The following is a 114023-nucleotide window of genomic DNA, read 5'->3' as shown; positions in this document are numbered from 1 at the left end:
CGGCTGTACCTGGTGACGACGGACGGCTCGCTGGTCTGCGTGGACGCGAGCGAGGCCGCGATCTCGGCGGCCCGCGAGGGCACGGTGCCGACGGCGGTGGACGTGAAGTCCGCGGCGGCGCTGCCCGTCTACACCCCGGCGGCCTCGGCCGCGGCGGTGGCGGTCGTCCCGGCGGCGGCCGCACCCGCGGACGGCGTGGTGGTGGAGTGCGTGCAGCAGGGCGGGCGGCTGCGGGTGCACGTGGTGTCGGGCGGCTACGAGCCGTCGTGGAACGTGCAGTTCCCGCGGGGCATCAGGGAGCCGGGCGCCCGCTACGTGGTCGACGGGCTGCATGCGGCCTCCGGCGGGTTCTACCGGGTGCGCGGCGAGATCCGCCGCCTGGTCTGAGCCGTCGCCAGGTCTGAGCCGTCGCCCGGCGCCGGGGCGGGGCGCCGACAGGCCGGCCCGGCAAGGTGAGAACCGGCCCGGACGGCGGTATCACACCGTCATGAGCCTGGTCGTGTACGAGTCGGCGAAACCGGTGCAGTGCGCCCAGTGCCGCCGCGGCCCGCTGCGGCACCTGGTGCGCGAGGCCGGTGTGCCGCGCTGCCTGGACTGCGCGGACCTCGGGCACCTGGTCTACCTGCCGCGCGGGGACGCGGCGCTCACCCGGCGGGCCCGGGAGGCGAGTTCGCTGTCGGCGGTCGTCGTCCGCTTCAACCGGCGCCGCCACCGCCACGAACGCCAGGGCGTCTACGTGGAGGACGCCGCGCTGGCCCGTGCGGAGCGCGCCTGCCTGGCGGACGCGGAGGCGCGGGCGCGCCGCCGCGAGCGGGACCGGCTGCGGCGTGCCGCCGAGGACGTCCGCTTCACGGCGGCGTTCGCCGCGGAGATCCTGCGGCTGTTCCCCGGCTGCCCCGCGGACCGGGCGCGGGCCATCGCCGCGCACGCCTCGGTGCGGGGCAGCGGCCGGGTGGGGCGTACCGCGGCCGGCCGGGCCCTGGACGAGCCCGCCGTGTACGCGGCGGTGCGGGCGGCCGTGCGGCACACCGACACCGAGTACGACGCGCTGCTGATGGCGGGGGTCCCGCGGTTCGCGGCCCGCACCCGGCTGGCCGCGCGGATCGACGCGATCCTCGACGCCTGGCGCGTTCCCCCGCGGTCCGCGCCCCCGGAGGCCGGCCCCCGCACGGCGGCGGCCCCGCCCGTCGGCGCGGTGCCGGGTGCTGCGGCGGCCGGCCCACCCTGACCGGCGGTTACCGCCTACCGGACGCGGAACCGCCGGTACAGCAGCGCGCCGCCGAGGAGGATGCCTGCCGCGGCGGGCGCGAGGTAGCCCATGCCGTCGGCGCCGGTGTGGGCGAGGGCCGGGCCCTTCGGCGGCGCCTCCTGGACCACCGGCTGCTCCTTCGGCGGCGCGACCGGCTGCACCGGCTTGGCGGGCGTGACCGGCTTGACCGGCTGCACCGGCTGCACCGGCTTCGCCGGCTCGACCGGCTGCGGCGGCTTCGGCTGCTCGCCGTTGACGGAGCTGTTGCCGAAGGAGGGGTTGCCGATGCCGACGGCGTTCACGGAGTTGCCGCTGACGTTGACGGGGAGGGAGACCGGCAGCTGGATGCCGTTGCCGGAGACGACGCCGGGCGAGCCCGTCGCCCCGCCCTCCGCGTGGGAGCCGCCGCCGGTGCTGCTGCCCTCGGACGGCGAGGACGCCTTGCCGGAGCCGGTGTTGGCACAGCTGTTGCCCGCCGCCGGATTCAGCAGGCCCGCGGCGTTCACGGTGTTGCCGCACACGTTGACCGGCGTGTTCACCGGCAGCTGGATCAGGTTCCCGGACAGCAGCCCCGGCGAGCCCTCGGCCGAACCGCTCGCGCCGGCGTCGGCGTACGCGAAGCCGCTCACACCCGCGACCGCGAGTCCGCCTCCCGCGACCGCCGTCGCGATCAGGCCCTTACGGCGACTGTGACGCATCTGATTCCCTGCCTTCCGGAGGAGTTCACGGGCCATGCACCCGCACCGGAACAACGCGTTAAACCCATTCGGGTTATAGCGGGGCAGAGCATTTCACCCGATCGAGTAGGGGGTATGGCCGTCCCATGACTCAGCAACCGCTGCTCTTCCTCGACGTGGACGGCCCCCTCAACCCCTTCCGCTCGTACACCGCCGGGTTCCGCGGCTACACCAGCCACCGCATGCACCCGTCGGTGTGGATGTCGTTCCGGCGCCCGCACTCCCGGTCGGCCCGCCGTGGCCAGCGCGTCCGCCTGCACCCGGGGCACGGGGCCCGGCTGCTGGCCCTGCCGTACGAACTGGCCTGGGCCACAACGTGGATGGACGAGGCCAACACGCTGATCTCCCCGCACATCGGACTGCCCGGCGACCTCCCCTACATCGAATGGTCGGACTTGTTCCCCCATGATCCGGACGGGCTGTCCTGGAAGACCCGCATGCTTCTCGACTGGGCGGCGGGCCGCCCCTTCGCCTGGGTCGACGACATGATCAACGCGCGGGACCGGGCGTGGGTCGCCGCCCGCCACCCCGCGCCCGCCCTGCTGCTGCGGATCCACCCCCGACACGGGCTGCGCGACCGCGACTTCGCCGCCCTGCACGCCTGGGCCGACCGGCTCGGGCCGGCAGGGTCCGACGGGGTCACCCCGCCAGCGCGCTGACCGCGTCCGGCGAGGGGCGGCCCGTCGGCCACCAGTCCTCGGCTCCCGGCCGGGACTCGTACGCGTACCAGAGCCCGTCGCGGCCCAGCCGCAGCTGGCGCGTCCCGCACGTGAGCCGGTTGCGCTCCGGACGGAAGGAGCCCTGCGCGGCGGCGAGAAGCGCCGGGCGGGCCCGGTCGAAGGGGCCGGCCGGCGGATCCCAGGGCTCCTCCAGGGCGGCGAGGGCGGCCGGGCCGCCCTGCCGCCAGGCGGCCGCGGCCCGCGCCAGGTCCGTCGTGGTCCGCCCGGTGGCGCGCGCCAGCTCCCGGTACAGGGTGCGGGCCGGCCCGGTGAGGCCGGCCGTGTGGTGGGCGGAGGCCAGCCGGACGGCGTCCTGCCACAGGCTGAGCCCGCCGAACGGGTCCTCGCCGGTGGCCAGCAGCGCCAAGGCCCGGGCGGCCGCGTCCGCGGCGAGCTGCTCCAGGGCCAGCGGGTCGGGGGCTCCCGGTATCGCGGGATCGTGCGGCCAGCCGGGCGGCGCCGCGGGCGCGGCGGGGGCCGCCGCCGGGGCGGGCAGCGGCGGCAGCACCGTACGGGCGAGGGCCGCGCGCGCCGGGACGCCGGGGAAGCCGGCCGCGGCGGCGGGCCGCTCCCGCGCGGCGTGGGCGGCGTTGCGGCGGGTCAGCTCGGCGGTCAGCTCCCGCTCGCCGCGGCCGCGCAGCAGGAGCAGGGCGAACGGGTCCTCGTCGAAGAGGCGGGCCGCCCTGTGGCACAGCGCCGCGGCGTGCTTGCACGGCGGCCTGCCGGTGTCGGGGCAGGAGCAGCGCGGCAGGAGCCCGCCCGGCCCGGGCAGGACGGACTCCGCCAACACCTGCGGAACCTCCCGCTCCAGCAGGGCGGCCAACGCCGCCGGGTCGGCGGCCACAGCCTCCAGCAGGCCCTCCCACTCGGCGTCGGCGAGCACGCCGAGCGCCAGCTCCGTCCGGTACGGGCGGGCCCGGCTGCCCCGTACGTAGGCCACGATCCGGCCCGGCGTGACCGTGACGGCCTCGACGTGCCCCTCCGCCGCGTACGCCCGCCCCCGCTCCAGGCGTGCCGCGTCGGGCGCGGCCCGCTCCAGCGACGCCGCCCACGCCCTGCCCCACCAGGTGGCCGCCTCCGCACCGGCGGGGAGCGCGGCGAAGGTGCGGCGGCGGTCGTCCCGCGCCGTGGTCATGCGGGCCTCCGCAGGGACACGAGGTCGGCGAGCTCCCGGTCGGTCAGCTCGGTCAGCGCGGCCTCCCCCGACCCGAGCACCGCCTCGGCCAGCGCCCGCTTGGACGCGAGGAGTTCGGCGATCCGGTCCTCGACGGTCCCCTCGGCGACGAGCCGGTGGACCTGCACGGGCTGCTCCTGCCCGATCCGGTGCGCCCGGTCGGTGGCCTGCTCCTCGACGGCCGGGTTCCACCACCGGTCGAAGTGCACGACGTGCCCGGCGCGCGTCAGGTTCAGGCCCGTGCCGGCGGCCTTCAGCGACAGCAGGAACACCGGCACCTCCCCGGCCTGGAAGCGGCGCACCAGCTCCTCCCGCCGCGCGACAGGGGTGCCGCCGTGCAGGAACTGGTGCGGGACGCCCCGCGCCGCCAGGTGCCGCTCGATGATCCGCCCCATCGTCACGTACTGCGTGAACACCAGTACCGCCCCGTCCTCGGCGAGGATCGTGTCGAGCAGCTCGTCGAGCAGTGCCAGCTTCCCCGAGCGGTGCGCGATGCGGGGCCGCTCCTCCTTCAGGTACTGCGCGGGGTGGTTGCATATCTGCTTCAGCGACGCCAGCAGCTTCATGATCATGCCGCGGCGCTCCATCCCCGCGCTCCCCTCGATCACGGCCATCGCCTCGTCGACGGCGGCCCGGTACAGCGAGGCCTGCTCGCGGGTGAGCGGGACCGGGTGGTCCGTCTCGGTCTTGGGGGGCAGTTCGGGCGCGATGCCGGGGTCGCTCTTGCGGCGGCGCAGCAGGAACGGCCGCACGAGGGCGGCGAGCCGGGCGACCGCCGCCTCGTTCCCGCCGTCCTCCTCCGACTGGTGCTCCACCGGACGCGCGTGGCGGGCGCGGAACGCCGCCAGCGGTCCGAGCAGCCCGGGCGTCGTCCAGTCGAGCAGCGCCCACAGCTCGGAGAGGTTGTTCTCCACCGGCGTGCCCGTGAGCGCCACCCGCGCCGGCGCCGGGATGGTCCGCAGCGCCTTCGCGGTCGCCGAGTGGGGGTTCTTGACATGCTGCGCCTCGTCCGCGACGACCAGGCCCCAGGGCTGGGCGGCCAGCCGGGCGGCGCCGGCGCGCATCGTCCCGTACGTGGTGAGGACGAACCCGCCGGCCAGGCCGTCGAGGCTGCGGTCGCCGCCGTGGAAACGGCGCACGGGCACGCCGGGCGCGAACTTCTCGATCTCCCGCTGCCAGTTGCCCAGCAGCGAGGCCGGGCACACGACGAGGGTGGGCTCGGGACGGTCGCGGTGCAGGTGGAGCGCGATCAGCGTGACGGTCTTGCCGAGGCCCATGTCGTCGGCGAGGCATCCGCCGAGGCCGAGGGAGGTCATCAGGTCCAGCCAGGCCAGGCCGCGGGCCTGGTAGTCCCGCAGGACGGCCGTGAGGCCGGCCGGCGGGGGCAGCGGTGCGAGGTCGGCGGTGAGCCGGTCGCGCAGGGCGGCGAGCGCGCCGACGGGGACGGCCTCCACCGTCTCCCCGTCCGCCTCGGCGGTGCCGGTGAGCACGGCGGTCAGCGCGTCCACCGGATCCAGCAGGCCCAGGTCGCGTTTGCGGGCCTTGCGGACGAGTTCGGGGTCGACGCGCACCCACTGGTCGCGCAGCCGGACCACCGGGCGGTGGGCGTCGGCGAGGGCGTCCATCTCGGAGGGGGTGAGGCGGTCCCCGCCGAGCGCGATCTCCCAGGAGAACGCGAAGAGGTGCGCGGCGTCGAAGAAGGCCGTGCCGTCGATGGCGGAGCCGGGGGCCGCGGCCCGGACGGTCGCCGTCGCGGTGAGCGTACGGGCGAGCTCGCGCGGCCAGTGGACGGGGACGCCGGCGGCCGCGAGCCGGTCCGCGGCGGTGCCGAGAAGGTCCTCCAGCTCCGGGTCGGACAGGGCGAGCACGTCGGGCGCGGGCTGGTCCAGCAGCCGCAGCAACGGCGGCCAGACCCGGGCGGCCCGGCGCAGGGCGAGGACGGCGTCGATCCGGGCGCGGGGCCCGAACCCGGCAGGTGCGGCGCCCGCCCACAGCGCTCCGGCGTCGGTGACGAGCGTCGGGTCGGAGAGGCTGTGCACCTGGACCACGGCGGCCCCGGCCTTCCGGACCTCCGCCGGCAGGCCGCCGCCGGAGTCCGCGTCGCCGACGGGGTCCGGGCCGGTGGTGTCGAAGAGGCTGAACGAGGAAAGGTCCAGCCGCAGCGACAGCCCGACGCCCGCATCGGCACCGTCGGCGATGCGGGCGGCCCAGTCGCGCAGCGCGGGCACCCGCTGCGGCTCCTGCGCGGCGAACGGCAGCCCGGCGGCGGCGGGCGCGGCCGGGGTCCGCGGCAGGCAGTCCGCGACAGCGTCGAGGAACGCCCGGACCAGGGCCTCCGGTTCCGGCAGCGAGACGGGGCGGCGGCCGGGCAGCGGCACGGCGTGCCCCTCGGCGGGCAGGGCGGCGGCGACCGCGCGCAGCGCCGCGATGTCCTCGGCGGCGAGGGGGCCGACCCGCCAGGCGTCGGTGTCGTCGGCGGTGAGGCCGGGCAGCAGGCGGCCCCGGGCGGCGAGGGCGAGCGCCTGTGTGGCGGCGGTGGCCCAGGCCCGGGTGGCGGGGTGGGCGGCGGGGCTGCGGGCGGCGCGGACGAGCAGCGGCAGCGCTCCTGCCACGGGCAGGACCACGGCGGGGACGGCGCGGGTGCGCACGCCCCGGCCGTGCGGGCGGACGACGTCGATCAGCGCGGCCTCGGCGCCGGGGATCCCCGCGGCGCCGGGCAGGGGGGCGCCGTCCGGCGACCAGAAGGCCAGGCGGCCGCGGCGCGGGACCGGCTCGGGCAGGAAGACGGCGGCGTGGGGCAGCAGGGCGTACCGGGGCAGCTCGGGTGTGGCCACGCCTGCCTCCTCGCCTGCTCCGGCCGGGCCTCCGCCCGGGTCTCCCACCCGGCTCGACAACCGGGCCGGATCTGCTCTGCCGAGTGTAGGCGCGGGCAGTGACAACACTTCCTGAGCTGGCCTTTCACCGGCGCAGGGAACGCGGCCGGGGCGGCGGTGGGACGATGGGAGATCGAGGGCCGGCCGGGCCCGGAGCGACCGCCCGGGCGGGCCGGCGACGGAACGAGGCGATGAGGCGGTGGCCCATGCGTTCCGGTAACGAGCCCGTGACCGCCCGCAGCCCGCTGCGCCTGCGGTTCTGGCTGAGCCTGTGGGGGCTGCTGTGGGCGGGGGCGGGCGCGGCGCTGTTCGCACTGGCGGACCGGCCCGGCTGGGCGGCGTTCTGCGCGGTGGTCGCCGTGCTGGCGGCCGTCGACCTGGCGGTGGTGGTCCGCCACATCCGCCAGGGCCCGCACTGGCAGCCGGGCCGCGACGTCCCCCCGTACGAGCCCCCGACGGGCCCGCACCCGTAGCCCGCGCCGGGCTCCCGCCCGCCTCCGTCCCGCCTACTGCTCGAACCGGGCGGCGGCCAGGTAGTCGGGCTGCGGGTCGAGGGCGGCGGCGAGCCGGAAGTGCTTGCGGGCCTGCTCGTGGCGCCCGGAGCGCTCGTGCGTGCGGGCGAGCGCGAAGTGCGCGAACGCGTTGTCCGGCTCGCGCTCCAGCACCAGCTCGAACTCCCGCTCCGCGCGCCGCAGCTGGGCGGACGCGAAGAAGGCCCGGGCGCGCAGCAGCCGGGCCGCGGTGCTCTCGGGGTGGGCGGCGAGGACCGAGTCGAGCAGCTTCACCGCGCCGCGCGGGTCGCGGGCTGCCAGCAGCCGTTCGGCGGCCCGGTAGTCGATGACGTGCGTCTCCGGGGACGGGTCGGCCGGCGCGGCGGGCGGCGTGGTATCGGACACGGTCTGCTCCTTCCCTCTCCCCCGGCCCTAAACGCGGGGCTCGCGGGCGGCTATTCCGTGCCGGGCGCGGCGCCCGCGGCCGCGGCGGCCCGAGCCGCCAGCTCCTCCCACACGGCGCGGACCTGCGGTTCGAGCGCTTCGAGCGGGCCGTCGTTGTCGATGACGAGGGTCGCGACGGCGAGCCGCTGCTCACGGGTGGCCTGCGCGGCCATCCGGGCCCGGGCCTCGCCCTCGGCCATCCCTCGCTGGGCCGTCAGGCGGGCGAGCTGGGTGTGCGGTGCCGCGTCCACGACGACGACCAGGTCGTACAGCGGGGCGAGGCCGTTCTCGGTGAGGAGCGGCACGTCGTGCACGACGATCGCGCCGGGCCCGGCGGCCGCTTCGAGTTCGGCGGACCGGGCCCTGACCAGCGGGTGCACGATGGCGTTGAGTACCTTGAGCTTCTCCGGGTCGGCGAAGACGACCGCGCCGAGGCCGGGCCGGTCGAGGGTGCCGTCGGGGGCGAGGACCGACTCGCCGAAGGCCTCGACGACGGCTGCGAGGCCGGGGGTTCCCGGTTCCACGACCTCGCGTGCGATGCGGTCGGCGTCGACGACGACCGCCCCGTACCCCGCGAGCAGCCGCGAGACCTCGCTCTTGCCGGCACCGATTCCGCCTGTCAGGCCCACCCTCAGCATGCGCAGCAGCGTAGCCGCTGCCGGCGCGGCGCAGCAGCCCCGGCCCCTGCCGGACCCGACCCTAGGCCTCGCCTTCGCGTTCGGCCAGGAATCGCTCGAACTCGCGGCCGATCTCGTCGGCCGTGGGGATCTCCGCCGGTTCGGCGATCATGTTGCCGCGGGTTTCGGCGCCGGCCGCCGCGTCGTACTGGTGCTCCAGGCCGCGGACGAGGGAGATCAGTTCGTCGTCGCCCTCGCGGATCTGCCGGTCGATCTCCGTCTGGGTGCGGTGGGCCTCGGTGCGCAGGGCGTGCGCGACGCCGGGCAGGACCAGGCCGGTCGCCGCGGTGATCGCCTCCAGGACGGTGAGGGCGGCGTCCGGGTAGGGCGAGCGGGCGATGTAGTGCGGTACGTGCGCGGCGACGCCCAGCACGTCGTGCCCGGCCTGGGCGAGGCGGAACTCGACGAGCGATTCGGCGCTGCCGGGGACTTGGGCCTCGTCGAAGGGGCTGGTGTGGCCGGGCATCAGGTCGGTGCGGTTGCCGTGGGGGGTGATGCCGACGGGCCGGGTGTGCGGGACGCCCATGGGGATGCCGTGGAAGTTGACGGAGAGCCGGACGCCGAGCCGTTCGACGATCTGCCGGACGGCGGCGGCGAAGCGCTCCCACTCCACGTCCGGCTCGGGGCCGGAGAGCAGCAGGAAGGGCGCGCCGGTGGCGTCCTGGACGAGGCGGACCTCCAGGCGGGGCTCCTCGAAGGAGGTCCAGTGGTCGCGCCGGAAGGTCAGCAGGGGGCGCCGGGCCCGGTAGTCGACCAGCCGGTCGGCGTCGAAGCGGGCCACGACCTGGTGGGGCAGTGTGTCCAGGAGCCGCTCGACGATCTGCTCGCCGGTCTCGCCGGCGTCGATGTACCCCTCGAAGTGGTAGAGCATGACCAGTCCGGCCGAGTCCTGGGCGAGCGCCAGGTCGGCCACCGCCAGCCCCTTGGCGTCCCATTCGTACAAACCCTGTGGATCAAGCACTGTCACCGCTCCTCCTCGCCTCGTTCTCTGGGAGGAACGTCCGAGGGGGCCGCACCATTCCCCGTTCGGCCGCATTCGCGGGGCGGGAGCCCGGTCGGGCCTGGCCGCTGCCGGGCGGGGGCCGTCCGGGCCGGGGCAGCGGCAAGGCCCGCCCCCTCGGAAGGGGGCGGGCCTTGCGTTCAGCTCAGCTCACCGCCGGCTCGCGCCGGCGGCGCGGTGCGCTGCTGCGATCAGCTCTGGCCGCCGGCCAGCTTCTCGCGGAGCGCGGCCAGGGCCTCGTCGGAGGCCAGGGCGCCCGAGGTCTCGTCCGACTCGGAGGAGTAGGAACCACCCGAGATGCCCGCACCGGCGTTGCCGGCGGCCGGGGCGGCAGCACCCTCGGCAGCGGCGGCCTCGTCGGCCTCGCGGCTCTTGATGACCTGCGCCTGGTGCTGCTCGAAGCGGCTCTGCGCCTCGGCGTACTGGCGCTCCCACGTCTCCCGCTGGGTCTCGTAGCCCTCGAGCCAGTCGTTGGTCTCGGGGTCGAAGCCCTCGGGGTAGATGTAGTTGCCCTGGTCGTCGTAGGACGCGGCCATGCCGTACAGGGTCGGGTCGAACTCGACCGACGCCGGGTCGGCACCGAAGGACTCGTTGGCCTGCTTGAGGGACAGCGAGATCCGGCGACGCTCGAGGTCGATGTCGATGACCTTGACGAAGATCTCGTCGTTGACCTGGACGACCTGCTCCGGGATCTCCACGTGGCGCTCGGCCAGCTCGGAGATGTGGACCAGGCCCTCGATGCCCTCGTCGACGCGGACGAACGCACCGAACGGAACCAGCTTGGTGACCTTGCCGGGGACGACCTGGCCGATCTGGTGGGTCCGGGCGAACTGCTGCCACGGGTCCTCCTGCGTCGCCTTCAGCGACAGGGAGACACGCTCGCGGTCCATGTCGACGTCGAGGACCTCGACGGTGACCTCCTGGCCGACCTCGACGACCTCGGACGGGTGGTCGATGTGCTTCCAGGACAGCTCGGAGACGTGGACGAGACCGTCGACGCCGCCCAGGTCCACGAAGGCACCGAAGTTGACGATCGAGGAGACGACGCCGGAGCGGACCTGACCCTTCTGCAGGGTGGTGAGGAACGTCTGGCGGACCTCGGACTGGGTCTGCTCGAGCCAGGCGCGGCGGGACAGGACCACGTTGTTGCGGTTCTTGTCCAGCTCGATGATCTTGGCCTCGAGCTCCTTGCCCACGTAGGGCTGGAGGTCGCGGACGCGGCGCATCTCGACCAGGGAGGCCGGGAGGAAGCCGCGGAGGCCGATGTCGAGGATGAGACCACCCTTGACGACCTCGATGACGGTACCGGTGACGATGCCGTCCTCTTCCTTGATCTTCTCGATGGTGCCCCAGGCACGCTCGTACTGGGCGCGCTTCTTCGAGAGGATCAGGCGGCCTTCCTTGTCCTCCTTCTGGAGGACCAGGGCCTCGATCTCGTCGCCGACCTTGACGACCTCGTTCGGGTCGACGTCGTGCTTGATCGAGAGCTCGCGGCTCGGGATGACGCCTTCGGTCTTGTAACCGATGTCGAGCAGGACCTCGTCCCGGTCGACCTTCACGATGACGCCGTCGACGATGTCGCCGTCGTTGAAGTACTTGATCGTCTCGTCGATCGCGGCGAGGAAGGCTTCCTCGTTACCGATGTCGTTGACCGCAACCTGCGGGGTGGTGGCGGTGGTCTCGGTGCTGCTCGTCATGTGGGAAAGGGCTCCGGTACGGACATTGAAGTCGTAGGTACTGCTACGCCGGGAGCCCTTATCGGCATCTGCCGAAGAAGCCGGACAGCCAAGGAAGCCCGCCACCGGTGAAGGGGCAGGGCCTCGAGAACCGAGGGGACATCAACAGATGCAAGCGCAGCCTGCTAGGTCTGAGGAGCACAGGCTCGCAGCGCAACTTGTAGCATACGGGGGCGGCCGGACAGGGTCAATGCGCGAACGGGCACACCTCGGGCGGATCACCGCACAACAGGCACAATTCCTTGCCGGGCAGGCGCGGATGGCCTCCCCCGCTTCCCTTCCGCAGACTACGACGACGGGCCCCATGAACCAAGAGGACCACGCCTCCGAACGCGCGTACGATACCGCCGCCGCGGAGGATGCCGAGGCCACCCGCCGCCACGCCGGCGACGCCGAGAGCAGCCGGGCCAGCCGCGGCTGGTGGGACCGCAACGCGGACGAGTACCAGAGCGAGCACGGCGCGTTCCTCGGGGACGACCGCTTCGTGTGGGGCCCCGAGGGCCTGGACGAGGCCGACGCCGCCCTGCTCGGCCCGGCCGCCTCCCTCGCGGGCAAGGACGTCCTGGAGATCGGGGCCGGCGCCGCCCAGTGCTCGCGCTGGCTGGCCGCGCAGGGCGCCCGCCCGGTCGCCCTGGACCTCTCCCACCGCCAGCTCCAGCACGCCCTGCGCATCGACGGCGGCGCCGTCCCCCTGGTGGAGGCGGACGCGGGCCGGCTGCCCTTCCGCGACGGCTCCTTCGACCTGGCCTGCTCCGCGTACGGCGCGGTGCCGTTCGTCGCGGACCCGGTGGGCGTGATGCGCGAGGTCCACCGCGTCCTGCGGCCCGGCGGCCGCTGGGTCTTCTCCGTCACCCACCCGATCCGCTGGGCGTTCCCCGACGAGCCGGGCCCCGAGGGCCTGTCCGTGTCCGCCTCGTACTTCGACCGGACCCCGTACGTCGAGCAGGACGAGAACGGGCGGGCGGTCTACGTCGAGCACCACCGCACCCTCGGCGACCGGCTCCGGGACGTGGTGGCCGGCGGGTTCCGGCTCGTCGACCTGGTGGAGCCCGAGTGGCCGGCCTGGAACACGCAGGAGTGGGGCGGCTGGTCGCCGCTGCGCGGCCACCTGATCCCCGGCACCGCGGTCTTCGTGTGCGAGCGCGACGACGCCCGGGGCGGGGCCTGAGCCGTGCCCGTACGCACCGCGGCCCTCGACGCCCTGCCCGTACGCGAGGCCGTGCCCGCGCTGCTGTCCGCGCTGGACGGCCACGGCACGGCCGTGCTGTGCGCGCCGCCGGGCACCGGCAAGACCACCCTGGTCCCGCTGGTCCTGGCCGGGCTGGTCGGCGACGGCCCGCCGCGCCGGGTGGTCGTCGCCGAGCCGCGGCGGATCGCCGCGCGGGCGGCGGCCCGCCGGATGGCGTGGCTGCTGGGCGAGGAGGCGGGCGGCTCCGTCGGGTTCACGGTGCGCGGGGAGCGGGTGGCCGGCCCCGGCACGCGCGTCGAGGTCGTCACCACGGGTGTGCTGCTCCAGCGCCTCCAGCGGGACCAGGAGCTGGCCGGCGTGGACGCCGTCGTCCTCGACGAGTGCCACGAGCGGCACCTGGACGCGGACACGGCCGCCGCGTTCCTGCTGGACGTGCGGGAGGCGCTGCGGCCGGGGCTGCGGCTCGTCGCCGCATCCGCGACGACCGACGCGGAGGGCTGGGCCCGGCTGCTCGGCGGCGCCCCGGTGGTGCGGGCGGAGGGGGTCTCGTTCCCGGTGGAGACGGTGTGGGCCCCGCCGGCCCGGCCGGTGCGCCCGCCGCACGGGATGCGGGTGGACCCGGCGCAGCTGGCGCACGTCGCGGCGGTGGTGCGGCGGGCGCTCGCGGAGCGCGAGGGGGACGTGCTGTGCTTCCTGCCGGGCACCGGGGAGATCGCCCGGGTCGCCGGGCTGCTCGGCGGCGCGGGGGCGGAGGTCCTCCAGGTGCACGGCCGGGCGCCGGCGGCGGTGCAGGACGCGGTGCTGGCGCCGCGGGCCGGCGGCGGCCGCCGTGTGGTCCTCGCGACGTCGGTCGCGGAGTCGAGCCTGACGGTGCCGGGGGTCCGCGTGGTCGTGGACTCCGGGCTGGCGCGGGAGCCGCGGACGGACCACGCCCGCGGGCTGGGCGCGCTGACGACCGTACGGGCCTCCCGGGCGGCGGCCCGGCAGCGGGCCGGGCGGGCCGGCCGCGAGGCGCCGGGCACGGTGTACCGGTGCTGGTCGGAGGCGGAGCACGGGCTGCTGCCGGCGTTCCCGGCGCCCGAGATCCGGCTGGCGGACCTCGCGGGGTTCGCGCTGCACGCGGCCTGCTGGGGCGATCCCGACGCGTCGGGGCTGGCGCTGCTGGACCCGCCTCCGGCCGGGGCGCTGGCCGCCGCGCGGGCGGTGCTGGCGTCGGTCGGCGCGGTGGACGGCGCGGGCCGGGCCACCCCGCGCGGGGCCCGCATGGCCCGCCTGGGCCTGCACCCGCGGCTGGCCCGCGCCCTGGTCGACGGCCCGGCCGCGGCCGGCGCCGCCGGGCCGGGGATGGTGCGGCGCATCGCTGAGGTGGTGGCGCTGCTGAGCGAGGAGCCGCCGCGGGAGTACGGGGACGACCTGGTGGCGGCGTGGCGGAAGGCCGCCGCGGGCGGCGACGCCTACGCGGCGCGGTGGCGGGCCGAGGCGGGCCGGCTGGCCGCGCTCGCCGGGGCAGACCCCTCCGGAGCCGCGGGCGGGACTGGAGGCACGAGCGGCACGGCCGGCGTAGGCGGCACGGGCCGTCCGGGCGGCACGACGAGTAGGGGCGATACGGGCGGCACGGGCAGCACTGGCGGCGCGGGCAGTACTGGCAGCATCAGAGGTACGGGCAGAACGAGCAGCACTGGCGGCACTGGCGGCACTGGCGGCACTGGCGGCACCGGCAGCACCGGCAGCACCGGCAGCACCGGCAGCACCGGCAGCACCGGCAGCACCGGCAGCACCGGCAGCACCGGCAGCGTGACGGGTACGGGCGGCACGCCCGGCGGCCCCGGCGCGGGCAGCGGCCCCGGCGCGGGCAGCGGCCGCGGGGTGGAGCGCGGGCGGGTCGGGGACGACCGGTTCGCCGGGCTCGTCGTCGCGCTCGCGTTCCCCGAGCGGGTGGCCCGCCGGCAGGGGCCGGGCCGGTTCCTGATGGCCTCCGGCACGCGCGCAGCCCTGCCCGACGGCTCCCGCCTCGCCTCGGCGGGCGACTGGCTGGCCGTGGCGGTCGCCGACCGGTCCGCCGGCTCCGCCGACGCCCGCCTCCGGCTGGCGGCGCCCCTGGATGAGGAGACGGCACTGGCCTCCGCCGAGCATCTGCTGTCGTCCGCCGAGGAGGTGCGCTGGGAGGACGGGGACGTCGTCGCCCGCGCCGCCGAGCGGCTCGGCGCGATCACGCTCGCCGAACGCCCCCTGGCCGCCCCCGACCCGGCGCTCGTGCGCGCGGCGCTGCTCCGGGGCCTGGAGGCGGAGGGCCCGGCCGCGCTGCTTCGCTGGCCGAAGGAGGCGGCGGCGCTGCGCGAGCGGCTCGCCTTCCTGCACCGCACGCTGGGCGGGGCGTGGCCGGACGTGTCGGATGCCGCCCTCGTCGCCCGTGCGGAGGACTGGCTGGAGCCGGAGCTGTCGCGGGCCCGCCGCCGCGCGGACCTGGCCCGGATCGACGCCGGCGGGGCGCTGGCGCGCCTGCTGCCGTGGGCGTCGGGTGAGGCGGCCCGCCTCGACGAGCTGGCGCCGGAGCGGATCGAGGTGCCGAGCGGGTCCCGGATCCGCGTGGACTACTCGGGTGAGCAGCCGGTCCTCGCCGTCAAGCTCCAGGAGCTGTTCGGGCTGGCCGAGACGCCCCGCGTGGGGGGCGTGCCCGGGGTGCCGGTCCTGGTGCACCTGCTGTCCCCGGCGGGGCGGCCCGCGGCGGTCACCGCCGACCTGGCCTCGTTCTGGGGCGGCGGCTACCGGGCGGTCCGGGCGGAGCTGCGCGGCCGCTACCCGAAGCACCCGTGGCCGGAGGACCCGGCGACGGCGGAGCCGACCCGGCACACCAGCGCCCGCCTCAGGCGGTGACCCGCCGACCGCGCGCCTCCCGCCACAGCGCCGCCCCGAACAGCAGCAGCCCTGCGGCGGCGAGGCCCGCGGGGGCGTAGGTGCGCAGGGCGAGGACCTTCAGCCGGTTCTCGGCGACGAGCGCGACGGTGTGCCGGCTGTAGTCCTCGCGCATCTTCACGTGCCCGGCGAAGACGGTGAGCCGGCCCTCGGGGGCGCCGGCGGCGATGCCGCCGCGCATCTCCTGCTCGATGACCTGCTCGGCGTTGACGGGCGCCCCGGTGACGGGGTCCACCCAGAACATCGCCCTGGCCCTGTACCAGAGGGAGGTCCCGGTGGTCTGCTCGAAGGTCGCCGGGTCGATGCCCTCGATCGGCATCTTCCTGGGCAGGGGCACCTTCGTCCAGGGCACGGTCAGCTCGTAGTAGTGGACGCCGAGGCCGCGGAAGGTGCGCGGGCCCAGGTAGTGGACGGGCGAGGAGGTGCGCGTCTGCGCGTCGAAGTACAGGTGGTCGCGGGGCTGGGCGCCGAACGGCCACTTGAACTCGATGCCCTCGCGGCGTACGGGGTCCCCGTCGACGGACTCGCCGGCGGCGTGCACCGGCTCCTGCGTGTGGGCGTCGAAGACGTACCGCTCGGGGATCTGCGAGACCATCCGCCCGTCGGGGCCGGCGATGTGGGTGAGGGTGTCCCACACGACCACGTCGCGGCCCGTCTCGGCCGCCGCCCGCCGGGCCGCCTCCACGTCGCCCTTGAGGGTCTGGACGATCGTGACCTTGTCGACCTTCCTGGGCTGCATGCCGCCGGTGTAGTCGAGGAGGGTCGCGTCGCGGGCCTCCAGGACGACCGCCTGGTACTGGCCCGGGGGGATCCGGGCGAGGCGGGGGTACGCGTACCAGCGCAGCAGCGGTGCGAGGGCCGCGCAGAACACGGCGAGGGCGAGGAGGGCCAGCCCGGCGCGGCTCCGCATGCCGGGCCCCCTCACGGCTGCCCCGGCGCGGCGGGCGGGCTCGTGAGGAGGGGGTGCGGCGAGGTCCGGGCCTCGGGGGCGCCGAGGGCGGTGGCGGCGAGGACGAGGGCGACCGCGGCGGCCAGGCCGACGGCGGCGGCGAGGAGGGCGCGCATGCCGGGCCTCCGGAATCTGATGGAGTGTCAGAGCGGGGGCACCGTAGCAACGCGCGCGCGGGATGGGAACCGCCGGGCGGCCCCCTAACGGGCCGGGCCGGGGGCGGGCGCCCCGCCCGCGCTGCGGCTCGGACTCGGGCTCGGGCTCGGCGCGGCCGTCGGCCCGGGGCCGGGCTTCGCGGAGGCCGTGGGCGTGGGCCTCGGGCTCGGGGTGGCGCTGGGCGTCGGGCTCGGCGTCGGCGTGGGAGTGGGGCTCGGCGTCGGCGTGGGAGTGGGGCTCGGCGAAGGCGTCGGCTTCGGGCTGGGCGTGGGTGTCGGCGTCGGCGTCGGTGTGGGCGTCGGCTTGGGGCTCGGCGTAGGCGTCGGCTTCGGGCTCGGCGAAGACGTCGGCACGGGCGAAGGCCTCGGCGTGGGCTTCGGCCCCGCGGGGGCCGGGCCCGTGCCCGCTCCCCCGGCGTCCGGGACCTCGTACGCGCCGCCCAGGTAGTGGGCGTACCAGGACCGCACCGTCCGCAGGTACGCCCCGGAGTGGTTGTACGACAGCACGGCCCGGTCCAGGTCGGCCGGCACCCGCAGGTCCCGGCTGCCCGCGCAGAGGTAGCGCCCGGCTGCGAGGGCGGCGTCGTGGATGTTGTTCGGGTTGCGGCGGCCGTCGCCGTCCGCGTCCTGCCCCCACGCCGCCCACGTGGACGGAATGAACTGCATGGGGCCGACCGCGCGGTCGTGGACGGTGTCGCCGTCGTACGCGCCGCCGTCGGTGTCCGGGATGTTCGCGAAGCCGTTGCCGTCGAGGACGGGGCCGAGGATGGGCCGCAGCGTGGTGCCCGCGGCGTCGACGCGGCCGCCGCCGGCCTGGCCCGACTCGACCTTGCCGATCGCGGCGAGGAGCTGCCAGCGCAGCCCGCATGCGGGGTCGGTCCGCCCGACCCGCTCCTCGGCGAGCTTGTACGCGGCGAGCACGGTCGCCGGGATGCCCTGCGCCCCGGACAGCCCGCCCATGGCGACGGGACCGCCGCCCCCTTCGCCGTCGCCGGGGCCCCCGTCTGCGGGCTGCCGTACGGCCTGCGCCTCCTGCGCGGGCGCCGGCACCGCGCCGGGTCCGGCCGCCGGCGGCGGCAGCTCGCGGAGGTAGGCGCCGTCCCCGCCGCCCCCCGTATCGGCCGGCGGGAGCGGCGCGGCCGCGGCGGAGCCCGCGCCGGCGGCGGCGATGCCGCGGACCGGCCCCTGCGAGGCGGTCAGCGCCGCCGCGACGAGCGCGCACGCGGCGACTGCGGCGGCGCCTCTGCGCAGCCCGCCTCCCGTGGTGCGCGCGCCCGCCTGCGTCGCCGCCGGAGCCGGTATCCGAGCCGCCGACCGATCCGACATGAGCCGGTCCCCCCTCGTCCTCGACATCGGCGTGACCGTACGTCAACTCCCTTCACGGCAAACCTGCCTGCGTCCGGGCTTCACCATTTCCCCACGCCGCCTGCGGGTCGCGCATACTGTCCGGACCCGATCGTCAGCATTGGCCCGAAGTAAAGAAAAAGTCACCGTGTGTGACGCCGGGGACCGGTCAGAACAACCAGCAAGAGGTGCCGTGCCGTTCACGCTCAGCCATGCCGCCGCCGTCCTGCCTGCCGTCCGCCGCACCGGCCGGGCCCGCGGCCCGCTCGTCGCCTCCGCGCTCGTCCTCGGCTCGTTCGCGCCGGACACCTTCTACTTCGCGGACGCCGTCGTGGGAGGGGTGATGGCGTACGGGGCGTTCACGCACTCGCTGCCCGGGCTCCTCACCGCGGACGCGGTGCTGACGGCGCTGCTCGCCGGCTGCTGGCTGCTGCTGCGCGAACCGCTGGTGGCGCTGCTGCCGCGGGCCCGGCAGGGCCGGGTGCACGCCCTGCTCCGCGGGGAGCCCTGGCGCGGCGGCCGCCGGCCGGCGCTCCTCGTGGCGTGGTTCTACCTGTCGGCGGTGCTCGGTTCGCTGACGCACCTGGTGTGGGACAGCTTCACGCACCTGGACCGGTGGGGGACGAACGCCCTGCCCCGGCTCGGCGAGCCGCTCGCCCTCGGCTACCCGCTCTACACCTGGCTCCAGTACGGGTCGTCGGTGGTGGCGGCGGGCGCGCTGCTGTGGTTCGCGGCGTCGGCCCTGCGGGCGGCGCCGGACCGGCCGGCGCCCGCGGCGGTTCCGGTCCTCGGACGGGCCGGGGTGCTCGGCGCCGCCGTCCTGGTCGCGGGCTGCACGGCGGTCGGGGCCACCCTCCGCGTGATCCGCTTCTTCACCTTCCACGACCGGGTCCGCTCGCCCCTCGACATCATCCCGACGCTCTGCTTCGGCGGGGGCGGCGGGCTCGCGGTCGGCCTGCTGCTGTACGCGGCGCTGGTGCGGCTGCACCAGCGCCGGCCCCGGCGCCCGGCGGAGGAGGAGGCGCGGGAGCCCGTCCCCGCCGGATAGCGGGAACGGGCTCCGAGACGGCAAGGGCGGGCGCCGCCCTCCGCTGTCAGTGGGCTGCGGACTCCCAGTCGGGGCCGACGCCGACGGACACGTCCAGCGGGGCCCGCAGCTCCACGGCCGCGCCCATCTCGCGGCGCACCAGCTCCTCGACCCGCTCCCGCTCGCCCGGCGCGATCTCCAGCACGATCTCGTCGTGGACCTGGAGCAGCATCCGCGACCGCAGCCCGGCCGCGGTGATGGCCCGGTCGACGCGCAGCATGGCGACCTTGACGATGTCGGCGGCGGTGCCCTGGATGGGCGCGTTGAGCGCCATCCGCTCGGCGGCCTCGCGCCGCTGCCGGTTGTCGCTGTTCAGGTCGGGCAGGTAGCGGCGGCGTCCGAAGACCGTCGCGGTGTAGCCGGTGGCCCGTGCCTCCTCGACGACGCGCTGGAGGTAGTCGCGGACCCCGCCGAACCGCTCGAAGAACGTCTCCATCAGGCCGCGCGCCTCCGCCGGCTCGATGCCCAGCTGCTGCGACAGCCCGAACGCCGACAGCCCGTACGCCAGCCCGTACGACATCGCCTTGATCTTGCGGCGCATCTCCGGGTCGACCTGGGAGCGCTCCACCCCGAAGACCTGCGAGGCGACCGTGGTGTGCAGGTCCTCCCCGGACAGGAACGCCTCGATCAGGCCGTCGTCCTCGGAGAGGTGGGCCATGACGCGCAGCTCGATCTGGCTGTAGTCGGCGGTCATCAGGGACTCGTAGCCCTCGCCGACGACGAATCCGCGGCGGATGGCGCGGCCCTCGTCGGTCCGCACCGGCACGTTCTGCAGGTTCGGGTCGGTCGAGGACAGCCGGCCGGTCGCGGCGACGGTCTGGCTGAAGCTGGTGTGGACCCGGCCGTCGGCGGCGATCGTCTTGACGAGGCCTTCGACGGTGACGCGCAGCTTCGCCTGCTCCCGGTGCCGCAGCATGATCACGGGGAGTTCGTGGTCGGTCTGGGTCGCCAGCCAGGCCAGCGCGTCCGCGTCGGTGGTGTAGCCGGTCTTCGTCTTCTTCGTCTTCGGCAGGTCCAGCTCGCCGAAGAACACCTCCTGGAGCTGCTTCGGGGAGCCCAGGTTGAACTCGTGGCCGACCGCCGCGTGCGCCTCCTTCACCGCCTGCTGCACGGCTCCCGCGAACTGCTGCTCCATGGCCTCCAGGTGGTCGCGGTCGGCGGCGATGCCCGCCCGCTCCATCCGGGCCAGCAGCTCGGACGTCGGCAGCTCCATGTCGTGCAGCAGGTCGGCCGCGCCGACCTCGGCCAGCCTGCCCGCGAAGGCCTCGCCGAGGTCGAGGACGGCGCGGGCCTGCGCCATCAGCGCCTCCGCCTCGGCGGTCTCGTCCGCGCCGAAGGCGAGCTGCCCGTCCGCGGCGGGCGGTGCCAGCTCGCGGTGCAGGTACTCCACGGACAGCGCGTCCAGCGCGAAGGACCGCCGGCCCGGCTTGACCAGGTAGGCGGCGAGCGCCGTGTCCATGGTGACCCCGGCGAGGCTCCAGCCGTGCTCGGGGAAGACCCGCATGAGCCCCTTCGCGTTGTGCACCACCTTGGGGCGGGAGGCGTCCGCCGCCCACGCCGCGAACGCCTGCTCGTCGGCCTCGTCCAGCGCGGACGGCTCGAACCAGGCGGCCGCCCCGCCGGCCGCGGCCAGCCCGATCTCCGCGATGCTGCCCTGGCCGAGCGCCCAGCTGTCCACGGTGGACACGCCCAGCGGGCCGTCCGCGTGCTCCGCGAGCCACGGTGCGAGCTCCCCGGTGCCCAGCACCGACCCGTCGAGCTCCACGCCGGCCGCCGGGGCCGGAGCCGCCGCCTCCTGCCCGGCGCCCGGGTCGACGGCGAGGAGCCGCTCCCGCAGCGACGGGTTGCGGATCTCCAGGACGTCCAGCACACCGGTCACCGCGGACCGGTCGTAGGGGGCGCGCTCCAGGTCCGCGGCGCCCTTGGGCAGCTCCACGTCCCGCACCATCTCGGTCAGTACGCGGTTCAGCTTCACGGCCTCCAGGTGGTCCCGGAAGTTCTGCCCGGCCTTGCCCTTGACTTCGTCGGCGCGTTCCACCAGCTCCGCGAACGACCCGAACTGGTTGATCCACTTCGCGGCGGTCTTCTCGCCGACGCCCGGGATGCCCGGCAGGTTGTCCGACGGGTCGCCGCGCAGCGCCGCGAAGTCCGGGTACTGCTGCGGGGTCAGCCCGTACTTCTCCTCGACCTTCTCCGGCGTGAAGCGCGTCAGCTCCGAGACCCCCTTCGTCGGGTACAGCACCGTGGTGTGCTCGGAGACCAGCTGGAAGGAGTCCCGGTCCCCGGTGACGATCAGCACCTCGTACCCGAGCGCCTCAGCCTGCGTGGCCAGCGTCGCGATCACGTCGTCGGCCTCGAAGCCCTCCACCGCGAACCGCGGCACGTTCATCGCGTCGAGCAGCTCGCCGATCAGCTCCACCTGCCCCTTGAACTCGTCGGGCGTCTGCGAGCGGTTCGCCTTGTACTCGGGGAACTCCGTCGACCGCCAGGTCTTGCGGGAGACGTCGAACGCGACCGCGAAGTGCGTGGGCGCCTCGTCGCGCAGCGTGTTCGCCAGCATCGACGCGAAACCGTAGATCGCGTTCGTCGTCTGCCCCGAGGCCGTCGTGAAGTTCTCCGCGGGCAGCGCGAAGAACGCCCGGTACGCCAGGGAGTGCCCGTCCATGAGCATCAGGCGGGGGCGGTCCGCTGCGGTCGTCTGGTCGGTCTTCTTCGATGCGTTCTCTGCCACGCCCCCGATCCTAGGCGGCCCCGCCGACAATTCCGGCGCGGGCGGCATCGCCCGGGCGTGACAGGATCGGACGTGTACGCGAACCCGCCCGGCCCGGCCGGGCACGCACCGCCCGACATGCCCGAAGGGGACCGACATGGCCGCCAAGCCGCCCGCAGGTGATCCCGTCCAGGACGCGCCGCAGGTCGCGCCCCCCAAGCACGCCGCGGCGGGCCTGCCCGCCATCGGGCACACCCTGAAGATCGCCCAGGCGCAGATGGGCCTCGCCCGTACCGCCCGCACCCTGCTCAAGGTCAACCAGAAGGACGGCTTCGACTGCCCCGGCTGCGCCTGGCCCGAGGGCGACAAGCGGCACACGGCCGAGTTCTGCGAGAACGGCGCCAAGGCCGTCGCCGAAGAGGCCACCCTGCGCCGGGTCACCCCCGCCTTCTTCGCCGCGCACTCCGTCGCCGACCTCGCCTCCCGCTCCGGCTACTGGCTGGGGCAGCAGGGCCGCCTCACCCAGCCCGTGCACCTCGCCGAGGGCGCCGACCACTACGAGCCGGTCACCTGGGAACGCGCCTTCGAGATCATCGCCGGGGAGCTGAACGCCCTCGCCTCCCCCGACGAGGCCCTCTTCTACACCTCCGGCCGCACCAGCAACGAGGCGGCGTTCCTCTTCCAGCTCTTCGCCCGCGAGTTCGGCACGAACAACCTGCCCGACTGCTCCAACATGTGCCACGAGTCCTCCGGCTCCGCACTCACCGAGACGATCGGCATCGGCAAGGGCAGCGTCACCCTGGAGGACCTCCACCAGGCCGACCTGATCATCGTCGCCGGGCAGAACCCCGGCACCAACCACCCCCGCATGCTCTCCGCCCTGGAGAAGGCCAAGGCCTCAGGCGCGAAGATCATCTCGGTGAACCCGCTGCCCGAAGCCGGCATGGAGCGGTTCAAGAACCCGCAGACGCCCCTCGGCATGCTCCGCGGCACCCCCCTGAACGACCTCTTCCTCCAGATCCGCATCGGCGGCGACCAGGCCCTCTTCCGCCTCCTCAACAAACTCGTCATCGAGGCCGACGGCGCCGTCGACGAGGGCTTCGTCCGCGAACACACCCACGGCTACGAGGACTTCGCCGCCGCCGCGCGGAAGGCCGACTGGGCCGAGGCCCTCACCGCGACCGGCCTCACCCGCCCCGAGATCGAACGCGCCCTCGCCATGATCCTGGCGTCGAAGCGCACCGTCGTCTGCTGGGCCATGGGCCTCACCCAGCACAAGCACGCCGTCGCCACCATCCGCGAAGTCGTCAACCTGCTGCTGCTCCGCGGCAACATCGGCCGCCCCGGCGCCGGCGTCTGCCCCGTCCGCGGCCACTCCAACGTCCAGGGCGACCGCACCATGGGCATCTTCGAACGCCCCGCCCCCGCCTTCCTCGACGCCCTCGACAGGGAATTCGGGATCACCTCCCCCCGGCACCACGGCCACGACGTAGTCCGCGCCATCGAAGCCCTCCGCGACGGCAAGGCCAAGGTCCTCTTCGCCATGGGCGGCAACTTCGTCGCCGCCACCCCCGACACCCACGTCACCGAGGCCGCCGTCCGCCGCGCCGCCCTCACCGTCCACGTCTCCACCAAGCTGAACCGATCCCACGCCGTCACCGGCCGGCAGGCCCTGATCCTGCCGACCCTCGGCCGCACCGACCGGGACGTCCAGGCCACCGGTCGGCAGTTCGTCACCGTCGAGGACTCCATGGGCATGGTCCACGCCTCCCGCGGCAACCTCGCCCCCGCCTCACCCCACCTGCTCTCCGAGCCCGCCATCGTCGCCCGCACCGCCCGCGCCGTCCTCGGCGACGCCTCCGCCACCCCGTGGGAGGAGTTCGAACGCGACTACCGCGCCATCCGCGACCGCATCGCCCGCGTCGTCCCCGGCTTCGAGGACTACAACGCGCGCGCCGCCCGCCCCGAGGGCTTCCGCCTCCCCCACGCCCCCCGCGACGAACGCCGCTTCCCCACCGCCACCGGCAAGGCCAACTTCACCGCCGCGCCCGTCGAGTACCCGCGCGTCCCCGAAGGCCGCCTGCTGCTGCAGACCCTGCGCAGCCACGACCAGTACAACACCACCATCTACGGCCTCGACGACCGCTACCGCGGCATCACCGGCGGCCGCCGCGTCGTCCTCGTCCACCCCGACGACGCCGCCGCGCTCGGCCTCGCCGACGGCTCCTACACCGACATCGTCAGCGAGTGGAAGGACGGCGTCGAACGGCGCGCACCCGGCTTCCGCGTCGTGCACTACCCGACCGCCCGCGGCTGCGCCGCCGCCTACTACCCCGAGACGAACGTCCTCGTCCCCCTCGACTCCACCGCCGACACCAGCAACACACCCGCCAGCAAGTCCGTCGTCGTCCGCTTCGAACCGGCCCCGGAGCAAGCGCTCGCTCAGCAGCCTGATAGGAAGGGCGTTAACGAGCGTTGACACCCGCAGAACGGAGACGGCCCATGGGCGAGCAGCACGCGGTGAAGTTCCCGCAGGAGGTCCTCGACGAGTACGCCGCCCTCGGCATCGACCTGCCGGCGCTGTTCTCGGCCGGACACCTCGGCGAGCGGATGGACATCCGCGTACTGGAGGCGTCCGCCGAGCGCGTCGTCGGCACCATGCCGGTCGAGGGGAACACCCAGCCGTACGGGCTGCTCCACGGAGGGGCCTCCGCCGTCCTCGCCGAGACGCTCGGCTCCGTCGGGGCGATGCTGCACGGCGGCATCGGGAAGATCGCCGTCGGCGTCGACCTGAACTGCACCCACCACCGCGGGGTGCGCTCCGGCCTCGTCACCGGCGTGGCCACCCCGGTCCACCGCGGCCGCTCGACGGCCACGTACGACATCGTCATCACCGACGAACAGGACCGCCGCGTCTGCAGCGCCCGCCTCACCTGCCTCCTCCGCGACGCGGGCTGACCCGGCCTCGCCGCCGCCCAGCCGGACGCCCGGCCATCCCGGCCCGCATCCGGGGGTCGGGAGCGGGGGCGGGGGCCGCTGCGCGGAGCAGCTCCCCACCCCGCCCCTTCCCGAAACGGGGGGCGCCCGCCCTCGCCCCCCAAACGCCCGCTACGCGGCCGTGCGCCCAAACGCCGCGGGGGCTGGACAGCGGCCCCCATCCCGGGGGCGAGGGCCAGGCCGCTGCGCGGAGCAGCCCCCACCTTCCCCAAACCGGGGGCACCACCCCGCCCCCGAACGCCCGCTACGCGGCCGTGCGCTCAAACGCCGCGGGGGCTGGACACACCCACCCCCGCCACACCGCGGCCCCGGCCGCCCACACCAGCTCCGCGGGCGTGAGGCACCGGGGGCAGCGTCCCCGTGAGCCGGGTGCCGCCCAATCCAGCCCCGCCGGCGTTTGAGGCGCGGGGGCGCGGGGGCAGCGCCCCCGGAGCGGCGCCGCACCCGGGGCCCGGGAGCCAGCCCGGTGCCACCCCATCCAGCCCCGCCGGCGCTTGAGGTGCGAGGGTGCGGGGCGGCGCCCGCAGGGGGGCGGAATTGCGACAGGAGGCGGCTCGGCGTTGTGTCACCGAAGGTGACGGCCTACCGTCGACGGCATGCGCTCGCTCGGCCGCTCCGCGGCCCACACCACCGCGGCCGCACTCCTCGCCGCCACCCCGCTCGCCGCCTCCGCCGCCTGCGCCCCGTCCGCCCCGCCCGCTCCGGCCAAGTCCGCCCCGGCGGCCGCTCCGAGCCCTTCCTCGCCCGTCGAGATCTGTTCAACTCTCGTGTCGTACTGGGCGGAAGAGGTTCTCACGGGTGGCAAGTGGGCCGGCTTGGACTGGGAGCAGAAGGGGCTGTCGAACGCCCAGTTCGCCATCCACGAGGATGCCGTCGCCGCAGGTCGGGCCGTGGAGCGAACTGAGGGACGGGCCAAGGGACTTGAGGTGGCCCAGCGGGTCGTGGCCGAGCGGTGCGCGGCCGAGGGCGGGGCGGCCGGTACTGCGGAGGCCCGGTAGGCGCCGAGCCCGGCGGGGTGCCCGGATTCCCGTGTGCGGTGTCCGTCTTCCGGGCAGTGCGCGGCCGCGCCGGTCCGGCGCAGGTCGGGGCCGGTGGCGGCCGTTCCGCACCCGTTTCCCACTCCCAGTCCAAGATCCAATCGCCCGAAGTGGATCAAGAACAGTCATTACTCTCAGTAATGACCACGCCCCACAGAATCCGCTTTTACGTGCGCGGAATGCCACCCCCATGATTGTTTCGGACACTCCCTGCGACATTCGGCCGGTTTTGATCCATGACAGGACCATGGGGCCCTCAAGCCCCTTAGAGAACCTGCGAATTCTCACCATGCGGACAAACTCCGGGGGAACCAAACGTCCGTTCTGTCCGTACTCCCCCCACACATTCTTGGCCTTGGCATAACAAGACAGTCACATCCTCCTTTCCCCGCTCCCCCCACTCCCCACCGCGGCCTAGAGTCACGGCCAGTCACCGCGCCACAGGGCGCACCCCAGCACGGCCGTGGACTCCCAGTGCGGCCCGGCGACCCATCGGCACAGCCCCAACTCGGGGCAGCCGCGCCAGGGAAAGGAAGAATCGTGCGACACCGTTCTCTGCTCGTCCTCACCACCGTGATCACCACGGGAGCACTGACCCTCACCGCCTGCGGTTCGCGCGACGAAGCGAAGACCGGCGACAACGCCGGCGGCGGCTCCAAGACCGTCGTCGTCATCGGCGTCGACGCCCCGCTCACCGGATCCCTTTCGGCCCTCGGCCAGGGCATCAAGAACTCCGTTGACCTCGCGGCGAAGACCGCGAACAAGAACAACGAAGTCCCCGGCGTCGAATTCAAGGTCGAAGCGCTCGACGACCAGGCAGTTCCTGCCTCCGGACAGGCAAACGCCACCAAGCTCGTAGGCAACAAGGACGTTCTCGGCGTCGTCGGCCCCCTGAACTCCGGCGTCGCGCAGCAGATGCAGGGCGTCTTCGCCTCGGCGAACCTCGCCCAGGTCTCCCCGGCCAACACGAACCCGTCCCTCAGCCAGGGCGACAACTGGGGCAAGGGCGAGTACAAGCGCCCCTTCAAGACGTACTTCCGCACCGCCGCCACCGACGTGGTCCAGGGCAAGTTCGCCGCCCAGTACCTCTTCAAGGACGCCGGCAAGAAGAAGGTCTTCGTCGTCGACGACAAGCAGACCTACGGCGCCGGCCTCGCCGGCATCTTCTCCGAGGAGTTCAAGAAGCTCGGCGGCGAGGTCGTCGGCACCGACCACGTCACCGTCAAGGAGACCGACTTCTCCTCGACCGCCGACAAGGTCAAGTCCTCCGGCGCCGACTCCGTCTACTTCGGCGGCCAGTACCCCGAGGGCGGCCTGCTCTCGGACCAGATCAAGAAGACGGGCGCCGCCATCCCGCTCTTCGGCGGCGACGGCATCTACGACCCGGCGTTCATCTCGGCCTCCGCCGAGGCCAACGACGGCGACCTCGCCACCTCCATCGGCGCCCCCGTCGAGAAGCTCGACACCGCCAAGAAGTTCATCGAGGACTACAAGGCCGGCGGCTACAAGGACCCGTACGCGGCCTACGGCGGCTACTCCTACGACGCCGGCTGGGCCATCGTCCAGGCCGTGAAGGCCGTCGTCGCCGCCAACGGCGGCAAGGTCCCCGCCGACGCCCGCGCCAAGGTCGTCGAGGCCCTCGGCAAGGTCTCCTTCGACGGCGTGACCGGCAAGGTCTCCTTCGACGAGTACGGCGACACCACCAACAAGCAGCTCACGGTCTACAAGGTCGAGGGCGGCAAGTGGGTCGACGTCAAGAGCGACACCTTCAACCAGTAGTCGCACCGCCTGACGGCACCCGCACCTGACCCACCCCATCAGAACCAAGCCGCGCGAGGGCGCAAACAGCGCCCTCGCGCGGACTCTTATCCGACACGCACATCGGAGGCCCTGCGGTGCACGAACTGCCGCAACAGCTGGCCAACGGCCTTGCCCTCGGTGCCCTTTACGGCCTCATCGCCATCGGGTACACCATGGTCTACGGCATCGTCCAGCTCATCAACTTCGCCCACGGCGAGATCTTCATGATCGGGGGCTTCGGCGCCCTCACCACCTACACCGCACTCCCGAGCGGCACCTCGCTCCTGGTGGCGATACCCCTCATGATCCTCGGAGGCGCACTCGCCTCCGTCGCCGTGGCCACGGCAGCCGAGCGCTTCGCCTACCGCCCGCTGCGGGGCGCACCGCGCCTGGCACCCCTCATCACCGCCATCGGCCTCTCGATCGCACTCCAGCAGCTCGTCTGGCAGTTCTACCCGAACGCCAAGAAGGCCGTCACCTTCCCGGAGTTCACCGGCAAGGCCTTCCAGATCACCGACAACCTGGCCATCCAGCGCGCCGACGCCTTCGTCCTCGCCCTGGCCCCGCTCTGCATGCTCGCCCTCGGCGTCTTCGTCTCCAAGAGCCGCAGCGGCCGCGCCATGCAGGCCACCGCCCAGGACCCCGACACGGCCAAGCTGATGGGCATCAACACCGACCGCATCATCGTCATGGCCTTCGCCATCGGTGCCGCGTTCGCAGCCGTCGCGGCCGTCGCCTACGGCGTCGACAAGGGCCAGATCAACTTCGAGATGGGCTTCATCCTCGGACTCAAGGCCTTCACCGCAGCCGTCCTCGGCGGCATCGGCAACATCTACGGCGCCATGGTCGGCGGCGTGGTCCTCGGCCTCGCCGAAGCCCTCTCGATCGCCTACATCGAGGAAATCCCCGGCATGGAGCAGCTGGGCGGCGGCGCCTGGGCCAACGTCTGGGCCTTCGTCCTCCTCATCGTCGTCCTCCTCGTGCGGCCCCAAGGCCTGCTCGGCCAGCGCGTCACGGATCGGGCGTGAGAACCATGACCACCACCGAAACCACCCCCACCGCCGCGGCCGCGCAGCCCGCCACCGCCAACAAGACCCTGCTGTACGCGATCGTCGGCGGCTCCGCCCTGACCATCGCCAGCACCTTCCTGGCGTGGACGTACACCACCGCCTTCCCCGGCAACCTCACCCTCTACGGGTACCCCGCGCCCCTCCAGATGCTCACCCTGGTCGGCGCCCTCCTCACCTGCCTGTACGCCCTCTCCGCCCTCGGCATCAAGGGCCTCGGCTGGCTCGCCCCCAACGGCGCCCGCGCCGCCCTCCGCTTCCTCGCCGCCGGCGCGGCAGCCACCACCGTCTTCACCGTCGGCTCCATCGCCGTCGAACTCGGCGGCCTCGTCCACCTGGAGCCCGGAGCCTGGGTCGCCGTCCTCGCCTCGCTGGTCCCGGCCGCCGCCGCCTTCAAGCTCGAAGACGACAAGCGCAAGGCCGCCCCGGCGGGCACGCTCCCCTCCTGGGCCGAGATCCTCATCATCGTCGGCGTCTACGCCCTCGGCCTCTACGTCATCACGTTCGGCATCGACACCGATGACAAGGAACCGCAGCTCTTCATCGCGTACCTGATCACCGTCGGCCTCGCCGCCACCGGCATCATGAAGTCCGGTCTCCCCGACCGCTTCGCCGCGATCACCGCCCGCCACCGCCAGGTCGCCCTCATCGCGACCGCGGCCGCCTTCATCGGCTTCCCCTTCATCCAGCAGAGCGGCGACACCTACACCCTCATCGCCGTCAACATCCTGATCTTCGCGACTGTGGCCCTCGGCCTCAACGTCGTCGTCGGCCTCGCCGGCCTGCTGGACCTCGGCTACGTCGCCTTCCTCGGAGTCGGCGCCTACACGGCCGCGCTGGTCTCCGGAAGCACGGCCTCCGCCTTCGGGATCCACCTGCCCTTCTGGGCCGCCGTCATCGTCGGAGCCATCGCCTCCCTCGTCTTCGGCGTCGTCATCGGTGCACCCACCCTGCGCCTGCGCGGCGACTACCTCGCCATCGTCACCCTCGGCTTCGGAGAGATCTTCCGTATCGCCATGGGCAACCTCGACGGCACCTCCGGCCCCAAGATCACCAACGGCCCCAACGGCATCCCGAACATCCCCCACCTCGAACTCTTCGGGTGGAACTTCGGCGAGGCCCACACCGTCCTCGGCATCACGCTCGGCGCCTACGCCAACTACTACCTGCTGATGCTGCTGGTGATGGCCCTGGTCATCCTGGTCTTCGCCCGCGCCGGCAACAGCCGCATCGGCCGCGCCTGGGTCGCCATCCGCGAGGACGAGACCGCCGCCGAGGCCATGGGCATCAACGGCTTCCGCGTCAAGCTGATCGCCTTCGCCCTCGGCGCCACCCTCGCCGGCCTCGCCGGCACCGTCCAGGCACACGTCAACACCACGGTGGTCCCCGAGAACTACGTCTTCGCCGGACCCGTCCCGCCGAACTCCGCGTTCCTCCTCGCCGCCGTCATCCTCGGCGGCATGGGAACCATCCGCGGACCCATCCTCGGCTCCGCGCTCCTCTTCCTCATCCCCGCGAAGCTGCAGTTCCTCCAGGACTACCAGCTCCTCGGCTTCGGCATCGCCCTCATCCTGCTCATGCGCCTGCGCCCCGAAGGCCTCATCGCCGACAAGCGCGCCAAGCTCGAGTACCACGACGACACCGCTGACCAGGCCCCCACCGACCTGGCCACCGCCAAGGCGGGTGCGTGAACACCATGACGACCACCACCGACACCACCACCAAGCCCGCCGCCGCCCCGGCCGGCGAGACCGTCCTCGACGCCAGCGGCGTCACCATGCGCTTCGGCGGCCTCACCGCCGTCAAGGGCGTCGACCTCCAGGTCAACTCGGGCGAGATCGTCGGACTCATCGGCCCCAACGGCGCCGGCAAGACGACCTTCTTCAACTGCCTCACCGGCCTGTACGTCCCCACCGAGGGCAAGGTCAGCTACAAGGGCACCGTCCTGCCGCCCAAGCCGCACCTGGTCACGCAGGCGGGCATCGCCCGCACCTTCCAGAACATCCGGCTGTTCTCCAACATGACGGTGCTGGAGAACGTCCTCGTCGGACGCCACACCCGCACCAAGGAAGGCCTCTGGTCGGCCCTCCTGCGCGGCCCCGGCTTCAAGAAGGCCGAAGCCGCCTCCGAGGCCCGCGCCATGGAGCTCCTGGAGTTCATCGGCCTGGAGCACAAGGCCCAGCACCTGGCGAAGAACCTCCCGTACGGCGAGCAGCGCAAGCTCGAGATCGCCCGCGCGCTCGCCAGCGACCCCGGCCTCCTGCTCCTCGACGAGCCCACCGCCGGCATGAACCCGCAGGAGACCCGCGCGGCCGAGGAGCTCATCTTCGCCATCCGGGACATGGGCATCGCCGTCCTCGTCATCGAGCACGACATGCGCTTCATCTTCAACCTCTGCGACCGGGTCGCCTGCCTCGTGCAGGGCGAGAAGCTCATCGAGGGCACCGCCGCCGAGGTCCAGGGCGACGAGCGCGTCATCGCCGCCTACCTCGGCGAGCCCTTCGAAGGCGCTCCCGGCGCCGCCGAGGCCGCCGAGGTGGAAGCCGCCGAACAGCACGCAGCCGAGGCGGCCGCGAAGGCCGACGCCCCGGCCAAGGCCGACACCCCGGCCAAGGCCGACACCCCGGCGAAGGCCGCCGCGGCGGAGGACGCGGCGGCGGAGGACGCGGCGGCGGAGGACACCGCCGCCGACACCTCCGCCGACACCGCCGCCGACACCTCCGACGCCGACGGCCAGGACGACGACACCGCGGACGACGCCGGCACCCCGGCCGACGCCGACACCGCCGACGAGACCGGAACCGACACGGACCCGGCCCCCGACGCGGACAGCACCGCCAGCAAGGACGGAGAAGCCAAGTGACCGTACTGATGGAGGTCAACGACCTCAAGGTCGCCTACGGCAAGATCGAAGCCGTCAAGGGCATCTCCTTCACCGTCGAGACCGGGCAGATCGTCTGCCTCGTCGGCACCAACGGCGCCGGCAAGACGACGACCCTCCGCACCCTCTCGGGCCTGATCAAGCCCCGCGGCGGCACCATCACCTTCGACGGCCAGCCCCTCGGCACCGTCCCGGCCCACAAGATCGTCTCCCTGGGCCTCGCCCACTCCCCCGAGGGACGCCACATCTTCCCCCGGCTGACGATCGCCGAGAACCTCCAGCTCGGCGCCTTCCTCCGCAACGACAAGGAAGGCATCGAGAAGGACATCCAGCGCGCCTACGAGCTCTTCCCCATCCTGGGCGAGCGCCGCAAGCAGGCCGCCGGCACCCTCTCGGGCGGCGAACAGCAGATGCTCGCCATGGGCCGGGCCCTCATGTCCCGCCCGAAGCTCCTCATGCTGGACGAGCCCTCCATGGGCCTCTCCCCGCTGATGATGCACAAGATCATGTCCACCATCGCGGAGCTCAAGGCCCAGGGCATGACGATCCTCCTCGTCGAGCAGAACGCCCAGGCCGCCCTCTCCCTGGCCGACCAGGCGCACGTCATGGAGATCGGCAAGATCGTCCTCTCCGGCACCGGCCAGGAACTCCTCCACAACGAGGACGTCCGCAAGGCCTACCTCGGCGAGGACTGACCCGCCGCGGCACCACCCGCACACGCGTGAGGCCCGCCACCGGAATCCCGGTGGCGGGCCTCACCCGTACGCGCGTCCGGTCGGCCGTGCCTCAGCCCTGCCTGGCCGCGTTCTTCTTCTCCTCGGCGTCCTCGATGACCGCCTCCGCGACCTGCTGCATCGACATCCGCCGGTCCATCGACGTCTTCTGGATCCACCGGAACGCAGCCGGCTCCGTCAGCCCGTACTGCGTCTGCAGGATGCTCTTCGCGCGGTCCACCAGCTTCCGCGTCTCCAGCCGCTGCGCGAGGTCCGCGACCTCCTTCTCCAGCGCCCGCAGCTCCGCGAACCGCGACACCGCCATCTCGATCGCCGGCACCACGTCGCTCTTGCTGAACGGCTTCACCAGGTACGCCATCGCCCCGGCGTCCCGCGCCCGCTCCACCAGCTCGCGCTGCGAGAACGCCGTCAGCATCAGGACCGGCGCGATCGACTCCTGCGCGATCTTCTCCGCCGCCGAGATGCCGTCCAGGACGGGCATCTTCACGTCCAGGATGACCAGGTCCGGGCGGTGCTCCCGGGCCAGCTCGACGGCGGCCTGCCCGTCGCCGGCCTCGCCGACCACGGAGTAGCCCTCCTCCTCGAGCATCTCCTTGAGGTCGAGACGGATGAGCGCCTCGTCCTCGGCGATGACGACGCGGGTCGTCAGCGGCGGAACGTGCGACTGGTCGGCGTCGGGCGTGGGCGTCGACTCGTGCTCGGCGGTCACGGTGGGCTCCTCGATGCGGGGCAGACAAGCTCCCCCGAGCCTACCTAGCTGCGGTAAGGTGGACACGCAGCGGGTCGACGACAACCTTCGATTCGTTGGGCCCCGGTAGCCCAATTGGCAGCAGGCGATGGATTCAAAACCCATACAGTGTCGGTTCGAGTCCGACCCGGGGCACTTTTCCTTAAATTCCATGGTCACGTGATAAGTGCGTGACCATCACCTTTTCCGGGGAACGACACCCGTTTCGGGGCACCCACGACGCACTTCTCAGCAAGTGTCGCGCGCATGTACGACATTGCCACCCGTCGACGAGCCCTCGCTCTTGTCGAGCAAGGTCGCAGCCTGAACTCCGTGAGCACCGAGACGGGCATCTCCCGCGCCGCACTTCGCGCCTGGCAGATCCGAGTCGAGCCGCTCCTGCGCACAGGACGGGACACCGAATGCGTCGGCCCCGCCGACCAGGAGGCCTACGTCTATCTGCTCGGCCTCTATCTCGGCGACGGCTGCATCAGCACCCACCCACGCGGGGGACACTACCTGCGCATCGCCTGCGGGGACGCCTGGCCCGGCTTGATCGAACTGTGCCGGGCAGCGATGGCCGCCGTCCGCCCTGAGAACCGGGTCTACGTCCTGAAGCGGTCCGGCTGCGTCATGGTGACCAGCTTCGGACACCACTGGACCTGCCTGTTTCCCCAGCACGGCCCGGGCAAGAAGCACGACCGCCGCATCCACCTGCTCCCCTGGCAGCAGGCCATGGTCGACACCCACCCGTGGGCCCTCGTCCGCGGGCTGATCCACTCCGACGGATGCCGGGTCACCAACTGGACCGTCCGCAACGGCAAGCGGTACGAGTACCCGCGCTACTTCTTCACCAACAAGTCGGCGGACATCACCGCCCTCCTGACGACCACCCTGGACCGCCTCGGGGTGAGCTGGACGCGCGCCAACCAGCAGAACACCTCCATCGCCCGCAAGGAGTCCGTGGCGCTCATGGATCTGCACGTCGGGCCGAAGCACTAGCTACCGGCGGGCGTAGCTGCCGAGGCCGACGAGGCAGTAGACGTACTGGTTGATGGGGACGCCGTTGTGCTTGTAGCTGTGCGAGAAGGCGTATTCGGTCCTGGGGTCGGCCTGGCAGCGTTCCATCTCGGTGGTGAAGGGGAAGCGCTGGATCACCCGGTAGTGGGCGTCGTCGGCGGAGCAGGGGACTTCGTTGATGTTGTGGACGCGGGTGGCGGTGGTGGAGTCGGGGAGGGTGCCGTTGAGGCAGGTGCCCTCGTCGTAGGGGCTGGGTTCGGGGGCGGCGCTGGTGGGGGTGCCGAGGTCGGGCAGGTCGAGCGTGGGGACGGGTGCGGGGGCGGCGTAGGTGGGGGTGGGGCGTTTGGTGTCGCTGGTGTCGGTGTCGTCGGCGAGGGCGACGATGCCGGCGATGAGCCCGCCGGTGACGAGGAGGGCGAGGAGGCAGCCGAGGGAGTTGCCCTTCCGGGGCGGCGGGGTGCCGGCGATCCGGATGCGGAAGTGGATCTCCTGGCCGGCTATGCGTCCGCGGACGACGTCGCCGTGTCGGCTGGGCGGGAGCGAGAGGCGTGCGGTGGTGCCGTCTCGGAGGGGCAGGTTGAGGACGGCGCCTGAGGCGGCCTGTTCGGGGGTGACGGTGATCGGGATTTCCTGCGGCGGCACGGGCTTCTCCAGGGGGCGGGTCGAGCCGGGTGTTCCGTGGGCGTCGCGGGGATTGTGCCGGGCGCCGGGGCGGTGACGCAGCGGTTCCGGCGGAGTGGTGGCGGATCGTTGCGGTCGGTGCCGGGGGGCGGATGTGGGGGCGCCCCCGCCGGCGGGTGGCGGCGGGGGCGTGCGAGGTGCGGAGGGGGTGCGCGTCAGCGGACGGGGTCGCCGATGCGGTGGACGCGCACGAGGTTGGTGGAGCCGGAGACGCCGGGGGGTGAGCCGGCTGTGATGACGACGGTGTCGCCGGGGACGCAGCGGCCGATGCGGAGGAGTTCCTCCTCGACCTGGGCGACCATCGCGTCGGTGGAGTCGACGTGGGGGCCGAGGAAGGTTTCGACGCCCCAGGTCAGGGTGAGCTGGGAGCGGGTGGCGGCGTCGGGGGTGAAGGCGAGGAGGGGGATGGGTGAGCGGTAGCGGGAGAGGCGCCGGACGGTGTCGCCGCTCTGGGTGAAGGCGACGAGGAACCTGGCGCCGAGGAAGTCGCCCATTTCGGCGGCCGCGCGGGCGACGGCTCCGCCCTGGGTGCGGGGCTTGCTCCGCTCGGTCAGCGGGGGGAGGCCCTTGGCGAGGATGTCCTCTTCGGCGGCTTCGACGATGCGCGACATGGTCCTGACGGTGTCGACGGGGTACTTGCCGACGCTGGTCTCGCCGGAGAGCATGACGGCGTCGGTGCCGTCGATGACGGCGTTGGCGACGTCGGATGCCTCGGCGCGGGTGGGCCGGCTGTTGTCGATCATCGAGTCGAGCATCTGGGTGGCGACGATGACGGGTTTGGCGTTGCGCTTGGCGAGTTTGATGGCGCGCTTCTGGACGAGCGGGACCTGTTCCAGGGGCATTTCGACGCCGAGGTCGCCGCGGGCCACCATGATGCCGTCGAAGGCGGCGACGATGTCGTCGATGTTGTCGACGGCTTGGGGCTTCTCGATTTTGGCGATGACCGGGAGCCGGCGGCCTTCCTCGTCCATGATGCGGTGGACGTCGTCGATGTCCCGGCCGGTGCGGACGAAGGACAGGGCGATGACGTCGGCGCCCGTGCGCAGCGCCCAGCGGAGGTCGTCGATGTCCTTGTCGGAGAGGGCGGGGACGGAGACGGCGACGCCGGGGAGGTTGAGTCCCTTGTGGTCGGAGACCATGCCGCCCTCGATGACGCGGGTGCGGACGCGAGGGCCGTCTACGGCGGCGACTTCGAGGGTGACGCGGCCGTCGTCGACGAGGATGCGTTCGCCGGGGGTGACGTCGGCGGCGAGGCCCTTGTAGGTGGTGCCGCAGGTGTGGCGGTCGCCGGGGGTGTCCTCGACGGTGATGGTGAAGGTGTCGCCGCGTTCAAGGAGTACGGGTCCTTCGGCGAAGCGTCCGAGGCGGATCTTCGGGCCTTGAAGGTCGGCGAGGATGCCGACGCTGCGGCCGCTCTCGTCGGAGGCCTTGCGTACGCGCTGGTAGCGCTCCTCGTGTTCGGCGTAGGTGCCGTGGCTGAGGTTGAGGCGGGCGACGTCCATTCCGGCTTCGACCAGGGCCTTGATCTGGTCGTATGAGTCGGTGGCGGGTCCCAGGGTGCATACGATTTTCGCTCGGCGCATGGGGTGAGCGTATGCCCTACTTGGCGGTAGGCGGTGGGGTTCCGGTGTCCGCCCAACAACGCTTGGGCGAAGGGTTGTTGACAATTGTTGAATGTGCGTGGGGGTGCTCTGTTGAGCACCCCCGGGGTGTGGGTTCGTACGGTTTCCCGAGCTGTTTTCCGTGGGTCTGTCAGAGTTGCGGCGGGGTCATGGTGAAGCGGGCGTTCACCTGGGCGTAGACGGTTTGGCGCTGGGGTTCGAGGTCGAGGGGCGGGGCGGTTTCCTCGGCGCCGCCGAAGGCCATGGCGCGCATGGTGCCGGCGGGGGCGGCCATGGCGAGGGGGCCGGCGTTCTCGGCGCCGAGGTCGGCGAGTTCGACGAGGGCGGCGAGGCGGGCGCCGAGGGCGTCGGCGTATTCGCGGGCGCGTTGGACGGCGTCGAGGACGGCCTGGCGGCGGGCTTCGGCGTGGGCGGGCGAGGTGGGGCGCAGGGCCCACCAGGGTCCGTCGACGCGGGTGAGTTCGAGGTCGGCGAGGCGGGTGGTGAGTTCGCCGAGGGCGGTGAAGTCGGTGAGTTCGGCGGTGAGGTGGACGCGGCCGTGGTAGGCGCGGATGCGTTCGCCGCGGCCGTGGCGGGTGGGTTCGGGGGTGATGGAGAAGGCGCCGGTCTCGAGTTTCTCGACGGCGTCGCCGTAGGTCTTGATGAGGTCGAGGGTGGTGTTGTTGCGGCGGGTGAGGTCGTCGAGTGCGGTGCGGCGGTCGGTGCCGCGGGCGGTGACGGTGACTCCGATGCGGGCGATTTCCGGGTCGACTTCGAGGTGGGCTTCACCGCGGACGGCGATGCGGGGGGTCTCGGGGGTCCCGTAGGGCTGGTGCGGGGTGTCGGTGGTCATGGGTTCACTGTGGCACCGCGGGGGCGGGGCGGCAGGGAGTTGGGGTGCGGAGGGGGGTGTTGCCGGTTGTTACCGATGGGTCAGAATCTACGCGCGTTGTCGATGTCGTCAGCGCGGTCAGTGCGTCTTCAGGGAGTTCGGTATGGGGTTGGACCGCAGGGCGTTTTTGGGTTCGTCCGCCGTGACGGGTGCGGCGGTGGCATGGACGGGGGCGTCGGCGGTGCCGGCGGCCGCGGCACCGGCTGCGGGGGCCGCGGCTGCGGAGTCGCGGCGACCGGGGCGGACGTACGCGTTCACGGTGATGGGGACGACGGATCTGCACGGGAACGTCTTCAACTGGGACTACTTCACGGACCGCGAGTTCGACGACAAGGCGCACAACGACGTGGGCCTGGCGAAGATCTCGACGCTGGTGGAGCAGGTGCGGGCGGAGAAGGGCCGGGGCAACACGCTGCTGATCGACGCCGGTGACACGATCCAGGGCACGCAGCTGTCGTACTACTACGCCAAGGTGGACCCGATCACGGCGCGGCGCGGTCCGGTGCATCCGATGGCGCAGGCGATGAACGCGATCGGGTACGACGCGGCGGCGTTGGGGAACCACGAGTTCAACTACGGGATCCCGGTGCTGCGGAAGTTCCAGGAGCAGTGCGACTTCCCGCTGCTCGGGGCGAACGCGGTGGACGCGCGGTCGCTGCGGCCGGCGTTTCCCCCGTACAGCATGCACCGGTTGCGGACCCCGCACGGGCGGGACGTGAAGGTGGCGGTCCTGGGTCTGACGAATCCGGGCATCGCGATCTGGGACAAGGCGCACGTGCAGGGGAAGATGGCGTTCCCGGGGCTGGAGGAGCAGGCGGCGAAGTACGTGCCGCGGCTGCGGTCAATGGGCGCCGACGTGGTGATCGTGTCGGCGCACTCGGGGTCGAGCGGGACGTCGTCGTACGGGGACCAGCTGCCGTATGTGGAGAACGCGGCGGGCCTGGTGGCGGAGCAGGTGCCGGGGATCGACGCGATCCTGGTGGGGCACGCGCACACGGAGATACCGGAGTACCGGGTGCGGAACAAGGCGACCGGCAAGGACGTCGTGCTGTCGGAGCCGCTGAAGTGGGGGCAGCGGCTGACGCTGTTCGACTTCGAGCTGTCGTGGGAGCGGGGCCGCTGGTCGGTGGCTTCGGTGTCGGCGCGGGTGCTGAACTCGAACACGGTGCCGGAGGACCCGAAGATCGTGCGGCTGCTGTCGGACGAGCACCGGAAGGTGGTCGAGTACGTCAACCAGGTGATCGGTACGTCGACGCAGGCGATGTCGTCGGCGGAGGGCCCGGTGAAGGACGTCCCGATCATCGACCTGATCAACCACGTGCAGGCGGAGACGGTGAAGGGCGCCCTCGCCGGCACGGAGTGGGCTGCGCTGCCGGTGCTGTCGCAGGCGTCGTGCTTCTCGCGGACGGCGGTGATCCCGGAGGGGAAGGTGACGCTGCGGGACGCGGCGGGCCTGTACCCGTTCGAGAACACGCTGGAGGCACGCGTCCTGACGGGCGCGCAGGTCAAGGACTACCTGGAGTACTCGGCCCGGTACTTCGTCCGCACGGCTCCGGACGCGGCGGTGGATCCGGCGAAGCTGACGAACGCGGAGGGGATCCCGGACTACAACTACGACTCCGTCTACGGGCTGGTCTACGACGTGGACATCGCCCAGCCGGTGGGATCGCGGATCACGGGGCTGTCGTTCGGGGGGCGGCCGGTGGATCCGCAGGAGCGGTTCGTCCTGGCGGTGAACAACTACCGGGCTTCGGGCGGCGGGGCGTTCCCGCACGTGGCGGGGGCGAAGCAGGTGTGGGCCGATTCGGACGAGATCCGGAACACGATCATTTCGTGGGTGAAGGCGAAGGGCACGGTGGACCCGGTGGTGTTCGCGTCGGCGGGGTGGCGCCTGACGCGGGCGGGCGTGCCGGTGTTCTAGCCGTGTGCCCCGGTCCGGTGCCGGCGTTCGGCGCCGGCACCGGACCGGGCCGCCGTCACCTCCTGACCTCGGCGACGGCAGGATGCGCGTCGGGTCAGGTGCGTGCCTTCTCCTCGCGGTGCCATGCGTACCGCCACGCTGCTTCGAGGCAGTAGTACTCCACCTCGTGAAAGCCGGGCCGCGGCGGTCCGAGCCGCTTCGCGGCTTCCACGCACCGCTCGTCTTCGTGGAGTGCGAGACCGTGGACGGCCTCGAGCTGGACCTGGCGCTCGGGGTGGTCGAGGAGGACCGCCATCGCGTCGGTCAATGCCCGGTCGCCGTTCGCGACCTCGGCGGCGCTGCGGCAGGCCGCGGTCCTCACGCCGGTGTCCAGGTCGTTCATCAGTGTCAGAAGTCCCTCGCGGGCCGCGCCGGACAGGTGCTCGCGTTCCATGGACGTGCCGAGGCCGGCGGCCACCGCTCGCCGGACGCCGGGCTCATGGTGCCCGAGATGCGCCAGGAGGGCGGCTTCGGCACGCGGCCCCTGGTAGGAGAAGAGGCCGTACAGCACCGTGGTCAGGACGGCGGGGTCCGTCTCCCCGGCTGACCAGTCCGTGAGGGCGGCGACGGCGAGGACGCTGAACTCCTCGTCGTGGCTGTCGGCGAAGAGTTCGAACAGGCGCATCAGTTCGGCTCCGAACAGTCGGCGGAGGGGGTCCGCGTCGGCCCGCAGCGATTCGGCGGCGGCCCAGACTCCCTTCTCTCGCCGGTGGGAGAGCTCGATCGCGGCTTGGCCCCACGCCGTGTGGTCCTCGTCGCGTTCCAAGGCGCGGGCGATGAGTTCTTCGCACGAGGTGCGGATACCGAGCATCTCCTCCAGACGGGTGAGGATCGCCCCGTGCCCGTCCCGCACGGTCATCTCGCCGAGGGTGAGTTCGCCGACGGTGTGGTACTCGTCGTCTTGGACGCGGGTGCGGGTGACGGCGTCCGAGGAGCCGGTGCGGCGCCGCAGCCCGGTTTCGGTACCGGCCTCGTGCCAGGCACGCGCGAGATCCCGCATGCCGATCAGCTCGGGCGTCGGGTACCTGTGCCGTAGGCCGGTGCCCGTCAGGGCGTCGACCAGTGCGGGCGAGCCGAAGTCGACGGCCTCGCGCAGCGACGGCAGCTCGTCCGGGTCGACTTCGCCGGGCTGGGCACCGAGTCTGAGCAGCGTGTCGGCGATGTCGGTGTGCAAGGACTGGACGGCCGCGGTGAAGGCTGCGGTCACGTGGTCGGAGCCCTCGCAGGGCCGGCCGTCGCGTTCCTCCAGGATCTGCTTCACGCGGAGCTTGTCGCCGGCCCTGGCTGCGGCGGCCAGAGGGCCGTCCACCGCACCGCTCGCGTGTCTGTCCGTCTGCATGACTGCTCCCCGTCGTGTTTCCGCTGGTCAGTCTAGGTCCGTCCGGCTGGAGCGCCGCATGCATTTCCGGCCGGGGGCAGGTCCCGGCCGGTCGGGTGTCCGGGGCTCAGGCGTGGTCGGCGAGGGGGCGGAGTTCGACGGTGGGGTCGGGCCGGGGCTCGGGGCGGGGTTCGAGGCCGAAGGTGGTGAAGGCGGTGCGGGCGGGCTGGGGGTAGGGGTCGGTGCCGGTGAGGGTGTTGAGGATGGTGGCGCTGCGCCATGCGGCGAGGCCGAGGTCGGGGGCTCCGACGCCGTGCGTGTGGCGTTCGCCGTTCTGGACGAAGACGGTGCCGGTGACGGCGGGGTCGAGGACCATGCGGTGGCTGCGGTCGATGCGGGGGCGGCCGGAGGAGTCCCTGCGGAGGTAGGGGTCGAGGCCGGCGAGCAGGCGTTCGAGGGGGCGTTCGCGGTAGCCGGTGGCGAGGACGACGGCGTCGGTGGTGAGGCGGGAGCGGGTGCCCTGGTCGGTGTGCTCCAGGTGGAGCTCGATCTTGGTGGTGGCGATGCGGCCCGCGGTGCGGACGGTGACGCCGGGGGTGAGGACGGTGTCGGGCCAGCCGCCGTGGAGGCTGCGGAGGTAGAGCTCGTGGTGGATGGCGGCGATGGTGGCGGTGTCGATGCCCTTGTGGAGCTGCCACTGTGCGGGCAGGAGGCGGTCGCGGACGGGTTCGGGGAGGGCGTGGAAGTAGTGGGTGTAGTCGGGGGTGAAGTGCTCGAGGCCGAGCTTGCTGTACTCCATGGGCGCGAAGGAGGGGGTGCGGGCGAGCCAGGTGAGGCGTTCGCGGCCGGCGGGGCGGGCCCGGAGCAGGTCGAGGAAGATCTCGGCGCCGGACTGGCCCGAGCCGATGACGGTGATGTGGTCGGCGCCGAGGATGCGGGTGCGGTTGTCGAGGTAGTCCGCGGAGTGGATCACGGGGACGGTCGGGGCTTCCGCAAGGGGGCGGAGCGGGTCGGGGACGTGGGGGGCGGTGCCGATGCCGAGGGCGAGGTGGCGGGCGTGGGTGCGGCCGAGGGCCTCGGCTTCGCCGTGGGTGCCGAGACGCGTGTAGTCGATCTCGAAGAGGTCGTGCTCGGGGTTCCAGCGGACGGCGTCGACCTGGTGGCCGAAGTGGAGGCCGGGGAGGTTCTCGGCGACCCAGCGGCAGTAGGCGTCGTACTCGGTGCGCTGGATGTGGAACTGCTGGGCGAAGTAGAAGGGGTAGAGGCGCTCTCTGTTCTTGAGGTGGTTGAGGAAAGTCCAGGGGCTGGTGGGGTCGGCGAGGGTGACGAGGTCGGCGAGGTAGGGCACTTGGAGGGTGGTGCCGTCGATGAGCAGCCCGGGGTGCCAGCGGAAGTGGGGGCGATCGTCGTAGAAGGCGGTGGCGAGCGGGACCGCTCCGTGGCGGGGGAGGCCGTCGGCGAGGGCGGCGAGGGACAGGTTGAACGGACCGATGCCGATTCCGACGAGGTCGTGGGGTGTATCGAGGTGGGCGGTCATCGGGGGGTGCTGCCTTCCAGGAGGGTGAGGAGGGTGGTGAGGTCCTGTGGGGTGGTGTGCGGGTTGAGGAGGGTGGCCTTGAGCCAGAGGCGGCCGTCGGCGGTGGCGCGGCCGAGGACGGCGTGGCCGCGGTGGAGGAGGGCGCGGCGGAGGTGTGCGGTCTCCGCGTCGGTGGCTTGCGAGGGCCGGAAGAGGACGGTGGTCAGGATGGGTGGTGCGTGCAGTGTGAAGGCGGGGTGGGCGTCGACGAGTTCGGCGAGGTGGCGGGCGAGGCCGAGGGTGTGGTCGATGAGACGGGTCAGACCCTCGCGGCCGAGGGCGCGCAGGGTCACGGCGATCTTGAGGGCGTCGGGGCGCCGGGTGGTGCGCAGCGAGCGGCCGAGGAGGTCGGGCAGGCCGGCTTCGGTGTCGTCGGCGGCGTTGAGGTAGTCGGCCTGGTGGGCGAGCGCGCCCAGTTGGGCGGCGTCGGGGACGGCGAGGAGGCCCGCGGGAACGGGCTGCCAGCCGAGTTTGTGCAGGTCGAGGCTGATGGACCGGGCGCGGTGGAGGCCGGCGAGAAGATGCCGGTGCCGATGCGTGAGGGCGAGGGGTCCGGCGTAGGCGGCGTCGACGTGCAGCTCGGCCCCGTACCGCTCACAGACGTCGGCAAGTGCGTCCAGCGGGTCGATGAGTCCGGCATCGGTGGTGCCTGCGGTGGCGGTGACGAGGGCGGGGCCGGTGGTGCGGGCGAGGACGTCGTGCACGTGGCGCGGGTCGAGGACGCCGGCCGGGGTGGGCAGCGAGGTGGTGGGGGGCAGCCCGAGGAGCCAGGCGGCGCGGGGGACGGAGTGGTGGGCGTTGGCTCCGTGGATGACGGTGACGGCGGGGCCGTGGCGTTCACGCGCGAGCAGCAGGGCGAGCTGGTTGGCTTCGGTGCCGCCGGTGGTGATGAGGGCGTCGGGCTCTGCGGTGGGGTACAGCTCGGCGGCGAGGGTGCGGGTGAGGAGGGCTTCGAGTGCGGAGGCGGCGGGGGCCTGGTCCCAGGAGTCCAGAGAGGGATTGAGGGCGCCGGCGGCGAGGTCGGCCGCGGCGGCGACGGCGAGGGGCGGCCCGTGCAGGTGCCCGGCGCACAGCGGATCGGCGGGATCGGCGGCGCCGCGTGCCAGGACGTGCACGAGCGTACGCAGGGCTTCGTGGGGCCCGGTTCCGCGCTCGGGCAGAAGCGCCCCGAGCGCGGCGGTGACATCGCCGCCGACGGCGTCCGGCCCGCCGGCCGGCAGGGGCCCGGTCCGGGCGCGGGCCCCGGCGGCGAGGGCGTCGAGAACGGTGTCGAGGAGCGGACGCAGGGCGTCGGGCCCGTCGGCGCCTCCGGCGAGCGGGGGCAGTGGCGGTCCGGGCGGCGCGGTCATGGGGTCCTCACGGGGGCGGGCGGTACGGGGCGGCCGGCCCTGTTGTACGGGGCCCCTGGCATCGGGGCGCGACCGGCAGCGGTGGCGTCCGGAGCACCCGCCGATACAACGATCCGACCGGAACGGGGTAACCACCCCACCGCCACCGCCGACCCGGGACCGCCGCCGACGGTGCGCGGCACGCGAGCCGCCACTGGCCGGCGCGCCACCCCCGCACCCCGGCACAGGCCAGGCCCCCACCCGCGAATGCCGATACCGGACGGGCGCCACGCACGAGGCGCTACCGGCCGGGAGCCCCGCACAAGGTCGCTACCAGCCGGGCCACCTGCAACGCACAGACCCACCTGCGGCCTTCGGCGCGGAGCCGAAGCGGAGCAAGCGGGCGGGGCGGTACGGGGGCGGGGCCGCCGGCCCGGCAGCAGAAGGCGGCAGACGCAGGCGGCAGACGGCAGACGGACCCAGGGCGGCACACGGACCCAGGCGGCAGACACAGGCACCAGCCAGCCGACACAGGCGGCAGCCAGCCGACACAGGCGGCAGCCAGGCGACACAGGCGGCCGACACAGGCGGCACCGGCAAGCGCCGGGCGTGGGGCAGTAACCGGCTCCACCCTCAGCGGACGGCGGAACGCCCACCGAGGCCCCGGACAGCCCCTCCCGCAGGTTGAGCTTGTACGCCGGCCACGCACCACCGCCGGTCGCCCGCGCGGCGAGACCACGTCCCGCCGCTCCATCAGGTGGCCGCCGGGTTCCGTTGCAGCCACCGACCGCAGCAGCCACCGCACGAGCGACCCCCCGCCCGGTGCAGGCGGGCCCTCTGCGGGGTCCCCGGCCCGTCCCTGCCCCGGCTCTTCGCGAGCTGGGCCACGTGCAACGTGACGCGCAGCCGTGCAGCCGTGCAGCCGTGCAGCCGTGCAGCAGACATCGATGCCGATGTCCCGGTGGCCCGTGCCGCCCCGGCGCGGCTTCGTCGACCAGCCCCGCCGGCGGTTCCCCCAGGCCCCGCCACCGCCGTTTCGTGCACCGAGTACGCCGCGCCTTCCAAGCGGGCCGGGGGTTGGGGGGGGGCGCCGCCCCAACGCTGTGGCGGCGGCCCCCACCGGATCAGCGGTGGACGGTGCGGACGTGGAGGGCTCGGGCCAGGTCGTCGAGTTGGTCGGTGAGGCCGCGGTGGAGGCGGGGGGTGACGGCGGGGTCGGTGAGGGCGGCGCGGCCGGTGGCGAGGTGGTCGGGGTCGACGGCGTGGGCGGGGAAGGCGTGGCGGGCGGCGGCTTCGGCGATGGCGGGGCCGCGGCGGGCGGCGAGTGCGGTGGCTTCGGGGTAGTAGCGGGGGACGTACGGGCTGAGGAGCTGGGCCTGTTCGGGCTGCCAGAAGCCGCGGGCGGTGGCGGTGAAGAGGTAGTTGGAGAGGTCGTCGTCGTGGAAGAGGCGGTCCCAGGCGGCGGCCTTCGCGGCGGGGTCGGGGAGGGAGGCGTGGCAGCGGGCGGCGCCTTCGCGGCCGGTGGCGCTGGGGTCGTCGGCGAGGGCGGCGTCGATGTCGGCGGGGGTGGCGGCGCCGAGGACGGCGAGGCGGGCGAGGATGCGCCAGCGGAGTTCGGGGTCGAGTTCGGGGCCGCCGGGGACGGTGCCGGCGTCGAGCCAGGCGGTGAGGGTGTGGGGCTGGGTGGCGCTGTCGATGAGGAGGCGTACGGCGGACAGGCGCAGGCCGGGGTCGGAGCCGTCCTCGGTGCGGCGCAGCAGGCCGTGTGCGATGCCGGTGAGGGTGGTGAGGGCTTCGGTGCGCCGGTGGGGGGTGAGGTAGCGGTCGGCGGTGTGGTGGCGGGCGAAGGTGAGGGCGCCTTGGACGACGGCGAGGTCGGGTTCGTCGCAGAGGTGGGCTTCGGCGGTGGCGAGGTAGTCGCCGGGGGCGAGTTCGCCGTCGCGGACCATGTCGCGGAGGGAGTTCCAGACGACGGCGCGGGTGAGGGGGTCGGGGACGGCGGAGATGCCCCGGAGGGCGGTCTCGACGGAGGTGTCGTCGAGGCGGACCTTGGCGTAGCCGAGGTCGCCGTCGTTGAGGACGAGGAGGGCGGGGCGGGGTCCGGCGGCGGAGAGGACTTCGTCGGTGGGGAGGTCGAGGGTGAGGCGTTCGCGGAGGTGGAGGCGGCGGCCGCCGGGGTCGCGGTCGTAGAGGCCGACGGCGATGTGGTGGGGGCGGCTGCCGTTGCGGTCGACGGTGAGGGTCCAGCCGCCGTGGCCTTCCTGGACGCGGGAGGTCAGGGTGTCGGCGCCGGTGGTGCGCAGCCACGTCCCGGCCCAGGTGTGGACGTCGCGGTCGGTGTGGGCGGCGAGGGAGTCGATGAGGTCGGCGAGGGAGGCGTTGGCGAACTTGTGGCGGGTGAAGTGGGTGTTGATGCCTGCGAGGAAGTCCTTCTCGCCGATCCAGGCGACGAGTTGGCGGAGCGCCGAGGCTCCCTTGGCGTAGGAGATGCCGTCGAAGTTGAGGAGGGCGGAGGCGGTGTCGGGGACGGCGTCGGGGTCGGGGGCGACGGGGTGGGTGGAGGGGCGCTGGTCGGCGTCGTATCCCCAGGGCTTGCGCTCCATGGCGAATTCGGTCCAGCTGCCGGTGAAGCGGGTGGCTTCGGTGAGGGTCTGGTAGCCCATGTACTCGGCGAAGGACTCGTTGAGCCAGATGTCGTCCCACCAGCGGAGGGTGACGAGGTCGCCGAACCACATGTGGGCCATTTCGTGGGCGATGGTGTTGGCGCGGCGCTGGCGTTCGGCGTCGGTGACGGCGGAGCGGAAGACGTATTCGTCGCGGAAGGTGACGAGGCCGGGGTTCTCCATGGCGCCCGCGTTGAATTCGGGGACGAAGGCCTGGTCGTAGGAGTCGAAGGGGTACGGCTCCGTGAACTTCTCGTGGTAGCGGTCGTAGCAGGCGGTGGTGAGGCCGAGGATCTCGTCGGCGTCCGCGTCGAGGTGGGGGGCGAGGGACTTGCGGCAGTGGATGCCGAAGGGGAGCCCGGCGTGTTCGGTGCGGATGCTGTGCCAGGGGCCTGCGGCGACGGCGGCGAGGTAGGTGGAGATGCGGGGGGTGGGGGCGGAGGTCCACACGGCGGCGCCGTCGGTGTCGCGGCGGCCGGTGCGGCTGGTGGTGCCGTTGGCGAGGACGGTCCAGTGGTCGGGGGCGGTGACGGTGAACTCGAAGACGGCCTTGAGGTCGGGCTGGTCGAAGGCCGGGAAGACGCGCTGGACGTCGTCGAGGAAGAGCTGGGTGTAGAGGTACGTCTCGCCGTCGGCGGGGTCGGTGAAGCGGTGGAGGCCCTCCCCGGTGCGGGAGTAGCGCATGCGGGTGTCGAGGCGGAGCTCGTGGGGTCCGGCGGTGAGGGCGGTGAGGGGGAGGCGGTTGTCGGTGAGGGCGGCCGGGTCGAGGGGGGTGCCGTCGAGTTCGGCGGTGCGCAGCTCGTCCGGTTTCAGTTCGAGGAAGGTGTCCCCGGCGGTGCGGGCGGTGAAGCGGATGAGGGTGGTGGTGTCGAAGGTGTCCCCGTCACCGGTGAGGTCGAGGGTGACGGTGTAGCGGTGGACGTCGAGGAGGCGGGCGCGGGCCTCGGCTTCGCTGCGGGTGAGTGCGGGCATGGGCCCATGCTGCCTGACGGGCGGGCCCCGGCCGTCGTGTGCGGTGGCCCCGCTGGTGTGGCTTGTGGATCAGGCCGGAACGGGGGCGACCGGCGAGGACGCGGCCGGCGCGCGTACCGGCCCCGCGTGCCCGGCCTGATCCGAAGGGCGCCACAGCACTAGTCTTCGCGTGCGGCGATCGTCTCGTGGTGGCGGATGACCTCGGCGATGATGAAGTTGAGGAGCTTCTCGGCGAAGGCCGGGTCGAGCTTGGCGTTCTCGGCGAGCTGGCGCAGGCGGGCGATCTGGCTGGCCTCGCGGGCGGGGTCGGCGGGCGGCAGCTGGTGGCGGGCCTTGAGGTGGCCGACCTGCTGGGTGCACTTGAAGCGTTCGGCGAGCATGTGGACGACGGCGGCGTCGATGTTGTCGATGCTGTCCCGGAGGCGGGCCAGCTCGGCGGTGACGTTCTCGTCGGGCGCCTCGGCGGGGCTGTTGTTCATGGTTCCCGAGAATACGTGGCGGGTGCAGACGGGTCTCGGGGCAGCCGGTGGATGAGACGGCCCCTGTCGGACGGGGCCTGCGACCGGGCAGGACCGGAACCAGGACCCGGACCGACCGCAACCGCACCCGCACCGGCACCCGCACCCGCACCCGCACCCGCACAGAAGTGTGCCCCGCCCTCCCGGCCCCCTGAGGGCCGGAAGGGCGGGGCGTGCGGGGCCGTGGGTCAGAGGGAGGCCGCCGCCGTCTTGATCTGCGAGGCGAAGGTGGACACCTCGGTGTAGACGCCGGGGTATCCGGCGCGGGCGCAGCCGCGTCCCCAGCTGACGATGCCGACCTGGATCCAGGCGCCGGCGGCGTCCCGGCGGAACATGGGGCCGCCGGAGTCGCCCTGGCAGGTGTCGGTGCCGCCCTGGTCGTAGCCGGCGCAGATCTCCTCGCTCGGGACGAGGGAGCTGCCGTAGGCGCTCTGGCAGGCGGCGTCGGAGACGAAGGGGACGTTGGCCTTGAGCAGGTAGCGCTGCTGGCGGCCGCCTTCGCGGTTGGCGCCCCAGCCGGCGACGGTGAAGGTGCCGTTGTCGTACTGCTTGGTCTCGGCGATGTTGAGGGTGGGCAGGTTGATCGGCTGGGCGAGTTTGATCAGGGCCCAGTCCTTGCCCTGGCCGTTGTAGCCGGGGGCGCGGTACACCTTGGTTGACCTGACCTTGATCGCGCTGGAGCTGTTGAGGTCGACGACGCCGGCGGTGGCGGTGATGGAGGTGTTGTTGCCGCTGGAGCCGACGCAGTGGGCGGCGGTGAGGACTATCTGCTGGGTGAGCAGGGAGCCGCCGCAGCCCATGGAGAGGCGGACCATCCAGGGGAACTCGCCTTGTGCGGCGCGGGTGCCGCCGACGACGGGGGCGGGGGCCGCATGGGCTCCGGCGGGCTGGAGGCTGACGGCGGCGAGGGCGACGGCGCCGGCGGCGAGGGCGCGCTTGAGGAACGTGCCGAATGAGGACACGGTCAACACACTGCCTTTCGTGGGGGGGTTGGGCTGTGCGTGCCATCGGGTGAATGACATGTACATGTCACACCCGCCGGTGTGGGACATCAAGGGCCCGTTTTCGGACATTCTGCGGAACTACATGGACGGCGGACGCCCGCCGGGGCCCGGCCCACCCCGCTCGAACACCGCTTTCCGCACACCGCCGCCCACCGCGCCCCGCCGCCGCCGCCGCGCGGCCGGCCGCCGGATGACGGGATCCGGTCGTACGCGGCCGGGCGGTGCTCCGCCCTCCGCCGGGCCCATACGCCCGCACGGCCCAACTTTGCGGGCGGCGGCGGTTCGGCGGGGGTGCGGCGTGGGTAGTGATACCCCATCGCACGAGTGCCGGACCGGTCCCGACCCCTCGCCAGGGGGCCGGGGCCGATTCGCGCCCCTCCGCATCCGGCACCCGCGCCATACGATCCCGCACCGCCGCGCACCGACCGCCCTGCTCCCCGCGCACAGGCCCTGCGGGCACGCCCCTCCCCCGCCGACCCGGCCGCCCCCGCCACCCCCGTCGCCTCCACCGCCTCCGCCTCCGCCTCCGCCTGCGGAATCAGCGGGCGCCGTACACGGGCTGCGGGGTGCGGGCCGCGGCCAAGAGCTTCGCGGCGGCCTCGCCCGCCTCGGCCGGTGTGCGACGGCCGCCGGCGTCGGCGGTGGGGCCGCGCTGCCAGCCCTCCATGACCGTGATCCGGCCGCCCTCCGCCTCGAAGACCCGGCCGGTCACCCCGGCGGAGGCGCCGCTGCCGAGCCAGACCACCAGCGGGGAGACGTTCTCGGGGGCCATCGCGTCGAACTCCCCCTCCCCCGGCGCCGCCATCGCCTGCGCGAAGACCTCCTCGGTCATCCGGGTCCGGGCCGCCGGCGCGATCGCGTTGACCTGGACCCCGTACCGGCCCAGCTCGGCCGCCGCGACCAGGGTCAGCCCGAGGATGCCGGCCTTGGCCGCGCTGTAGGCGCCCTGCCCGACCGAGCCGGCCAGCCCGGCCCCCGAGGAGGTGTTCACCACCCGGGCGGCCGGGGTGCGGCCGGCCGCGGCCTCCGCCCGCCAGTGCGCGGCGGCGTGCTTCAGCGGCAGGAAGTGGCCCTTCAGGTGGACGCGGACGACCGCGTCCCAGTCGTCCTCGCCGAGGTTGACGAGCATCCGGTCGCGCAGGAAGCCCGCGTTGTTGACGAGCGTGTCCAGCCGGCCGAAGGCCGCCAGGGCGCACTCCACCAGGGAGGCGGCGCCGGCACTCGTGGCGATGTCGCCGGCGTGCGCCACGGCCTCGCCGCCGAGGGCCCGGATCTCCTCGACGACGCGGGCGGCCGGACTGCCGGGGGCGGGTCGCCCGTCCGGTCCGGTGCCGAGGTCGTTGACGACGACACGGGCGCCCTCCGCGGCGAACGCCAGGGCGTGCGCGCGGCCCAGGCCCCGGCCCGCGCCGGTCACGGCGACGACCCTCCCCCGGGCCATCCCGCCGGCCGCCGGCACGCCCGCACCCGTACTCGCACCCGCACCCGCACCCGCACCCGCACTCGCACCGCTGCTGCTGCTGCTCATCTCAGGCCTCCTTGTGGGCGGTTGACGCGTCCAGGAACGCCGGGCGCTCCCCTCCCCCGTGTACGAGCAGCGCGGCCCCGCTGATGTATCCGGCGCGGTCGGAGGCGAGGAACACGGCCGCCGCTCCGGCGTCGGCGGGGTCGGCGAGCCGGCCGAGCGGGACCGTCGCGGCGACGGCGGCGACGCCGTCCGCGTCGCCGTAGTGCAGGTGGGCGGACTCGGTGGCGACCATGCCGAGGACGACGGTGTTGACGCGGACCCGCGGCGCCCATTCGACGGCCATCGTGCGGGCCAGGTGCTCCAGGCCCGCCTTGGCCGCGCCGTACGCGGCGGTGCCGGGGGAGGGCCGGGAACCGCTGACGCTGCCGACCATGACCACCGAGCCGCGGGCCTCCCGCAGCAGCGGGTAGGCGGCCAGGGAGGCGGTCATCGGGGCGATCAGGTTGAGCTGGACGACACGGGCGTGGCGTTCGGCGGCGCCTTCGCCGAGCGGCCGGTACGGGGTCCCCCCGGCGTTGTTGACGAGGCAGTCGAGCCGCCCTCCGGTCCGCTCGCCGAGGTCGTCGAAGAAGCGCTGCACGTCGGCCGGATCGCGCAGGTCGACGGGTGCGTACGCGGCGGTGCGACCACCGATCGCGACGGGCCGGCCGGGTGGCCGGCGGGCGCAGACGACGACGTCCGCGCCCGCGGCGAGGAAAGACCGGGCGATTCCCGCGCCGACGCCGCGGGTTCCGCCGGTGACCGCCACGACCCTCCCGCCGAACTCCATGGGCTGCTACCTTCCTCGCCTAACAAACGTTTGGTGGAAAGGTAGCTGATGCGCCCATGGGTGTCTCCACCTCAAGCCCCGGCAAGGGCATCGCACTCGTCACGGTCGACTTCCCACCCGTCAACGCCCTCCCCGTGCAGGGCTGGTACGACCTCGCGGACACCCTCCGCACCGCCGGCCGCGACCCGGATGTCCGCTGCGTCGTCCTCGCCGCCGAGGGCCGCGGCTTCAACGCGGGCGTCGACATCAAGGAGTTGCAGTCCGACCCCGGGCACGCCCGCCTGATCGGCGCCAACCGCGGCTGCCAGGAGGCCTTCGCCGCGGTGTACGAGTGCGAGGTGCCGGTGGTGGCGGCCGTGCACGGCTTCTGCCTGGGCGGCGGCATCGGCCTGGTCGGCAACGCGGACGCGGTCGTCGCCTCCGACGACGCGGCGTTCGGCCTGCCGGAGCTGGACCGGGGCGCCCTCGGCGCCGCCACCCACCTGGCACGGCTCGTCCCGCAGCACCTGATGCGGACGCTGTACTACACCTCGCGGACCGTGACCGCCGCCGAGCTGCACGCCCACGGCTCGGTGTGGCAGGTCGTCCCGAGGGCCGGGCTGCGCGCGGCCGCGCTGGCGCTGGCCACGGAGATCGCCCGCAAGGACGGCACCCTGATCCGCATGGCGAAGGCGGCCATCAACGGCATCGACCCGGTCGACGTGCGCCGCAGCTACCGCTTCGAGCAGGGCTTCACCTTCGAGGCGGCCCTCGGCGGGATCGCCGACCGGGTCCGCGACACCTTCGGGAAGGCGGGGGCTCCGTGACCGGGAAGACGATGACGGCCGACGAGGCCGTGGGCCGGCTGCGCAGCGGCATGACCGTCGGCATCGGCGGCTGGGGTTCGCGGCGCAAGCCGATGGCGCTGGTGAGGGCGCTGCTGCGCTCGCGGGTCACGGACCTGACCGTGGTCTCGTACGGCGGACCGGACGTGGGCATGCTCGCCGCGGCCGGCCGGATCCGCCGGCTCGTGGCGCCGTTCGCGACGCTCGACTCGATCCCGCTGGAGCCGCACTTCCGGGCCGCCCGCGAGAGCGGCGCGTTCGCGTTCACCGAATACGACGAGGCGATGTTCCTGTGGGGGCTGCGGGCCGCCGCGAACCGGCTGCCGTTCCTGCCGGTCCGCGCCGGGCTCGGCTCGGACGTGCTGCGCGTCAACCCCGAACTGCGCACGGTCGTCTCGCCGTACGGGGACGGGGAGGAGCTCGTCGCGGTGCCCGCGCTGCGGCTGGACGCGGCCCTGGTCCACGTCAACCGCGCCGACCGGCTCGGCAACGGCCAGTACCTCGGCCCCGACCCGTACTTCGACGACCTGTTCTGCGAGGCCGCCGACGCCGCCTACCTCTCCTGCGAGCAACTCGTGGAGACCGCCGACCTCGCCAAGGCGGGGCCGCCGCAGTCGCTGCTGGTCGGCCGGCACACCGTCACCGGTGTCGTGGAGGCGCCCGGCGGCGCGCACTTCACCTCCTGCGCCCCCGACCACGGGCGGGACGAGGCCTTCCAGAAGCTGTACGCGACCACCCCCTGGCCCGAGTTCGCCGCGCGCTTCCTGGCGGGCCGGAGCGAGGACGACTACCGCGGCGCCGTCCGCGCCTGGCACGGGGAGCGGCAGCAGTGGGCGTGAACACGCGGGCGGCAGCGGCGGCGGGTGCGGGCGGTGCGGTGAGCCGGGCGGAGTACTGCGTGGTGGCGTGCGCCGAGGAGTGGCGGGGAGCCGGGGAGGTCCTGGCGAGCCCGATGGGGCTGATCCCGTCGCTGGGGGCGCGGCTGGCGCGCCTGACGTTCTCCCCGGACCTGCTGCTGACCGACGGCGAGGCCCTGCTGGTGGGGCCGGGCGGCGAGGTGGAGGGCTGGCTGCCCTACCGGCGGCACCTGGACCTGGTCGCGGGCGGGCGGCGGCACGTGATGATGGGCGCGAGCCAGATCGACCGGTACGGCAACCAGAACATCTCCTGCATCGGCGACTGGGAGCGGCCGGACCGGCAGCTCCTCGGGGTGCGGGGCGCCCCCGCCAACACGGTCAACAACCCGGTCGGCTACTGGGTGCCCCGGCACTCGCGGCGGGTGTTCGTCGAGCGGGTCGACATGGTGTGCGGGGTGGGCCACGACCGGGCGGCGGCCGGCTTGGCGGGCCGCTTCCACCGGCTGGGCCGGGTGGTGAGCGACCTCGGCGTGTTCGACTTCGCGACGCCCGACCGGTCGATGCGGCTGGCCTCCCTGCACCCCGGTGTCGGGGTGGAGGAGGTGCGGGAGGCCACCGGGTTCGCGCTGGCCGTGCCGGAGGAGGTCCCGTACACGCGGGAGCCGACGCCCGAGGAGCTGCGGCTGGTCCGCGAGGTCCTCGACCTGGCGGGGCTGCGCGAGCGGGACGTGCGGGGCTGAGGCGGTGGAGACGGCGCTGACCCGGCTGGTCGGGGTGCGGTACCCGATCGTGCAGACGGGCATGGGGTGGGTGGCGGGGCCGCGGCTGGTGTCGGCCGCGGCGAACGCGGGCGCGCTGGGGATCCTGGCGTCGGCGACGATGACGGCGGACGGGCTGCGCGCGGCGGTGCGGGAGGTGCGGTCGCGTACGGACGCCCCGTTCGGGGTGAACCTGCGGGCGGACGCGGGGGACGCGGTCGAGCGGGTCCGGATCCTCGTCGAGGAGGGGGTGCGGGTCGCGTCGTTCGCGCTGGCCCCGTCGCGGGAGCTGATCGCCCGGCTGAAGGACGCGGGCGTGGTGGTCATCCCGTCGGTGGGGGCGCGCCGGCATGCCGAGAAGGTCGCGGCATGGGGGGCGGACGCGGTCCTCGTGCAGGGCGGCGAGGGCGGCGGGCACACCGGGGAGGTGGCCACGACGGTGCTGCTGCCGCAGGTGGTGGACGCGGTGGACGTGCCGGTCGTCGCGGCGGGAGGCTTCCACGACGGGCGCGGGCTGGTCGCGGCGCTGTCGTACGGGGCGGCCGGGGTGGCGATGGGGACGCGGTTCCTGCTGACCTCGGACTCGACGGTGCCGGATCCGGTGAAGGCCCGCTACCTGGCGGCCGGGGTCGGGGACGTCACGGTGACGAGGGCCGTGGACGGGATGCCGCACCGGATGCTGCGCACCGACCTGGTGGCCGCGCTGGAGCGGTCCGGGCGGGTCGGGGCGCTGCTGCGGGCGGTGCGGCACGCGGCGGGATTCCGCAGGCTGTCGGGGCTGTCGTGGCCGCGGATGGTGCGCGACGGGCTGGCGATGCGGCACGGGCGGGAGCTGTCGTGGAGCCAGGTGCTGATGGCGGCGAACACGCCGATGCTGCTGCGGGCGTCGATGGTCGAGGGCCGCACCGACCTCGGGGTCATGGCGTCGGGGCAGGTCGCCGGGGTGATCGGCGACCTGCCGTCGTGCGCGGAGCTGGTGGAGCGGACCATGGCCGAGGCGCGGGCGGTACTGGCCCGGCTGGAGGCGCTGGACGCCTCCGGCGGCGGGCCGCCGGGCTGAGGGCGCCCGCCCCGGCCCCGGTGCCGCTCAGGCGCCGCCGCGGGCGGCCGGCTGGCGGTCGCCGCCGGAGCGGCGGCGGCCGCCGGCGGAACCGGAGCGGGAGCCGCCGGAGCGGACCGCGGCCGGGGCGCCGCCCTGGGCGGTGCCGCGGGTGCGGCGGGGCCGGCCGTCGCCGGAGGTCTGCGCGGCGCCTCCGGCGGCCTCGGTGCGTCCGGCGCCGCGGCCGCCGCCCTGGCCGCCCTGGCCGGCGTTCTGGCCGCCGCCCTGGCCGCGTCCGGAGCGGCGCCGTCCGCCGCCGCCCTGGCCGGTGCGCTGCTTCGGCGGGGCGGCCGGCTGGGGCACCTCGATGACGACGGGCACACCGGAGGGCTCCCGGGCGCCGGTGAGCCGGGACAGCTCGCCGTCGGAGGACTTGACCTGCGCGGTGCGCGGGGAGATCCCGGCGTCGGCCATGAGGCGGGACATGTCACGCTTCTGCTCGGGCAGGACGAGCGTGACGACGCTGCCGGACTCGCCGGCGCGGGCGGTGCGGCCGCCGCGGTGCAGGTAGTCCTTGTGGTCGGTCGGCGGGTCGACGTTGACGACGAGGTCGAGGTCGTCGATGTGGATGCCGCGGGCGGCGACGTTCGTCGCGATCAGCGCGGTGACCTCGCCGGTCTTGAACCAGTCCAGGGTGCGGTTGCGCTGCGGCTGGGAGCGGCCGCCGTGCAGGCCGGAGGCGCGCACGCCCTGGGAGAGGAGCCGCTTGACCATGCGGTCCACGCCGCGCTTGGTGTCGACGAACATGATGACGCGGCCGTCGCGGGCGGCGATGCGGGTGGCGACGGCCTTCTTGTCGGTCTCGTCCATCACGTACAGGACGTGGTGCTCCATGGTGGTGACCGCGCCGGCGGACGGGTCGACGGAGTGGCCGACCGGGTCGCTGAGGAACCTGCGGACGAGCTTGTCGATGTTCTTGTCGAGCGTGGCGGAGAACAGCAGGCGCTGGCCGCCGGGCTCGACCTGGTCCAGGAGGGCGGTGACCTGCGGCATGAAGCCCATGTCGGTCATCTGGTCGGCCTCGTCGAGGACGGTGATGGCGACCTGGTCGAGGACGGCGTCGCCGCGGTCGATGAGGTCCTTCAGGCGTCCGGGGGTGGCGACGAGCACCTCGGCGCCGCGGCGCAGGGCGCCGGCCTGCCGGTTGATGGACATGCCGCCGACGACGGTCGCGATGCGCAGGTTCAGGGCGGTGGCGTAGGGGGTGAGGGCGTCGGTGACCTGCTGGGCCAGTTCGCGGGTCGGTACGAGGACCAGGGCGAGCGGGGCCTTCGGCTGGGCGCGGCGGCCCGCGGTGCGGGCGAGGAGGGCCAGGCCGAAGGCGAGGGTCTTGCCGGAGCCGGTGCGGCCGCGGCCGAGGAGGTCGCGGCCGGCGAGGGAGTTCGGCAGGGTGGCGGCCTGGATGGGGAAGGGCTCGGTGACGCCTTGGGCGGCGAGGGTCTTCAGGATGGCCGAGGGGAGGTCCATGTCCTCGAAGGCGGCGGCCGGCGGGAGCGGCGGGACCACCGGGTCGGGCATGGTGAACTCCTGCGGCCGCGGCGCCGGGGCGGCGCTCTGCCGGCCGGCGCCGGGCTTCTGCCGGCCCTGGGCGGGTCCCCGGCCGCGGGCGGGCCGGCGGGCGGGGCGGGCGGTGCTGGAGCTGGTCATGCGGGACGGCCCTCCTGAAGAGGCGGTGAGGGCCCCAACCCGGTGGATCCGGTGCAAAACATTAAAAAGCGCCTGCGGACGATGTCCCGTCAGGCGCACATAAAGTTCCTGGGTACCACAACTGCAAGGATCAACGTAGCACACCGGTGCCTGCCCGCGCGGTGAAGGCGGGCCCGCTCGGGCGTTCGCCGCGGGTGTCCGCCGGGGTGGTTCAGAGGCGTTCGAGGATGGTCGCGTTGGCCTGGCCGCCGCCTTCGCACATGGTCTGCAGGCCGTAGCGGCCGCCGGTGCGCTCCAGCTCGTGGAGCAGGGTGGTCATGAGGCGGGCGCCGGTCGCGCCGAGGGGGTGGCCCAGCGCGATCGCGCCGCCGTTGGGGTTGACGCGGTCCGGGTCGGCGCCGGTCTCCTTCAGCCAGGCGAGGACGACGGGGGCGAAGGCCTCGTTGATCTCGACGAGGTCGATGTCGTCGAGGGTCATCCCGGTCTTCTTCAGGGCGTGGGCGGTGGCGGGGATGGGTGCGGTCAGCATGCGGATGGGGTCCTCGCCGCGGGCGGAGAGGTGGTGGATGCGGGCGCGGGGCCGCAGCCCGTGGTCGGCGAGGGCCCGTTCTGAGGCGATCAGCAGGGCGGCCGCGCCGTCGGAGACCTGGGAGGAGACGGCGGCGGTGATCGTGCCGCCGGCGGTGACGGGCTTGAGGGCGGCCATCTTCTCCGCGGTGGTGTCGCGGCGGGGGCCCTCGTCGGCGGTGACGCCGGCGCAGGGGGCGGTCTCGCGGTCGAAGCGGCCCTCGTCGAGGGCGCGGACGGCCCGCCGGTGGGAGCGCAGCGCGTACTGCTCCATGTCGGTGCGGGTGATGCGCCACTGGCGGGCGATGAGTTCGGCGCCGTGGAACTGGTCGACGGGCGCGTCGCCGTACCGGGCGCGCCAGCCGGTGCTTCCGGCGTAGGGGCCGCCGGTGAGTCCGAGGGGTGCGGCGGCCTGCCGGGAGGCGTAGGCGATGGGGATCATGGACATGTTCTGGGTGCCGCCGGCGACGACGAGGTCCTGCGTGCCGGACATGACGGCCTGGGCGGCGAAGTGGACGGCCTGCTGGGAGGAGCCGCACTGCCGGTCCACGGTCACGCCGGGCACCTCCTGGGGCAGGCCGGCGGCCAGCCAGGCGGTGCGGGCGATGTCCCCGGCCTGCGGGCCGACGGTGTCGAGGCAGCCGAAGACGACGTCGTCGACGGCGGCCGGGTCGATGCCGGTGCGCTCGACGAGGGCGGTCAGGACGTGGGCGCCGAGGTCGGCGGGGTGGACGGCGGCGAGCCCTCCCCCGCGCCGCCCGACGGGGGTGCGGACCGCGTCGACGATGTAGGCCTCGGGCATCGGGGGCTCCTCTGGTCGGGGCGCGCTGGGGTCAGTCGCGTACGGCGATCCCGTCCAGGACCATGGAGAGGTACTGGCGGGCGATCTCCTCGGGGCTGTGCCGTCCCTGGGGCCGGTACCAGGACGCGGCCAGCCACACGGTGTCGCGGACGAAGCGGTAGGTGAGGCGGATGTCGAGGTCGGCGCGGAACACCCGGTCGGCGACGCCCCGTTCGAGGGTGCCGAGCCAGGCCTTCTCGAACCTCTGCTGGGATGCGGCCAGGTAGGCGAAGCGGGGCTGCGCGGCGAGGTGGCGGGACTCCCTCTGGTAGATGGCGACGGCGTCGCGGTGCCGGTCGATCTCCCGGAAGGACTCGGTGACGAGCGCTTCGATGGTCTCGCGGGGGCCGAGGCCGGCCGCGAGGACGGCGTCGTAGCCCTCCCAGAGTTCGCCGAGGAAGGTGGAGAGGATCTCGTCGAGCATCGACTCCTTGGAATCGAAGTGGTAGTAGAGGCTGCCGGCGAGCATGCCGGCGGCGTCGGCGATCCCGCGGACGGTGGTGGCGTTGTAGCCCTGGGCCGCGAAGACCCTGGCGGCGGTGTCGAGGAGTTCGCGGCGGCGGTCGGGCGCGGCCGTCCCGGCGGGCTTCTTCGGCGGCTTGTTCTGTGGCACGCGCCCATTGTCCGTCCGATCCGCGGGAGGTCCGCTACGGGTGCTGGCTGCTGACGGAGACCGTCTCCCCGGTCATGTACGAGGAGTAGCCGCTGGCCAGGAAGACGATGACGTTGGCGACCTCCCAGGGGTGGGCGGCCCGGCCGAAGGCCTCGCGGGCGGCCAGCTCGTCGAGCAGCTCGGGGGTCGTGGTCTTCGCCAGGTGGGGGTGGGCGGCGAGGCTGGGGGCGACGGCGTTGACGCGGACGCCGAACGCTGCGGCCTCCAGGGCGGCGCAGCGCGTGAGGGCCATGACTCCGGCCTTCGCGGCGGCGTAGTGGGCCTGGCCGGGCTGGGCGCGCCAGCCGAGGACGGAGGCGTTGTTGACGATGGTGCCGCCGCGGCGGGCCGGGTCGGCGGCGGCCGTGCGGAAGGAGCGGAGGGCGGCGCGGGTGCAGCGGAAGGTGCCGCCGAGGGTGGTGTCGAGGACGCGGTGCCACTGGTCGTCGGTCATGTCGGCGAGGGCGGCGGTGCCGCCGAGGCCGGCGTTGTTGACGACGGTGTCGAGGCGGCCGTGGGCGGCCTCGGCGTGCGCGAAGAGGGCCTGGACCTGGGCTTCGTCGGTGACGTCGCAGGTCAGGGAGGTGACGCGGTCGGCGCCGAACTCGGCGGCGAGGGCTTCCTCGGTTTCCTTCAGGCGGCGGGCGTGGGCGTCGCCGAGGACGACGCGGGCGCCTTCTTCGAGGAAGCGGCGGGCGGTGGCGCCGCCGATGCCGGTGCCGGCGGCGGCGGTGACGACGGCGCTGCGGCCGGCGAGGAGGCCGTGTCCGGGGACGGGCGCGGGGGCGCTCCGGGCGGCGGCGGCCGGGGGGGCGGGTTCGGGAGCGTGCACGGCGACGTACCTCCTCGACTCCGGTCGGGGCCGTACGTTAACCTACCAAACACTTGTTAGGGAAGCGCGGTGCGTCCCCGGGGCGCCCGCCCCCGGAGGAGGCGGTATTGATGGACCTGGCCCATCCGCCCGAGGTGGAGGCCTTCCGCGCCGAGGCCCGCGACTGGCTCGCGCGGAACGTCCCGGCGGCCCCGCTGCCCTCCCTGGAGACCGCCGCGGGCTTCGCCGCGCACCGGGAGTGGGAGGCCCGCCTGTACGCCGGCGGCTGGTCGGCGGTGTCCTGGCCGCGGGAGTACGGCGGCCGCGGCGCGGACCTGGAGCGGTGGCTGGTGTTCGAGGAGGAGTACTGGGCGGCCGGCGCCCCGGCGCGGGTCTCCCAGAACGGCATCGGCCTGCTCGCCCCCACCCTGTTCGCGTACGGCACGCCGGAGCAGCGGGGGCGGCTGCTGCCGCCGATGGCGAGCGGGGAGCAGGTGTGGGCCCAGGCCTGGTCGGAGCCGGAGGCCGGCTCCGACCTCGCCTCGCTGCGGGCGCGGGCCGAGCGCACGGAGGGCGGCTGGCTGCTGTACGGGCAGAAGACCTGGTCGTCGCGGGCGGCGTTCGCCGACCGGGCCTTCGGCCTGTTCCGCACCGAGGCGGCGGTGTCGAGGCCGCACCAGGGGCTGACGTACCTGGTGTTCGACCTGCGGGCGCCGGGCGTGGAGGTCCGGCCCATCGGCCGGCTCGACGGCAAGCCGGCCTTCGCGGAACTCTTCCTGGACGGGGTGTTCGTACCGGACGGGGACGTCGTCGGCGAACCGGGGCAGGGATGGCGGATCGCCATGTCCGCCACGGGCAGCGAGCGCGGTCTCACCCTCCGCCCGCCGGGCCGGTTCCTCGCCGCGGCGGACCGGCTGTACGCGCTGTGGCGGTCGGCGGACGACCCGGCGGACACCGCGCTGCGCGACCGGGTCGCTGACGCGCTGGTCGGGGCGCGCGCCTACGAGCTGTTCACCTGGGCGGCCGCGGCCCGGATCGCCGAGGGCGGGCGGACCGGCGCCGAGTCCAGCCTGAACAAGGTGTTCTGGTCGCAGTACGACCTCGCCCTGCACGAGACGGCGCTGGACCTGCTGGGCGGCGCGGAGGCGGAACTCGTCGACGGTGAGTGGGCGCAGGGGTGGCTGTTCTCGCTGGCCGGGCCGATCTACGCGGGGACGAACGAGATCCAGCGCGACATCATCGCCGAGCGGCTGCTCGGCCTGCCGAAGGGCCGCCGCTGATGCGCTTCCTGCCGACCGAGGAGCAGACGGATTTCGCGCGGGCGGTGCGCGCCCTGCTGGCGGCAGCGGACGTGCCGGCGGCGGTACGGGCCTGGGCGGCCGGGGACTTCGCGCCGGGGCGGGCCGTGTGGAAGCGGCTGGCCGGGGCGGGCCTGTTCGCGCCGGCCGCGCCGGAGGCGTACGGCGGGGCGGGGCCACTGCCGGTGGAGCTGGCCGCGGCCATGGTGGAGGTGGGGCGGGCGGGCATGCCGGGGCCGGTGGTGGAGACCGCGGCGGCGGCGGTGCTGCTGTCGCGGCTGGAGGGCGGCCCCGGCGCGGAGGCGGCGGCCCGGTTCGTGCCGCGCCTGGTGGCGGGCGGGGAGGCGGCCTCCCTGCTGCTGCCGGGCGGCGGCCCGTACGCCCTGGACGCGGACGCGGCGGAGCACTGCTTCACGGTGGACCCCGCGGGCGCCCTGCGCGCGTACGGGGGCCCGCGCCCGGTCGGCACGGCGGTCGTGCTGCGGTCGGCGGACCCGGCGCGCCGGCTGGTCCGCCCCGCGCCGGGCGGCGGCGAGGTGCTGGCGGCCGGGCCCGGGGTCCTGGCCGCGGCCGCCGCGGCGGGCGACTGGGCGCGGCTGCTGACGGCGGCCCAGTGCCTCGGCGTCGGCGAGGCACTGCTGGAGCGGACGGCGCGGTACGCGCGGCAGCGCACCCAGTTCGGGGTGCCGATCGGCGCGTTCCAGGCGGTGAAGCACCGGCTGGCGGACACGCTACTGGCGCTGGAGTTCGCCCGGCCGCTGGTGTGGGCGGCGGCGCTGTCGCTGGATGCGGCGGAGGTCGCGGCGGCGAAGCTGGCGGCGGGCGAGGCGGCGTACGGGGCGGCGCTGACGGCGCTTCAGGTCCACGGGGCGATGGGCTACACCGAGGAGTCGGACCTGTCGCTGTGGCTGCGCAAGGCGCGCCCGCTGCGGGGGGCCTGGGGCACGCCGGCGGAGTGCCGGGCGGTGGTGGCGCGGTCCTGGCCGCACACCCGCCGCGGCGCTCCCGCGCCCTGAGCTGCCGCGGCCGGGGCTACCCGGGGGTACTCCGGACGGGCGGCGGCAGGCCGCGTACCCTCGCCGCATGACGGGCAGTGCGATCGACCTCCGCAAGCTGGAACGGACCGCTCCGGCGCTGGTGGACCTGTACAAGAGCGCCGGGGCGTCGCTCCGCGGGCACGGGCTGGACGGCGGCCGCGCCTCGGTCTACCTGGTCCTCGACTACTCGGGGTCGATGCGCCCGTACTACAAGGACGGCAGCGTGCAGGCGCTCGCGGACCGGGTGCTGGGCCTGTCGGCGCACCTCGACGACGACGGCCGCGTCCCGGTGGTGTTCTTCTCCACCGACGTCGACGCCGTCGAGGAGATACCGCTCGCCGGGCACGCCGGGCGCGTCGCCGAGATCGCCTCCCGCCTCGGCCACATGGGCAGGACCTCGTACCACGCGGCGATGGACGCGGTCATCGACCACTACCTGGACGCGGGCGCGCGCCGGCCGGCGCTCGTCGTCTTCCAGACGGACGGCGGGCCGATCGACAAGCGGGCCGCCGAGGCGTACCTGTGCAAGGCGGCGAAGCTGCCGCTGTTCTGGCAGTTCATCGGCTTCGGCGACACCCACAGCGGCCAGTTCGACTTCCTGCGGCGGCTGGACGAGCTGCCCGTGCCGTCCCGGCGGGTCGTCGACAACGCCGGCTACTTCCACGCCGGGCCGGACCCGCGGGCCGTCCCGGACCGGGTGCTGTACGACCGGCTGCTCGGGGAGTTCCCGTCCTGGCTGGCGGCGGCGCGTGCGGCGGGCATCGTGCGCGCCTGACGCCGGACGGGCGGGGGCGGGCGGTTTGATGGGCGTATGACCACGAACAATTGGGCGGCGTTCGAGGCGCGGGAGCCGGAGTTCGCGGCGACCGTCCGGGCCCGCTTCGCCCAGTACCCCCACCATGTCCTGGCCACGCTCCGCAGCGACGGCTCCCCGCGGCTGACCGGCCTGAACGTCGAGATCCGCGGCGGCGAGCTGTGGCTCGGCATGATGCAGGGCTCGCGGAAGGCGCGGGACCTGCGGCGCGATCCGCGGTTCGCGCTGCACAGCAATCCCGGCCCGGGCGAGGCGATGCCCGACGGGGACGCGCGGATCTCGGGGCGGGCGATCGAGCTGGTGGATCCGCCGGAACTGCACCGGTACGCGGAGGAGACGGAGAACCCGCACCCCTTCGACCTGTTCCACGCGGACCTGTCGGAGGTCGTCCACGTCGGGGTGGACGGCGACGAGCTGGTGATCCGCACCTGGACCCCGCAGGGCGGCCTGCACACCCTCCGCCGCGGCGACGACGACGAACCGCCGCGCGAGGAGCCGGCGTAGGAAGCGCAGCCCCCGCCTGTGCGGCGCCTCGTGCCCCCCGGTTGTCAGTGGCGGCGTCTAGCCTCGTACAGGTGGGGCCTGACCGGCCCGCGAATCGAAGGGGGAGCGGTGAAGCGCATGGTGAGGGGCCGCAAGGCCGTTGCGGTGGCGGCGGTGGCGGGGGCACTGGCCCTGACCGCCGGGGCGGGGCAGGCGTCGGCGCAGGAGGAGCTCATCGCCCATCCCGGACCGGACGGGCTGATCTGGGTGCCGGAGCAGTGGGGGTCCGGCGGCTTCGTCTCGGGCGGCCTGCATTCCGGGCTGGACACGTACACCACGTTCGCCTGCGAGGGCGGCGGCAGCATCGAGGTGGCCTTCCGGCTCGACGAGCACCCCGACCGGAATCCGGCCCCGTTCACCCTGGACTGCCCGGCCGGCAGCCCGGCCCGTGTGACGGTCCCGCTGGGGACCGGCCTGCACGGCGGCTTCGGGGCGGCGGTGACGGCCTCGTCCGCGTCCATACGCTGGGGTGCGACGGTGGTGCAGCCCGAGTAGGGCAGTCCGCGGCCGCAGGGCCGCGCGCACCACGGCGCCCGCCATCCTTGGTCGAGGACATGGCGGGCGCCGTGCCGGGTTTCCGTACGCCGTTGTACGGGCCGTATGAGGGGTCCTCCGCACAGGGAGGGGTGCGCGCGGCGGTGCGTTCCCGGCCCGGGGCATGCCCCGGGCCGGGGGGTCAGACCGCCAGGGCGCGGTCGGTCGGCTTGACCGGGTACGGGAGGGTGCTGCTGCCGGTCAGGTAGCGGTCGACGCCGCGGGCGGCCGAGCGGCCCTCCGCGATGGCCCACACGATCAGGGACTGGCCGCGGCCGGCGTCGCCGGCGACGAAGACGCCGTCGACGTTGGTGGCGTAGGAGGCGTCGCGGGCGATGTTGCCCCGCTCGTCCAGGTCCAGGCCGAACTGCTCGACCAGGCCGTTCGACCGGTCGGTGCCGGTGAAGCCCATCGCCAGGGTGACCAGCTGGGCCGGGATGGACCGCTCGGTACCCGGCTTCTGGACCAGCTTGCCGTCGGTGAACTCGACCTCGACGAGGTGGAGCGCCTTGACGTTGCCGTCCTCGTCGCCCTCGAAGCGGGTGGTGGAGACGGAGTAGACCCGCTCGCCGCCCTCCTCGTGGGCGGAGGTGACCTTGTAGAGCATCGGGAAGGTCGGCCAGGGCTGGTTGGCGTTCCGCTCCTCGCCGGGCCGCGGCATGATCTCCAGCTGGGTGACCGACAGCGCGCCCTGGCGGTGGGCGGTGCCCACGCAGTCCGCGCCGGTGTCGCCGCCTCCGATCACGACGACGTGCTTGCCCTCGGCGGTGATGGGCGGGGCGACGAAGTCGCCCTCCTGCACCTTGTTCGCGAGCGGCAGGTACTCCATCGCGAAGTGGATGCCGCCCAGTTCGCGGCCGGGGACCGGCAGGTCGCGGGAGACGGTCGCGCCGGCCGCGATGACGACCGCGTCGAACCGCTTGCGGAGGTCGCCGGCCGTGATGTCGCGGCCGACCTCGATGCCGGTGCGGAACTTGGTGCCCTCCGCGCGCATCTGCTCGATGCGGCGGTTGATGTGGACCTTCTCCATCTTGAACTCGGGGATGCCGTAGCGCAGCAGGCCGCCGATGCGGTCGGCGCGCTCGTAGACGACGACGGTGTGGCCGGCCCGGGTGAGCTGCTGGGCGGCGGCCAGGCCGGCGGGCCCGGATCCGATGACGGCGGCGGTCTTGCCGGAGAGGCGCTCGGGGACCTGCGGGGCGACGCCGCCGTTGTCCCACGCCTGGTCGATGATCGAGACCTCGACGTTCTTGATGGTGACGGCCGGCTGGTTGATGCCGAGGACGCACGCCGACTCGCAGGGGGCCGGGCAGAGGCGGCCGGTGAACTCCGGGAAGTTGTTCGTGGCGTGCAGCCGCTCCGAGGCGGCCGACCAGTCCTCGCGGTAGGCGTAGTCGTTCCACTCCGGGATCAGGTTCCCGAGCGGGCAGCCGTTGTGGCAGAACGGGATGCCGCAGTCCATGCAGCGGCCGGCCTGCTTGCTGATGATCGGCAGGAGCGAGCCGCGGACGTAGACCTCGTTCCAGTCCTTGACGCGCTCGGCGACGGGACGGGAGCAGGCGGTCTTGCGCTCGGTGGTGAGGAAGCCCTTCGGGTCAGCCATGGGTCGCCGCCTCCATCATCTTCTCGGTGGTCTCGGACTCGGAGAGTCCGGCCCGCTCAGCGGCGTCCTTGGCGGCGAGCACTGCCTTGTACGTGGTCGGAATGATCTTGCTGAAGCGGTCCGCGGCGGCGGACCAGTCGGCGAGGAGCTTCGCGGCGACCGTCGAGCCGGTCTCCTCCTGGTGGCGGCGCACCACATCGTGCAGCCACTGCCGGTCCTCGTCCGAGAGGGCCTCGACGGCGCCCAGGTTGCCGGCGTTGACGTTGTCCCGGTCGAGGTCGACGACGTAGGCGACGCCGCCGGACATGCCGGCCGCGAAGTTGCGGCCGGTCTCGCCGAGGACGACGGCCGTGCCGCCGGTCATGTACTCGCAGCCGTGGTCGCCCACGCCCTCGGAGACGACGACGGCGCCGGAGTTGCGGACGCAGAACCGCTCGCCGGTGCGGCCGCGCAGGAACATCTCGCCGCCGGTGGCGCCGTAGCCGATGGTGTTGCCGGCGATGGTCGAGTACTCGGCGAGGTGGTCGGCGCCGCGGTCGGGGCGGACCACGATACGGCCGCCGGAGAGGCCCTTGCCGACGTAGTCGTTGGCGTCGCCCTCCAGGCGGAGCGTGACGCCCTTGGGGAGGAACGCGCCGAAGGACTGGCCGGCGGAGCCGGTGAAGGTCAGGTCGATGGTGTTGTCGGGCAGGCCCGCACCGCCGAACCGCTTCGTGACCTCGTGGCCGAGCATGGTGCCGACGGTCCGGTTGATGTTGCGGATGGCGACCTGGGCCCGGACCGGCTGGGCCTCCTCGGCCGTCGCCGCGTTCAGCGCGTCGGCGGCGAGCTCGATCAGCTCGTTGTCGAGGGCCTTCTCCAAGCCGTGGTCCTGCGCGATCAGGGCGTGGCGGACCGCGCCCTCGGGCAGGTCGGGCACGTGGAAGAGGGGCGCGAGGTCGAGTCCCTGGGCCTTCCAGTGGGTGACGGCCTGGTCGGTGTCGAGGAGCTCGGCGTGTCCGACGGCCTCCTCGATCGAGCGGAAGCCCAGCTCGGCGAGGAGCTCGCGGACCTCTTCGGCGATGAACTCGAAGAAGTTGACGACGAACTCGGGCTTGCCGGAGAACCGGTCGCGCAGCACCGGGTTCTGCGTGGCGATGCCGACCGGGCAGGTGTCCAGGTGGCAGACGCGCATCATGACGCAGCCGGAGACGACGAGCGGCGCGGTCGCGAAGCCGAACTCCTCGGCGCCGAGCAGCGCGGCGATGACGACGTCGCGGCCGGTCTTGAGCTGGCCGTCGGTCTGGACGACGATCCGGTCGCGCAGCCCGTTCAGCAGCAGGGTCTGCTGGGTCTCGGCGAGGCCGAGCTCCCAGGGTCCGCCCGCGTGCTTGAGGGAGGTCAGCGGGGAGGCGCCGGTGCCGCCGTCGTGGCCGGAGATCAGGACGACGTCCGCGTGGGCCTTGGAGACGCCCGCGGCGACCGTGCCGACGCCGACCTCGGAGACCAGCTTCACGTGGATGCGGGCGGCCGGGTTGGCGTTCTTCAGGTCGTGGATGAGCTGGGCGAGGTCCTCGATGGAGTAGATGTCGTGGTGCGGCGGCGGGGAGATCAGGCCGACGCCCGGGGTGGAGTGGCGGGTCTTGGCGACCCAGGGGTACACCTTGTGGCCGGGCAGCTGGCCGCCCTCGCCGGGCTTGGCTCCCTGCGCCATCTTGATCTGGATGTCGTCGGCGTTGACGAGGTACTCGGAGGTGACGCCGAAGCGGCCGGAGGCGACCTGCTTGATCGCCGAGCGGCGCGCCGGGTCGTACAGGCGGTCCGGGTCCTCGCCGCCCTCGCCGGTGTTGGACTTGCCGCCCAGCTGGTTCATGGCGATGGCGAGGGTCTCGTGCGCCTCCTTGGAGATGGAGCCGTACGACATGGCGCCGGTGGAGAACCGCTTGACGATCTCGGAGACCGGCTCGACCTCGTCCAGCGGGACGGAGGGGCGGTCGCTCCTGAAGCCGAAGAGGCCGCGGAGCGTCATGAGGCGCTCGGACTGCTCGTTCACCCGGTCGGTGTACTTCTTGAAGATGTCGTACCGGCGGTTGCGGGTGGCGTGCTGGAGCCGGAAGACGGTCTCCGGGTCGAACAGGTGCGGCTCGCCCTCGCGGCGCCACTGGTACTCGCCGCCGATCTCCAGCGCGCGGTGCGCGGCGGATGTGCCGGAGGCCGGGTAGGCCTTGGCGTGGCGGGCGGCGACCTCCTTGGCGATGACGTCGAGGCCGGCGCCGCCGATCTTGGTGGCGGTGCCCTGGAAGTACGTGGCGACGAACTCCTCGTCGAGGCCGACGGCCTCGAAGACCTGGGCGCCGCGGTAGGAGGCGACGGTGGAGATGCCCATCTTGGACATGACCTTCAGGACGCCCTTGCCCAGGGCGTAGATCAGGTTCCTGATGGCCTGCTCGGGCTCGATGCCCTCGATGAACGTGCCGGCGCGCAGCAGGTCCTCGACGGACTCCATCGCCAGGTAGGGGTTGACGGCGGCGGCGCCGTAGCCGATGAGCAGGGCGACGTGGTGGACCTCGCGGACGTCGCCGGCCTCGACGAGCAGGCCGACCTGGGTGCGCTGCTTGGTCGCGATGAGGTGGTGGTGGACCGCGGCGGTCAGCAGCAGCGACGGGATCGGCGCGTGCTCGGCGTCCGAGTGGCGGTCCGACAGGACGATCAGGCGGGCGCCGTTCGCGATGGCCGCGTCGGCCTCGGAGCGGATCTCGGCGATGCGGGCGGCGAGCGCGTCGGCGCCGCCGGAGACCCGGTAGAGGCCGGAGAGGGTGGCCGCCTTCATGCCGGGCATGTCGCCGTCGGCGTTGATGTGGATGAGCTTGGCCAGCTCGTCGTTGTCGATGACCGGGAAGGGCAGGGTGACGCTGCGGCAGGACGCGGCGGTCGGCTCCAGCAGGTTGCCCTGCGGGCCCAGCGAGGACAGCAGCGAGGTGACGAGCTCCTCGCGGATGGCGTCCAGCGGCGGGTTGGTGACCTGCGCGAACAGCTGGGTGAAGTAGTCGAAGAGCAGCCGGGGGCGCTCGGAGAGCGCGGCGATCGGCGAGTCGGTGCCCATGGAGCCGATCGGCTCGGCTCCGGTGCGGGCCATCGGGGCGAGGATGACGCGCAGCTCTTCCTCGGTGTAGCCGAAGGTCTGCTGGCGCCGGGTGACCGAGGCGTGGGTGTGGACGATGTGCTCGCGCTCGGGGAGGTCGGTGAGCTCGATCTCGCCGGACTCCAGCCACTCCGCGTAGGGGGCGGCGGCGGCCAGACCGGCCTTGATCTCGTCGTCCTCGATGATCCGGTTCTGGGCGGTGTCGACGAGGAACATCCGGCCCGGCTGGAGGCGGCCCTTGCGGACGACCTTGGCGGGGTCGATGTCGAGGACGCCGACCTCGGAGGAGAGCACGACGAGGCCGTCGTCGGTGACCCAGTAGCGGCCGGGGCGCAGGCCGTTGCGGTCGAGGACGGCGCCGACCTGGGTGCCGTCGGTGAAGGTGACGCAGGCCGGGCCGTCCCAGGGCTCCATCATCGTGGAGTGGTACTGGTAGAAGGCGCGGCGGGCCGGGTCCATGGAGGTGTGGTTCTCCCACGCCTCCGGGATCATCATCAGGACCGCGTGGGGCAGGGAGCGGCCGCCGAGGTGGAGGAGTTCCAGGACCTCGTCGAAGGACGCCGAGTCGGAGGCGTCCGGGGTGCAGATCGGGAAGATCCGGTCGAGGGCGCCCTGGCCGAAGGCGTCGGTGGCGAGCTGGGACTCGCGGGCCCGCATCCAGTTCCGGTTGCCCTTGACGGTGTTGATCTCGCCGTTGTGGGCGACGAACCGGTACGGGTGGGCCAGCGGCCACGACGGGAAGGTGTTGGTGGAGAACCGGGAGTGGACCAGGGCGAGCGCCGAGGCGAAGCGGCGGTCGGAGAGGTCGGGGAAGAACGGCTCCAGCTGGCCCGTGGTGAGCATGCCCTTGTAGACGATGGTCCGGGCGGACAGCGACGGGAAGTAGGTGGCGGCCTCGCGCTCGGCGCGCTTGCGCAGCACGAAGGCCTTGCGGTCCAGGGCGATGCCGGTGCTCTCGCCGTCGGCGACGAAGAGCTGGGAGAAGGCCGGCATGGTGGCGCGGGCGCCGCTGCCGAGGAGGTCCGGGGTGACGGGGACCTCTCGCCAGCCGAGGACCGTCAGGCCCTCCTCGGCGGCGATGGCCTCGATCTGCTCCACGGCGGCGGCCTGTGCGGTGCCGTCGGCGGGGAGGAAGGCGATGCCGACGGCGTACGCGCCGGCCTCGGGGAGCTCGAAGCCGGCCACCTCGCGCAGGAACGCGTCGGGGACCTGGCTGAGGATGCCGGCGCCGTCGCCGGAGTCGGGCTCGGAGCCGGTGGCGCCGCGGTGCTCGAGGTTCCGCAGTACGGTCAGCGCCTGGTCGACCAGCGCGTGGGTGGCCTCGCCGGTGAGGTTCGCCACGAAACCGACGCCGCAGGCGTCCTTCTCGTTGCGCGGGTCGTACATGCCCTGGGGGGCGGGGCGACCGTCCATGGGCGACCAGGCGGTGCTGCTGGGGCCGGTCGCGGAGTGCGTGGATGCGGAACGCATCGGCTCTCCCGTCGTCGTCGTGGCATTGTGCATGGCCGAGGGACGACGTTGGCCCTCTGCGAAATTTCGTGCAGGTTACATGATGACCGCAATCTTGCGAACCGGATACGGCGTTTCACCATGCGGACACTGCACGGGGCGGGATACGGGGTTCCCCGCGCTGCTGCGAGGCGTGTGGAAGGGTGCCGGCGGGGGCGGGGGCCCGACGCGGAAACGGGCATCGTTGCCCGGCGCGCCCCGGTGTGATGCCCGGCGGACACGGAATCGAAACCACCGGGTAATGAACTACTTATGTGGTGCGCTGCATAGTGTCTCACCGCGAGGGCGTTCAGCCTATGGCCCCGCCGATCCAGGTTCCCAGGATGTACGTCACACCGGCGGCCGCGCCACCCAGGAGCAGCTGCCGCAGGCCGCTGTACCACCAGGAGCGGGCGGTGACCTTGGAGACGACCGCGCCGCACGCGAAGAGTCCGGCCAGGGCGAGCAGCACGGCGGGCCACAGGGCGGTCGCGCCGAGCAGGTAGGGCAGGACGGGCAGCAGGGCGCCGAGCGCGAACGAGCCGAAGGAGGAGGCGGCGGCGACCAGCGGCGAGGGCAGGTCGTCGGGGTCGATGCCGAGCTCCTCGCGGGCGTGGATCTCCAGCGCCTGCTCGGGGTCGCGGGAGAGCTGCATGGCGACCTCGCGGGCGAGGGCGGGCTCGACTCCGCGGGAGACGTACAGCTCGGCGAGCTCCTCCATCTCGTCGACCGGGTGCTTTCGCAACTGCTGCCGCTCGACGTCGAGTTCGGCGAGGACGAGTTCGCGCTGCGAGGCGACGGAGGTGTACTCGCCGGCGGCCATGGAGAACGCGCCGGCGGCGAGCCCGGCCAGTCCGGCGATCACGATGCCGGCGGGGGCGGCGGCTCCGCCGGCCACGCCGGTCATCAGCGCGAGGTTGGAGACCAGGCCGTCCATCGCGCCGAACACCGCCGGGCGCAGCCACCCGCCGTTGACGTCCCGGTGGGTGTGGTTGTCGCGGTGCGCGGTGTGCAGCGGCGCTTCGGTGTCGATGATGGACATGCGGCTCTTCTCCCCTTTTGTACCCATGGGGGCCGTGAGACGGTCCGCTCCCCCCGAACACCTCGAAACTACGCACGATTTCAACCGTCCGCCAGCAAGGAAGGCCGTACTTACCTGGGCGTTTGCTGGTCGGCGACCGGGTGACGCCCCTGCGGGCGAGGCGTTTCGCGACGGGCGACAATCCTCACTTCATGGAACAAATCCCCTTGGGGGCCACGGCTCCCGGTACGGTCACTGCCACGGGATCCACTCCGTCCCCGACACGGCCCTCACCGCACAGGAGGCAGCACGCCCATGACGGCCATCACCGTGCTCGGCAGCACCAACATGGACCTCGTCGCCTACGTCCCCAAGGCCCCCCGGCTCGGGGAGACGGTCACCGGCCGGGAGTTCCGCACCGTCCCCGGCGGCAAGGGCGCCAACCAGGCCGTCGCCGCGGCCCGCCTCGGGGCGCGCGTGGCGATGATCGGCGCGGTCGGCGCGGACGCGTTCGGCGTACGGCTGCGCTCCGCGCTCACCGCGGCCGGCGTCGACACCTGCGCCCTGCGCACCGTGGAGGGCGCCAGCGGAACGGCGCACATCACCGTGGACGACGAGGGCGGCAACAGCATCATCGTCGTCCCCGGCGCCAACGGCCTCGTCACGGGACTGGAGTCCGGCGACGAGGAGCGGATCGCCGCCTCGGGAACGCTGCTGCTGCAACTGGAGGTGCCGCTCTCCGCGGTGTCGGCCGCGGCCCGCGCGGCGCGGGCGCACGGCGTGCGGACGGTGCTGACGCCGGCGCCGGTGCAGCCGCTGCCCCCGGACCTGCCGGACGCGGTCGACCTGCTCGTGCCCAACGAGCACGAGGCCGCCGCGCTGACCGGGCTGACCGATCCCCGCCAGGCGGCGGCCGCGCTGCTGGAGCGGTTCCCCGAGGTGGTCGTCACCCTCGGTGCGGCGGGCGCCCTGCACGCCGCGCGCGGGCAGGATCCGTACACGGTGCCCGCGCCGCAGGTCAGGGCGGTGGACACCACGGCCGCCGGAGACACCTTCGCCGGGGCGCTGGCGGTGGCCCTGGGCGAGGGGCGCCCGATGCGGGAGGCGATGGCCTGGGCGGCGGCGGCCGCGGCGCTGTCGGTGCAGCGGCCGGGCGCGCAGGACGCGATGCCGGACCGGGCCGAGGCCGACGCCGCCTTCGCCGCAGGGCCGCGGCCGTGAAACCGCCCCGGCCGGACCCCGGCCGCCCGCCCGGCGCGGACAACGGCGCCGACCCGACCGAGTCCGGCCTCGCGGAGGCCGAGACGAGCACGCTCCGGAAGGAGAGGGCGCTGTGATCCTGACCTGGCTCTACGCACCCGGGGACCACCAGGACGTGGTGGCCAAGGCGCTGTGCTGCGGGGCCGACGCCGTCATCGTCGACCTGGAGGACGCCGTACCGGCCTCCCGCAAGGAGTACGCCCGCGCGGCCACGGCGGAACTGCTCGCCGAGCGGCCGCCGGTGCCGGTGTACGTACGCGTCAACGCCCTCGACTCCCCCTGGGCCGGCGCCGACCTGGCCGCCCTGGCGGGGCTGCGGGGCCTGGCGGGGGTGCGGCTGGCGAAGGTCACCGCGCCGGCGCAGGTCGTGCAGGCCGCCGAGCGGACGGGCGGGGCGGCCCTGTACGCGCTGCTGGAGTCGGCGCTGGGCGTGGAGCGGGCGTACGAGATCGCCCGTGCGCACCCGGCCCTGCGCGGGATCGCCCTGGGCGAGGCCGATCTGCGCGCCGATCTGGGGTGCGGGACCGAGGAGGGCCTGGACTGGCCGCGGTCGCGGGTGGTGGTCGCCGCCCGGGCGGCCGGGCTGGCGCCGCCCGCCCAGTCGGTCTTCCCCGACATCCGGGACCTGGAGGCGCTCGCCGCCTCCTGCGCCCGCGGGCGGGCGCTCGGCTTCCTGGGCCGGGCGGCGATCCACCCGCGCCAGCTCCCGGTGATCGAGCGGGCCTACCTGCCGGGGCCGGAGGAGGTCGGCGCCGCGCAGGAGGTCGTGGCCGCGGCACGCCGCAACCCCGGGGCGGCGGTCCTGCCCGACGGGCGGTTCGTCGATGCGGCGGTGCTGGCGGTCGCGGAGCGGGTCATGGCGCTGTCGCGCCGCGAGTCGCCGGTGCCGGTGCCGTCCTGAGCGGCCGCGCCGCCGGCGGCGGGAACGCCGCAGGGGCGCCGCGCTGCCTGCGCGGCGCCCCTGCGGGCGGATCCTCCGGGTGCCCGGATCAGAGCTTCTCGGCCCCGGTCGCGTCGGCCGCGCCGCCGGCCGGGGCGGGGGCCTTGTCGGCGGCGGCCGGCTTGGCGAGGTCCGCCTTGGGCGCCGCCGCGGGCCCGACGGCCGCGTCCTCCGCATCGGCCGGCTTCGCGGCGGCGGCCTTCGCGTCGGCGCTCTCGGCGTCGGCGCTCTCGGCGTCGGCGGCCTTCGCAGCGTCCCCCGCGCCGGCCGGCTTCACGGCGGCCTCCTGGTCGGAGGCCGCGGGGCCGCGGTCCGGCTCGACGACCTCCTCGCGGCCCGGCCGCAGCTTCGCGGAGACCGTGAGGTAGACGACGGCCAGGACGAAGACGGCGATCGCGGTCCAGACGTTGAGCCGCAGGCCGAGGATGTGGTGCGCCTCGTCGACCCGCATGTACTCGATCCAGCCGCGGCCCGCGCAGTACGCGGCGACGTACAGGGCGAAGGCCCGGCCGTGGCCCAGCCGGAAGCGCCGGTCCGCCCAGATCACGAGCGCGGCGACGCCGAGGCACCACAGCGACTCGTACAGGAACGTCGGGTGGTAGGTGCCGCCGACCCGGTTCGGGCCGTCGCTGATCTCGACGGCCCACGGCAGGTCGGTGGCGCGGCCGTACAGCTCCTGGTTGAACCAGTTGCCCCAGCGGCCGATGGCCTGGGCGAGGGCGATGCCGGGGGCGAGGGCGTCGGCCCAGGCGGGCAGCGGGATGCCCCGCAGGCGGCAGCCGATCCAGGCGCCGACCGCGCCGAACGCGATGGCGCCCCAGATGCCGAGGCCGCCCTCCCAGATCTTGAAGGCGTCGACCCAGTTGCGGCCTTCGCCGAAGTAGAGCTGGTAGTCGGTGATCACGTGGTAGAGGCGGCCGCCGACCAGGCCGAACGGAACCGCCCACACGGCGATGTCCGCGACGGTGCCCGGCTTTCCTCCGCGCGCGATCCAGCGCTTGTTGCCGAGCCAGACGGCGGCGAAGACGCCGATGATGATGCAGAACGCGTAGCCGCGCAGCGGGATCGGCCCGAGGTGGACCACACCGGTCGACGGACTGGGAATGTAGGCAAGTTCCATGGCAGGTCCGACGCTACCCTGCCGGGCGGTGCGCACGGCAACCCGCCCGGCGTTCCCGCCATCAAATCGACACCTCGTGTCCGCCGGGCGGCGTCACTCCCGGGCCGCCCCCGACGCGCCCGAGCCGCGGGCCGGCGCCGACGGGGACCCCGAGGGGGACGCCGAGCGCGAGGCGGCCGCGGAGCCCTTCGCCTTGGAGGCCGGCGAGGCCGGCGCCCCCGCCGCGGACGGCGACCCGGAGGCGGCCGGGGAGGCGCTCGCCGTGCCGCCGCCCTTCGCCGCGGCCTCGACGATCTCCTTCATCTTCTGCGGGGTGATCTGCTCGGTCATCACGTCCTTGCCGTTCAGCAGCACCGTGGGGGTGCCGCGGAACTTCCCGGCCCGGAAGGCCTCGAAGGACTTGGCGACCCAGCTCTCGTGCGTCCCGTCCTCGACGCACCGGCGGAACTCCGGCGTGTCGAGCCCGGGGACCTTGCCCGCCAGCTCCAGCAGCTTCGCGTTCTTGCCGTAGGCGTCGTCCGGCTCGGGCGGCTGGTTCTCGAACAGCACGTCGTGGTAGGCGGTGAACTTCCCGGCGTCCTGGGCGCAGGCCGCCGCGTTGGCGCTCTTGAGCGAGCCGCTGCCGCCCATGTTCCCGTCGATCAGGGTGACCAGGTGGTAGTCGGTCTTGAGCAGGCCCTTGGCCTCCAGCTCGTGGACCGTGTCCTTGTACATGGTCTCGAAGGCCTTGCAGGCCGGGCAGCGGAAGTCCTCCCACACGACCAGCGTGGACGGGGCCTCGGCGCTGCCCGTCCGGATGGCGAGGGCGTCCTCGCCGGTGGCCCCGGAGGGCGCCGTGACGGGTCCGCCGCCTCCGCTGTCCTTGCCGGTGTTGGCCGCGATCAGGCCGACGACGGCCGCGAGGCCGAGCACGCCGACCACGGCCGTCGCCACGACGAGCGTCCGCCGGCGCTTGTCCTTCCTCTGCTGCCGCTCGCGCTCCGCCTGGAGGCGCTCGCGGGCCGATCGGTTCTTCGCTTGGCGGTTCGCACCGTCGTTCATCTCGCTCACGGTCGGGCAAACGAAGCAGGGAGGCACTCCCGTGCCCCCCTGCTCCCAGATCCACCCGATCGGGCTACAGAACCCTTTCGGGGCGCGCCCGGCGTCAGCTCCTGCGTACGCCTTCCGCAAGTTCGCCCGCCAGCGCCCGCACGGCCGCGAGCCCGGCCGGCAGGTCCGGCGCGTCCAGCAGCAGCTTCACGAACGCCGAGCCGACGATCACCCCGTCGGCGAAGCCGGCGACCTCCTTGGCCTGGACGGCGTTGGAGACGCCGAGCCCGACGCAGACGGGCAGCTCCGTGGTGGCGCGGGTGCGGCGGACCAGCTCCTGCGCCTCGTTGCCGACGGACTCCCGGGTCCCGGTGACGCCCATGAGGGAGGCGGCGTAGACGAAGCCCGAGCCGGCCGCGGTGATCGTGGCGAGGCGGGCGTCCCTGCTGCTGGGGGCGACGACGAAGACGGTCGCGAGGCCGTGCTTGTCGGCGTGCTCCCGCCACAGGGCGGACTCCTGCACCGGCAGGTCGGGCAGGATGCAGCCGGCGCCGCCCGCCTCGGCCAGCTCGGCGGCGAACCGCTCCGGGCCGTAGCGGTCGATCGGGTTCCAGTACGTCATCACCAGCACCGGGGCGCCGGTCGCCTCGTGCGCCTCGCGGACCGTGCGCAGCACGTCGGCGATCCTGACGCCGCCGCGCAGGGCGATGTCGTCGGCGGTCTGGATGACGGCGCCGTCGAGGACGGGGTCGCTGTGCGGGAGGCCGACCTCGACGATGTCGGCGCCGCCGGCGAGGACGGCCTTGACGGCCTCGATGCCGCCGTCGACGGTCGGGAAGCCGGCCGGGAGGTAGGCGACCAGGGCGGCGCGGTCCTCGGCCCTGGCCTTGGCGAGGGTGTCGCCCAGCAGCCGGATGTTGCCCTTGCTCACTTCGACTCCCCCTCGGTGTCGTACAGCCCGAAGTAGCGGGCGGCGGTGTCCATGTCCTTGTCGCCGCGGCCGGACAGGTTGACCACGACGAGCCCGTCCGGGCCGAGTTCGCGGCCCAGGTCGAGGGCGCCGGCGAGGGCGTGCGCCGACTCGATGGCCGGGATGATGCCCTCGGTGCGGGAGAGCAGGCGCAGGGCCTGCATGGCGGCGTCGTCGGTGACGGCGCGGTACTCGCCGCGGCCGCTGTCCTTGAGGAAGGAGTGCTCCGGGCCGATGCCCGGGTAGTCCAGGCCGGCGGAGATCGAGTACGGCTCGGTGATCTGGCCCTCGTCGTCCTGGAGGACGTAGGAGCGGGAGCCGTGCAGGATGCCGGGCTCGCCGGCGGTGAGGGTGGCCGCGTGCTCGCCGGTCTCGACGCCGTGCCCGGCGGGCTCGAAGCCGACGAGGCGCACGCCGGTGTCGGGGAGGAAGGCGTGGAAGAGGCCGATGGCGTTGGAGCCGCCGCCGACGCAGGCGGCGACGGCGTCGGGCAGGCGGCCGGTGCGCTCCAGGATCTGGCGGCGGGCCTCGACGCCGATGACGCGGTGGAAGTCGCGGACCATGGCGGGGAAGGGGTGGGGGCCGGCGACGGTGCCGAAGAGGTAGTGGGTGCGGTCGACGTTGGCGACCCAGTCGCGGAACGCCTCGTTGATGGCGTCCTTGAGGGTGCGGGAGCCGGACTTCACGGCGATGACCTCGGCGCCCAGCATCCGCATGCGGGCCACGTTCAGGGCCTGGCGCTGCGTGTCGACCTCGCCCATGTAGACGGTGCAGTCGAGGCCGAAGAGGGCGCAGGCGGTGGCGGTGGCCACGCCGTGCTGGCCGGCGCCGGTCTCGGCGATGACGCGGGTCTTGCCCATGCGCTTGGTGAGGAGGGCCTGGCCCAGCACGTTGTTGATCTTGTGCGAGCCGGTGTGGTTGAGGTCCTCGCGCTTGAGGAAGATCCGGGCGCCGCCGGCGTGCCCGGCGAAGCGGGGCACCTCGGTCAGGGCGCTGGGGCGGCCGGTGTAGTTGACCATGAGGTCGTTGAGCTCGGCCGCGAAGGCGGGGTCGTGCTTGGCCTTCTCGTACTCGACGGCGACCTCGTCCACGGCGGCGACGAGGGCCTCCGGGATGAACTTGCCGCCGAAGTCGCCGAAGTAGCCCTCGGCGTTGGGGACGCGGCCTTCCGGGTCCGGTACGAAGAAGTCAGTGGCGCTGGACATGCCGGCAACTCCTGGGGTGTGCGGTGCGGCGGATGGTTTTCACCGTATGGCGCCGCCCGCCCGCGACGGGCACACCACACCCTTCGGGGGTGCGGGTGCGTGCGGTGCGGGGCCCGTGCGCGCGGAGGGCCGTGGGGGCCGTCGGGGCGCAGGGCTGTGCGGAGGGGGCCGTGCGGGGCTGCCGCACGGGTCGTCCCGTCCGTCCTACGGCGCTTCTCCGCGGCGCCATCGCATGCCGTTGACCTGTCCGGGCTCGGAGCCGATGACGTAGCGGACCCGCCGCCCGTGGACGCGCCGGGCCGGGGCGCGGCAGCCGCGGGGGCGGCAGCCGCGCGCCAGGGGCGCGTGGGCCGTCGGCACGCCGGCTGCCGGGCGGCGGCCCGGGCGGGTGCTGACGGGGGTGCGGTCGGGGGTCACGGCTGCGGTCAGCTCCGCCCGTGGCGCAGGGCGGGGTGGGCGCCGGCGGCGACGAGGTCGGCCACGGCCGACTTCGGGTCGCGTCCGGTCACCAGGGACTCCCCCACGAGGACGGCGTCGGCGCCCTCGTTGGCGTAGGCGATCAGGTCGTGCGGTCCGCGGATGCCGGACTCGGCGACCTTGACGATGTGCGCCGGGATCTCGCCGACGACGCGCTCGAAGGTGGAGCGGTCGACGCTGAGGTCCTTGAGGTTGCGGGCGTTCACGCCGATGATCTTCGCGCCGGCGGCGACCGCGCGCTCGATCTCCTCCTCGTCGTGGACCTCGACGAGCGGGGTGAGGCCGATGGACTCGGCCCGCTCGATGAGGGAGACGAGGGCCTCCTGCTCCAGGGCCGCGACGATCAGCAGGGCGAGGTCGGCGCCGTAGGCGCGGGCCTCCCACAGCTGGTACGCCGTGACGATGAAGTCCTTGCGGAGGATCGGGATGTCCACGCGGGCGCGGACTGCCTCCAGGTCGGCCAGCGAGCCGCCGAAGCGGCGCTGCTCGGTGAGGACGGAGATGACCGCCGCACCGCCCGCCTCGTAGTCGGCGGCGAGTCCGGCCGGGTCGGCGATCGCGGCCAGCGCGCCCTTGGACGGGCTGGACCGCTTGACCTCGCAGATCACCTTGACGCCGTCGCCGCGCAGGGCCGCGACGCCGTCCTTCGCCTGGGGCGCCTTGGCGGCACGCTCCTTGAGTTCGTCGAGGCTCACGAGGGCCTGCCGTTCGGCAAGGTCTTCGCGGACCCCTTCGATGATCTCGTCGAGCACACTCACGCGAGCGGCCCCCTTCCGGGTCGATGACGGTCGGCCGCCGTGCAGACACGTACGACTGCAAGGTCGGCAATCAAATGGTATCCGGCCACGGCGCGCCGCTCCGCCCGCGGCTGCGGGCGTCCCATTGGCTGGACATTCGGAATACGCGATTCATATGTGCCTCAAGGGGCCAGTGCGGCGCCGAAGGGCAGGTTCCGGACGACGGAGAACACCAGGGCCGCCCCGCCGAGAGCCCACCAGTAAGGGCCGCTGAGGGCGAAACGCGGGGTGGGAGCGCCGCGCCAGGCCCGCAGCAGCCACAGGGCGGCGAATCCGGCGAAGGCGAAGTAGCCGATCACGGCCATCGCATTCGCCCCGAATGCGGCCGCGAGATCGCCGTGGGCGAACGCGTGGGCGCTGCGCAGGCCGCCGCATCCCGGGCACAGGATTCCGGTCAGCCGGAAAAGCGGGCAGACCGGATAGTGACCGGGTTCGTTGGGGTCCACGGCGCCCACGTACGCAAATGCGGCGGCCGCCGCCAGCACGGTGAGGGCCGGGGCGGCGAGCCTGCGCGCCCGCGGGGCCGGTACGGCGCCCGGGGCCCCGGAGGTGCCCGGCGCGAGGTGCGCGGGCGGGGCGGCGGCGCCGGCCGCCGCGGCGGGCGGCGGGGCCTGTCCGGCCGGGGGCCGGGGGGTGCTGGAGGCGTCCACGCGCTGATTCTCCCCGGTGACGGCGAAAGGCGCAGCCCGACCGGGCCGCGCCTTCCTGGTCACGGCTCTGGGTCCGCGTCCGGCGGCGCTCAGGCCTTGGCCGCGGCGATGGCCTTGGCGAGGTCGTCGTGGGCGGGCTTCGGCGCGCCCATGCCGGCGGCCCTCATGCCGAGGCCGACGACGCCTCCGAGCGCGACGACGACGAGGCCCGCCCAGAACCCGACCGGGTTCGCCAGCACCATGAAGGCGCCGGAGACGCAGAAACCGATGAAGGCGATGATGACACCGGTCCAGGCGGCCGGGGTGTGACCGTGGCTGCTGCCCGCCATGAGTTGCTCCTCGTTTTGCTCTGTCGCACGTGCGGTGCCGCACGCTCGGTTGCCATTGTCCCGCACGGTCGGCGGGCGGTGCTCAGCGGGTGGGGTCCTCGCCGCGGTCCAGGGCCTTCCACAGGTCCTCGGGCCGGTCGGGGTCCGCCGCGGCGGGCCGGGCGGCCCGGGGGCCGCCGTCCCGCTCGTAGCGGCCTCCCATGGCGGGCCAGGCGCCGCCGAACCGCAGGGCGAGCAGCCCGGCGGCCAGGATCAGGGCGGCCCCGGCGGCCGTGGCGTACGGCCAGGCGGTCTGCGCGGACGTCGCGACGTGCGCGGCGGAGTCCGCGGCCGTCCGGGCGGCCTGCTCGTCCAGCGCCCGGCGTCCGTCGCCGGCGAGGAGCGCGGCGAGGGCCGCGCCGAGGCCGCTGAGCGCCAGCAGCGCCGCGACCAGCTGCCGGCCCCGGCCGCGTACGGCGAAGACGGCGACGAGCGCGGCGAGGCCGACGACGGCCAGGGCGGCGGGCAGCCCGGTGACGTCGCCGCCCTCCGCGGTCAGGGGAACGGTGCCGCCGCCGACGGCCGCGGTGCCGCGGGCCCACACCCGGCCGGAGCCGAGGAGGACCACGCAGGCGCCGAGCGCGCCGAGCAGCAGGGCGGCGGCCACGCTGCGGCGGCTGCCGGTGTCGTTTCGGGAGGGGGGTGCGGCACTCACGCCCCCCACTATCCCCTACCGCCCCGAGGCGTCGGCCATCCGGTTCGCCGCGGCGACCGCGCGGAGCACCGCGGAGGCCTTGTTGCGGCACTCCAGGTCCTCCAGCTCGGCCACCGAGTCGGCGACCACGCCCGCGCCGGCCTGCACGTACGCGGTTCCGTCGCGGAGCAGGGCGGTGCGGATGGCGATGGCGGTGTCGGAGTCGCCGGCGAAGTCGAGGTAGCCGACGCAGCCGCCGTACAGGCCGCGGCGGGTGGGCTCCAGCTCCTCGATGATCTGCATGGCGCGCGGCTTGGGCGCCCCGGAGAGGGTGCCGGCGGGGAAGCAGGCGGTGAGCACGTCGAAGGCGGTCCTGCCCTCGGCGACGCGGCCGGTGACGGTGGACACGATGTGCATGACGTGCGAGTACCGCTCGATGCTCATGAAGTCGACGACCTCGACCGAGCCGGGCTCGCACACCCGGCCCAGGTCGTTGCGGCCCAGGTCGACGAGCATCAGGTGCTCGGCCCGCTCCTTGGGGTCGGCGAGCAGCTCCTCGGCGAGTTCGTGGTCGCGCTGCGGGGTGGCACCGCGGTGGCGGGTGCCCGCGATCGGGTGCACCATGGCCCGGCCGTCCTCGACCTTGACGAGGGCCTCGGGGCTGGAGCCGACGACGTCGAAGCCGTTCTCGAAGCGGAAGAGGTACATGTACGGGGACGGGTTGGTGGCCCGCAGCACCCGGTAGACGTCCAGGGCGGAGGCGTGGCAGGGCGTCTCGAACCGCTGCGAGGGCACGACCTGGAAGGCCTCGCCGGCCCTGATCCGCTCCTTGACGTCCTCGACGGCGGCCTGGTAGTCGGCGCCGCCCCACAGGGCGGAGAAGGCGGGCAGCTCGGGGGAGGGCAGCGGGGCGGGCGTGTAGGGGGCGGGCCGGGCGAGGTCGGCCTCCATGGCGTCGAGGCGGGCGACGGCGTCCGCGTAGGCCTCGTCGACGCCGGTGTCGAGGTCGTTGTGGTTGATGGCGTTGGCGATGAGCTGGACGCTGCCGTCCCAGTGGTCGAGGACCGCGAGGTCGGAGGTGAGCAGCATGGTCAGCTCGGGCAGCCGGAGGTCGTCGGTGCCGTGGTCGCCGATGCGCTCCAGGCGGCGCACGATGTCGTAGCCGAGGTAGCCGACCATGCCGCCGGTGAAGGGCGGCATCCCGGCGGCGAGGTCGCGCGGGGTGTGCAGGGCCTCCACGGTGGCGCGCAGCGCCTGCAGCGGGTCGCCGCCGGTGGGGACGCCGACGGGCGGGGTGCCGATCCAGTGGGCCTCGCCGTCGCGGACGGTGAGGGTGGCGTGGCTGCGGACGCCGACGAAGGAGTAGCGGGACCAGGAGCGGCCGTTCTCGGCGGACTCCAGCAGGAAGGTGCCCGGGCGCTCGGCGGCGAGCTTGCGGTAGAGGCCGACGGGGGTGTCGCCGTCGGCGAGCAGCTTGCGGCTCACCGGGATGACGCGGCGGTCGGCGGCGAGCTTGCGGAACTGTTCGAGGTCCATGCGTGGGGTTACCTAACCTGCCTGGTCGGCGGCGAGCGGGAGGACGTCGGCGTCGAAGCACGTGCGGGCGCCGGTGTGGCAGGCGGCGCCGACCTGGTCGACCTTGACGAGGAGGGTGTCGGCGTCGCAGTCGAGGGCGACGGACTTCACGTGCTGGACGTGCCCGGAGGTGTCCCCCTTGACCCAGTACTCCCGGCGGCTGCGGGACCAGTAGGTGCAGCGGCCGGTGGTCAGGGTGCGGTGGAGCGCCTCGTCGTCCATCCAGCCGAGCATGAGCACCTCACCGGTGTCGTACTGCTGGGCGATGGCCGGGACGAGGCCGTCCGCGGAGCGCTTGAGCCGGGCCGCGATGGCGGGGTCGAGGGAGGAGCTGGTCATGCGGGCCATTGTGCCGCGCGGGGCGGGGGGTGGCGGATCACCGTCCGCCTGATGGGCGGGCACGCGGCGCGCCGCCGCCGTAGGCTTGCCCGCATGTCTACCCATGCGAAGCGCGAACGCCTGCTGCTGGCTGACCTGTTGGAGTCGGCGGGCCCGCATGCGCCCACCCTGTGCGAGGGCTGGCTGACCCGGGACCTGGCGGCGCACGTCGTCGTGCGGGAGCGCCGCCCGGACGCTGCGGGCGGCCTGCTGCTGAACGTGCTGAAGGACCGGCTGGACAAGGCGATGGCCGAGTACGCGGCGAAGCCGTACGAGGAGTTGCTCCAGCTGATCCGGACGGGCCCGCCGAAGCTGTCGGTGTACTCGCTGAAGCAGGTCGACGAGGCGGCGAACGCGGTGGAGTTCTACGTGCACACGGAGGACGTGCGGCGGGCGCAGCCCGACTGGACGCCGCGGCAGCTGGACCCGGTGTTCTCGGACGCGCTGTGGTTCCGGCTGGAGAAGCTGGCCCGGCTGACGGGGCGCCGCTCGCCGGTGGGGCTGGTGCTGCGGCGGCCGGACGGGCGCACGGTGGTGGCGCACAAGGGGACGCCGGTGGTGACGGTGACGGGCGAGCCGGGCGAGCTGGTGCTGTTCTGCTTCGGCCGGCAGGCCTCGGCGTCCGTGGAGCTGGACGGCGAGCAGCAGGCGGTCGCCCGCCTGACGAAGGCCCGCCTGGGCATCTGAACCGCCGCCTCCTGCCCCCGCGTGGGCGGGGGCAGGAGGGGCGCCGGGGTCAGCGGACGGGGTGGCCCGCCGCGCGGAGGGTGTCCTTGACCTGGGAGATCCGCAGGTCCCCGAAGTGGAACACCGAGGCGGCGAGGACCGCGTCGGCGCCGGCCTCGATGGCCGGCGGGAAGTGCTCCAGGCGGCCGGCGCCGCCGGAGGCGATCACCGGGACGGTGACGTGCTTGCGGACGGCGGCGATCATCTCGGTGTCGTAGCCGTCCTTGGTGCCGTCGGCGTCCATCGAGTTCAGCAGGATCTCGCCGGCGCCCAGCTCGGCCGCCCGGTGGGCCCACTCGACGGCGTCGATGCCGGTGCCGCGGCGGCCGCCGTGGGTGGTGACCTCGAAGGACCCGGTGTCCGTGCGGCGGGCGTCGACGGACAGGACGAGGACCTGCCGGCCGAACCGCTCGGCGATCTCCCGGATCAGGTCGGGCCGCTCGATGGCGGCCGTGTTGACGCCGACCTTGTCGGCGCCGGCCCGCAGCAGCCGGTCCACGTCCTGCGCGGTGCGGACGCCGCCGCCCACGGTGAGCGGGATGAAGACCTGCTCGGCGGTGCGGCGCACCACGTCGTAGGTGGTCTCCCGGTTGCCGGACGAGGCGGTGATGTCGAGGAAGGTCAGCTCGTCGGCGCCCTCGGCGTCGTACAGCCTGGCCATCTCGACGGGGTCGCCCGCGTCGCGCAGGTTCTGGAAGTTGACACCCTTGACGACGCGGCCGCTGTCCACGTCCAGGCAGGGGATCACCCGTACGGCGAGTGACATCAGGACTCCCCTCGGTGGGCTTCGACCTCGACCTCGACGACGAGGCCCGGATCGGTGAAGCCGGAAACGATGATCATGGAGGTGGCGGGGCGGACGGAGTCGAAGAGCTCCTTGTGGGCCCGGCCCACCTCGTCGACGTCCCGCGCGTGGGTGAGGTACATCCGGGTGCGGACGACGTGCTCGGCGCCCAGGCCGGCCTGCGCGAGCGCGTCGAAGGCGGCGCGGAAGGCGTTGACCGCCTGCTCGTACGGCCCGCCGGCGACGACCTTGCCGTCGACGACGGAGGTGCAGCCGGAGACGAGCACCAGCCCGTTCGGCAGCTCGACGGCCCGGGAGCAGCCCACGGCCTCCTCCCAGGGGCCGCCCGCGGAGATGCGGCGGACGCCGCCGGTGGCGGTCATGCGCCGGCCACCACCCGCAGCGCCTCCTCCAGGGTGAAGTTCTTGGCGTACAGGGCCTTGCCGACGATCGCGCCCTCGACGCCCAGCGGCACCAGCTCGGCGAGCGCCCGCAGGTCGTCCAGGCCGGCGATGCCCCCGGAGGCGACGACCGGCCGGTCGGTGGCGGCGCACACGTTCCGCAGCAGCTCCAGGTTGGGGCCGGTCAGGGTGCCGTCCTTGCCGATGTCGGTGACGACGTACCGGGCGCAGCCCTCGGAGTCCAGGCGGGCCAGGGTCTCGTACAGGTCGCCGCCCTCGCTGGTCCAGCCGCGGCCCTTGAGGGTGGTGCCGCGGACGTCGAGGCCGACCGCGATGCGGTCGCCGTGCTCGGCGATGGCCTTGGCGGTCCACTCGGGGGCTTCGAGGGCGGCGGTGCCGAGGTTGACGCGGGTGCAGCCGGTGGCGAGCGCGGCGGCGAGGGTGGCGTCGTCGCGGATGCCGCCGGACAGCTCGACCTTGATGTCGAGGGCGCCGGTGATCTCGGCGACGAGGGCGCGGTTGTCGCCGGTGCCGAAGGCGGCGTCCAGGTCGACGAGGTGGAGCCATTCGGCTCCGGCGCCCTGCCAGGCGAGGGCCGCCTCCAGCGGGGAGCCGTAGGAGGTCTCGGTGCCGGACACGCCGTGCACCAGGCGTACGGCCTGGCCGTCGCGGACGTCGACCGCCGGGAGGAGTTCCAGCGTCGCGCGGGGCTCGGTCATCACAGGGTCTCGATCCAGTTGGTGAGGAGCTGGGCTCCGGCGTCGCCGGACTTCTCGGGGTGGAACTGGGTGGCCCACAGGGCGCCGTTCTCGACGGCCGCGACGAAGCGCTCGCCGTGGGTGGCCCAGGTGACCTTGGGGGCGCGGATCGCCGGGTTGGTGACCTCCAGGCTCCAGTCGTGGGCCGCGTAGGAGTGGACGAAGTAGAAGCGGGCGTCGGCGTCGAGCCCGGCGAAGGCCCGGCTGTCGGCGGGCGCCTCGACGGTGTTCCAGCCCATGTGGGGGACGACCGGGGCGCGGAGCGGGCCGACGGTGCCGGGCCACTCGTCGAGTCCCTCGGTCTCGACGCCGTGCTCGATGCCGCGCTCGAAGAGGATCTGCATGCCGACGCAGATGCCCATGACGGGGCGGCCGCCGGAGAGGCGGCGGCCGATGATCCAGTCGCCGCGGACGGACTTCAGGCCCTGCATGCAGGCGGAGAAGGCGCCGACGCCGGGGACGAGCAGGCCGTCGGCGTCCATGGCCTTGTCGTAGTCGCGGGTGATCTCGACGTCCGCGCCGACGCGCGCGAGGGCACGCTCGGCGGAGCGGACGTTGCCGAAGCCGTAGTCGAGGACGGCGACCGTCTTGGTGGGTCGGGCAGAGCTCATTCCCAGACTCCCTGGATCCGCAGGACTCCGGCGGCGAGGCACATCGCGGAGCCGATGGCGAGTAGCAGGACGACCGACCTGGGCATCTGCTGCTTCTGGAAGGAGTACACGCCGCCGGCCAGGAACAGGCCGACGACGATCAGTACGGTGCTGAGGCCGTTCACGGCTAGAGGGCGCCCTTCGTCGAGGGCAGGATGCCGGCGGCGGCCGCACGCGGGTCGAGTTCGGAGGCGTACCGCAGGGCGCGCGCGAGCGCCTTGAACTGGCACTCCACGATGTGGTGGGCGTTGCGGCCGTACGGGACGTGGACGTGCAGGGCGATCTGGGCCTGCGCGACGAAGGACTCCAGGATGTGCCGGGTCATCGTCGTGTCGTACGCGCCGATCATCGGGGCCATGTTCTCGGGCTCGGTGTGCACGAGGTAGGGGCGGCCCGACAGGTCCACGGTCACCTGGGCGAGGGACTCGTCCAGGGGGACGGTGCAGTTGCCGAAGCGGTAGATGCCGACCTTGTCGCCGAGGGCCTGCCTGAAGGCGGCGCCGAGGGCGAGGGCGGTGTCCTCGATGGTGTGGTGGCTGTCGATGTGCAGGTCGCCGTCGGTCTTGACCGTGAGGTCGAACATGCCGTGGCGGCCGAGCTGGTCGAGCATGTGGTCGTAGAAGCCGACGCCGGTGGACACGTCGACCTGGCCCGTTCCGTCGAGGTTTATCTCGACGACGACGGAGGTCTCCTTCGTGGTGCGCTCGACCCGTCCGATGCGGCTCATGCGTGCTGCTCCTTCTTGAGTGCGCGAACCGCTTCCAGGAACGCGTCGTTCTCGGCCGGGGTGCCCGCGGTGACCCGCAGCCATCCCGGTACGCCGTTGTCCCGGACCAGGACGCCCCGGTCGAGGATCTGCTGCCAGGCGGTGTGGGAGTCCGGGAACCTGCCGAACTGGATGAAGTTCGCGTCGGACTCGGTGACCTCGTAGCCGATGGCCCGCAGTTCGGCGACCAGCCGGTCCCGCTCGGCCTTGAGCTGCTCGACGTAGCCGAGCAGGGTGTCGGTGTGCTCCAGGGCCGCCAGGGCGGTGGCCTGGGTGACGGCCGAGAGGTGGTACGGCAGGCGCACCAGCTGGACGGCGTCGACGACGGCCGGGTGCGCGGCGAGGTAGCCCAGGCGCAGTCCGGCGGCGCCGAAGGCCTTGGACATGGTCCGGGAGACCACCAGGTTCGGGCGGCCCTCGATCAGCGGCAGGAGGGAGGGGCGGTGGCTGAACTCGACGTACGCCTCGTCCACGACGACCAGGGACGGCTTGGCCGCCTGGGCCGCGTCGTGGAGGGCGAGGACGGTCTCCGCCTCCACCGCGGTGCCGGTGGGGTTGTTGGGGGAGGTGATGAAGACGACATCGGGTGCATTCTCCGCGATGGCCCTGGCCGCGGCGTCCGGGTCGATCGTGAAGTCGTCCCGGCGCGGCCCGGAGATCCAGCCGGTCCCGGTGCCGCGGGCGATCAGGGCGTGCATGGAGTACGAGGGCTCGAAGCCGATCGCGGTGCGGCCGGGCCCGCCGAAGGTCTGCAGGAGCTGCTGGATGACCTCGTTGGAGCCGTTGGCGGCCCACACGTTCTCCCTGCCGACCGGGTGCCCGGCCGTACGGGTGAGGTAGGCGGCCAGGGCGGTCCGCAGCTCGACGGCGTCCCGGTCGGGGTAGCGGTTGAGTGTGCGGGCCGCGTCGGCGACGCGTTCGGCGATGCGCCGTACCAGCTCCTCGGGGAGCTCGTACGGGTTCTCGTTGGTGTTGAGCTGTACGGGGACGTCCAGCTGGGGCGCACCGTAGGGGCTCTTGCCGCGCAGCTCGTCCCGGATGGGCAGGTCGTCGATGCCGATGGCTCTGTCGGTCACTGGCCGGGCACCTTCCATCCGAAGCGGGCCTTGAGGGCGGCGCCGTGCGCGGGCAGGTCCTCGGCCTCGGCGAGGGTGACCACGTGGTGGGCGACCTCGGCGAGGGCGTCGCGCGTGTAGTCGACGATGTGGATGCCGCGCAGGAAGGACTGCACGGACAGGCCGGAGGAGTGGCAGGCGCAGCCGCCGGTGGGCAGGACGTGGTTGGAGCCGGCGCAGTAGTCGCCGAGGGAGACCGGCGCCCAGGGGCCGACGAAGATCGCGCCGGCGTTGCGGACGCGGGCCGCCCAGGCGGCGGCGTCGGCCGTCTGGATCTCCAGGTGCTCGGCGCCGTACGCGTCGACGACCTTCAGGCCGTCCTCCAGGCTGTCGACGAGGACGATCGCGGACTGCCTGCCCGCGAGGGCCGGGCGGATCCGGTCCTCGACGTGCTTGGTGGCGGCGACCTGCGGGGCGAGCTCCTTCTCGACGGCGGCCGCGAGGTCCTCGGAGTCGGTGACGAGGACGGCGGCGGCCAGCGGGTCGTGCTCGGCCTGGCTGATCAGGTCGGCGGCGACGTGCACCGGGTCGGCGGTGGCGTCGGCGAGGACGGCGATCTCGGTCGGGCCGGCCTCGGTGTCGATGCCGATCTTCCCGGTGAAGTAGCGCTTGGCCGCGGCGACCCAGATGTTGCCCGGGCCGGTGACCATGTTGACCGGCAGGCAGTCCTCGGTGCCGTACGCGAACATCGCGACGGCGACGGCGCCGCCCGCCGCGTACACCTCGTCCACGCCGAGCAGGGCGCAGGCGGCGAGGATGGTCGGGTGGGGCAGGCCGCCGAACTCGGCCTGCGGCGGGGAGGCCAGCGCGATCGAGCCGACGCCGGCCTCCTGCGCGGGGACGACGTTCATGACGACGGACGACGGGTAGACCGAGCGGCCGCCCGGCGCGTACAGGCCGACGCGCTCGACCGGAACCCACTTCTCGGTCACGGTGCCGCCGGGCACGACCTGCGTGGTGTGCTCGGTGCGCCGCTGGCTGCGGTGCACGGTCCGGGCGCGGCGGATCGACTCCTCCAGCGCGGCGCGGACCTTCGGGTCGAGGCCGGCGAGCGCCTCGGTGAGCGCCTCGGCGGGGACCCTGACCTGCTCCAGCCGGACTCCGTCGAACTTCTGCGCGTACTCGATCAGCGCCGCCGTGCCGCGATGATGGACGTCCTCGCAGATGGGCCGCACCTTCTCCAGGGCGGCTTCCACGTCGAACTCGGCACGGGGCAGCAGGTCGCGCAGGGCCGCGCCCTCGGGGAGGGCGTCGCCGCGCAGGTCGATACGAGAGATCACCCCCCAATTCTCTCAGACCGCTTCCGTGCACCGTTCGCCCGTATCACTGGCTGATACGCGTCCCGGCTGTCACTGGCTGCCCTTAGCGTTCGCCGGAGAGTGCACGATCAGCGGAGGGGGCCGCCATGACCGATGCGCAGGCCGCCGGCGAGGAGCCGGCGGACCTCACGGAGCCCGAGCGCCGGATGTGGCGGGCCTTCCGCACGGGCGCCATGTGCGACCTGAGCGCCCGCGCGGCCGTCGAGGACGATCCGCACGGCGACCGGCTGTGGGGGCCGGAGCGCAGTGTCCGCGCCGCCGTGGTGGCGCTGCTGCTGCTCCACGGGCCGCCGCCGGAGCCGGGCCGCGTGGCGTCGCTGAAGCTGCGGGGGGTGCGGGTCACGGGCCGCCTGGACCTGTCGGGCGGGACGGTGGATCCGTACGTGGAGCTGCGATCCTGCCGCTTCGACAGCGAGGTGCAGCTGTCCGAGACCCGGTTCGGGACGCTGCGGCTGGTGGACTGCGCGGTCCCCCGGCTGGACGCCTCCCGCCTGCACACCGAGGGCGATCTGCACCTGCCGCGCTGCCGGGTGGCGCGCGGGATCCGGCTGACCGACGCGCAGATCGGCACGGACCTGCTGGTCAGCCAGGCCGTCGTGCGGCGCGACGGGCGGGGCCGGGCCTTCGCGGCGGACGGGCTGTCCGTCGGGCAGGACTTCCAGGGCGAGCTGCTGGAGGCGTACGGGGAGGTGAGCCTGCGCGGGGCGAAGGTCGGGGTGTCGATGAACCTCCGCGGGGCCCGGCTGGCCAACCCGTACGGGCGGTGGGCGCTGAACGCGCCGCAGCTGACGGTGGAGCGGACGCTGTACCTGACCTCGATCGCGCTGGGCTGGGTCCCGGGCGGGCCCGGGTCCTCCACTCCCCCGTACGGCCTGGGGCAGACGCCGGCGCGGGGGCGGCGCTCCCGGCCCTTCGAGTGCCTGGGCGGGCTACGCCTGGACGACGGCCGGTTCGGCGACGCGGTGGACTTCTACGGGGCGCGGTTCGCGCCGGTCGAGGGCCGGGACGAGGGCGGGGAGGTGTCGCTGCGCCGGATCCAGACGCCGGAGCTGCGGTTCGTGGGCGAGCGGCCGGAGGGAGTGCGGGTGGTGCTGTCGGGGGCGAAGGTGGTGAAGCTGGTGGACGCCTGGACGAGCTGGCCGGGCGAGGGCGGGGTGTCGATCGAGGGGTTCGCGTACGAGGCGCTGGCGCCGCGCGGGCACTTCCCGCCGGCGCGCCGGCTGGCCTGGGTGGCGGCGGCGACCCCCGAGTACTCGCCGGAGCCGTACGAGCGGCTGGCGGCGGTGCTGCGGGCGAGCGGCGAGGACGCGGACGCGCGGGAGGTGCTGCTGGCCAAGCAGCGCAGGCGGCGGGCGACGCTGCCGCCCGCGGCGAGGGCGTGGGGGCACCTCCAGGACTGGGCGGTGGCGTACGGGTACCGGCCGGGGCGGGCGGCGCTGTGGATGGCGCTGCTGTGGGCGGCGGGGGCGGTGCTGTTCGCGGGGCACACCCCGCAGGCGATCAAGGCGGACGAGCACCCGGAGTGGAACCCCGCGCTCTACGCCCTGGACCTGCTGCTGCCGGTCATCGACCTGGGCCAGGAGGGGCACTGGAAGATGGCCGGGGCCTGGCAGTGGGGGGCGGCGGCGATGGTGCTGCTGGGCTGGATCCTGGCGACGACGGTGGCGGCGGGGGCGTCGCGGCTGCTGCGGCGCGGCTGACGCCGGCCGGGGCGGGGAACCGGGGCGGGGAACCGGGGCGGGCAAACAACCGAGGTGACAGGGTCCGCCCCGCCCCCACTACCCTTGTCGGTCGTGACCACCGTTCGCCTCCCCCTCTTCCCCCTGAACACGGTGCTGTTCCCCGGACTGGTGCTTCCGCTGAACGTCTTCGAGGAGCGTTATCGCGCCATGATGCGGGAGCTGCTGAAGACGGGCGAGGACGAGCCGCGCCGCTTCGCCGTCGTCGCGATCCGCGACGGCCGGGAGGTGGCGCCGTCCGCTCCGGGCCTGCCGGCTCCGACGTCCCTGCCCGAGCGGGGCCCGGCCGCGGGCTTCGGTCCGGACCCGCTCCAGGCGTTCCACCGGGTGGGCTGCATCGCGGACGCCGCGACGATCCGGGAGCGGGAGGACGGCGGCTTCGAGGTCCTCGCGACGGGCACGACCCGGGTCCGCCTGCTGTCGGTGGACTCCTCCGGGCCGTTCCTGGTGGCAGAGCTGGAGGAGCTCGCGGAGGACCAGGGCGACGGCGCGGGCGCGCTGGCCGACGGGGTGCTGCGGGCGTTCCGGAACTACCAGAAGCGGCTGGCGGGGGCCCGCGAGCGGACCCTGGCGACCGCGGCGGAGCTGCCCGACGAGCCGTCGGTGGTGTCGTACCTGGTCGCCGCGGCCGTGGTCCTGGACGTGCCGTCGAAGCAGCGGCTGCTCCAGGCCCCGGACACGGCGACGCGGCTCGCGGAGGAGCTGCGGCTGCTGCGCTCGGAGTCGGCGCTCATCCGGCACCTGCCGTCGCTGCCGGCGGTGGACCTGACCCGCGCGCCGACCAGCCAGAACTGACCGCGCCGCCGCTCGGCGGCGCACCGTACCGACCGGGGGAGACGTTTTTCCGATGGCGAGGAAGAAGGCCGCGGCCGCGGCGACACCGGCGATCGCCGCTCTGGCGGCGGCGGACGCGCCCTACACCGTGCACGCCTACGAGCACGATCCGGCGCACCCGTCCTACGGGCAGGAGGCCGCAGAGGCGATGGGCGTGAGTCCGGACCGGGTGTTCAAGACGCTCGTGGCGGACGTGGACGGCGCTCTGACGGTGGCGGTGGTCCCGGTGTCCGGGAGCCTGGACCTGAAGGCGCTGGCCGCGGCGGTCGGCGGCAAGCGGGCGGCGATGGCGGACCCGGCGCTGGCGGAGCGCACGACCGGCTACGTGCGGGGCGGCATCTCACCGCTCGGGCAGCGCAGGCGGCTGCGGACGGTGGTGGACGCCTCGGCGGACGCGCACCCCACCATCTGCGTGTCGGCGGGGCGGCGCGGCCTGGAGGTCGAGCTGGCGCCCGGCACGCTGGCCGGGCTGACGGGGGCGGTGCTGGCGCCGATCGCCCGCGCCTGACCGCCCCGCGGGCGGCCCGGCGGCCCGGTCAGGCGTGCGGGGGTCCCGCGGCGGCCGGCCCGGACGGCGGCTGCGGCCCGCCGCGGCCCTCGGGGCTGCGGGGCGCCTGGCCGCCGTGCGGTTCGGCGTGGGCGTACGGCGGCGGGTACACGGCCGCCCCGGCGGGCTCGGCGCCCGCCTCGTGCGGGTCCGGGTCCTGCGGCCCCCATACGGCGATGAGCCCCAGGTAGGCGGCGAGCGCGGCCATCGGCCAGGCCAGCAGCGCCCCGTGGGCGAGGAGCTGGAGCGGCGCGTCGAAGGGGACGCCCTTGCCCGCCTGCGCGGCGGAGGCGGCGATGTCGGCCGGGGGTCCCAGCCGGAGCCCGGCCCGCCAGCCCAGCAGGGAGGCGAAGCAGGAGCCGATCCCGAGGCCGATGGCCTGGGCGACGCCGCCGCGGCGCCGCCACAGGAACACCAGGACCGCGCTCAGCACCCCGAGCCCGACGCCGAGCAGCAGGAACGTGCCGTCGGCGCCCACCCGGGCTTCGCTCTCGGTGTTCCGCAGGAAGACGGCCTCGCCGTTGGAAACGTACTGCGTGCGCGGCGCGAGCCAGGCCCAGAGCACGGCGAGGAGGGCGCCGGCCGCACCGGTGGCCAGCGCGATGGCGGCCGCGTCCCGGATGTCCGCGAGAGCGGTGCCCGCGGAGCCGCCCGGCGCGCGGGGCGGCGACGGCGGTTCGACGGGGGGCGGCGTGGTCACGGCTTCGGTCACCCCCACATCGTGCCAGGTGCGGCGGCCGGAGGCGGAACCGGAACCGGAGTCACCGGACGGCGGCCCGCCGGTACGCCCATGTCGCGGCGGACAGGGACAGGACGCCCACGGCCGCGCACACCCCGAGGTCGAGGCAGACGGCCGCCCAGTCCGGGTGGGGGGAGAAGGTCCGGGCGAACGCCTCCACCCCGTACGTGGACGGCAGCAGGTCCCGCGCCCACACGATCACGGCGGGCATCCGCTCCGGCGGCAGCACCCCCAGCAGCAGCGCCGCCGACATGCCGAGCTGCCCGGCCAGCGTGGCGAGCTCCTGCCGCGGGGCGAGCAGCCCGAGGGCCGCGCCCAGTCCGGCGAGCGCCGCCCCGGCCAGGGGGACGACCGCGGCGAGGATCCACAGGCCGCCCATCGGCAGCCCGAACAGCAGGCACCCGATGACGGCGGTCACGAGGGTGCCGGGGAGGGTGAAGGAGGCGTACGCGGCGGCCGCGCCCAGCACCACCGAGGCGGGCGGGACGGGCAGCGTGGCGTAGTGGTCGAGCCCGCCGCCGGCCCGCAGCTGGCCGAAGTACTGGGCCAGCAGGTTGAGCGCGACGAACGCGACGACCAGGACGGACGAGCCGGCCACGACGGCCCGCGCCTCCGACCCGCCGTCGACGACGCCCCGCATCAGGACCATGATGCCGACGGACTGGAAGGTGGCGACGAACAGCAGCGGGATCCGCGCGACGCGGGCCCGCGACAGCTGCGCCCGGTACACGGCGGCCAGCGACGGCAGGAACCGGGCCCGCGGGGCGGGCGTGCCGAGGAGGACGGAAGCGGCGGCGCTCACGACTTCACCAGACCCTTCGCGGTACGCCCGCCCAGCGCGAGGTAGACGTCCTCCAGGCTCGGGGTCGCCAGGGTGAAGTCGTCGAGGGCGGCGAACGCCGGCCCGCCGGTGACGGCCGCGACCGCGGCGCGCGCCTCGTCCGGGGTGAGCCGCAGCACCCACCGGCGGCCGGACTCGGCCGCGGCGCCGGCCAGGGCGGCGACGGCGGGGACGTCGAGGGGCGGCGCGGTGCGCCACACGAGTTCGAGGCGGACCTCGTCGGAGACGCGGGCCTTGAGCGCTGCGGGCGTGTCGCAGGCGATGACCCTGCCCTGGTCGATGACGGCGACCCGGTCGAGGACGGTCTCGGCCTCGATGACGTTGTGGGTGACCAGGACGACGGTGGCGCCGTGCTCGGCGCGCCGCCGGTCCACGGCGGCCCAGACGGCGCGCCGGGCGACGGGGTCCATGCCGGTCGTGGGCTCGTCCAGGACGAGCACCGGCCGTTCGCCGACGAGGGCGGCGGCGAAGCAGGCGAGCCGCCGCTGGCCGCCGGAGAGCTTCTTCAGGGGGCGTCCGGCGATCGGGGCCAGCCCGAGCTCGTCCAGGACGGCGTCGCGGGCGGCGCGCGCGGAGCGCAGGTCGAGGCCGCGCAGCCGGGCGGTGGTCTCGGCGGCCAGGGAGACGGTGAGCTCGTCGAGGGCGGTGGACTCCTGGCCGAGGTAGGCGAGGAGGCGGGAGGCGAGCTCGGGGCGGCGGACGATGTCGTGGCCGAGCAGGGTCACGGAGCCGGCGTCCGGCCGCAGCAGCCCGGTCAGCTGGCGGACCAGGGTGGACTTGCCGGCGCCGTTGGGGCCGAGCAGCCCGAAGACCTCGCCGCGCCGCACGTCGAGGCAGACGCCGTCGGTGGCGCGGGTCTCGGGCAGGGCGGGTGCGCCGCGCCGGCCGCGGACCGCGGGATACGTCTTGACAAGGTCACGCACCGCGCAGACCACGCCGTCGGCCGCTGCCGTGCCGCTGCCGCCCTGCGGTCTCGCTGGTGCTGTGCCCGTACTCACGAGGGAGCAGCCTACGCGGCTCCGGGCCCTACTCGGGCGCCGGGGTCGCCGGGTGGCCCGGCACGGCGGCCGGCGGGGCGGCGACGCGGTCGGCCGCGGCGCGTACGTCGATCTCCCTCCAGAAGCCCGCCCGGATGGCGTAGCGGTCGTGCTCGTCGATCTGGTCGTCCTTGTGGGCGAGCAGTCCGAAGCGGGCGGCGTAGCGCAGGAGCTCGCCGTCGATGCGGTGCGGGATCCGCGGGTACATGGTGGCGAGCTTGTGGAGGTGGACGGCCTCGGGGAGGCGCTCCATCCAGCGCCGGGCGAAGACCTGGCCGACCTCGAAGGGGTCGCCGCCGACGGTGGTGATGTCCTCCTCCCGGTCGGCCCAGCGCTGCTCGGCGCTGGTGAGCTGGGCGAGGGTGGGCAGGGAGGCGGTCTCGGCGGGCTCGCCGAGGGGCCCGGCCCGGTCGATCCAGCCCCGGTCGGAGGACCAGCGCAGGGCGCTGGCCGGGGAGGGTGCGGGGGCGCCGGAGGGGCTCTGGTGGCCGGTGGCGCGCAGGGCGCCGGCGAGGTCCTTGGGGGTGGGTACGGGCTTCCCGCCGGCGGCGGGTGCGGGTACGGGGGCCGCGGCGCCCCGGGGTTCGGCGGGCGTATCGGCGGTGCCGGCGGCGCCGGAGCTGCGGGCCGCCTCGGCGAGGGCGGCCTCCGGTAGCGGGGCGGAGAGGATGGCGGCGATCTCGGGCCGGGGAGCGGGCGGCGGGGGGCACAGCCCGGCGAGGTCCTTGGCGCGGACGGCCCGGGTGATCCAGGCCCGGTCGAGGACGCGCCGCTCGTCGGCCTCGGCGACGAGGTCCTCGGACTGGTTGTAGTCGCCGTCGGCGGCCTGGACGGCCCACAGGTGGACGGCGACGCCGTGCTCCTTGGCGGACATCAGGCCGGGCAGCAGGTCGCCGTCGCCGGTGACGAGGACGATGTCGGAGCAGGCGCGGTTGCGGGCCAGTTCGGTGAGCTCCGCGTGCATGGCGGCGTCGACGCCCTTCTGGGCCCAGCGGCCGTCGCTGCGGGTCAGGGCGCCCAGGCGGACGGTGACGCGGGGCATGACGCGCAGCCGCCGGTGCTCGGGCTGCGGCACCCGGTCGGGTGCGCCGTCGAACCAGTAGATGCGCAGCAGGGGCTGCCGGGTGTCGGCTTCGGCGCGTTCGCGCAGCGCCTGGATGAGGGCGGCGTGGTCGACGGTGATGCGGGAGCGGGAGGGCTCGCCCGCGAGAAGGCTGGCGGCGGCGCCCAGCAGGTAGCCGGCGTCCACCAGGACGACGCAGCGGTCCACGCGTTCCACCTCTTCCGTGGGGGGTCCTCGGGCTTTCTCGGGTTTCCCCGAGTCTGCCCGACAGCACGGGGCTTGACGGCCGGAACTCGATCATCGGCGTGGCGGAAGGGGTACCTCTGTCCGGTTGTGCGGCGAAAGATCCACAATGCGGGGTCTGTGGCGCTGTGTGAGTGTGAATGCGGTCCTGGCCCCTAGACCCTCACGGAGGTTCCACCATGGCCAAGAACAAGAACCAGAAGACCCCCGCCAAGCAGCCGTCGCGGTCGTCCGGTCCGGAGGCCTCGCGCAGCACGGCGGATTCGCCGGCCGAGGCGCACTCCCCGGCGCCCAGCCCGATGGACTTGGCGCGCAAGGGCAAGCAGAGGCGCTTCGGCCACAACTGACGCCGCGCGGCGACGCGTACGCGCGAAGGGCGCGCCCGGACTTCCGGGCGCGCCCTTCGCGGCGCTGCATCGGCCCTGCGGGCTATCCGGCGAGGCAGGACGGCCCGAGGAGGACCTTCAGGTCGCCGAAGAGGGCGGGGTCGGGCTGGACCCGGTGCCGGTCCAGGCGCAGCACGGTGGTGCTGCGGGGGCCCTGGAGCTTGATCCGCACCTCGGTGTTGCCCTTGTGGTGCCGGAGGATCTCGCCCAGCCGGGTGACCATCGGAGGGGTGACCTTGACGGTGGGGATGGTCAGGACGACGGGGGCGTTGGTCCCGGCGGAGGACAGGTCGGGGACCATCAGCTCCATGGCGACGAGCCGGGGCACGTCCTCGCGCTTGTCGAGGCGGCCCTTGACGAAGACGACGGCGTCCTCGACGAGCTGGGTGGAGACGAGCTGGTAGGTGGCGGGGAAGAACATGCACTCGATGGAGCCGGCCAGGTCCTCGACGGTGGCGATGGCCCAGGCGTTGCCCTGCTTGGTCATCTTGCGCTGGAGGCCCGAGATGATGCCGCCGATGGTGACGACGGCGCCGTCGGAGTGCTCGCCGCCGGTGAGCTGGGAGATCCCGGCGTCCGTCTTGTCGGACAGGACGTGCTCCAGGCCGAAGAGCGGGTGGTCGGAGACGTAGAGGCCGAGCATCTCGCGCTCCTGGGCGAGCAGGTAGGACTTCTCCCACTCGACGTCGGAGAACTCGACGTCGAGGCCGAAGCCGGGCTGGCCGCTGTCCTCGTCGCCCATGCCGCCGAAGAGGTCGAACTGGCCCTCGGCCTCCTTGCGCTTGACCGCCACCACGTTGTCGATCATGGGTTCGTGCTGGGCGACGAGGCCCTTGCGGGTGTGGCCCATCTCGTCGAAGGCGCCGGCCTTGATCAGCGACTCGATGGTGCGCTTGTTGCAGACGACGGCTTCGACCTTGTCGAGGAAGTCGGGGAAGGAGGAGAACTTCCCCTTCGACTTGCGGGTCTTGATGATCGAGTCGACGACGTTCTGGCCGACGTTGCGGACGGCGGTGAGGCCGAAGAGGATCACGTCGTCGCCCTGGGCGGCGAAGTTCGACTCGGACTCGTTCACGTTCGGCGGGAGCACCTTGATGCCCATGCGGCGGCACTCGTTCAGGTAGACGGCGGACTTGTCCTTGTCGTCCTTGACCGAGGTGAGCAGGCCCGCCATGTACTCGGCAGGGTGGTTGGCCTTGAGGTAGGCGGTCCAGTAGGAGACGAGGCCGTACGCGGCCGAGTGGGCCTTGTTGAAGGCGTAGCCGGCGAAGGGGACCAGGACGTCCCAGAGGGCCTGGATCGCCTCGTCGCTGTAGCCGTTCTTCCGGGCGCCGGCCTGGAAGATCGTGAAGTTCTTGGCCAGCTCCTCGGGCTTCTTCTTGCCCATGACGCGGCGGAGGATGTCGGCCTCGCCGAGCGAGTAGCCGGCGATGATCTGCGCGGCCTTCTGCACCTGCTCCTGGTAGACGATCAGGCCGTAGGTGACCGCGAGGACCTCTTCGAGCGGCTTCTCCAGCTCGGGGTGGATCGGGGTGATCTCCTGCTGGCCGTTCTTGCGCAGGGCGTAGTTGGTATGCGAGTTCATGCCCATCGGGCCCGGCCGGTAGAGCGCGGACACGGCGGAGATGTCTTCGAAGTTGTCGGGCTTCATCAGGCGCAGCAGCGAGCGCATGGGGCCGCCGTCGAACTGGAAGACGCCGAGGGTGTCGCCGCGCTGGAGGAGCTCGAAGGTCTTGGGGTCGTCGAGCGGGAGGGCCAGGAGGTCGATGTCGATCCCCTTGTTGGCCTTCACCATCTTGACGGCGTCGTCCATGATCGTGAGGTTGCGCAGGCCGAGGAAGTCCATCTTCAGCAGGCCGAGCGCCTCGCAGCTCGGGTAGTCCCACTGGGTGATGGTGACGCCGTCCGTGTGCCGCACCCAGACGGGGACGTGGTCGGTGATCCTCTCGCTGGACATGATCACGCCGGCGGCGTGCACGCCCATCTGGCGGACCAGGCCCTCGACGCCGCGCGCGGTGTCGATGACCTTCTTCACGTCCGGCTCGTTCTCGTACATCGCGCGGACCTCGCCGGCCTCGGAGTACCGGGGGTGGGCGGGGTCGGTGATGCCGGAGAGCGGGATGCCCTTGCCGAGGACGTCGGCGGGCATGGCCTTGGTGATGCGGTCGCCCATGGCGTAGGGGTAGCCGAGGACGCGCGCGGAGTCCTTGATCGCGTTCTTGGCCTTGATCGTGCCGTAGGTGCCGATCATGGCGACCTTGTCCTGGCCGTACTTCTCCGTGACGTACCGGATCACCTCGACGCGCCTGCGCTCGTCGAAGTCGATGTCGACGTCGGGCATGGAGATGCGCTCGGGGTTGAGGAAGCGCTCGAAGATCAGGCCGTGGGGGATGGGGTCGAGGTCGGTGATGCCGAGCGCGTACGCGACGATCGAGCCGGCCGCGGAGCCTCGGCCGGGGCCGACCGCGATGCCCTGGTTCTTGGCCCACATGATGAAGTCGGCGACCACGAGGAAGTAGCCGGGGAAGCCCATCGAGATGATCGTGTCCATCTCGTACTCGACCTGCTTCATGCGGTCCTCGGGGATGCCGCCGGGGAAGCGGCGGTGCATCCCGCGCATGGTCTCCTCGCGGAACCAGGTGACCTCGGTGTAGCCCTCGGGGATGTCGAACTTGGGCATGAGGTTCCGGAACTGGAACATGCCCTCGGTGTCGACCTGCTCGGCGACCAGCAGCGTGTTGGCGCAGCCCTCCTGCCAGGCGTCCGAGGAGTCGATGGCGTACATCTCCTCGGTGGACTTCAGGTAGTAGCCCGTGCCGTCGAACTTGAAGCGGTCGGGGTCGGAGAGGTTCTTGCCGGTCTGGATGCAGAGCAGGGCGTCGTGGGCGCCGGCCTCGTGCGCGTACGTGTAGTGGGAGTCGTTCGTCACCAGTGGCGGGATGCCGAGCTTCCTGCCGATCTCCAGCAGGCCGTCGCGGACCCGGCGCTCGATCTCGATGCCGTGGTCCATCAGCTCCAGGAAGTAGCGGCCCTCGCCGAAGATGTCCTTGTAGTCGGACGCCGCCTTGATCGCCTCGTCGAACTGGCCGAGCCGGAGCCGGGTCTGCACCTCGCCCGAGGGGCAGCCGGTGGAGGCGATCAGGCCCTCGGACCACTGGGAGATGGTCTCCTTGTCCATACGGGGCCACTTGGTCAGCCAGCCCTCGGCGTAGGCGTCGGAGGAGAGCCGGAAGAGGTTGTGGAGGCCGGTGTTGTTCGCCGCCCAGATCGTCTTGTGGGTGTAGCCGCCGGAGCCGGAGACGTCGTCCCGCTTCTGGTGCGGCTGGCCCCAGGTGATGCGGCGCTTGTTGCGCCGGGACTCGGGGGCGACGTACGCCTCGATGCCGATGATCGGGGTGACCCCGGCCTTCTGCGCGGAGTGGAAGAAGTCGTAGGCGCCGTGCAGGTTGCCGTGGTCGGACATGGCGATGTGCGTCATGCCCATTTCATTGCAGGCGTTGAACATGTCCTTGAGCCGCGCGGCACCGTCCAGCAGCGAGTACTGGGTGTGGACGTGCAGGTGCGTGAACGGCGTCTTGGCCACGGCGCTGTACTCCTGGGGTGGGGCTCGGGACAGAGGGGGGCAGCTTCGAATCCTACGTCCCGCGGGGGACACATTCCGGGCGGCGGGCGGTACGGTCGGGCGTTGCAGAACCGGGGGCTCCGCTCCCGCGTCCAGTCGGTCGGAACCCGTACCAGCCCGTGCACCAGGAGGAACCCGCCATGGCGGTCCCCGAGACGACGAACGAACAGCGCGCCGAGCAGATACTCGACGTCTTCGGCACCGCCTTCGGTGAGCTCCTCGCCGCGGACCCCGCGGCCTTCCAGGTCAAGTTCCGCAGGATGGCCGCCTCCGCCTTCGCCTTCTACCGCGGCACGGCCTGCCTCTTCTACGCCGACCTGGAGCACGAGTGGGCCGGGCGGGCCGGCGGGGGCCGGCGCCCCTACCTGGACGACCGGACGGGCCGCGTCTGGATCCACGGCGACCTCCACGCCGAGAACTTCGGCACGTACATGGACGCCAACGGCCGCCTGGTCTTCAACGTCAACGACTTCGACGAGGCCTACGTGGGCCCGTTCACCTGGGACCTGAAGCGGTTCGCGGCCTCCGTCGCCCTGATCGGCTACACCAAGGCCCTCAGCGACACCCAGATCAGCGACCTGGTGCGGGTGTACGCGGCCGCCTACCGGGAGCGGATCGGCGTGCTGGCCGCCGGCCCCGCCGACGACGAGGCCCCCTCCTTCACCCTGGACACCTCGCGGGGCCCGCTGCTGGCGGCCCTGCGCGCGGCCCGCTCCCGGACCCGCTTCGGCCTGCTGGAGTCGATGACGGAGATCCGCGACCACGAGCGGTGCTTCGCCCCGGGCGGCGGCACCGTGGAGCTGGACGCGGCGACCCGGTACAAGGTGCTGTCCGCGTTCGACGCCTACCTGGAGACGCTGCCCGACGAATCGCTGGTGCGCCCGGACTCCTACCGCGTCAAGGACGTCGTGGGCCGGCGGGGCGTGGGCATCGGCTCGGCCGGCCTGCCCTCCTACAACATCCTGCTGGAGGGGCACAGCGACGCCCTGGAGAACGACGTCGTGATCTACCTCAAGCAGGCGCAGACCCCGGCCGTCTCCCGGCACGTCACGGACCGGGCGGTCCGTGACTCCTTCCGGCACGAGGGGCACCGCACGGTGATCTCCCAGCGTGCCCTCCAGGCGCACGCGGACCCGTGGCTTGGCTGGACCGAGCTGGACGGGGCCGGGCAGCTGGTGGCCGAGGTCTCGCCGTACGCGGTGGACCTGGACTGGTCCGACCTGGACGACCCGGAGGAGATCGCGGCGGTGGTCGCCGACCTGGGCCGCGCGACGGCGACGATGCACGCCTCGGCGGACGAGGCCGGCAGCGGGCACACCCTGGTGCCGTTCTCCACCGAGCGGGCCATCGACGCGGCGATCGCCGCCGACGAGGAGGGCTTCCCGGAGCTGCTCGTGGACTTCGCGCACGCCTACGGGGCCCGGGCCCGCGCCGACCACCAGATCTTCGTCGACCTCTTCCGCAACGGCCGGATCCGGCCGTAGGGGCTCTCCCCGCGCGAAGCCCGGGGCACGGTTTCACAGGGAGTCGTGGCAGACTCGCCGCGATGGAGATGTCAGGGGCAGGACCGAGGGCGCTGCGCGTCGCGCTGTTCAGCGCGCTCGTCGTGCTGCTCTCGGCCGGCTCGCACGTGCTGATGTCCCGGGTGCCGCTGCCGCCGGTGCTCGCGGCCGGGGCCTTCGCGGCCGTCTTCGTGATCGCCTGGCCGCTGGCGGGCCGCGAGCGGGGCCTCGGCCCCATCGCCGCCCTGCTCGTGCCGCTGGAACTGGCCGCCGACACCGTCTTCACCGCCGGCCAGCACGTCTGCTACGGCCCGGCCGGCGGGCCCGTCTCCGGCCCGCTGCGCGCGCTCGGCCTGCACGAGCTGTGCGGGGGCGAGCCGCTCGGCGGACCGCTGGCCGAAGTCTCCGACGCCGCCGACCCGGCCGCCCTGCTGGCCTCGCCCGGCCCGTGGACCCCGTGGCTGCTGCTCGGCGCCCACGTCTGCGTCGGCCTGCTGGCCGCGGCCTGGCTGCGGCACGGCGAGCGGGCCCTGGCGCAGCTGCTGCGGGCGGCGGCCGCCTCGGCGTTCCGGCCGCTGCTGCTGGCCGCGGCGTCGGCGGCGTCGGTGCGGGCCGCCCGGCCCGGGCGCGGGCCGCGGCCCGACCGGGCCGGCCGCGGCGCCCGCACCCGCTTCCCCGTCCATTCCGTGGGGCTCAGGGGGCCTCCCGTGCGCGGCGCGCTCACGCGCGCCTGACCCCGTACGGCACGTCCCTTCACCTACACGCACCACACCCCACGGAGAACACCATGAGCGCACGCAACAGCCAGGCGAACAAGGCGGCGGCCCGCGAGCGGCTGCGCGCCGAGCGCGAGAAGCAGGCGAAGAAGGCGAAGGTCCGCCGCCAGGCGACGGTCGCGGGCGCGGTCGTCGCCGCCCTCGCGCTGGCCGGCGGGATCGGCTACATGGTCGTCCAGGCCAACCAGCCCGACGAGTGGGAGAAGGCGGCGACGGCGCCGCTGACCGCCCCGAAGAACACCTCGGGCGAGAACGGCACGACCGTCGTCCTCGGCAAGGCCGACGCGAAGAAGACCCTGGAGCTGTACGAGGACGCCCGCTGCCCGGTCTGCTCGCAGTTCGAGCAGGGCGTCGGCCCGCAGATAAAGAAGGACCTCGACGCCGGCAAGTACAAGCTGCAGTTCGTCGGCGCGACGTTCCTGGACAAGGGCCTGGGCGGCAGCGGCTCGAAGAACGCGCTGAGCGCGCTCGGCGCCGCCCTGAACGTCGGCCCCGAGGCGTTCCTGGAGTACAAGACCGCCCTGTACGCCAAGGAGAACCACCCGGAGGAGCGGGACGACAAGTTCAGCGACGACGCCTACCTGCTGAAGATCGCCGACCAGGTGCCGGCGCTCAAGGGGAACGCAGAGTTCAAGAAGGCCGTCGAGGAGGGCACCTTCAACCGCTGGGCGGTCGAGCTGTCCAAGGAGTTCGACAAGGCCGGTGTGAAGGGCACCCCCGCGCTGAAGATGGACGGCAAGGAGATCGGCCTGAAGATGACGGCGGAGGAGTTCACGGCCGCCGTGGACAAGGCGATCGCGGGCTGATACGGGGCGTCCCCGCGGCCGGCCGCGGGGGCGCCGGACCCTCTCGTCCAACGGGCGGGCGAACTCCTGGAGTTCGCCCGCCCGTTGCCGTCCGGAGTGTGTACCGGCGGTATACCCGCCAGTAATATGATGATCCGTGACCAGTCATCTCACCTCCCACGCCGCGGCAACTCCCCGCCGCCGTACGGTCGTCAAGGCGGCGGCGGCCACGGCCGCGCTCACGCCGCTCGCGGCGGCCGCCCTGGGCGCCGCGCCCGCCTCGGCCGCATCCGCCGGCCCCGCCTTCCTCCACGGCGTCGCCTCCGGCGACCCGCTCCCCGACGGCGTCCTGCTGTGGACCCGCGTCACCCCCGTCCCCGAGGCGGTGCCCGGCTCCGGCCTCGGCCCGGCCACCCCGGTGGCCTGGGAGGTCGCGGAGGACAGGGCGTTCTCCCGCGTCGTGGCGAGCGGCACCGTCACCGCGACGGCGACCGCGGACCACACCGTCAAGGCCGACGTCCGCGGACTGGCGCCGCAGACGGCCTACTTCTACCGGTTCACGGCCGGCTCCGCGGTCTCCGCCACCGGACGCACGCTGACCGCACCCCGCCACGACGCCCGCACGGACGGGGTCCGCTTCGGCGTGGCCTCCTGCGCCAACTGGGAGTCCGGCTGGTTCTCCGCCTACCGCCACCTGGCCGCCCGCACCGACCTGCACGCGGTCCTGCACCTGGGCGACTACGTCTACGAGTACGCGAGCGGCGGCTACCCCGAGGCCAAGTACACCGTCCGCCCCCACGAGCCGCGGCACGAGATCACCACGCTCGCCGACTACCGCATCCGGCACGGCCGGTACAAGACGGACGCCGACCTCCAGGCCCTGCACGCGGCACACCCGGTCATCGCGATCTGGGACGACCACGAGATCGCCAACGACGCCTGGTCGGGCGGCGCGGAGAACCACACGCCGGGCACCGAGGGGGACTGGGCGGTCCGCGCGGCCGCCGCCAGGCAGGCCTACTTCGAGTGGATGCCGGTGCGGCCGTCCGTCGCGGGCACCGTCTACCGCCGCCTGCGCTTCGGCTCCCTGGCGGACCTGCACCTGCTCGACCTGCGCAGTTTCCGCTCCCAGCCGGTCAAGGTGGGCAGCGGCGCGGTGGACGACCCCGAGCGCACCATCACCGGGCGGGCCCAGCTGGACTGGCTGAAGTCGGGCCTGGCGGCCTCGGACGCCGCCTGGAAGCTCGTCGGCACCTCGGTCATGATCTCGCCGCTGGCGTTCGGCTCGCTGCCCGCGCACCTGCTGGCGCCGCTGGCGAAGCTCCTCGGGCTGCCGCAGGGCGGCATCGCGATCAGCACGGACCAGTGGGACGGGTACACCGACGACCGCAAGGAGCTGCTGGCCCACCTCCGCGACCGGAATATCCGGAACACGGTGTTCCTGACGGGCGACATCCACATGGCCTTCGCCAACGAGGTCCCGGTGAACATGGCGACGTACCCGGGCTCGGGGACGGCCGCGACGGAGTTCGTGGTGACCTCGGTGACCTCGGACAACATCGACGACATCCTGCACGTGCCGGCGCACACGGTCTCCCTGGCGGCGGAGACCGCCGTCAAGGCCGCGAACTGGCACGTGAAGTGGCTGGACATGGACTCGCACGGGTACGGCGTGCTGGACGTGACCGCCGAGCGCTCGCAGATGGACTACTACGTCGTGTCCGACAAGCGGCGGCAGGACGCGGGGGCGTCCTGGACCCGCTCGTACCGGACGCTGAGCGGCACGCAGAAGGTGGAGCGGGCCTGGAGTCCGGTGCGTTGATCATCTACTGACGGACCGTCAAATCTGCGGCGCGAGGGGGGTGTCTGGTGCAGACCAGGCACCCCTCGCGCATCAGAAGCAACAAATCTTTTACACACAGGTCTTGTCACAGGCATGACATGGACACATAAGCTTCGCGCCAGCGTGAGGAAATCCCTCACCCCCCACCACGCTCGCGAGGAGTACACGTGCGCGCCTACGCCCGCATATCCCCCAAGCTCCGCCGCCGCCTGCTGGTTCCGGCCGCCCTGGCCGGAGCCCTGGCGTTCGCCCCCGTCTCCGCCCCCGCCACGCTGGCCGCCGCCCCCACCGGCGCCGAGCAGTGTGCCGAGGAGGGCGCCGGCGCCCCCGCCGACGCCCGTGTCGCCCGGCCGCACGACAAGCACGCCGCCGAGCCCAACGAGGTGACGGAGGCCCAGGTCAAGTCCATGGACGCCGACCTGGCCAAGAAGCTCTCCCAGATGGGCCCGCAGCGCCAGATGCGCGCCGCCGAGGCGACCGCCGCCACGACCATTCCGGTCTACTTCCACGTCATCCACAGCGGCACCCAGGGCAAGCTGTCCGCCACGGACATCAACAACCAGATGGCCGTCCTCAACTCCGCCTTCGGCGGCCAGGGCACCGGGAACGTCAACGCCGGCTACCAGTTCCAGCTGGTCTCCACCGACTACACCGACAACGCCTCCTGGTACGGCGTCTCCCACGGCTCCCAGGCCGAGAAGGACATGAAGAACGCCCTGCGCCAGGGCGGCTCGAACGCGCTCAACGTCTACACCGCCAACCTCGGCGGCGGCCTGCTCGGCTGGGCGACCTTCCCGAGCTCCTACGCCTCCCAGCCGAAGATGGACGGCGTGGTCCTCCTCAACTCCTCGCTGCCGGGCGGCTCCGCCGCCAACTACAACGAGGGCGACACCGCGACCCACGAGGTCGGCCACTGGATGGGCCTTTACCACACCTTCCAGGGCGGCTGCAACGGAAGCGGTGACTCCGTGGCCGACACCCCGGCCGAGAAGAGCGCCGCGTACGAGTGCCCGACCGGCCGCGACAGCTGCGCCAGCAAGGCCGGCGCCGACCCGATCCACAACTTCATGGACTACACGTACGACTCCTGCATGTACCAGTTCACCGCCGGCCAGGTGGCCCGCATGAACAGCATGTGGACCGCCTACCGCGCCTGACGGATCCGCCGACGCGCGAGGGGCGGGGCACCGGTTCCCCCGGTGCCCCGCCCCTCGCCGTCTTCCGCCGCAGCCCTACAGGGTGTCCAGGAAGCCGATCGCCGCCTTCCACGCCTGCTCCGCGGCCTCCGCGTCCCAGTCCTCCAGCCCCGGGTCCGTGAACAGGTGCCCGGCGCCCGGGTAGCGGTGCACCTCGACGTCCGCCCCGGCCCGCTGCATCCGCAGGTACCAGGCCGTCAGCCAGTCGTGCGGCTCGAACGGATCCGGGTCGGCGACGTGCAGCTGCACCGGCAGCCCGTCCACGGACGCGTCCTCACCCAGGTCGGCCGTGCCGTGCAGGAGCAGCAGCCCGCGCGCCTTCTCGTCGGCCAGCGCCAGGTGCTGGGCGACGGACCCGCCGAAGGAGAACCCCGCGTAGACCAGGCCGCGGTCGGAGTACGGGGCGGCCGCCGCCACCGCGCGCCGCAGCAGCTCGTCCCGGCCCACCTCGTCCCGGTGCGCCACGCCCTCCTCGACGGTCTCGAAGGTGCGCCCCTCGAACAGGTCGGGCACCTGCACCTCGTGGCCGGCCGCGCGCAGCCGCCCGGCCGCCTCGTGCACCGCGGGCCGCAGCCCGTACGTCGAATGGAAGAGCATGATGTCCATGCCACATATCGTGCCAGTTTCCGAGCGCGTGTTCCGGTTACGCGGAAGGCCATGGACACGGACACCCTTCTCCGGCCCCTCCTGTACGCCTGCGGCGCACTCGCAGCCACCCTGGCCGCCGGGTGGCTGCTCGACGTGCTGCTGCGCCGCGCCGCCGCCCGGCCCGGCGACACCCCGCTGTGGGTGATGCTGCGCCGCTGCCGCCGGCCGTTCCGGCTAGCGCTGTGCGCGCTGCTGCTGCGCGGCTCCTACCGGCAGGCCGGGATCCTGCCCGACCACTCCCTCGCCGTGGGCCGCGCCCTGACCCTCGTCCTGATCGCCTCGACGGCCTGGCTGCTCACCGGCATCGCCACCGCCGTCGTGGACGCCGCCTACGCCCGCTACGCCGGCCGCACCTCCGACCAGGCCCGGGTCCGCCGGGTCCGCACCCAGGTCACGCTGATCCAGCGGGTGGTGACGGCCGCCGTCGTGGTGGTCGCGGCGGCCGCCATGCTGCTGACCTTCCCGGCCATGCGGACCGTCGGCACCTCCGTCCTCGCTTCCGCGGGCCTCATCGGCATCGTCGCCGGCATCGCCGCCCAGTCGTCGCTGGGCAACCTCTTCGCCGGCCTCCAGATCGCCTTCGGCGACACCGTCCGCATCGGCGACACCGTCGTCGTGGACAGCGAGTGGGGCACCGTCGAGGAGATCACCCTGACCTTCCTGGTGGTCCGCACCTGGGACGAGCGGCGCATCACCATGCCCGTGTCGTACTTCACAAGCAAGCCGTACGAGAACTGGTCGCGCGGCGGCGCCGAGATGACCGGCACCGTCTTCTGGCACCTGGACCACCGGGCCCCCCTCGACGCCATGCGCGGGCAGCTCCGCCGGATCCTCGCCGAGGTCCCCGCCTGGGACGGCCGGGCGTCCGACCTCTCCGTGACCGACACCGCACCGCACACGATCGAGGTCCGCGCCGTCCTCACCGCGAAGGACGCCGGCGACCTGTGGACGGCCCGCTGCGCGGTCCGCGAGCGCATGCTGGCCTGGCTGGTGGAGCACCACCCGTACGCCCTGCCCCGCATCGCGACCGCCGCCGCCGTACCGCCGCCCGCCGACCGCGCCGACGGCACCGCCGCCGCGGTGCGCGCCACCGCCCGCACGCGCGCCTGACCCTGGCCCCTACGGCGCCCGCAGGCTGCGGACGTCGAGGTGGAGCAGCACCCGGTCGACAACCTCCGGTCCGCGCCCGGCTCGCTGCGCGCCGCCGGCACCTCGTGCCGGGCGGCGGACAGCCACTCCCCCACCCTGCCAGGACGCCGCCCGCCGGACGGGGATTCAGGCGGCCCCGGCGTCCAGCGTGCGCCGCATCGCGCGGTGGGTGATGCCCGCCTCCTCGTACGCGGGCCCGTACGCCTCGTAGCCGAGCCGCTCGTAGAAGCCGAGGGCCTGGACCTGCGCGCCGAGGGTGACGGTGCGCAGCCCGAGCCGGGCGGCCTCGGCCTCGATCGCCCGGACCAGGGCCGCGCCGACGCCCAGCCCGCGGGCGGGCGCCGCGACGGCGAGCCGGCCGAGCGAGCCGGCGGCCGGGTCGCCGGTCTTGGCGAGGGCGGCCGGGCCGTGCAGCAGCCGGCCGGTGCCGAGGGGGGTCCCGTCGGCCGCCACGGCCAGGACGTGGACCGCGTCGGCGTCATGGGCGTCGTACTCGACGGACTCCGGTACGGACTGCTCGACGACGAACACCTCGGTCCGCAGCGCGAAGCAGGCCTTCAGGTCCTCGGGCGAGGCGGCACGCCGGACGGTGTACGGGGCGGGCGCCGCGGCGGGGTCCGGCACGTGCGTCACTCGCTCTCGGCGCGGATCACGTCCAGGGCGTGCCGGAGGTCCTCCGGGTAGCCGCTCTCGAACTCCACCCACTGCCCGTCTGCGGGGTGCTCGAAGCCGAGGCGCACGGCGTGCAGCCACTGGCGGGTCAGCTTCAGACGCTTGGCGATGGTCGGGTCGGCCCCGTAGGTGAGGTCGCCGACGCAGGGGTGCCGGTGCGCGGACATGTGGACGCGGATCTGGTGGGTGCGCCCGGTCTCCAGCTTGATGTCGAGCAGCGAGGCGGCGCGGAAGGCCTCGATGAGGTCGTAGTGGGTGACCGACGGCTTGCCGTCCTGGGTCACGGCCCACTTGTAGTCGGCGCTGGGGTGCCGGCCGATCGGGGCGTCGATGGTGCCGCTCATCGGGTCGGGGTGGCCCTGGACGAGGGCGTGGTAGCGCTTGTCGACGACGCGCTCGCGGAACTGGTTCTTCAGCGAGGTGTAGGCGCGCTCGGACTTGGCGACGGCCATCAGGCCGGAGGTGCCGACGTCGAGGCGGTGCACGATGCCCTGGCGCTCGGCGGCGCCGGAGGTGGAGATGCGGTAGCCGGCGGCGGCGAGGCCGCCGATGACGGTGGTACCGGTCCAGCCGGGGCTGGGGTGGGCGGCGACGCCGACCGGCTTCATGACGACCACGACGTCGTCGTCGTCGTGGATGATCTCCATGCCGGGGACGGGCTCGGCCACGACCTCGACCGGGCGCGGCGGGGCGGGCATCTCGACTTCGAGCCAGGCGCCGCCGTGGACGCGCTCGGACTTCCCGACGACGCTGCCGTCGACCGAGACCTTCCCCGCGGCGGCGAGCTCGGCGGCCTTCGTCCGGGAGAAGCCGAACATACGGGAGATGGCGGCGTCGACGCGCTCGCCTTCGAGGCCGTCGGGTACGGGCAGGGTGCGGATCTCGGGAATCGTACTCACCCGTCGAGTATGCCGGACTCGGCGGCGCCCCGGATCCGGGCCTGTCAGTCCTTGTGGACCGTGCCGTCCGGGTCGAGCCCCCGGAAGGACAGCAGGACGATGAGGATGCCGCCGCAGACGATCGCCGTGTCGGCGAGGTTGAAGACGGCGAAGTGGGCGGGTGCGATGAAGTCGACGACGGCGCCGCGGAACACGCCCGGCGAGCGGAAGACCCGGTCGGTGAGGTTGCCCAGCGCCCCGCCGAGCAGCAGGCCGAGGGCGATCGCCCACGGCAGGCTGTACAGCTTGCGGGCCAGCCGGACGATGACGACGATCACGGAGGCGGCGATCACCGTGAAGAGGATCGTGAAGGCCTCGCCGAAGCCGAAGGCCGCGCCGGGGTTGCGGACGGCCTCGAACCGCAGCAGGTCGCCGATGATCCGGATCGGCGGCTGGTGCTCCAGCTCCGCGACGACGACCATCTTGGTGCCCAGGTCGAGCAGGTAGGCGACGACCGCGACGACGAGCAGCGCCGCGATCCTCCGGCGCCCCCTGGGCGCCTCGGGCTCGGGCTGGGCTTCGTCCCCGACCTCCGGCGTACCGATGATGCGCTCCGCCTCTGCCACGTGAGTCCCTCGAACTAGCTCGAACCGGTTCCCGCCAGGTTCCGGGGACCCTGACGAGACACGAGGGTACGTCAGGGTCCGCCGCCCGCGCCGCCCGGGACGGCTCCCGTTCACGGCGTCAGTGCCGCCGCTCCTGCTTCTGCTTGCAGTCCACGCACAGGGTGGCCCGGGGGAAGGCCTGCATGCGGGCCTTGCCGATGGGGCTGCCGCAGTTCTCGCACAGGCCGTAGGTGCCCGCGTCGAGGCGCTCCAGGGCGCGCTCGGTCTGCTCCAGCATCTCGCGGGCGTTGGCCGCGAGGGCCAGCTCGGACTCCCGGGTGATGTTCTTCGTGCCGGTGTCGGCCTGGTCGTCGCCGGCGCCGTCCCCGGAGTCCCGCATGAGGCCGGTGATCGCCTCGTCCGAGGCGTGCAGCTCGTCGCGGAGCCGTGCCACCTCGTCGGTCAGCCCGGTGCGGGCCTCGGCGACCTCGGCCTGCGTCCACGGGTCCTCGCCGGGCCGTACGGCGAGCTCGCCGGGGGCGGCCGGGGCCGCGGTGGCCCCCGCCCGCATCCCGCCGCCGACGGCGTCGGCCGTCTTCCTGGCCGTGCCGGTGCTCTTCTTGGCAACCACTTTCCGGGCTCCCGTCTGTTGCGCGGCCTGGGCCGCCCCCTCGGCCACGGCCGGGGCGGCCGCGGCCTTCCTCGCGGTCGCGGCCGTCCTGCGGGCCGCGGCCGGCTTGCCGGCGGCCTTCCCTGCGCCCTCGGCCCCGGCCTTGGCAGGAGCCTTGCCCGCGGCCGTCTTCACGGCCGTGCGGGCGGGCGCCTTCGGGGCCGCGGCACCGTCCTTGCGGCCCGCGGCGGCGGACGCCCGCCGCGGCGGGGCCGCGGCTCCGGCTGCCGGAGCCTTCCGGGCGGCCCTGCCGACAGCCTGCTCGGGAGGACTCCCGGCGGTCTTCTTCGCCACCATGGCCGCGGCCCCTTCACATACTGTGACCTTGCTCGCGATTCGTGCCGGAACGATAAATCGGCTCCTGTCCCGCGGCAACGGGGCACGCGTCCGTCGAGGCCGACCTGCATCCGTTGTGCCCAGCCGGGGGCCCGGTAATGCGCCCCGCCGGCGCACCGGTCCGTTCGGGTCACGCACCCGCCCCGGGCGGCCGGCCCGCGGGGACACGCAAAACCGGTCCGTCCCGCGGCGCCCCGCCCCGTACACTGGCCCCAGCGAAAGGCATGGACGGGGACGAGTAGCGTCGGACGCAGCCGTGAGCGACCCGGGGACGGTGAGAGCCCGGGGGCGAGCGCGATGTGAAGGATCACCCCTGAGCCGCCGGAAGAAAGCCGCCACGGCTCCGCGCGCGGAGTCCCGTACGGCAAGTAGAACCGGCTTCGCACCCCAATGAGGGGGCCGCCGGACCCGTCCGGAGGCCAAGGAGGGTGGTACCGCGGGAGCCCGTCCCCGCCGCGGGGGCGGCAGGCTCTCGTCCCTCCGGACGGAAGTAGCAGACCGCCGGAGGAAGAGCCCAGCCCCATGACGACACCGCCCCAGTACCGCCCGGTACCCGCCCAGGTCGACCTGCCCGCCCTCGAACACGCCGTCCTCGACTTCTGGCGCGAGAACAAGACCTTCGCCAAGACCCTGGAGCAGTCCGAGGGCCGCCCGGAGTGGGTCTTCTACGAGGGCCCGCCGACCGCGAACGGCATGCCCGGCGCGCACCACATCGAGGCCCGCGTCTTCAAGGACGTCTTCCCCCGCTTCCGCACCATGCGCGGCTACCACGTCGCCCGCAAGGCCGGCTGGGACTGCCACGGCCTGCCCGTCGAGCTCGCCGTGGAGAAGGAGCTCGGCTTCAACGGCAAGCAGGACATCGAGGCGTACGGCATCGCCGAGTTCAACGCCAAGTGCCGCGAGTCCGTGACCCGGCACACCGATGCCTTCGCCGAGCTGACGACCCGCATGGGCTACTGGGTCGACCTGGACGAGGCGTACCGGACGATGGACCCCGAGTACGTGGAGTCCGTGTGGTGGTCGCTGAAGGAGATCTTCAAGAAGGGGCTGCTGGTCCAGGACCACCGCGTCGCCCCGTGGTGCCCGCGCTGCGGCACCGGCCTCTCCGACCACGAGCTGGCCCAGGGCTACGAGACGGTCGTCGACCCGTCCGTCTTCGTCCGCTTCCCCCTGACCTCCGGCCCCCTCGCCGGCGAGGCCGCCCTCCTCGTGTGGACGACCACCCCGTGGACCCTGGTGTCCAACACCGCGGTGGCCGCCCACCCGGACGTGGAGTACGTCGTCGCGACCGACGGCACCGAGAAGCTGGTCGTCGCCCGCCCGCTGCTGGAGAAGGCCCTCGGCGAGGGCTGGGAGCCGACCGGGCAGTCCTTCACCGGCCGCGAGATGGAGCGCTGGACGTACGAGCGCCCCTTCTCCCTCGTGGAGTTCCCCGAGCCGGCGCACTACGTCGTGAACGCCGAGTACGTCACCACCGAGGACGGCACCGGTCTGGTCCACCAGTCCCCCGCCTTCGGCGCCGACGACCTCGCGGTCTGCCGCGCGTACGGGCTGCCCGTCGTGAACCCGGTCCGCCCCGACGGCACCTTCGAGGAGGACGTCCCGCTGGTCGGCGGCGTCTTCTTCAAGAAGGCCGACGAGAAGCTGACCGCCGACCTCGACGCCCGCGGCCTGCTCTTCAAGCACATCGCCTACGAGCACAGCTACCCGCACTGCTGGCGGTGCCACACGGCGCTGCTCTACTACGCGCAGCCGTCCTGGTACATCCGCACCACCGCCGTCAAGGACGCGATGCTGCGGGAGAACGCCCGGACCAACTGGTTCCCCGAGTCGGTCAAGCAGGGCCGCTTCGGCGACTGGCTGAACAACAACATCGACTGGGCGCTGTCCCGCAACCGCTACTGGGGCACCCCGCTGCCGATCTGGCGCTGCGAGGACGGCCACCTGACGTGCGTCGGCTCGCGCGCCGAGCTGTCCGAGCTGACGGGCGCCGACCACTCCGGCCTGGACCCCCACCGCCCCTACATCGACGACGTCACCTTCGACTGCACCGCCGAGGGCTGCGCGCACACCGCGGTCCGCGTGCCGGAGGTCATCGACGCCTGGTACGACTCGGGCTCGATGCCGTTCGCGCAGTGGGGCTACCCCTACAAGAACAAGGAGGTCTTCGAGAAGCGCTACCCGGCGCAGTTCATCTCGGAGGCCATCGACCAGACCCGCGGCTGGTTCTACACGCTGATGGCGGTCGGCACCCTGGTGTTCGACAAGTCCTCGTACGAGAACGTCGTCTGCCTGGGCCACATCCTCGCCGAGGACGGCCGGAAGATGTCCAAGCACCTGGGCAACATCCTCCAGCCGATCCCGCTCATGGACCAGCACGGCGCCGACGCGGTCCGCTGGTTCATGGCGGCCGGCGGCTCCCCGTGGGCGGCCCGCCGCGTCGGCCACGGCACGATCCAGGAGGTCGTCCGCAAGACGCTCCTGACGTACTGGAACACCGTCGCCTTCCAGGCCCTGTACGCCCGCACCTCGAACTGGGCGCCCTCGGCCGCCGACCCGGCGCCGGCCGACCGCACGGTCCTGGACCGCTGGCTGCTGTCCGAGCTGAACGCGCTGGTGGCCGAGACCACCGAGGCGATGGAGGCCTACGACACGCAGCGCGCCGGCAAGCTGCTGTCGGCCTTCGTGGACGACCTGTCGAACTGGTACGTGCGCCGCTCGCGCCGCCGGTTCTGGCAGGGCGACGCGGCGGCGCTGCGCACCCTCCACGAGGTCGTGGAGACGGTCACGCGCCTCATGGCCCCGCTGACGCCGTTCATCACGGAGCGGGTCTGGCAGGACATGGTCGTCCCCGTCGCCCCGGACGCCCCGGAGTCCGTCCACCTGTCGGCCTGGCCGGTCGCCGACGCCTCCGCGATCGACCCGGTGCTCTCCCGGCAGATGCAGCTGGTGCGCCGCCTGGTCGAGCTGGGCCGCGCCACGCGCGCCGAGTCCGGCGTCAAGACCCGCCAGCCTCTCTCGCGGGCCCTGGTGGCCGCGGCCGGCTTCGACGCGCTGTCGCCCGAACTCCAGGCCCAGATCACGGAGGAGCTGAACGTCTCCTCCCTCGCCTCGCTGTCCGAGGTCGGCGGCTCGCTGGTGGACACGACCGCGAAGGCCAACTTCCGGGCCCTCGGCAAGCGCTTCGGCAAGGGCGTCCAGGACGTCGCCAAGGCGGTCGCCGCGGCGGACGCGGCCGCGCTGTCGCTGGCGCTCCGCTCCGGCGAGGCCACGGTCGAGGTCAACGGCGAGACGGTCGTCCTCACCCCGGAGGAGGTCATCATCACGGAGACCCCGCGCGAGGGCTGGTCGGTCGCCTCGGACTCGGGGGCGACGGTCGCCCTGGACCTGGAGATCACCCCGGAGCTGCGGCTCGCGGGCCTCGCCCGTGACGCGATCCGCCTGATCCAGGAGGCGCGCAAGAACTCCGGCCTGGACGTCGCGGACCGGATCGCGCTGCGCTGGACCGCCGCCGACCCGGAGGTCGCCACCGCGCTGACCGGCCACGCGGGCCTCATCGCCGAGGAGGTGCTGGCCTCGGACTTCGCCGAGGGCGAGGCCGACGGCACGTACGGGGAGGCGTTCACCGACGAGTCGCTGACGCTCTCCTTCCGCCTCCGCAAGGCGTAACCGCACCGGACAGGAGAACGGCGCCCTCCCCGCTCGGGGAGGGCGCCGTTCGCCGTTGTCGCCGGGTGCGCAGCGGAGCGGACCGGATTCGAACCGGCGTCCTCCCTCCTGCCGAGAAGGCGCGACGACCTCTGCGCTACCGCGCCGCTGCGCGCACCCCACTGTAGGGGCGGGCGGGCGCACCGAACGGGGGGGGGGGAGGGGGGGGGGGGGGGGGGGGGGGGGGGGGGGGGGGGGGGGGGGGGGGAGGGGGGGGGGGGGGGGAGCGGGGGGGGGGGGGTTTTGA

The 114023-nt window shown here is 73.7% G+C and carries 100 protein-coding genes and 1 tRNA gene (1 of these 101 cut by a window edge); 41 read left to right on the top strand and 60 right to left on the bottom strand.

All coding sequences use genetic code 11. The annotated features are described in order from the left end of the window. On the top strand, nt 1–387 hold the final stretch of the coding sequence (locus ACZ462_RS20570) for a WGR domain-containing protein (RefSeq protein ID WP_467806601.1). 1059 nt of this gene lie to the left of the window's left edge; 387 of the gene's 1446 nt are visible here — the last part of the coding sequence; its start codon lies off the left edge, out of view; it ends in the stop codon at nt 385–387. A 100-nt stretch (nt 388–487) separates the two neighbouring features. Next, nucleotides 488–1228, top strand: coding sequence for a DUF2293 domain-containing protein (locus ACZ462_RS20565; RefSeq protein ID WP_467806599.1), 741 nt, complete (start codon nt 488–490; stop codon nt 1226–1228). A 14-nt stretch (nt 1229–1242) separates the two neighbouring features. Here the strand turns inward: ACZ462_RS20565 and ACZ462_RS20560 are convergent, their stop codons facing one another. Continuing rightward, the gene (locus ACZ462_RS20560; RefSeq protein WP_467806598.1) at nt 1243–1947 is read right to left on the bottom strand and encodes a chaplin; all 705 of its coding nucleotides are present in this window, start codon (nt 1945–1947) and stop codon (nt 1243–1245) included. Between the two features lie 125 nt (nt 1948–2072). Between ACZ462_RS20560 and ACZ462_RS20555 the strand changes: the two genes are divergently transcribed. Further along, complete coding sequence (locus tag ACZ462_RS20555) at nt 2073–2645, top strand: HAD domain-containing protein (RefSeq protein WP_467806597.1); 573 nt, start codon at nt 2073–2075, stop codon at nt 2643–2645. On the opposite strand, the gene ACZ462_RS20550 is transcribed toward ACZ462_RS20555, so the two are convergent. Together ACZ462_RS20550 and ACZ462_RS20545 are read right to left on the bottom strand one after the other, a co-directional pair. Further along, nucleotides 2626–3840, bottom strand: a complete 1215-nt coding sequence (locus ACZ462_RS20550) for an SWIM zinc finger family protein (protein ID WP_467806596.1) — start codon at nt 3838–3840, stop codon at nt 2626–2628. The genes ACZ462_RS20555 and ACZ462_RS20550 overlap by 20 nt on opposite strands. Next, on the bottom strand, nt 3837–6713 hold the full coding sequence (locus ACZ462_RS20545) for an SNF2-related protein (protein ID WP_467806595.1): 2877 nt from the start codon (nt 6711–6713) through the stop codon (nt 3837–3839). The genes ACZ462_RS20550 and ACZ462_RS20545 overlap by 4 nt, the downstream gene beginning before the upstream one ends. A 245-nt stretch (nt 6714–6958) precedes the next feature. Here ACZ462_RS20545 and ACZ462_RS20540 point away from each other — a divergent pair, with 245 nt between their 5' ends. Further along, on the top strand, nt 6959–7225 hold the full coding sequence (locus tag ACZ462_RS20540; RefSeq protein ID WP_467806594.1) for a DUF6343 family protein: 267 nt from the start codon (nt 6959–6961) through the stop codon (nt 7223–7225). A gap of 33 nt (nt 7226–7258) precedes the next feature. Here ACZ462_RS20540 and ACZ462_RS20535 read toward each other — a convergent pair whose 3' ends face one another. The 4 genes from ACZ462_RS20535 to rpsA form a co-directional block, all read right to left on the bottom strand. Next, nucleotides 7259–7648, bottom strand: a complete 390-nt coding sequence (locus tag ACZ462_RS20535; RefSeq protein WP_467806593.1) for a tetratricopeptide repeat protein — start codon at nt 7646–7648, stop codon at nt 7259–7261. A gap of 50 nt (nt 7649–7698) precedes the next feature. Then, nucleotides 7699–8325 (bottom strand): dephospho-CoA kinase, encoded by a 627-nt coding sequence (gene coaE / locus ACZ462_RS20530; protein ID WP_467806591.1) that lies wholly within the window; start codon nt 8323–8325, stop codon nt 7699–7701. Nucleotides 8326–8386: 61 nt separating this feature from the next. After that, entirely contained in the window at nt 8387–9325 is a 939-nt protein-coding gene (locus ACZ462_RS20525) for a PAC2 family protein (protein ID WP_467806590.1), read from the bottom strand. A gap of 230 nt (nt 9326–9555) precedes the next feature. After that, nucleotides 9556–11061: a 30S ribosomal protein S1 gene (gene rpsA, locus ACZ462_RS20520; protein WP_114057109.1), complete on the bottom strand. Its 1506-nt coding sequence runs from the start codon at nt 11059–11061 to the stop codon at nt 9556–9558. Nucleotides 11062–11404: 343 nt separating this feature from the next. On the opposite strand from rpsA, the gene ACZ462_RS20515 reads away from it, so the two are divergent. Together ACZ462_RS20515 and ACZ462_RS20510 are read left to right on the top strand one after the other, a co-directional pair. Next, entirely contained in the window at nt 11405–12268 is an 864-nt protein-coding gene (locus ACZ462_RS20515; RefSeq protein WP_467806589.1) for a class I SAM-dependent methyltransferase, read from the top strand. A gap of 3 nt (nt 12269–12271) precedes the next feature. Further along, complete coding sequence (locus ACZ462_RS20510) at nt 12272–15163, top strand: ATP-dependent RNA helicase (protein WP_467806588.1); 2892 nt, start codon at nt 12272–12274, stop codon at nt 15161–15163. On the opposite strand, the gene pgfA is transcribed toward ACZ462_RS20510, so the two are convergent. From pgfA to ACZ462_RS20495, 3 genes are all read right to left on the bottom strand, one after another. Then, nucleotides 15153–16112, bottom strand: coding sequence for a cell envelope lipid trafficking protein PgfA (pgfA, locus tag ACZ462_RS20505; RefSeq protein WP_467806587.1), 960 nt, complete (start codon nt 16110–16112; stop codon nt 15153–15155). The two genes, ACZ462_RS20510 and pgfA, sit on opposite strands and share 11 nt — an antisense overlap. Before the next feature lie 11 nt (nt 16113–16123). Continuing rightward, nucleotides 16124–16267 (bottom strand): SPW_0924 family protein, encoded by a 144-nt coding sequence (locus tag ACZ462_RS20500; RefSeq protein ID WP_467806585.1) that lies wholly within the window; start codon nt 16265–16267, stop codon nt 16124–16126. Between the two features lie 84 nt (nt 16268–16351). Further along, nucleotides 16352–17659, bottom strand: a complete 1308-nt coding sequence (locus ACZ462_RS20495; RefSeq protein WP_467806584.1) for a lytic transglycosylase domain-containing protein — start codon at nt 17657–17659, stop codon at nt 16352–16354. A gap of 184 nt (nt 17660–17843) precedes the next feature. Between ACZ462_RS20495 and ACZ462_RS20490 the strand changes: the two genes are divergently transcribed. Then, entirely contained in the window at nt 17844–18698 is an 855-nt protein-coding gene (locus ACZ462_RS20490) for a DUF4184 family protein (RefSeq protein WP_467806583.1), read from the top strand. Between the two features lie 46 nt (nt 18699–18744). On the opposite strand, the gene polA is transcribed toward ACZ462_RS20490, so the two are convergent. Then, nucleotides 18745–21468, bottom strand: a complete 2724-nt coding sequence (gene polA / locus ACZ462_RS20485) for a DNA polymerase I (RefSeq protein WP_467806582.1) — start codon at nt 21466–21468, stop codon at nt 18745–18747. Between the two features lie 136 nt (nt 21469–21604). Here polA and ACZ462_RS20480 point away from each other — a divergent pair, with 136 nt between their 5' ends. The 8 genes from ACZ462_RS20480 (at nt 21605) to ACZ462_RS20445 (ending at nt 31924) form a co-directional block, all read left to right on the top strand. Beyond that, nucleotides 21605–23926 carry an FdhF/YdeP family oxidoreductase gene (locus ACZ462_RS20480; protein WP_467806581.1) on the top strand — a complete coding sequence of 774 codons (2322 nt, stop codon included), beginning with the start codon at nt 21605–21607 and terminating at the stop codon, nt 23924–23926. 23 nt (nt 23927–23949) lie between these two features. Then, on the top strand, nt 23950–24405 hold the full coding sequence (locus ACZ462_RS20475) for a PaaI family thioesterase (protein ID WP_467806580.1): 456 nt from the start codon (nt 23950–23952) through the stop codon (nt 24403–24405). Between the two features lie 635 nt (nt 24406–25040). Further along, nucleotides 25041–25442, top strand: a complete 402-nt coding sequence (locus tag ACZ462_RS20470) for a hypothetical protein (RefSeq protein ID WP_467806579.1) — start codon at nt 25041–25043, stop codon at nt 25440–25442. Nucleotides 25443–26021: 579 nt separating this feature from the next. Next, nucleotides 26022–27260 (top strand): branched-chain amino acid ABC transporter substrate-binding protein, encoded by a 1239-nt coding sequence (locus ACZ462_RS20465; protein ID WP_467806578.1) that lies wholly within the window; start codon nt 26022–26024, stop codon nt 27258–27260. Nucleotides 27261–27376: 116 nt separating this feature from the next. Beyond that, nucleotides 27377–28309, top strand: coding sequence for a branched-chain amino acid ABC transporter permease (locus ACZ462_RS20460; protein WP_114057121.1), 933 nt, complete (start codon nt 27377–27379; stop codon nt 28307–28309). A 5-nt stretch (nt 28310–28314) separates the two neighbouring features. Continuing rightward, the gene (locus ACZ462_RS20455; protein ID WP_467806577.1) at nt 28315–30039 is read left to right on the top strand and encodes a branched-chain amino acid ABC transporter permease; all 1725 of its coding nucleotides are present in this window, start codon (nt 28315–28317) and stop codon (nt 30037–30039) included. Between the two features lie 5 nt (nt 30040–30044). Continuing rightward, nucleotides 30045–31211, top strand: coding sequence for an ABC transporter ATP-binding protein (locus ACZ462_RS20450; protein ID WP_467806658.1), 1167 nt, complete (start codon nt 30045–30047; stop codon nt 31209–31211). Further along, nucleotides 31208–31924 carry an ABC transporter ATP-binding protein gene (locus ACZ462_RS20445; protein ID WP_114057123.1) on the top strand — a complete coding sequence of 239 codons (717 nt, stop codon included), beginning with the start codon at nt 31208–31210 and terminating at the stop codon, nt 31922–31924. The genes ACZ462_RS20450 and ACZ462_RS20445 overlap by 4 nt, the downstream gene beginning before the upstream one ends. Nucleotides 31925–32015: 91 nt before the next feature. Here ACZ462_RS20445 and ACZ462_RS20440 read toward each other — a convergent pair whose 3' ends face one another. Beyond that, the gene (locus ACZ462_RS20440; protein WP_189808948.1) at nt 32016–32672 is read right to left on the bottom strand and encodes an ANTAR domain-containing response regulator; all 657 of its coding nucleotides are present in this window, start codon (nt 32670–32672) and stop codon (nt 32016–32018) included. Nucleotides 32673–32771: 99 nt separating this feature from the next. Here ACZ462_RS20440 and ACZ462_RS20435 point away from each other — a divergent pair. Together ACZ462_RS20435 and ACZ462_RS20430 are read left to right on the top strand one after the other, a co-directional pair. Continuing rightward, a tRNA-Leu gene (locus ACZ462_RS20435) sits at nt 32772–32846 on the top strand. A 111-nt stretch (nt 32847–32957) separates the two neighbouring features. Then, nucleotides 32958–33692 (top strand): transcriptional regulator, encoded by a 735-nt coding sequence (locus tag ACZ462_RS20430; RefSeq protein ID WP_467806576.1) that lies wholly within the window; start codon nt 32958–32960, stop codon nt 33690–33692. Here ACZ462_RS20430 and ACZ462_RS20425 read toward each other — a convergent pair whose 3' ends face one another. From ACZ462_RS20425 to ACZ462_RS20410, 4 genes are all read right to left on the bottom strand, one after another. Beyond that, nucleotides 33693–34352, bottom strand: coding sequence for an LppU/SCO3897 family protein (locus tag ACZ462_RS20425; RefSeq protein ID WP_467806574.1), 660 nt, complete (start codon nt 34350–34352; stop codon nt 33693–33695). A gap of 194 nt (nt 34353–34546) precedes the next feature. After that, nucleotides 34547–35974, bottom strand: coding sequence for a pyruvate kinase (gene pyk, locus ACZ462_RS20420; RefSeq protein ID WP_467806573.1), 1428 nt, complete (start codon nt 35972–35974; stop codon nt 34547–34549). 169 nt (nt 35975–36143) lie between these two features. After that, nucleotides 36144–36845 carry an SIMPL domain-containing protein gene (locus ACZ462_RS20415; RefSeq protein WP_467806572.1) on the bottom strand — a complete coding sequence of 234 codons (702 nt, stop codon included), beginning with the start codon at nt 36843–36845 and terminating at the stop codon, nt 36144–36146. Between the two features lie 117 nt (nt 36846–36962). Continuing rightward, complete coding sequence (locus ACZ462_RS20410; protein WP_467806571.1) at nt 36963–37142, bottom strand: hypothetical protein; 180 nt, start codon at nt 37140–37142, stop codon at nt 36963–36965. A 4-nt stretch (nt 37143–37146) separates the two neighbouring features. Between ACZ462_RS20410 and ACZ462_RS20405 the strand changes: the two genes are divergently transcribed. Then, nucleotides 37147–38805 (top strand): bifunctional metallophosphatase/5'-nucleotidase, encoded by a 1659-nt coding sequence (locus ACZ462_RS20405; RefSeq protein WP_467806570.1) that lies wholly within the window; start codon nt 37147–37149, stop codon nt 38803–38805. A gap of 94 nt (nt 38806–38899) precedes the next feature. Here ACZ462_RS20405 and ACZ462_RS20400 read toward each other — a convergent pair whose 3' ends face one another. The 8 genes from ACZ462_RS20400 to ACZ462_RS20365 all read right to left on the bottom strand — a co-directional run bounded on the left by ACZ462_RS20400 (nt 38900) and on the right by ACZ462_RS20365 (nt 50520). Further along, nucleotides 38900–40183, bottom strand: coding sequence for a HEAT repeat domain-containing protein (locus tag ACZ462_RS20400; RefSeq protein WP_467809580.1), 1284 nt, complete (start codon nt 40181–40183; stop codon nt 38900–38902). A gap of 106 nt (nt 40184–40289) precedes the next feature. Continuing rightward, nucleotides 40290–41699, bottom strand: a complete 1410-nt coding sequence (locus ACZ462_RS20395) for a lysine N(6)-hydroxylase/L-ornithine N(5)-oxygenase family protein (protein WP_467809581.1) — start codon at nt 41697–41699, stop codon at nt 40290–40292. After that, nucleotides 41696–43087, bottom strand: coding sequence for a pyridoxal phosphate-dependent decarboxylase family protein (locus ACZ462_RS20390; protein ID WP_467809582.1), 1392 nt, complete (start codon nt 43085–43087; stop codon nt 41696–41698). Before ACZ462_RS20390 ends, ACZ462_RS20395 begins: the two co-directional genes overlap by 4 nt. 1103 nt (nt 43088–44190) lie before the next feature. Continuing rightward, nucleotides 44191–46701 carry an aminopeptidase N gene (gene pepN, locus ACZ462_RS20385; protein ID WP_467809583.1) on the bottom strand — a complete coding sequence of 837 codons (2511 nt, stop codon included), beginning with the start codon at nt 46699–46701 and terminating at the stop codon, nt 44191–44193. 158 nt (nt 46702–46859) lie between these two features. Continuing rightward, nucleotides 46860–47180 (bottom strand): chorismate mutase, encoded by a 321-nt coding sequence (locus ACZ462_RS20380; protein WP_467809584.1) that lies wholly within the window; start codon nt 47178–47180, stop codon nt 46860–46862. Between the two features lie 227 nt (nt 47181–47407). Next, nucleotides 47408–48190 carry a serine protease gene (locus ACZ462_RS20375; protein WP_467809585.1) on the bottom strand — a complete coding sequence of 261 codons (783 nt, stop codon included), beginning with the start codon at nt 48188–48190 and terminating at the stop codon, nt 47408–47410. A 571-nt stretch (nt 48191–48761) separates the two neighbouring features. Then, nucleotides 48762–49664: an SDR family oxidoreductase gene (locus ACZ462_RS20370; RefSeq protein ID WP_467809601.1), complete on the bottom strand. Its 903-nt coding sequence runs from the start codon at nt 49662–49664 to the stop codon at nt 48762–48764. 88 nt (nt 49665–49752) lie between these two features. Next, nucleotides 49753–50520, bottom strand: coding sequence for an SDR family oxidoreductase (locus ACZ462_RS20365; protein WP_467809586.1), 768 nt, complete (start codon nt 50518–50520; stop codon nt 49753–49755). A gap of 56 nt (nt 50521–50576) precedes the next feature. On the opposite strand from ACZ462_RS20365, the gene ACZ462_RS20360 reads away from it, so the two are divergent. The 4 genes from ACZ462_RS20360 to ACZ462_RS20345 are packed head-to-tail and all read left to right on the top strand — an operon-like array spanning nt 50577 to nt 54019. Continuing rightward, nucleotides 50577–51326 carry an enoyl-CoA hydratase family protein gene (locus ACZ462_RS20360; protein WP_467809588.1) on the top strand — a complete coding sequence of 250 codons (750 nt, stop codon included), beginning with the start codon at nt 50577–50579 and terminating at the stop codon, nt 51324–51326. After that, entirely contained in the window at nt 51323–52183 is an 861-nt protein-coding gene (locus tag ACZ462_RS20355; RefSeq protein ID WP_467809589.1) for a CoA transferase subunit A, read from the top strand. The genes ACZ462_RS20360 and ACZ462_RS20355 overlap by 4 nt, the downstream gene beginning before the upstream one ends. Continuing rightward, nucleotides 52174–52941 carry a CoA-transferase subunit beta gene (locus tag ACZ462_RS20350; RefSeq protein WP_467809590.1) on the top strand — a complete coding sequence of 256 codons (768 nt, stop codon included), beginning with the start codon at nt 52174–52176 and terminating at the stop codon, nt 52939–52941. The genes ACZ462_RS20355 and ACZ462_RS20350 overlap by 10 nt, the downstream gene beginning before the upstream one ends. A 4-nt stretch (nt 52942–52945) precedes the next feature. Continuing rightward, nucleotides 52946–54019 carry an NAD(P)H-dependent flavin oxidoreductase gene (locus ACZ462_RS20345; RefSeq protein ID WP_467809591.1) on the top strand — a complete coding sequence of 358 codons (1074 nt, stop codon included), beginning with the start codon at nt 52946–52948 and terminating at the stop codon, nt 54017–54019. A 27-nt stretch (nt 54020–54046) separates the two neighbouring features. On the opposite strand, the gene ACZ462_RS20340 is transcribed toward ACZ462_RS20345, so the two are convergent. The 4 genes from ACZ462_RS20340 to ACZ462_RS20325 all read right to left on the bottom strand — a co-directional run bounded on the left by ACZ462_RS20340 (nt 54047) and on the right by ACZ462_RS20325 (nt 58597). Then, complete coding sequence (locus ACZ462_RS20340; protein ID WP_467809592.1) at nt 54047–55705, bottom strand: DEAD/DEAH box helicase; 1659 nt, start codon at nt 55703–55705, stop codon at nt 54047–54049. Between the two features lie 211 nt (nt 55706–55916). Then, nucleotides 55917–57074 carry an acetyl-CoA C-acetyltransferase gene (locus tag ACZ462_RS20335; RefSeq protein ID WP_467809593.1) on the bottom strand — a complete coding sequence of 386 codons (1158 nt, stop codon included), beginning with the start codon at nt 57072–57074 and terminating at the stop codon, nt 55917–55919. Between the two features lie 31 nt (nt 57075–57105). After that, complete coding sequence (locus tag ACZ462_RS20330; protein WP_467809594.1) at nt 57106–57726, bottom strand: TetR/AcrR family transcriptional regulator; 621 nt, start codon at nt 57724–57726, stop codon at nt 57106–57108. Nucleotides 57727–57760: 34 nt separating this feature from the next. Then, a complete protein-coding gene (locus ACZ462_RS20325; protein WP_467809595.1) occupies nt 57761–58597 on the bottom strand; it encodes an SDR family oxidoreductase in 837 nt (278 codons plus the stop codon). A 110-nt stretch (nt 58598–58707) separates the two neighbouring features. On the opposite strand from ACZ462_RS20325, the gene ACZ462_RS20320 reads away from it, so the two are divergent. The 5 genes from ACZ462_RS20320 to ACZ462_RS20300 all read left to right on the top strand — a co-directional run bounded on the left by ACZ462_RS20320 (nt 58708) and on the right by ACZ462_RS20300 (nt 62763). Further along, entirely contained in the window at nt 58708–59856 is a 1149-nt protein-coding gene (locus ACZ462_RS20320; protein ID WP_467809596.1) for an acyl-CoA dehydrogenase family protein, read from the top strand. Then, on the top strand, nt 59856–60890 hold the full coding sequence (locus ACZ462_RS20315) for an acyl-CoA dehydrogenase family protein (protein WP_467809597.1): 1035 nt from the start codon (nt 59856–59858) through the stop codon (nt 60888–60890). Before ACZ462_RS20320 ends, ACZ462_RS20315 begins: the two co-directional genes overlap by 1 nt. Before the next feature lie 67 nt (nt 60891–60957). Next, nucleotides 60958–61686, top strand: a complete 729-nt coding sequence (locus tag ACZ462_RS20310) for a VWA domain-containing protein (protein ID WP_467809598.1) — start codon at nt 60958–60960, stop codon at nt 61684–61686. 36 nt (nt 61687–61722) lie between these two features. After that, nucleotides 61723–62229 carry a pyridoxamine 5'-phosphate oxidase family protein gene (locus ACZ462_RS20305; protein WP_467809599.1) on the top strand — a complete coding sequence of 169 codons (507 nt, stop codon included), beginning with the start codon at nt 61723–61725 and terminating at the stop codon, nt 62227–62229. A gap of 108 nt (nt 62230–62337) precedes the next feature. Further along, the gene (locus tag ACZ462_RS20300; protein ID WP_467809600.1) at nt 62338–62763 is read left to right on the top strand and encodes a hypothetical protein; all 426 of its coding nucleotides are present in this window, start codon (nt 62338–62340) and stop codon (nt 62761–62763) included. A gap of 181 nt (nt 62764–62944) precedes the next feature. Here ACZ462_RS20300 and ACZ462_RS20295 read toward each other — a convergent pair whose 3' ends face one another. The 3 genes from ACZ462_RS20295 to ACZ462_RS20285 form a co-directional block, all read right to left on the bottom strand. Beyond that, on the bottom strand, nt 62945–64405 hold the full coding sequence (locus tag ACZ462_RS20295; RefSeq protein WP_467809044.1) for a glutamate synthase subunit beta: 1461 nt from the start codon (nt 64403–64405) through the stop codon (nt 62945–62947). Further along, the gene (gene gltB / locus ACZ462_RS20290; RefSeq protein WP_467809045.1) at nt 64398–68939 is read right to left on the bottom strand and encodes a glutamate synthase large subunit; all 4542 of its coding nucleotides are present in this window, start codon (nt 68937–68939) and stop codon (nt 64398–64400) included. The genes ACZ462_RS20295 and gltB overlap by 8 nt, the downstream gene beginning before the upstream one ends. A gap of 385 nt (nt 68940–69324) precedes the next feature. Next, a complete protein-coding gene (locus ACZ462_RS20285) occupies nt 69325–70056 on the bottom strand; it encodes a VIT1/CCC1 transporter family protein (RefSeq protein WP_467809043.1) in 732 nt (243 codons plus the stop codon). A 294-nt stretch (nt 70057–70350) separates the two neighbouring features. On the opposite strand from ACZ462_RS20285, the gene rbsK reads away from it, so the two are divergent. Together rbsK and ACZ462_RS20275 are read left to right on the top strand one after the other, a co-directional pair. Further along, nucleotides 70351–71256: a ribokinase gene (gene rbsK, locus ACZ462_RS20280; protein WP_467809042.1), complete on the top strand. Its 906-nt coding sequence runs from the start codon at nt 70351–70353 to the stop codon at nt 71254–71256. A gap of 112 nt (nt 71257–71368) precedes the next feature. Further along, a complete protein-coding gene (locus ACZ462_RS20275; protein ID WP_467809041.1) occupies nt 71369–72196 on the top strand; it encodes an HpcH/HpaI aldolase/citrate lyase family protein in 828 nt (275 codons plus the stop codon). 88 nt (nt 72197–72284) lie between these two features. Here ACZ462_RS20275 and lgt read toward each other — a convergent pair whose 3' ends face one another. The 11 genes from lgt to hisI all read right to left on the bottom strand — a co-directional run bounded on the left by lgt (nt 72285) and on the right by hisI (nt 81408). Beyond that, nucleotides 72285–73355 carry a prolipoprotein diacylglyceryl transferase gene (gene lgt, locus ACZ462_RS20270; RefSeq protein WP_467809040.1) on the bottom strand — a complete coding sequence of 357 codons (1071 nt, stop codon included), beginning with the start codon at nt 73353–73355 and terminating at the stop codon, nt 72285–72287. Nucleotides 73356–73448: 93 nt separating this feature from the next. Beyond that, complete coding sequence (locus tag ACZ462_RS20265; protein WP_467809039.1) at nt 73449–74396, bottom strand: DsbA family protein; 948 nt, start codon at nt 74394–74396, stop codon at nt 73449–73451. 103 nt (nt 74397–74499) lie between these two features. After that, nucleotides 74500–75315 (bottom strand): tryptophan synthase subunit alpha, encoded by an 816-nt coding sequence (gene trpA, locus ACZ462_RS20260; protein ID WP_467809037.1) that lies wholly within the window; start codon nt 75313–75315, stop codon nt 74500–74502. Further along, the gene (gene trpB, locus ACZ462_RS20255) at nt 75312–76559 is read right to left on the bottom strand and encodes a tryptophan synthase subunit beta (protein ID WP_467809036.1); all 1248 of its coding nucleotides are present in this window, start codon (nt 76557–76559) and stop codon (nt 75312–75314) included. The genes trpA and trpB overlap by 4 nt, the downstream gene beginning before the upstream one ends. 204 nt (nt 76560–76763) lie before the next feature. Next, the gene (gene trpM, locus ACZ462_RS20250) at nt 76764–76988 is read right to left on the bottom strand and encodes a tryptophan biosynthesis modulator TrpM (protein ID WP_373298970.1); all 225 of its coding nucleotides are present in this window, start codon (nt 76986–76988) and stop codon (nt 76764–76766) included. Beyond that, nucleotides 76985–77794 carry an indole-3-glycerol phosphate synthase TrpC gene (gene trpC, locus ACZ462_RS20245; RefSeq protein WP_467809035.1) on the bottom strand — a complete coding sequence of 270 codons (810 nt, stop codon included), beginning with the start codon at nt 77792–77794 and terminating at the stop codon, nt 76985–76987. Before trpC ends, trpM begins: the two co-directional genes overlap by 4 nt. A 161-nt stretch (nt 77795–77955) precedes the next feature. Next, nucleotides 77956–78483 carry a DUF2752 domain-containing protein gene (locus ACZ462_RS20240; RefSeq protein WP_467809034.1) on the bottom strand — a complete coding sequence of 176 codons (528 nt, stop codon included), beginning with the start codon at nt 78481–78483 and terminating at the stop codon, nt 77956–77958. A gap of 89 nt (nt 78484–78572) precedes the next feature. Beyond that, nucleotides 78573–78812: an HGxxPAAW family protein gene (locus ACZ462_RS20235; RefSeq protein WP_365506777.1), complete on the bottom strand. Its 240-nt coding sequence runs from the start codon at nt 78810–78812 to the stop codon at nt 78573–78575. A gap of 82 nt (nt 78813–78894) precedes the next feature. After that, entirely contained in the window at nt 78895–79515 is a 621-nt protein-coding gene (locus ACZ462_RS20230) for a TIGR02234 family membrane protein (protein ID WP_467809033.1), read from the bottom strand. 6 nt (nt 79516–79521) lie between these two features. After that, entirely contained in the window at nt 79522–81021 is a 1500-nt protein-coding gene (locus ACZ462_RS20225; protein ID WP_467809032.1) for an anthranilate synthase component I, read from the bottom strand. Between the two features lie 12 nt (nt 81022–81033). Continuing rightward, nucleotides 81034–81408 (bottom strand): phosphoribosyl-AMP cyclohydrolase, encoded by a 375-nt coding sequence (gene hisI / locus ACZ462_RS20220; protein WP_373298965.1) that lies wholly within the window; start codon nt 81406–81408, stop codon nt 81034–81036. Between the two features lie 84 nt (nt 81409–81492). On the opposite strand from hisI, the gene ACZ462_RS20215 reads away from it, so the two are divergent. Beyond that, on the top strand, nt 81493–82125 hold the full coding sequence (locus ACZ462_RS20215) for a TIGR03085 family metal-binding protein (protein WP_467809031.1): 633 nt from the start codon (nt 81493–81495) through the stop codon (nt 82123–82125). Between the two features lie 49 nt (nt 82126–82174). Here the strand turns inward: ACZ462_RS20215 and hisF are convergent, their stop codons facing one another. Genes hisF through hisD form a run of 8 tightly spaced genes read right to left on the bottom strand, consistent with a single transcriptional unit; the run spans nt 82175 to nt 87918 of the window. After that, nucleotides 82175–82930 carry an imidazole glycerol phosphate synthase subunit HisF gene (gene hisF / locus ACZ462_RS20210; RefSeq protein WP_467809030.1) on the bottom strand — a complete coding sequence of 252 codons (756 nt, stop codon included), beginning with the start codon at nt 82928–82930 and terminating at the stop codon, nt 82175–82177. Next, nucleotides 82930–83331, bottom strand: a complete 402-nt coding sequence (locus ACZ462_RS20205) for a RidA family protein (protein ID WP_467809028.1) — start codon at nt 83329–83331, stop codon at nt 82930–82932. The genes hisF and ACZ462_RS20205 overlap by 1 nt, the downstream gene beginning before the upstream one ends. After that, on the bottom strand, nt 83328–84068 hold the full coding sequence (priA, locus tag ACZ462_RS20200; protein WP_467809027.1) for a bifunctional 1-(5-phosphoribosyl)-5-((5-phosphoribosylamino)methylideneamino)imidazole-4-carboxamide isomerase/phosphoribosylanthranilate isomerase PriA: 741 nt from the start codon (nt 84066–84068) through the stop codon (nt 83328–83330). The genes ACZ462_RS20205 and priA overlap by 4 nt, the downstream gene beginning before the upstream one ends. Next, on the bottom strand, nt 84068–84718 hold the full coding sequence (hisH, locus tag ACZ462_RS20195) for an imidazole glycerol phosphate synthase subunit HisH (protein WP_467809026.1): 651 nt from the start codon (nt 84716–84718) through the stop codon (nt 84068–84070). The genes priA and hisH overlap by 1 nt, the downstream gene beginning before the upstream one ends. Next, entirely contained in the window at nt 84715–84882 is a 168-nt protein-coding gene (locus ACZ462_RS20190; RefSeq protein ID WP_467809025.1) for a hypothetical protein, read from the bottom strand. Before ACZ462_RS20190 ends, hisH begins: the two co-directional genes overlap by 4 nt. A 2-nt stretch (nt 84883–84884) precedes the next feature. Continuing rightward, complete coding sequence (gene hisB / locus ACZ462_RS20185) at nt 84885–85484, bottom strand: imidazoleglycerol-phosphate dehydratase HisB (RefSeq protein ID WP_467809024.1); 600 nt, start codon at nt 85482–85484, stop codon at nt 84885–84887. After that, nucleotides 85481–86599, bottom strand: a complete 1119-nt coding sequence (locus ACZ462_RS20180; protein ID WP_467809022.1) for a histidinol-phosphate transaminase — start codon at nt 86597–86599, stop codon at nt 85481–85483. The genes hisB and ACZ462_RS20180 overlap by 4 nt, the downstream gene beginning before the upstream one ends. After that, nucleotides 86596–87918 carry a histidinol dehydrogenase gene (gene hisD / locus ACZ462_RS20175; protein ID WP_467809021.1) on the bottom strand — a complete coding sequence of 441 codons (1323 nt, stop codon included), beginning with the start codon at nt 87916–87918 and terminating at the stop codon, nt 86596–86598. The genes ACZ462_RS20180 and hisD overlap by 4 nt, the downstream gene beginning before the upstream one ends. Before the next feature lie 125 nt (nt 87919–88043). Here hisD and ACZ462_RS20170 point away from each other — a divergent pair, with 125 nt between their 5' ends. From ACZ462_RS20170 to ybaK, 3 genes are all read left to right on the top strand, one after another. Next, nucleotides 88044–89657 (top strand): oxidoreductase, encoded by a 1614-nt coding sequence (locus ACZ462_RS20170; protein ID WP_467809020.1) that lies wholly within the window; start codon nt 88044–88046, stop codon nt 89655–89657. Nucleotides 89658–89750: 93 nt separating this feature from the next. Then, nucleotides 89751–90491 (top strand): LON peptidase substrate-binding domain-containing protein, encoded by a 741-nt coding sequence (locus ACZ462_RS20165; RefSeq protein ID WP_467809019.1) that lies wholly within the window; start codon nt 89751–89753, stop codon nt 90489–90491. A 52-nt stretch (nt 90492–90543) separates the two neighbouring features. Next, nucleotides 90544–91038, top strand: coding sequence for a Cys-tRNA(Pro) deacylase (ybaK, locus tag ACZ462_RS20160; protein ID WP_467809018.1), 495 nt, complete (start codon nt 90544–90546; stop codon nt 91036–91038). Between the two features lie 28 nt (nt 91039–91066). On the opposite strand, the gene ACZ462_RS20155 is transcribed toward ybaK, so the two are convergent. Genes ACZ462_RS20155 through ACZ462_RS20140 form a run of 4 tightly spaced genes read right to left on the bottom strand, consistent with a single transcriptional unit; the run spans nt 91067 to nt 94973 of the window. Then, nucleotides 91067–91789 (bottom strand): hypothetical protein, encoded by a 723-nt coding sequence (locus tag ACZ462_RS20155; RefSeq protein ID WP_467809017.1) that lies wholly within the window; start codon nt 91787–91789, stop codon nt 91067–91069. 49 nt (nt 91790–91838) lie between these two features. Further along, a complete protein-coding gene (locus ACZ462_RS20150) occupies nt 91839–92618 on the bottom strand; it encodes an ABC transporter permease (RefSeq protein ID WP_467809016.1) in 780 nt (259 codons plus the stop codon). Next, nucleotides 92615–93655: an ABC transporter ATP-binding protein gene (locus ACZ462_RS20145; RefSeq protein ID WP_467809015.1), complete on the bottom strand. Its 1041-nt coding sequence runs from the start codon at nt 93653–93655 to the stop codon at nt 92615–92617. The genes ACZ462_RS20150 and ACZ462_RS20145 overlap by 4 nt, the downstream gene beginning before the upstream one ends. Before the next feature lie 28 nt (nt 93656–93683). Continuing rightward, the gene (locus ACZ462_RS20140) at nt 93684–94973 is read right to left on the bottom strand and encodes an NYN domain-containing protein (RefSeq protein WP_467809014.1); all 1290 of its coding nucleotides are present in this window, start codon (nt 94971–94973) and stop codon (nt 93684–93686) included. 206 nt (nt 94974–95179) lie between these two features. On the opposite strand from ACZ462_RS20140, the gene ACZ462_RS20135 reads away from it, so the two are divergent. Beyond that, nucleotides 95180–95347, top strand: coding sequence for a hypothetical protein (locus ACZ462_RS20135; RefSeq protein ID WP_467809013.1), 168 nt, complete (start codon nt 95180–95182; stop codon nt 95345–95347). 82 nt (nt 95348–95429) lie between these two features. Here ACZ462_RS20135 and dnaE read toward each other — a convergent pair whose 3' ends face one another. Further along, nucleotides 95430–98969 (bottom strand): DNA polymerase III subunit alpha, encoded by a 3540-nt coding sequence (dnaE, locus tag ACZ462_RS20130; protein ID WP_467809011.1) that lies wholly within the window; start codon nt 98967–98969, stop codon nt 95430–95432. A 179-nt stretch (nt 98970–99148) separates the two neighbouring features. On the opposite strand from dnaE, the gene ACZ462_RS20125 reads away from it, so the two are divergent. The 5 genes from ACZ462_RS20125 to ACZ462_RS20105 all read left to right on the top strand — a co-directional run bounded on the left by ACZ462_RS20125 (nt 99149) and on the right by ACZ462_RS20105 (nt 105071). Then, entirely contained in the window at nt 99149–100492 is a 1344-nt protein-coding gene (locus ACZ462_RS20125) for a DUF2252 domain-containing protein (RefSeq protein WP_467809010.1), read from the top strand. Nucleotides 100493–100554: 62 nt separating this feature from the next. Then, the gene (locus ACZ462_RS20120; protein ID WP_467809009.1) at nt 100555–101244 is read left to right on the top strand and encodes a hypothetical protein; all 690 of its coding nucleotides are present in this window, start codon (nt 100555–100557) and stop codon (nt 101242–101244) included. A gap of 53 nt (nt 101245–101297) precedes the next feature. Next, complete coding sequence (locus ACZ462_RS20115) at nt 101298–102092, top strand: thioredoxin domain-containing protein (protein WP_467809008.1); 795 nt, start codon at nt 101298–101300, stop codon at nt 102090–102092. Between the two features lie 136 nt (nt 102093–102228). After that, entirely contained in the window at nt 102229–103893 is a 1665-nt protein-coding gene (locus ACZ462_RS20110) for an alkaline phosphatase D family protein (protein WP_467809007.1), read from the top strand. 188 nt (nt 103894–104081) lie between these two features. After that, nucleotides 104082–105071, top strand: coding sequence for a zinc metalloprotease (locus ACZ462_RS20105; RefSeq protein ID WP_467809006.1), 990 nt, complete (start codon nt 104082–104084; stop codon nt 105069–105071). Nucleotides 105072–105146: 75 nt separating this feature from the next. Here ACZ462_RS20105 and ACZ462_RS20100 read toward each other — a convergent pair whose 3' ends face one another. Further along, nucleotides 105147–105716, bottom strand: coding sequence for a dienelactone hydrolase family protein (locus ACZ462_RS20100; RefSeq protein ID WP_467807256.1), 570 nt, complete (start codon nt 105714–105716; stop codon nt 105147–105149). Nucleotides 105717–105767: 51 nt separating this feature from the next. Here ACZ462_RS20100 and ACZ462_RS20095 point away from each other — a divergent pair, with 51 nt between their 5' ends. Beyond that, nucleotides 105768–106868, top strand: a complete 1101-nt coding sequence (locus ACZ462_RS20095; RefSeq protein ID WP_467807257.1) for a mechanosensitive ion channel family protein — start codon at nt 105768–105770, stop codon at nt 106866–106868. Between the two features lie 165 nt (nt 106869–107033). Here ACZ462_RS20095 and ACZ462_RS20090 read toward each other — a convergent pair whose 3' ends face one another. The 4 genes from ACZ462_RS20090 to ACZ462_RS20075 form a co-directional block, all read right to left on the bottom strand. Then, the gene (locus ACZ462_RS20090; protein ID WP_467807258.1) at nt 107034–107531 is read right to left on the bottom strand and encodes a GNAT family N-acetyltransferase; all 498 of its coding nucleotides are present in this window, start codon (nt 107529–107531) and stop codon (nt 107034–107036) included. 5 nt (nt 107532–107536) lie between these two features. Beyond that, nucleotides 107537–108478 (bottom strand): RluA family pseudouridine synthase, encoded by a 942-nt coding sequence (locus tag ACZ462_RS20085; protein ID WP_344333593.1) that lies wholly within the window; start codon nt 108476–108478, stop codon nt 107537–107539. A 44-nt stretch (nt 108479–108522) separates the two neighbouring features. Further along, nucleotides 108523–109083, bottom strand: a complete 561-nt coding sequence (gene lspA / locus ACZ462_RS20080; protein WP_467807260.1) for a signal peptidase II — start codon at nt 109081–109083, stop codon at nt 108523–108525. A 118-nt stretch (nt 109084–109201) separates the two neighbouring features. Next, a complete protein-coding gene (locus tag ACZ462_RS20075; RefSeq protein WP_467807262.1) occupies nt 109202–110029 on the bottom strand; it encodes a TraR/DksA family transcriptional regulator in 828 nt (275 codons plus the stop codon). Nucleotides 110030–110590: 561 nt separating this feature from the next. Here ACZ462_RS20075 and ileS point away from each other — a divergent pair. Continuing rightward, nucleotides 110591–113737 (top strand): isoleucine--tRNA ligase, encoded by a 3147-nt coding sequence (gene ileS / locus ACZ462_RS20070; RefSeq protein ID WP_467807263.1) that lies wholly within the window; start codon nt 110591–110593, stop codon nt 113735–113737. Nucleotides 113738–114023: the final 286 nt, after the last annotated feature.

It is taken from the genome of Streptomyces sp. NPDC031121 (genome assembly GCF_055570615.1).
Note: the sequence above shows the minus strand (reverse complement) of the source record. Positions and strands in the feature narration are given on the sequence as shown.

Bases quoted from the DNA above. Each gene is read 5' to 3' on its own strand.
- ACZ462_RS20415 (WP_467806572.1), bottom strand. From the start codon at position 36,845: ATGACCACCGACACCCCGCACCAGCCCTACGGGACCCCCGAGACCCCC.
- ACZ462_RS20515 (WP_467806589.1), top strand. From the start codon at position 11,405: ATGAACCAAGAGGACCACGCCTCCGAACGCGCGTACGATACCGCCGCC.
- ACZ462_RS20285 (WP_467809043.1), bottom strand. From the start codon at position 70,056: ATGTCCATCATCGACACCGAAGCGCCGCTGCACACCGCGCACCGCGAC.
- ACZ462_RS20450 (WP_467806658.1), top strand. From the start codon at position 30,045: ATGACGACCACCACCGACACCACCACCAAGCCCGCCGCCGCCCCGGCC.
- ACZ462_RS20075 (WP_467807262.1), bottom strand. From the start codon at position 110,029: ATGGTGGCGAAGAAGACCGCCGGGAGTCCTCCCGAGCAGGCTGTCGGC.
- ACZ462_RS20095 (WP_467807257.1), top strand. From the start codon at position 105,768: ATGGACACGGACACCCTTCTCCGGCCCCTCCTGTACGCCTGCGGCGCA.
- ACZ462_RS20395 (WP_467809581.1), bottom strand. From the start codon at position 41,699: ATGACCGCCCACCTCGATACACCCCACGACCTCGTCGGAATCGGCATC.
- ACZ462_RS20500 (WP_467806585.1), bottom strand. From the start codon at position 16,267: ATGCGCGCCCTCCTCGCCGCCGCCGTCGGCCTGGCCGCCGCGGTCGCC.
- ACZ462_RS20305 (WP_467809599.1), top strand. From the start codon at position 61,723: ATGACCACGAACAATTGGGCGGCGTTCGAGGCGCGGGAGCCGGAGTTC.
- ACZ462_RS20100 (WP_467807256.1), bottom strand. From the start codon at position 105,716: ATGGACATCATGCTCTTCCATTCGACGTACGGGCTGCGGCCCGCGGTG.
- ACZ462_RS20320 (WP_467809596.1), top strand. From the start codon at position 58,708: ATGGACCTGGCCCATCCGCCCGAGGTGGAGGCCTTCCGCGCCGAGGCC.
- rbsK (WP_467809042.1), top strand. From the start codon at position 70,351: ATGACGGCCATCACCGTGCTCGGCAGCACCAACATGGACCTCGTCGCC.
- pyk (WP_467806573.1), bottom strand. From the start codon at position 35,974: ATGCGCCGAGCGAAAATCGTATGCACCCTGGGACCCGCCACCGACTCA.
- lgt (WP_467809040.1), bottom strand. From the start codon at position 73,355: ATGGAACTTGCCTACATTCCCAGTCCGTCGACCGGTGTGGTCCACCTC.
- ACZ462_RS20430 (WP_467806576.1), top strand. From the start codon at position 32,958: ATGTACGACATTGCCACCCGTCGACGAGCCCTCGCTCTTGTCGAGCAA.
- ACZ462_RS20235 (WP_365506777.1), bottom strand. From the start codon at position 78,812: ATGGCGGGCAGCAGCCACGGTCACACCCCGGCCGCCTGGACCGGTGTC.
- pepN (WP_467809583.1), bottom strand. From the start codon at position 46,701: ATGCCCGCACTCACCCGCAGCGAAGCCGAGGCCCGCGCCCGCCTCCTC.
- ACZ462_RS20470 (WP_467806579.1), top strand. From the start codon at position 25,041: ATGCGCTCGCTCGGCCGCTCCGCGGCCCACACCACCGCGGCCGCACTC.
- ACZ462_RS20565 (WP_467806599.1), top strand. From the start codon at position 488: ATGAGCCTGGTCGTGTACGAGTCGGCGAAACCGGTGCAGTGCGCCCAG.
- ACZ462_RS20495 (WP_467806584.1), bottom strand. From the start codon at position 17,659: ATGTCGAGGACGAGGGGGGACCGGCTCATGTCGGATCGGTCGGCGGCT.
- ACZ462_RS20380 (WP_467809584.1), bottom strand. From the start codon at position 47,180: ATGAACAACAGCCCCGCCGAGGCGCCCGACGAGAACGTCACCGCCGAG.
- coaE (WP_467806591.1), bottom strand. From the start codon at position 8,325: ATGCTGAGGGTGGGCCTGACAGGCGGAATCGGTGCCGGCAAGAGCGAG.
- ACZ462_RS20390 (WP_467809582.1), bottom strand. From the start codon at position 43,087: ATGACCGCGCCGCCCGGACCGCCACTGCCCCCGCTCGCCGGAGGCGCC.
- gltB (WP_467809045.1), bottom strand. From the start codon at position 68,939: ATGGACGGTCGCCCCGCCCCCCAGGGCATGTACGACCCGCGCAACGAG.
- pgfA (WP_467806587.1), bottom strand. From the start codon at position 16,112: ATGCGGAGCCGCGCCGGGCTGGCCCTCCTCGCCCTCGCCGTGTTCTGC.
- ACZ462_RS20365 (WP_467809586.1), bottom strand. From the start codon at position 50,520: ATGGAGTTCGGCGGGAGGGTCGTGGCGGTCACCGGCGGAACCCGCGGC.
- ACZ462_RS20205 (WP_467809028.1), bottom strand. From the start codon at position 83,331: ATGACCGCCACCGGCGGCGTCCGCCGCATCTCCGCGGGCGGCCCCTGG.
- hisB (WP_467809024.1), bottom strand. From the start codon at position 85,484: ATGAGCCGCATCGGACGGGTCGAGCGCACCACGAAGGAGACCTCCGTC.
- hisH (WP_467809026.1), bottom strand. From the start codon at position 84,718: ATGAGCTCTGCCCGACCCACCAAGACGGTCGCCGTCCTCGACTACGGC.
- ACZ462_RS20215 (WP_467809031.1), top strand. From the start codon at position 81,493: ATGTCTACCCATGCGAAGCGCGAACGCCTGCTGCTGGCTGACCTGTTG.
- ybaK (WP_467809018.1), top strand. From the start codon at position 90,544: ATGGCGAGGAAGAAGGCCGCGGCCGCGGCGACACCGGCGATCGCCGCT.
- rpsA (WP_114057109.1), bottom strand. From the start codon at position 11,061: ATGACGAGCAGCACCGAGACCACCGCCACCACCCCGCAGGTTGCGGTC.
- ACZ462_RS20455 (WP_467806577.1), top strand. From the start codon at position 28,315: ATGACCACCACCGAAACCACCCCCACCGCCGCGGCCGCGCAGCCCGCC.
- ACZ462_RS20295 (WP_467809044.1), bottom strand. From the start codon at position 64,405: ATGGCTGACCCGAAGGGCTTCCTCACCACCGAGCGCAAGACCGCCTGC.
- ACZ462_RS20370 (WP_467809601.1), bottom strand. From the start codon at position 49,664: ATGGCCCGGGGGAGGGTCGTCGCCGTGACCGGCGCGGGCCGGGGCCTG.
- ACZ462_RS20400 (WP_467809580.1), bottom strand. From the start codon at position 40,183: ATGCAGACGGACAGACACGCGAGCGGTGCGGTGGACGGCCCTCTGGCC.
- ACZ462_RS20125 (WP_467809010.1), top strand. From the start codon at position 99,149: ATGGCGGTCCCCGAGACGACGAACGAACAGCGCGCCGAGCAGATACTC.
- ACZ462_RS20170 (WP_467809020.1), top strand. From the start codon at position 88,044: ATGACCGATGCGCAGGCCGCCGGCGAGGAGCCGGCGGACCTCACGGAG.
- ACZ462_RS20315 (WP_467809597.1), top strand. From the start codon at position 59,856: ATGCGCTTCCTGCCGACCGAGGAGCAGACGGATTTCGCGCGGGCGGTG.
- trpB (WP_467809036.1), bottom strand. From the start codon at position 76,559: ATGTCCAGCGCCACTGACTTCTTCGTACCGGACCCGGAAGGCCGCGTC.
- ACZ462_RS20335 (WP_467809593.1), bottom strand. From the start codon at position 57,074: ATGCCCGAGGCCTACATCGTCGACGCGGTCCGCACCCCCGTCGGGCGG.
- ACZ462_RS20340 (WP_467809592.1), bottom strand. From the start codon at position 55,705: ATGACCAGCTCCAGCACCGCCCGCCCCGCCCGCCGGCCCGCCCGCGGC.
- ACZ462_RS20555 (WP_467806597.1), top strand. From the start codon at position 2,073: ATGACTCAGCAACCGCTGCTCTTCCTCGACGTGGACGGCCCCCTCAAC.
- ACZ462_RS20560 (WP_467806598.1), bottom strand. From the start codon at position 1,947: ATGCGTCACAGTCGCCGTAAGGGCCTGATCGCGACGGCGGTCGCGGGA.
- hisF (WP_467809030.1), bottom strand. From the start codon at position 82,930: ATGTCACTCGCCGTACGGGTGATCCCCTGCCTGGACGTGGACAGCGGC.
- ACZ462_RS20135 (WP_467809013.1), top strand. From the start codon at position 95,180: ATGGCCAAGAACAAGAACCAGAAGACCCCCGCCAAGCAGCCGTCGCGG.
- ACZ462_RS20405 (WP_467806570.1), top strand. From the start codon at position 37,147: ATGGGGACGACGGATCTGCACGGGAACGTCTTCAACTGGGACTACTTC.
- ACZ462_RS20540 (WP_467806594.1), top strand. From the start codon at position 6,959: ATGCGTTCCGGTAACGAGCCCGTGACCGCCCGCAGCCCGCTGCGCCTG.
- ACZ462_RS20225 (WP_467809032.1), bottom strand. From the start codon at position 81,021: ATGGACCTCGAACAGTTCCGCAAGCTCGCCGCCGACCGCCGCGTCATC.
- ACZ462_RS20115 (WP_467809008.1), top strand. From the start codon at position 101,298: ATGAGCGCACGCAACAGCCAGGCGAACAAGGCGGCGGCCCGCGAGCGG.
- ACZ462_RS20550 (WP_467806596.1), bottom strand. From the start codon at position 3,840: ATGACCACGGCGCGGGACGACCGCCGCCGCACCTTCGCCGCGCTCCCC.
- hisI (WP_373298965.1), bottom strand. From the start codon at position 81,408: ATGGCCCGCATGACCAGCTCCTCCCTCGACCCCGCCATCGCGGCCCGG.
- ACZ462_RS20310 (WP_467809598.1), top strand. From the start codon at position 60,958: ATGACGGGCAGTGCGATCGACCTCCGCAAGCTGGAACGGACCGCTCCG.
- ACZ462_RS20120 (WP_467809009.1), top strand. From the start codon at position 100,555: ATGGAGATGTCAGGGGCAGGACCGAGGGCGCTGCGCGTCGCGCTGTTC.
- ACZ462_RS20475 (WP_467806580.1), top strand. From the start codon at position 23,950: ATGGGCGAGCAGCACGCGGTGAAGTTCCCGCAGGAGGTCCTCGACGAG.
- ACZ462_RS20265 (WP_467809039.1), bottom strand. From the start codon at position 74,396: ATGAACGACGGTGCGAACCGCCAAGCGAAGAACCGATCGGCCCGCGAG.
- priA (WP_467809027.1), bottom strand. From the start codon at position 84,068: ATGACCGAGCCCCGCGCGACGCTGGAACTCCTCCCGGCGGTCGACGTC.
- ileS (WP_467807263.1), top strand. From the start codon at position 110,591: ATGACGACACCGCCCCAGTACCGCCCGGTACCCGCCCAGGTCGACCTG.
- ACZ462_RS20360 (WP_467809588.1), top strand. From the start codon at position 50,577: ATGGGTGTCTCCACCTCAAGCCCCGGCAAGGGCATCGCACTCGTCACG.
- ACZ462_RS20480 (WP_467806581.1), top strand. From the start codon at position 21,605: ATGGCCGCCAAGCCGCCCGCAGGTGATCCCGTCCAGGACGCGCCGCAG.